Raw genomic sequence first — 109,008 nt, 5'->3', positions numbered from 1 at the left:
CTGTTCCAGCGTCATCAGCAGCGCGAGGTCCTCGCGCGCCTCCAGCATGAGGGCGTGCCATTTGCACAGGATCGCGGTGCGCTCCTGCGGCAGCCTGTCCCGCCAGGCGGGAAAGGCCTCTGCGGCCGCATCGACGGCTTGCGCCGTCTGGTCGCCGTCGAGGGCCGCGACATGGGCGAGCGTGGCGGCGGAGGCGGGGTCCGTCACCGGGAAGCTGCTGCCGCCGCGCCCCGCCACCCAGCGGCCGCCGACATAGGCGAGCTCGCGCAGCAGATGGGGATCGCCGAGCCGGGCAAGGGCTTCGTGGAAGACGGTTCTGGCAAATACGGCGGTCATGGCGGCCTCCTCTGGCTGTCGGACGGAGTCTGCCAGAGGGGCGGGCGTCAGATTGTCTATTGGCGGGGCCGGCCGCAGAGACTTTGGCCAAAGGTGCGGGGCGCCGTAGACAATCTCTCTATTCGGAAGAGGGCAGCAGCGTCGGAAGCGGCAGCACAGTCTCCTCCTTCACCGTCTTGGTGACGATGTAGGTGAAGTAGCGGTCGATGCCGAGGTCGCGGTCGAGCAGGCCGTCGACGAGGCGCTGGTAGGCGTCGATATCGGCCGCCATGATCTTCAGGATGTAGTCGACGCCGCCGCCGACGGACCAGCAGGCGACGATCTCCGGCGTTGCCGCCACGGCGCGCTCGAAACGGTCGAAATCGGCCTGGCGGTGATTGGCGAGCGTCACTTCCATCAGGACGCTTGCGACCGGGGCGAGGCGCCGCACCGCGACCCGCGCATGATAGCCGGTGACGATGCCCGCCTTTTCCAGCTTGCGCAGGCGCAGCCAGCAGGGGGTGGGCGAAAGGCCGGCCCGCTCCGCCAGCGCCAGCTTGGTGATGCGTCCGTTCTCCTGGATCGCTTCCAGGATGCGCAGGTCGATGGCGTCGAGTTTCATGCGGGTCGCCCTCCGGGCGGGGATCATGTCAAAGCAGGGAAAAAGACAATGGAAAGCCATTTTGGCGTTGTCAATTGAACTGAATTTGCGCAGTGTTGAAATCATGACAAGTTGGCGACCAGATATATCCCAATTGCGCCGGCCGGCCTACCTCTCCCTTGCCGAGCAGATCGCCCGCGCCATCCAGGAAGGCTTGCTGGCGAACGGCGCCCGCCTTCCGACCCATCGCAAGCTCGCCGACGATCTGAAGCTCTCCGTCCAGACCGTCAGCCGCGCCTATGACGAGCTGATCCGCCGCGGGCTGATTTCCGGCGAGATCGGCCGCGGTTCCTTCGTGCAGACGCGGCCGAAGGAGCCGGAGCCGCCCTACCTGCCCGAACGCCTCGGCGAGCTGGTGGACCTTTCGATCCTGAAACCCGTCTGCGAGCAGATCCACCTGGAGCGCATGCGCGAGGCCTTCGGCTGGCTTGCGGAGAACCTGCCGTCGAGCTCGGCGCTCTCCTTCCGGCCGAACATGGTCTTCCCGCGCCACCGCAAGGTCGCCGCCGAGTGGCTGGCGCGCTGTGGGCTCGACATCTCGCCGCTCAACATCAACCTCACCAACGGCGCGACGTCCGGCATCACCACCGCGCTGATGAGCGTCGCCCCGCCCGGCGCGACCATCGCGGCGGAGGCGATCAGCCACCACACGCTGGTGCCGCTGTCCAGCTATCTCGGGCTACATCTGGAGGGCCTGCCGATCGACCGTGACGGCATGATCCCCGAGGCGCTGGACGAGGCCTGCCGCAAGGGCGTCATCCGCGCCGTCTTCCTCCAGCCCTCGGTGATCAACCCGACCGCGACGCTGATGAGCGCGGCGCGTCGGCAGGCGCTTGCCGAGGTCGCGCGGCGCCACGATATCGCGATCGTCGAGAACGATATCCTCGGCCCCCTCGTCGAGGGCGGCACGCCGCCGCTCGCCGCCTTCGCGCCGGAACGCACGCTCTACGTCACCGGCTTCACCAAGATCACGGTGCCGGGGCTGCGCATCGGCTATCTCGCCGCGCCCGACCGCTATGTCGCGGCCGTCGCCAACCGCCACCTCGTCTCCAACTGGATGGCGACGCCCTCCATCGCGGAGATCGCCACGCGCTGGGTCGGCGACGGCACGGCGCTGGAACTGGTCAACTGGCAGCGCCGGGCGCTCGCGGTGCGCCACGCCATCGCGGAAGAGGCCTTCGCGGGCCTGCCCTACAACGCTCATCCGCAGAGCCTGCATGTCTGGCTGCCGCTGCCGGAAGGGCACAGCGAAGAGGGGTTCGTCTCGCAGGCGCGCCTTCGCGGCGTCGCCATCGCGCCGGGCTCGTCCTTCCGCACCTGCGGCGAGAGCTGGCACCCTGCCGTGCGCATCTCGCTCGGCTCGACCAGCGAGCAGGACCTGCGCACGGGGCTCGGCATCCTCGCTTCGCTCGCCAGCGGAAGCCCGGAGGCGCTGCTGCTCGCGATCTGACGGAATTGCCCATCAAACGGGCGCCCGAAGAATAATTGTCATGATATTATTATTCGGATTGACATGATTTTGATCGCCGCGCATCGTTAGGCCATCACTTGTCTCAGCAGGGAGAGACATGCATGGCCGCACCCATCATCCGCATCGACAACATCGTGAAGCGCTACGGTCCGCTGACCGTGCTCGACGGTCTGTCGATGGAGGTGCTGCCCGGCGAGAAGCTCGCCCTCATCGGCCCGTCCGGCTCCGGCAAGACGACGATCCTGCGCATCCTCATGACGCTGGAGACGATCAGCGACGGCCATATCGAGGTCGACGGCGACCAGCTCTACCACATGCCGAAGAACGGCAGCCTCGTGGCCGCCGACGACCGGCACCTGCACCGGATGCGCGAGAAGATCGGCATGGTCTTCCAGCACTTCAACCTCTTCCCGCACAAATGCGTGCTCGACAACGTCACCCTCGCGCCGATGCTGACGAAGGGCGTGGCGCGGGCGGCGGCGGAGAAGCGGGCGATGGAGCTTCTCGACATGGTGGGCCTTGCCGACAAGGCGAAGAGCATGCCGGCCCAGCTGTCCGGCGGACAGAAGCAGCGCGTCGCCATCGCCCGTGCCCTCGCGCTCTCGCCGAAGATCATGCTCTTCGACGAGGTCACCTCGGCGCTCGACCCGGAGCTGGTCGAGGAGGTGCTGAACGTCATGCGCAAGCTTGCCGCCGAGACCGACATGACCATGCTGCTCGTCACCCACGAGATGGGTTTTGCCCACGACTTCGCCGACCGGATCCTCTTCTTCGACCGCGGCAAGATCGTCGAGGAGGGCAAGCCGGACGAGATTTTCCGCAATCCCAGGCAGGAACGCACGCAGGCCTTCCTGCGCAAGATCATCGCGGCAGGGCACCGCGTCTGAGCGACATCCGTCGCCGGAAACAAGGCCCCAAGCAACAACCAAGGACAGCCAGAGGAGTTCGCAACCATGACGATCAGGAAGTTTTTGACCATGGCCGCCGGTGTCGCCGCGCTGGCGGCAAGCGTTTCGGTCATGCCGGCCGCTGCCGACGACAGCAAGCTGGAGGAGTTGAAGGCGCAGGGCTTTGCCCGCGTCGCCATCGCCAACGAGCCGCCCTTCACCGCCGTCGCCGCCGACGGCAAGGTCTCGGGCGCGGCGCCCGACGTGGCGCGCGAGGTCTTCAAGCGGCTCGGCGTCGCCGACATCGTCGCCTCGATCTCGGAATACGGCGCGATGATCCCGGGCCTTCAGGCCGGCCGCCACGACGTCATCACCGCCGGCCTCTTCATGAAGCCGGAGCGCTGCGCGGCTGTCGCCTATTCCGAGCCGATCCTGTGCGATGCCGAGGCCTTCGCGCTGAAGAAAGGCAATCCGCTCGGCCTCAAGAGCTACAAGGATATCGCCGACAATCCGGATGCCAAGATCGGCGCGCCGGGCGGCGGCACGGAAGAGAAGCTGGCGCTGGAAGCCGGTGTGCCGCGTGACCGCGTCATCGTCGTGCCGGACGGCCAGAGCGGCCTGAAGATGCTGCAGGACGGCCGCATCGACGTCTATTCGCTGCCGGTCCTCTCCATCAACGACCTCGTCTCCAAGGCGAACGACCCGGGCATCGAGGTCGTGGCCCCGGTCGAGGGTGCACCGGTCTATTGCGACGGCGCGGCCTTCAAGAAGGGCGACGAGGCGCTGCGCGACGCCTTCGACGTGGAGCTTGCCAAGCTGAAGGAAAGCGGCGAGTTCGCCAAGATCATCGAGCCCTACGGCTTCTCCGCCGCCGCGGCTATGTCGACGACGCGCGAAAAGCTCTGCGCGGCGAAGTGATAGGGGGAGGCTCGGCCCCTCATCCCGCTGCCGCGACCTTCTCCCCGTAAACGGGGAGAAGGGGCTGGTGGCCCGGGCTTCCTTCCATCGGGTTCGATCGTCGGGAAGTCCATGCCTGTTCGTCCTTCGCCCCGTTTACGGGGAGAAGGTGCCGGCAGGCGGATGAGGGGCTTTGTCCGTTGACGCTAACTTGGAACACACCATGACCGACTGGTCCGGCTACATAGGTCTGATCCTGCAAGGCGCGCTGGTGACGGTGGAGCTGACCGTCATGGGCTCGGCGCTCGCCGTGGTCATGGCGTTCCTCGCCGGGCTCGGGCGGGTCAGCCGTTTCATGGCGGTGAGGGCGCTCGCCACGACGTATATCGAGTTCTTCCGCGGTACCTCGATCTTCGTCCAGCTCTTCTGGGTCTATTTCGTGCTGCCCTTTGCCGGGGTCACGCTGTCGCCGCTGCAGGCGGGCGTGCTGGCGCTGGGGCTCAATGTCGGGGCCTATGGGGCCGAGGTGGTGCGCGGCGCGGTGAAGGCCATCGGCCGCGAGCAGCGCGAGGCCTGCATCGCGCTCAACCTGACGCGCGGACAGGCGATGCGCTACGTCATCCTGCCGCAGGCGCTTCCCTTGATGCTGCCCACCTTCTGCAACAATGCGATCGAGCTTTTGAAGGGCACGGCCGTCGTCTCGCTGATCTCGCTCACCGACATGACCTTCCAGGCCCAGGTGGTGCGCGCGCAGACCGGTAGCACGCTGATCCCCTTCGCGACGATCCTCGTTCTCTACTTCCTGATGGCGCTCGCCATCTCCTACGCCATGCGCTGGCTGGAGCGGCGCATGACCCGCGGGCTCGACGGCGTGAGGACCTGACGATGGAATGGGACTGGAATTTCGTCTGGCAGATCATGCCGACCCTCCTCGAGGGCCTGAAGATCACCATCCTCGCCACCGCGCTCGGATCGGTCGTCGCCGCCGTCATCGGCCTTGTCTTCGCCATCCTGCGCATGACGGCGCCCAAGCCGGTCGCGAGGGCGACGAGCTTCGTCGTCGAGTTCATCCGCGGCACGCCGCTGCTCGTGCAGCTCTATTTCATCTTCTACGTGCTGCCGGATATCGGCATCCGCCTGCCGGCGCTGACGGCCGGGGTCATCGGCCTTGGCCTCCACTACGGCACCTATGCGGCGGAGGTCTACCGCGCCGGCATCGAGAATGTGCCGCGCGGACAGTGGGAGGCGGCCAAGGCAACGAACCTCACCGGCCGGCAGACCTGGATCCACGTCATCCTGCCGCAGGCGATCCCGCCGATGATCCCGGCGCTCGCCAACTATCTCATCGCCATGTTCAAGGAAACGCCGCTGCTCTCGGCCATCACCGTGCTGGAGCTGATGAACCAGGCGAAGAGCGTCGCCAACAGCAGCTACCGCTATATCGAGCCGATGACGCTGGTGGGTGTGTTCTTCCTCATCATGAGCCTTATCTCCGTCGTTTTCCTGCGCTGGCTGGAAGAACGCTATTCCCGCCTGGAGGAACGCTGATGGACCTGACACTTGCCTCCCGCGCGCCGAGGCTCGACGACCGCCCGCTCGAAAAGCGCGTCGGCCTCATCATCCTTGCGACCGACCACACGAGCGAAGTGGATTTCCAGCGCATGGTGGCGGGCGAGCGGATCGGCGTCTATGCGACCCGCATCCCCTACGCCAATCCGGTGACGCCGGAGAACCTGCGCGCCATGCAGCCCTCGCTGACGGCGGGCGCCGCGCTCATCCTGCCGGACGAGCCGCTCGACGTGGTGATGTATTCCTGCACCTCCGCCTCCGTCGTTATCGGCGATGCGGAGATCGAGACGGCGGTGAAGGCGGCCAAGCCCACGGCGGCCGTCGTTACGCCGACCGCCGCCGCCGTGTCCGGCCTCAGGGCCTTCGGCGCGAAGCGCATCTCCGTCCTCACGCCCTATACGCTTGAAACCAGCCGGTCGATGGCCGACTATTTCGAGGGGCTCGGCTTCGACATCGCCCGCTTCACCTGCCTCGGCCTCACCGACGACCGTGAAATGGCGCGCATCTCGCCGGACGAGATCGTCGCCTTCGCGAAGGAGGCGACGGCGCCCGACAGCGATGCGCTCTTCATCTCCTGCACCGCGGTGCGGGCGGCGGGCGTCGCGGCGCAGATCGAGGCGGCCATCGGCAAGCCGGTCGTCACCAGCAACCTCGCCACCGCCTGGGCGTGCCTGCGCCTTTGCGGCGACGACACGCCGCGGCCGGAGCGCGGGCGGCTGATGACGCTCGCCTATCCGGATATGTAAGCCATGGCGAACCTTCCCGTGACGCTGGCGGAGATCGAACAGGCGGCGCGCCGTATTGAAGGCCGCGTCCTCGAAACGCCTTTCGCCATGTCCGCCGCACTCACCGAGCGCTGTGGCGTGCCGGTCGGCCTCAAGCTGGAGCATCACCAGACGACGGGCAGCTTCAAGCTGCGCGGCGCGACGAACGCGGTGCTTTCGCTTTCGCCGGAGGCGCGGGCACGCGGCGTCGTCGCGGCCTCGACGGGCAATCACGGCCGCGCGCTCGCCCATGCCGCCAAGGCGGAAGGGGCGATCGCGACGATCTGCATGTCGCGGCTCGTGCCGGAGAACAAGGTGTCGGAAATCCGCCGGCTCGGCGCGAATGTCCGCATCGTCGGCCGCTCGCAGGACGAGGCGCAGGTCGAGGTGGACCGGCTGGTCGCGGAAGACGGCCTCGTCATGGTGCCGCCCTTCGATCACCCCGCCGTCGTCGCGGGGCAGGGCACGCTCGGGCTGGAGATCGTCGCGGCCATGCCGGACGTGGCGACCGTGCTCGTGCCGCTCTCCGGCGGGGGGCTCGCGGCGGGCGTCGCCGCGGCGGTCAAGGGACGTTCGCCGAGGACGCGCGTGATCGGCCTCACCATGGAGCGCGGGGCGGCGATGAAGGCGAGCCTTGATGCCGGTCATCCGGTCGAGGTCGAGGAGGTTGAAAGCCTTGCCGATTCGCTCGGCGGCGGCATCGGCCTTGCCAATGAGGTGACCTTCCAGATGTGCCATGCGCTGCTCGACGACGTGATCCTGCTTTCCGAAGCCGAGATCGCCGCCGGCATGCGCCATGCCTATCGCGAGGAGCGCGAGGTGGTCGAAGGCGCGGGGGCGGTCGGCATCGCGGCGCTGCTTTCGGGCCGGCTCGGCCGGCTGGACGGGCCGGTCGCCGTCATCCTTTCCGGCCGTAACGTGGACATGGGCCAGCACCTTCGGGTCGCCAACGGCGGGGAAACGGCATGACGAAGATGAAGATCCTCACCGAGGCGGATCTCCGGCGCATCGTGCCGCTCGACCTCGAAGCCATCGCCTGCGTGGAGGAGGCCTTCCATGCGCTCGCCACGAAGGCCGTCGCCATGCCGCCGATCCTCCGGCTCGACATTCCCGAGCATCGCGGCGAGGTGGACGTCAAGACGGCCTATGTGCCGGGCCTCGACGGCTTCGCCATCAAGATCAGCCCCGGCTTCTTCGACAATCCGAAGCTCGGCCTGCCGAGCACCAACGGCCTGATGGTGCTGTTCTCGACGAAGACCGGCCTCGTGCAGGCCGTGCTGCTCGACAACGGCTATCTCACCGACGTGCGCACGGCGGCCGCCGGCGCGGTGGCGGCGCGGCATCTTTCCCGGCCGGATGCCTCGGTCGCGGCCATCTTCGGCGCAGGCATGCAGGCGAAATTGCAGCTTGAAGCGCTCAGTCTCGTCCGGCCGATCCGCGAGGCGCGCATCTGGGCGCGCGACGTCGTGAAGGCCGAGGCGACGGCGGCGGAGCTGACGGTGAAGCTCGGCTTTCCCGTCCGCGCCGAGGCGGACGGCCGGGCGGCGGTCGACGGGGCCGACGTCGTCGTCACCACCACGCCCTCCGAGGTGCCGGTGCTCCGGGCCGAATGGCTCCAGCCCGGCCAGCACGTCACGGCCATGGGCTCGGATGCCGAGCACAAGAACGAGATCGAGCCCGCCGTCATCACGGGCGCCGGCCTCTATGTCGCCGACAGTTTGAAGCAGACGCGCCGGCTCGGCGAACTGCACCATGCCATCGAAGCCGGCCTGGTGACGGAAGGCGCGGTCTTCCCCGAGCTCGGCGGGATCGTCGCCGGGCGCAAGGCGGGCCGCAGCGGCCCCGACGAGATCACCGTGGCGGACCTGACCGGCACGGGCATCCAGGACACGGCCATCGCCACGCTCGCGGCCGCCCGCGCGGCGGCGGCGCAGGCCGGAACGACATTCGAAAGCTGAGGAAACAGCCATGAAACAAGCGAACCTGAAGTTCTCCAGAGCGGAGTACGACGCGCGCCTTGAAAAGACGCGGAAGGCCATGGAGGCCAAGGGCATCGACGTGCTGATCGCCAGCGACCCGTCGAACATGAACTGGCTGACGGGCTACGACGGCTGGTCCTTCTACGTGCACCAGTGCGTTGTCGTGCCGCCGACGGGCGAGCCGATCTGGTACGGTCGCGGGCAGGATGCCAACGGCGCGAAGTTCACGGCCTACCTCAGCCACGAGAACATCATCGGCTATCCGGACAATTACGTTCAGTCCACCGAGCGCCACCCGATGGACTATCTGTCCGCCAAGCTCGCCGAGCGCGGCCTCGACAAGCTGGTGATCGGCGTCGAGATGGACAATTACTGGTTCTCCGCCGCCGCCTTCGCCTCGCTGCAAAAGCACCTGCCGAATGCCCGCTTCGTCGATGCCACCGCGCTCGTCAACTGGCAGCGGGCGGTGAAAAGCGAGACGGAAATCAAGTACATGCGCAATGCCGCGCGCATCGTGGAGAAGATGCACCAGCGCATCTTCGACAGGATCGAGGTCGGCATGCGCAAATGCGACCTCGTCGCCGAGATCTACGATGCCGGCATCCGCGGCACGGACGGCATCGGCGGCGATTACCCCGCCATCGTGCCGCTGCTGCCCTCGGGCGTCGAGGCCTCCGCGCCGCACCTCACCTGGGACGACCGGCCGATGAAGTCGGGCGAGGGAACGTTCTTCGAGATCGCCGGCTGCTACAACCGTTACCACCTGCCGCTCTCGCGCACCGTCTTCCTCGGCAAGCCGACGCAGGCCTTCCTCGACGCGGAAAAGGCGACGCTGGAAGGCATGGAGGCGGGCCTTGCGGTGGCCAAGCCCGGCAATACCTGCGAGGACATTGCCAACGCCTTCTTCGCGGTCCTCAAGAAATACGGCATCGTCAAGGACAACCGCACGGGCTATCCGATCGGCCTTTCCTATCCGCCGGACTGGGGCGAGCGCACCATGAGCCTGCGCCCCGGCGACAAGACCGAGTTGAAGCCGGGCATGACCTTCCACTTCATGACGGGCCTCTGGCTCGAGGACATGGGCTTCGAGACGACGGAAAGCATCCTCATCACCGAAACCGGCGTCGAATGCCTTGCCGACGTGCCGCGCAAGCTGCTGGTGAAGGACTGAGTCATGCTGGATCGTCCCCTGCGTCCCTCGCCGATCAGCCCCACGGTCGATTTTTCGGCCGAGGGGGTGCAGCACGGCTTCCTGCGCCTGCCCTACAGCCGGGACGATTCCGCCTGGGGCTCGGTGATGATCCCGCTCACGGTCGTGAAGAACGGCGAGGGGCCGACGGCGCTGCTGACCGGCGGCAACCACGGCGACGAATACGAAGGGCCGATCGCGCTCTTCGACCTCGCCCGCACGCTGAAGGCCGAGGACGTGACCGGCCGCGTCATCATCGTCCCGGCGATGAACTATCCAGCCTTCCTTGCCGGCACGCGCACCTCGCCCATCGACAAGGGCAACATGAACCGCAGCTTCCCCGGCGCGCCGGACGGCACGGTGACGCAGAAGATTGCCGACTATTTCCAGCGCGAACTGCTGCCGCTCGCCGACATCGTGCTCGACTTCCATTCGGGCGGCAGGACGCTCGACTTCCTGCCGTTCTGCGCCGCGCATATCCTGCCCGACAAGGCGCAGGAGGCCAAAGCCTTCGACCTCGTTTCCGCCTTTGGCGCGCCCTGGTCGATGAAGATGCTGGAGATCGACGCGGTCGGCATGTACGACACGGCGGCCGAGGAGATGGGCAAGGTCTTCATCACGACAGAGCTTGGCGGCGGCGGCACGGCGACGGCCAAAAGCGCCGGCATCGCCAAGCGGGGCGTTACGAACGTGCTGAAGGCAGCCGGTATCTTAAAGGGCGCGGTCGAGGCGGCCGGGACCACCTGGCTCGACATGCCGGACGGCAACTGCTTCTCCTTTGCCGAGGACGGCGGGCTTCTCGAACCGCTGTTCGATCTGGGAGAAAAGGTCGGGACCGGCGACGTCCTCGCCCGCATCTATCCCGCCGGGCGTACCGGCGCCGAGCCGCTGGAGGTGAAGGCGCGGATGGACGGCATCCTCACCGCCCGCCATTTCCCCGGCCTCGTCAAGCCCGGCGACTGCGTCGGCGTGCTCGCGACCGTCGTGGAATGACGCTCCGGACGGAGCCGCACATGCCGGCTCCGTCCCCTCCGGCTTACCGGATTTCATTACTTGACGCGACTTCGCAAACATCAAACAACTGGATCGCCGCCTGCCCGATGCGGGCGGGCGGCAGATTGCAGTTGAAGGAGAAGACGTGAGCGATGAATGAGACCCTGCCCGTGGCCGCTCGCCCGCAAACGCACATGGCCGTCCTGCTCGTCCTGAGCCTGACCCATCTGCTCAACGATCTCATCCAGTCCCTGATCCCGGCGGTCTACCCGATCATCAAGGACGCCTACATGCTCGACTTCGTGCAGATCGGGATGATCACCATGACCTTCCAGGTGGCGGCGTCCCTGCTGCAGCCGGTCGTGGGCCACGTCACCGACCAGCACCCGATGCCCTATTCGACGGTCGCCGGCATGGTCTTCACGCTCGTCGGGCTGCTGGGGCTCGGCTTCGCCTCGAGCTACGGCCTCATCCTCGTTTCGTCCGCCTGCATCGGCATCGGCTCGTCGATCTTCCATCCCGAAGCGACGCGCATGGTCCGCAACGCCTCCGGCGGCCGGCAGGGGCTGGCGCAGGGCCTGTTCCAGATCGGCGGGCAGGCCGGCGGCGCGCTCGGGCCGCTGCTTGCCGCCTTCATCATCGTTCCGCGCGGGCAGACGAGCCTTTCCTGGTTCGCGGCCGCCGCGCTGCTCGCCATGCTGCTGATGGTCTGGACCGCGGGCAAGCACACGACCATCCGCAAGCGGCTGGCGGCGGCGAAGGCCTCGAACCCGGCCAAGGCCGCCAGCCCGCATCCGCCGTCGACCGTGCTGCTCGGCCTCATCGTCCTGACGCTGCTGATGTTCTCCAAGAATGCCTATGGCGAGAGCTTCCGCTCGTTCTACACCTTCTACCTGATCGATCATTTCGGCGCCTCGATCCAGACCTCGCAGGTCATGCTCTTCGTGTTCCTGCTGGCCTCGGCCGCCGGTGCGCTGATCGGCGGCATCATCGGCGACAGGATCGGTCGCTACCGCATCATCTGGATATCCGTGCTCGGCCCGCTGCCGCTGACGCTCCTGCTGCCCTATGCGGATTTCTTCTGGACCGGCGTGCTGACCGTCCTGATCAACCTGATCATGGCGAGCGCCTTCGCCTCCATCCTGATCTACGCGATGGAACTGGCGCCGACCCGTGTCGGGCTCGTCGGCGGGCTGTTCTACGGCCTCAATTTCGGCCTTGCGGGGATCGCCGCGGCCATACTCGGCGGCCTTGCCGACAGCATCGGCATCGAGAGCGTCTACCGGATCTGCTCCTTCCTGCCGCTTGCCGGGCTTCTCACCTGGTTCCTGCCCCGGATCGAGGACCGGCGGCCCGAAGGGGCCTAGCCGGCCCGCATCCTTCCGGCCGGGCCGCAGCCTCGTGCGGCCCGGCCCCGTGCTTCCGAGGCCTTCGTTGCACGCCTTGGAATTGAGAAAAGCATATTTTCTATAAAAATAGTCAAATAAAGAACGGCGTGCCTGCTGCCGCCCGTTTTCGTTTGTTATCCCTATGCAGACCCAAGGAGATAGCGGAGCGGGAACGATGAATGCCCATATCGAGAACACGCATTTCAATCCACAACGGACGGTCGCGGCCGAGCGGCCGGTCGATGCCGATCACCTGAGGGCGGCCCTGCGCACGCTCGGCGGCGGCGTCAGCATCATCACCGCGGGCGAGGGCGAGGCCCGCACCGGCGCCACCGTCACGTCCGCGACGGCATTTTCCGTCGAGCCGGCGCGCATGCTCGTTTCCCTCAACCGCGCCTCGTCCACCTGGCCGGTCGTGGAGCGCTACGGCCATCTCGGCATCAACGTGATCGGCGCCGAGCACGAGGGGCTCGCCAACCAGTTCGCGGGCCGCGGGGGCCTGCGCGGCCCCGCCCGCTACAACGGGGCGGAATGGACGACGGCGGTCAGCGGCGCGCCGCTGCTTGCCGATGCGGTCGCCGCGATCGATTGTACCGTCGAGGAAGCCATCGAGCGCCACAGCCACGTCCTCGTCATCGGCAAGGTACTGGCGATCCGCATCGGCGCCGGCCGCTCGCTGCTCTACCAGGACGGCCGCTACCACGCCGTCGCCGGCACCGGCTGAACGGCCCCATTCCACGGCACGAAATTCAACGCATGCACCACCCGCCGCCGGCGGGATCGAGAACCCGCGGCCGCACGACGGCCGACCTGTCGAGACGAAAGGAAACGACATGACACGCAAGATCAGGCTTGGCGCCTTCCTTCCCGGTGGCGGACAGCACATCGCCTCGTGGCGGCATCCGGACCAGCCGGCCGACGGCGCGACCAGTCTGGAATTCCACAAGCAGCTCGCCCGCACGGCCGAACGCGGCCTCTTCGACGCCTATTTCCTGGCGGACAACCTGTCCATCGGCTTCGGCGGCGCGCGGGAAGGGGGCAGTGCCCGCGTGGCGGGCTTCGAGCCGGTGACGCTGTTTGCCGCGCTTTCCGGCTTCACCACCAATCTCGGCTTCATCGCCACGGCCTCCACGACCTACGAGGAGCCCTACAACACGGCGCGCAAATTCGCCTCGCTGGACCTTATCTCCGGCGGGCGCGCCGGCTGGAACGTCGTGACGACGACGGGCGATCCGACCGCGCAGAACTTCAACCTCGAGACCCAGCTTCCCCATGCCGCCCGCTATCGCCGCGCCGCCGAGCATGTCGAGGTGGTCAGGAAGCTCTGGGAGAGCTTCGAGGACGACGCCTTCATCCGCGACAAGGAGAGCGGCGTCTTCTACGATCCGGAAAAGCTGCACGAGAGCGAGCATCGCGGCGAGCATTTCCAGGTGCGCGGACCGCTCAACGTGCCCCGCTCGCCGCAGGGCCATCCGGTGATCGTGCAGGCCGGCCAGTCGGATGACGGGCGCGGGCTTGCCGCCGCCACCGCCGAGGTGATCTTCACCGCGCACCAGCACATCGAGACGGCGCAGGAATTCTACCGCGACATCAAGGCCCGCGCCCGGGGGCTCGGCCGCAACCCCGACCATATCCTCGTCATGCCGGGCGTCGCACCCTTCGTCGGCCGCACGAAGGCCGAGGCTGAGGAGAAATACGACCGCCTGACGTCGTATATCCTCGAGGCGGACGGCGTGGGCCTCCTCAACGGCCTGACCGGCGGCACGCTCGACCTTCGCGGCTACGATCTCGACGGGCCGCTGCCGCCGGCCCCGCCGACGGAAGGCATGAAGAGCCGGCAGGCGCTCATCCGCCAGATCGCCGACGAGAACAATTTCTCGATCCGCCAGCTCTACCAATGGGTCGCCACCGCCCGCGGCCATTTCACCGTCGTCGGCACGGCCGAGACGATCGCCGATACCCTGCAGGAATGGTTCGAGAACGAGGCCGCCGACGGCTTCAACATCCTGCCGCCGTGGCTGCCGACCGCGCTCGACGATTTCGTCGACCTGGTGATCCCCGAGCTCCAGCGCCGCGGCCTGTTCCGCACCGAGTACGAAGGCCGGACGCTGCGGGAAAACCTCGGCCTGCCGTTCCCCGTCAACCGCTGGGCCGGCGCGCGCGCCGCCGTCCAGGCCGCCGAGTAAGGAGAAAGCCATGTCCTACGAGAACGTCAACTCCACCCTCGGCGCCGATTTCCGCCTGACGGCCCGGCCGCGCCCGGTCCTGGTGCTCGCCGCAAGGCTCAAGGCGGGCCTCTCGCCCTTCCTCGCCCGCTACGGGCTGGTGGTCGGCTTCCTTGCGCTCTGGCAGATTTCCGCCACGCGCGGCTGGGTCAACCCGGCCGTCTTCCCGCCGCTCGACGTCATCGTCTCGGTCCTGTGGGGCAGCATTTCCAGCGGGGCGCTGGTCGACGACATCGCGATCAGCCTCCAGCGGGCCGGCATCGCCTTTGCCGCGGCCGTCGCCGTCGGCATTCCGCTGGGCCTCGTCATGGGGCAGGCGCGTGCTGTCGAACAGGCGCTCGACCCGCTGTTCCAGTTCTTCCGGCAGACCTCGGCGCTGGCGCTCTATCCGGTCTTCATCCTGCTGCTCGGGCTCGGCGAGACCTCGAAGGTCTTCGTCATCTTCTGGGCGACCCTCTTCCCGATCCTGCTGTCGACCATCGGCGGGGTGAAGGAGGTCGACACGAAGCTGATCGAAATGGCGCGGACCTATGGGGCAGGCCGCCTCGCCATCTTCCGCCGGGTCGTGCTGCCGGCCTCGGTTCCGGCCATCTTCGTGGGTCTGCGCCTTTCGGCCACCACGGCGCTGCTGCTCCTCATCGCCGCCGAGATGATCGGCGCCAACAAGGGCATCGGCTTCCAGGTGATGAACGCGCAGTACAATTTCCAGATCCCGCTGATGTTCGCGGCGATCCTGCTGCTGGCGCTCCTCGGCCTTGCCGCCAATGCCGCGCTCGTCCTTCTCCAGCGCAAGCTGTGCCGCTGGGCGCAGCCGGCCGTCTGATCTTTCCCCTTCTTCTCTTTTCCCTAAGGAAACCGACATGACCCTCCATTCCCGTAAACTGCTTCTTTCCGCCGCGCTCCTCCTCGGTCTTGCGAACGCCGCCTCGGCGGAAGAGGTGAAGCTGCGCTATCTTGCAAGCCAGGGCGGCCTTGCCGCCCACGAGCTTGCCGACGAACTCGGCTACTTCAAGGGCACCGGCATCACGCTGGAAAACGTCGGCTATGCCGGCGGCGGCCCGGCCTCGCTGATCGCGCTCGCCTCCGGCGACGTCGAGATCGGCAGCGCGGCGACCGCCGCCGTCCTCAATTCGATCGCCGTCGGCAACGATTTCATCGCCGCCTATCCCTCGAACGGCATCAACAAGGAGGTGCAGTCCATCTTCTATGTGCTGGAGGACAGCCCCATCCACGAGATCAAGGACATCGCCGGCAAGAGCATCGCCGTGAATACGCTCGGCGCGCATCTCGACCACACGATCCGCGAGGCGCTGCATTCTGTCGGCCTGCCGACCGACGCGGCCAACCAGGTCGTCGTGCCCGGCCCGCAGCTCGAGCAGGTCCTGCGCTCCGGCCAGGTCGACATCTCGGCCTTCGGCTACTGGCAATCGACCTTCGAGGGCGCGGCGCGCAAGAACGGCGGCCTGCGCGCCGTCTTTGACGATACGGACGTGCTCGGCGAGATCGCCGGCGGCTTCGTCGTCCTGCGGCGCGATTTCGTGAAGGCGCATCCCGAGGCGACCAAGGTCTTCGTGGAGCAGTCGGCCCGCGCGCTCGACTACGCCCGCGAACACCCGGAGGAAACCCGCAAGATCCTCGCGAAGGCCCTGGAGGCGCGCGGCGAGAACCCGGATATCGCCCAGTATTTCCAGGGCTACGGCGTTCGCGCCGGCGGCCTGCCGGTCGAGCGGGACGTGCAGTTCTGGATCGACGTGCTGGTGCGCGAGGGCAAGCTGAAGGAAGGCCAGCTCGTCGCCAAGGACATTCTTTATTCTCCCGAAACGGCAACGAACTGAGGCACCGGTCATGAGCCTTTCCGCCGAGACGATCCGTGGAGAGGTGACGATCCGTCACCTCTCGAAGAACTACACCCTGAACGGCCGGCCGCTGCCCGTCCTTGCCGACCTCAACCTGCAGATCCGCTCGGGCGAGAGCCTTGCCATCGTCGGTGCCAGCGGCTCGGGAAAGACCACGCTGCTGCGCATCCTCGCCGGGCTTGAGAATGCCGACGGCGGCGAGGTGCTGATCGACGGCAAGGCGGTTTCGGGCGTCGGCGCCGAGCGCGCCGTCATCTTCCAGGAGCCGCGCCTGCTGCCCTGGCTGACGGTCATCGAGAATGTCGCCTTCGGCCTCGATACGCGCGGCGTCAGCCGGGCGGAGGCGAAGAGCCGGGCGCGCCGCTATGTCCAGCTCGTCGGCCTGCAGGCCTTCGAGAACGCCTATCCGCGGCAGCTTTCCGGCGGCATGGCGCAGCGCGTCGGCATTGCCCGGGCGCTGGCGGTGCAGCCGGAAATCCTCCTGCTCGACGAGCCGCTCGGCGCCCTCGACGCCATGACGAAGATCGGCATGCAGCAGGAACTGACCCGCATCTGGCGCGACGAGGACGTGACGACCATCCTCGTCACCCACGATCTCGAAGAGGCGGTCTACCTTGCCGACCGCATCCTCATCCTGCCGCGGGAGAAGAATGCCGCGCCGCGGCTGATCGAGATCGATCTTCCCCGCCCGCGCGACCGCAGCGCGCCGGAATTCGTGCGCTATCGCGAGGACCTGCTGAACCTCTTCGGCCTGCACTGACGGGCCGACGCGCAAGCGAACGACCCCGCATGCGAAGGCATGCGGGGCCGTTTACAAATTTCAGGCCGCCGTGTCGGCGGGGCCCGTTCCCTGGCCGTCGAGAAGCCAGCTTATGCTGACCTGCAGGATGCGCGCCAGCATGTCGAGGCGGTTGGCGCGCGGTTCGGCCCGGTCGTTTTCCCAGTTGGTCCATGTCTCCACGGTCACGCCGGCAACGGCGGAAATCTGCTCGACCGTGAGGCCGACGGCATCGCGCGCAAGCGAGATCCGGCCGCCGATCGTGTCGTGGGCGGTGTCGGCCGCAGCGTGCGGTGCAAGGGTTGCGTCATAAGGCATGTCGGTACTCCTTGTCTGGGGGCGCCCCGCGGATCGTCCGCGGGGCGTTTTTTGCATCGAGGCGCGGGATCAGCCGTCTTCCTTGCCGAGCCAGGCCTTGACCTCGTCCGGATGGGCCGCGATGTATTTGTCGACGGCCTTCTCGTAAGAGGTCTCCTGGGCGTCGAACATCGCCGCTTCGAGATCGCCGATCGGCAGCTTCATGCGTGACAGGAAGCCGGCGACTTCCGGATCGTCCTTCTCGAAATCCTTGCGGGCGAGGACGTCGACATGCTCGGCTTCGCCGAGCGCGCCCTTCGGGTCGTCGATGTAGCGAAGCTCGTACTTGCCGAACATCCAGTGCGGGCTCCAGGAGGTGGCGACGAACCAGTCCTTCTTGCGGATCGCCCGGTCGACCGTCGTCAGCATGCCGGCCTCGCTGGATATCTGCAGCTTGTAGCCGTCGAGCCCGTAGTCCTTGACGGCCTCTTCCGAAAGGCGCGTGAGGCCGGCGCCCGGGTCGATGCCCTCGACGCGGCCCTTCAGCTTCTCCTTCACCTCGTCCTTCTTCAGGTCCTCGATGGAGGAGATGGCATCCTCGGGAATGTATTTCGGCACGACCCAGCCGAGCTTCGCCCCGTCATAGACGGTGCCGAGCGTCGTCACCTTGTCCTTCACCTTGGCGAAGTAGTCGGCATGGGTTTGCGGCAGCCAGGCCATCATCATGGCGTCGAGGTCGCCGCGGGCGACGCCCTGGTAGAGCGGCGCGACGTCGGTCTGGACCAGGTCGACCTTCCGGCCGAGCTCGTCCTCGATGAGCTTCGCGGCGAGCTTGGTCACGAATTCGGCGTCGGACCAGGCAGCCCAGCCGATCTTCACCGGCGCCTTGTCTTCTGCGAATGCCGTGCCGAACGTGCCGGCGAAGAGACCGGCTGCAAGGCTCATTGTAACGAGTGTCTTTAACATCTTTGCTCCTTTTTGGAAGGTTCGCATGTGGCGGCGCGGGGCCGCCCTTTTCAGGCCGCAGCGGTGGAGGCCACCTGCTGGTCTGCCTGTCGGCGGAAAAGGCCGCGCCAGAAGCTGGCGCGCTCCTTCCCGAGGCTCTGGGTGATCCGGTCGAGGATCACCGCGAGGATGACGACGGCGATGCCGCCCTCGAAGCCGGTGCCGACGTCGAGGCGCTGGATGCCGGTCAGCACCGTGTTGCCGATGCCGCCCGCGCCGATCATCGAGGCGATGACCACCATGGAGAGCGACAGCATGATCGTCTGGTTGATGCCGGCCATGATGGAGGGCAGCGCATTGGGAAGCTGCACCTTGAAGAGCAGTTGCGAGGCCGTGCAGCCGAAGGCGTTGCCGGCCTCGATGAATTCCACATGCACCTGGCGGATGCCGAGGTTGGTGAGACGCACGACCGGCGGCATCGAGAAGATGACCGTCGCGATGGTGCCGGGCACGGCGCCGAGGCCGAAGAACATCGCCGCCGGGATGAGGTAGACGAAGGCCGGCATGGTCTGCATGAGGTCGAGCACGGGCCGCACGACGGCGGCGACCCGGTTGCTGCGCGCCATGGCGATGCCGAGCGGCAGGCCGATCAGCATGGCAACGAGCGTCGAGGCGATGACCAGCGACAGCGTCTCCATCATGGCGGACCACAGGCCCATATGCTCGACCAGCCAGAGCGAGAGGGCGGTGAAGACGGCAAAGCCGAAGCCGACGCGCCAGAGCGACAGCAGCACGAAGACGGCAAGGCCGAGCGGCATGGGCGCGGCCAGCAGCAGCGCCTGGATGCTGTTCGTCACCGCGCCGATGGCGGCGGCGATGAAATCGAGCAGCGGGGCGAAATTGTCGAGGATGTAGTTGACGGCGCTGTCGACGCCGTCACCGATATCGAAAGTCATGGGATTGTCTCCGAAGGGGCGCGGTCAGGCGGTGCGGTCGAGCGTTTCGAGAAGCGCGGATTTGCTGATGGAGCCGAGATAGCGGTTCGCCTCGTCGACGACCGGCACGGGAAAGGCGCTGGCGGCGACCCTGCCGAGCACGTTGGAAAGGCTCTCGGCCGCGGGGATCGGCTCGATGTCCGGCAGGAAGGCGCGGCGGTAGGGATCGCTCGCCCCGTCGCGGGCGGTCGCGATCAGCGAGGACCGGCTGACCATGCCGTGATAGGTCTTGTCGCGGCCGAGGATGATGGCGACCTCGCGGTCGTAGTGCTCCATGCGCTCCAGTGCCGCGGCGGCGGAAACGCCCTGCCGCTCGATGATCGTCACCTGCGTCTTGCGGGCGACGTCGCCGGCACGGAAGACCTGCGAGACGTCGACATTGCGGAAGAACGACCGCACGTAGTCGTTGGCCGGCTTCAGCACGATCTCGTCGGGCGTGCCCACCTGCACCACCTCGCCGTTCTGCATGATGCAGATGCGGTCGCCGATGCGCATGGCCTCGTCGAGGTCGTGGCTGACAAAGACGATGGTGCGGCTGTGCTCGGCCTGAAGGCGGACAAGCTCGTCCTGCATCTCCGTGCGGATGAGCGGGTCGAGCGCGGAAAAGGCCTCGTCCATCAGCAGGATCGAAGGCTCGCCGGCAAGCGCCCGGGCAAGGCCGACGCGCTGCTTCATGCCGCCGGAAAGCTGGTCCGTGCGGCTATCGTCGTAGCCGTCGAGCCCGACGGCGCGAAGTGCGGCGCGGGCGCGCTCCCTGCGCTCGGCCTCGCCGACGCCGGCGACCTCCAGCCCGAAGGCGGCATTGTCGATGACGGTGCGGTTGGGCAACAGCGCGAAGGACTGGAAGACCATGCTGATGTCGCGGCGGCGCAGCGCGATCAGTTCGCTGCGCGGCATGCGCGCGACGTCCCGCCCGTCGATCTCGATCGCCCCGGAGGTGGGCTCGATCAGCCGGTTGACGAGGCGCAGCATGGTGGATTTTCCGGAACCCGAAAGCCCCATGATGACGAAGATCTCGCCGGCGCGGATATCGAAGCTGGCGTCGTTGACGCCGATGGTGCAGCCCGTCGCGGCGTGGATCTCCGCCTTGGTCCTGCCGGCTTCGAGAAGGGCGAGGGCCTTTTCCGGGCGCTCGCCGAAAACCTTGAAAACGTTCCTGATACTGATCTTGACCGGCCGGTCGTCTGCCGGAAGGCCGCTCTCAGTTGAAAATGCCATATTGTCCTGGGCCCGGCTCCGCAAGCGGGGCGCTCTCCTTTGTCTGCCTTGAGCCGATGAAGCAATCAGCGGGATGAAAGACGCGCATGCGAAAGGGTTTCGCAAAAAAGATAGCGCGTCGCAATTTGGACACCTTATGGCATGGCGATGCCGTAATGTCCACACTTACGGAAAAAAATTCTATTTACCGTTTTCCTGTTGCACGGAAAATGGAATGCTTTCGCGGAGTTTCCGAAGGAGCAAGCCGCTGCCGCCGTTCACGCTTTATCGAGTAAACCAAATCCTTACGCCGACACCCTAGGTTCAGGACCTATTAATTTGGTTTGATGTGTGATTCACGGTATCCGAGAGGAGACCGTGATGAGTGATTTGTTTCTACTGAGTGAAGACCAGATGGCTCGGATCTCGCCGTATTTTCCTTTGGCACATGGCGTTCCGCGCGTCGACGATCGCCGTGTGATCAGCGGGATCGTCTACGTCATCAAGCACGGCCTGCAATGGAAAGACGCGCCAAAGGACTATGGGCCACACAAGACGCTCTATAACCGCTTCATCCGTTGGAGCCGCCTGGGTGTATTCGACCGCATCTTTGTGGCGTTGTCCGGTGACGGCCCGAAGCCCGAACGCATCATGATCGACGCCACACACCTCAAAGCGCACCGGACAGCCGCAAGCCTGCTCAAAAAGGGGATGTTCCCCGCCGTATCGGGCGAACCAAAGGCGGACTGAACTCAAAACTACACACTGTCTGCGACGGTGAAGGCCGCCCGATCATCATGCTGCTCAGCGAGGGGCAGATGAGTGACCATAGGGGCGCGCGCCTTGTGCTGGATGCCTTGCCGCCAGCCAAGACGCTCATTGCCGACCGGGGCTATGACAGCACGCCGTTCCGAGACGCCCTACAAGCAAGAGGTATCGAACCTTGCATTCCCTCCAGCCGAAGCCGCAAGATACCATACTCCTACGACAAGGTGCTCTATCGCCAGCGCCACAAGGTGGAGAACCTCTTCGCCAAGCTCAAGGACTGGCGCCGTATCGCAACCCGATACGACCGATGCGCGCATACCTTCTTCTCAAGCATATGTATCGCCGCAACAGTCATCTTCTGGCTTTGATTTAAAGAGTCCTGAGCCTAGTCTCGCGCGAGGCGTGAAGCGTCGCGCCGGTCCGTTGTGAGTGTCGAACGCATGAAGAAGCCTGAAATCGCAGCTTCGATTGGCGATGCATCGAACGATGCGGCATGCGGGGAGCCGGCTTCGGGCCGTTCCTGGCAGGAACTCGATTTCTGGATGAACTGCATCGGCGCTCCGATGGTGCTGGTGGAGAAGACCGTGCTGACGGTACGCTATGCGAACCGCAACGCGGCGATCCTCTTCGGCATCGGCCTCGAAGCCTTCCGCGATCATCCGGTCGAGGGCCTCGTCGGCCCCGAGGCGGCGCTCATGCTGGGCCAGATCTGGAGCGTCGCGCCCGTCGGCGTGCCGGGAGAGCCCTTCCTCATCCGCGCCGTCGTGCAGGGGCAGGAGCGCGTCCTCATGGTGCAGGCGACCAAGATCGTCGTCGAGGGCGAGACCCTGCGGCTGCTGACCTTCATGGATGCCCCGCCGCAAGGCTCCGTCACGCTGGCGGGCTGGCAGGAGAACGTCCTTTCCCTGCTCAACTGGCTGCCCTTCGGCTTCGAGATCGCCAGCGCCGACGACCAGATCCAGTTCGCGAATTCGACCTTCAAGGACATGTTCGGCTATTCGCAGGACGATATCGCCAATATCGACGACTGGTGGCGGCTTGCCTATCCGGATCCCGACTACCGCGCCTTCGCCCGCTCGCAATGGTACACGTCGATTGCCGCCGCGCGCGCCGAGAACCGCGAGATGACGCCGTTCGACCTCGACGTGGCGACGGCGCGCGGCGAGCAGCGGACGATCCAGTTCCGCCACCGCACGATCGGCAATTTCAACGTCAACCTCTACATCGACGTCACGCGCGAACGGGCCTATGCCCGGGAGCTGAAGGTGCTGGCGGACACCGATCCGCTGACGGGGGCGATGAACCGGCGCCGCTTCTTCGAGGAGGCCGACCGCCGCCACGGGAAGGGCCGGCCGGTCGCCTTCCTCATGCTGGACATCGACCACTTCAAGACCATCAACGACAAGCACGGCCACGGCGTCGGGGACCTGGTCCTCGTCGAGTTCACACGGCGTTGCAACGCCGTGCTCCAGCCGGAAGATTGCTTCGGGCGCATGGGCGGCGAGGAGTTCGCCATCGTCCTCGCCCGGCCGGAGGGCATGGCGGACGTTCTTGCGGTCGCCGAGGAGATCCGGCTTGCGGTCTGCGCGCAGCCCTTTCTCGTCGCCAAGACGTGCCTGCCGGTCTCGACCAGCATGGGGGCCGCGATCTGCGCGCCCGGCGAGAGCGTCAGTTCGGGCATCTCGCGCGCCGACCACGCCCTTTATTCCGCCAAGGCGGCCGGCCGCAACCGTGTCATCTTCGATCGCGGGTAAGGCGTCTCAGGAGGGCTCGCCGTCCGCCGGGCAGGCCACCCTTGCCTCGGGCGGCGTTTTTCCGCTCTCCGTCTGCGCCGCCTGAAGGTTCCTGTACCGTCCGTCCTTGCGGGCGATGAGTTCGGCATGGGTGCCGCTTTCGACGATGCGGCCCTCGTCGACGACGAGGATGCGGTCGGCATTCGCGATGGTGGCGAGGCGATGGGCGATGACGAGCGTCGTGCGGCCCTCGGAAAGCTCGGCGAGCGATTGCTGGATCGCCCGTTCCGTCTCGGTGTCGAGCGCCGACGTCGCCTCGTCGAGGATGAGGATCGGCGGGTTCTTCAGGAAGATGCGGGCGATGGCGAGGCGCTGCTTCTGCCCGCCGGAGAGCTTCACGCCGCGCTCGCCAATGACCGTGTCGAGACCGTCCGGCAGGCTGGCGATCACGTCGTCGAGCCGCGCCCTGCGGGCCGCGTCCCGGACCTCCGCCTCGCCCGCCCCGAGCCGGCCGTAGGCGATGTTCTCGCGGACCGTGCCGGCGAAGAGGAAGACGTCCTGCTGCACGATGCCGATATTGGAGCGCAGCGATTTCAGCGTCATGTCGCGGATGTCGATGCCGTCGATGGTGATCGCGCCGCAAGCCACCTCGTAGAAGCGCGGCAGCAGCGAACAGATCGTCGTCTTGCCGGCGCCCGACGGGCCGACGAAGGCGACCGTCTCGCCCGCCTTCACCGCAAGGTCGAGCCCGGCAAAGACCGCCCTTCCGCCGCCATAGCCGAAACCGACGCCGCGGTATTCAATATCGCCCGCAAGCCGCGCGACGTCCTTCGCCCCCGCCCGGTCCATGATATCCGGCTCGGTATCGAGGAACTGCGTATAGCGCGTGAAGCCGGCAATGCCCTTCGGATAGGTCTCGATGATCGAGTTGATCTTGTCGATCGGCCGGAAGAACACGTTGACGAGGAGGAGGAAGCCGACGAAGCCCCCAGCGGAGAGCTCGCCGCGCGTGACGAACCACGCACCCGCCAGCATCACCACCACCTGCACGAAGCGCATGGAGAGATAGGAGAGCGAGGCGGACGCGGCCATCACCTTGTAGGCCTCGAGCTTGGTCGTGAGATAGTTGCGGTTGCTCTCGGCGAAGAGCCGGCGCTCGTGGTCCTCGTTGGCGAAGGCCTGCACGACGCGGATGCCGCCGACATTCTCCTCGATGCGGGCGTTGAAATCGGCGACGCGGCCGTAGATGGCGTGCCAGGTGGAGGTCATGCGCGCGCCGTAATGGGTGGTGACGAAGGCCGTCAGCGGCACGATGACGGCGGTGATCAGCGCCAGCGGCCCATGCACCCAGAGCATGAGGAAGAAGGCGCCGACCAGTGTCATGATGGCGATGAAGAGGTCCTCCGGCCCGTGATGGGCGACCTCGCCGATCTCTTCGAGGTCCTTCGTCAGCCTTGCGACGAGATGGCCGGTCTTCTGGTTGTCGAAGAAACCGAAGGAGAGCTTCTGCAGGTGGTCGAAGGCCTTGCGGCGCATCTCGGCCTCGATGCGGATGCCGAGCATGTGGCCCCAATAGGTGACGATGACCTGGAGGCCCGCATTGAGGAGGTAGATGAGGAAGAGGCCGACGGCGGCGAGCGCGATGAGGTCGAGCCGGCCGGTCGGAAGCAGCCGGTCGATGAAGAGCGTGACGGCGACGGGGAAGGCGAGCTCCAGCAGGCCGGCGGCGACGGCGGAGGAGAAATCCAGCGCGAAGAGGGCGCGATGCGGGCGGTAGTAGAAGGCAAAGCGCTTCAGGAGGTCACGCATCGGCATGCGGGCTTTCGGTATCGGTCCTTGAGTCATGACGCTCGATTACCCTGTCTTTGCCGGCCGCGCCGCAGGTTTTTTGCCCCGGCCACGATTTTATGAGTGCGGCAGGCCGGTTTGCCGCGTGCCGCGGCGGGAAAGTCTCCGCGTCACGGAACATTCGGCCGGTCTTGCGATTGGTATCCGTTCCCTCAACCCATGGAGATATCAATGGCAACCGAGAAGACACTGGACGACCTGTTCCTCGATACGCTCAAGGACATCTATTTCGCCGAAAAACAGATCCTGAAGGCCCTGCCGAAGATGGCGCGGGCAGCGCAGTCGGAAGAGGGCAAGCAGGGCTTCCTCCACCATCGCGACGAAACGCAGGGCCAGATCGAGCGCCTCGAAGAGGTCTTCGAGCTCCTTGGCAAGAATGCCCGGGGCAAGACCTGCGAAGCCATCCAGGGCATCATCGCCGAAGCCGAGGAGATCATGGACGAGTTCAAGGGCACGGCGGCGCTCGATGCCGGCCTCATCTCCTCCGCGCAGGCCGTGGAGCATTACGAGATCGCCCGCTACGGCACGCTGATCGCCTGGGCCCGCCAGATCGGCCTCGACAAGGCGGTTCCGCTTCTTCAGGCCAATCTCGACGAGGAGGCGGCAACCGACAAGAAGCTGACGAAGCTCGCCGAGACGGCCGCCAATCCGAAGGCGAAGAAGGCGGCCTGACGCCGCACGGAACGGCGGCCATCCCGGCCGCCTTCCGCCCAAGGCCATCGCGACCCGGGACCCAAGACGATGCTGAAGAAGGTGAACGCCCCCGCGCCGGCCTTTCAGGAGCATGCGCAGGACGATCTCGAAACCATGCATGCGGCGGCGGCGGAGTGCCGCCGCTGCGACCTCTACCGCGAGGCGACGCAGGTCGTCTTCGGGGAAGGGGCGACGCGCGCAAGGGTCGTACTGGTCGGCGAGCAGCCGGGCGACCGGGAGGACCAGCTCGGCCATCCCTTCGTGGGGCCGGCGGGCCGGTTCCTCGACGGCTGCCTCGAAGAGGCCGGCATCGACCGGGCGGACTGCTACCTCACCAATGCGGTCAAGCATTTCAAGTTCAAGCGGTTCGGCAAGCGGCGCATCCACGAACGGCCGAACACCGGCGAGGTCCGGCAATGCGCCTGGTGGCTGGGCGGGGAGATCGCGCGGCTGAAGCCGGCACTCCTCGTCGCCCTCGGCGCGACGGCGACCTTCGCCCTTCTCGGAAAGCGCCATGCCGTCACCGCCGACCGAGGCCGCATCGTCGAGGCGGAAAGCGGCATACCGACGCTGATCACCGTCCATCCCTCCGCGCTCCTGCGCACGCGCGGCCGCCCCGATGCCGAGCAGGAAAGGGGGCGTTTCGTGGCGGAGCTGCGGAAGATCAAGCCCTACCTCGAAGGCTGAGGATCATGCGGCGGGATCGTCGCCTGCCGTCTCCGCGCAATCGCTGATCTCCGTTTCCGGCCGGTCGCGTCCCGCGGCCACCTCGTTGTGCCATTTTCCGTCCTCCGCCTGATAGGAAATGAAGCGGTCCTCGTCGGTCTGCTCGTGGCGCTCGGCGGCGATGCGGGCGGCGGCGAGCGCGTCGGCATGGTTCGGGAAGGTTTCGGAAAAGACGTCGTTCAGCCGATAGGCCCATCCGTCCTCGTGCGGCACGACATGATAGGTGATCGGCATGGGATGCTCCTTGTCCGTTTCGCTGGAGGGGCAACTGGCCGCGCGGCGAATGGTTCCGGGCGGTGGAACAATGGCCGCCCTGATCGGTTCGATCCACACAGCCAAAGGCACGAGCGACGAAGTGGAGAAGGCGATGAACGACCGCAAGCAAGGCTCCCGCGAGGAGGATTTCCGCGACTACGAGGAGCGCGACACCCGCGACGGCTGGCCCTATTCGGACAGCGACGGCGACCGCAAGGCGGGTAAGAACGCCTCCTATGGCGCGCCCGGCGCCAATTTCGACGTGCGCGACAACAAGGGCGTCGAGGTGACCGCGGACCCCGAGCTGCGCGACGTCGACGGCGCGCCGCTGCCCTTTTCCGACGGCAGCGAGGACGTCATCGCGGACGACGACCTGGAGGAGCGCATCACGCAGGCGCTCGAGAACGATCCCCGCGTCGATCTCGCCCTGCTGGAGATCACCATACGCGACGGCGTCGTCGAACTGGACGGCTCGGTCGACGGCGAGGAGGACCGTCGCCATCTCATCGCGCTTCTGCGCGGGGTGAAGGGCCTGCGCGGCCTCAAGGCGGAAGGGCTGCTTGCCCGCGGCGTCGATAGCCACCTGCCGCGCGACGCAGACGAGTAGGAGATCACCATGGCCATCATTCCGAACGATCCCAATCCGCAGCCCGGCCCGAACCCGGTGCCGGACCTGCCGCCCATCGACAAGCCGGTTCCGCCGATCAAGGAGCCGGAGCCCGACCGCCTGCCCGACGAGGACCCGAACCCCAATCCGGACGAGAACGACGATCCTGCCCGGCATGTGCGGTAACGGGCTCAAAGCCCGAACGGGAACGTGTCCGGCACCTGCCCCGGCCGTGTGCCGGCGGCAAGCGGGGTGATCGCCGTCGTGCGGTCGAACCAGACATAGGCGTCGAACTGCCGCGAGAGGGCAGCGGATGCATAGTGGCTCAGCCGTTCGCTCTCGGGGCGGTAGATGACGCCGATGAAGCGCTCCAGCCGGTCGGCGGAAAGCGCCTCGGAGGCCGCGGAACCGCGGGCGAAGTCGAAAAGCAGCCGCGGCCGGCCTGCAAGGTGGAAGCAGCGTTCGACGCTGTCGTCGAGCGCAGGGCGGACGGTCTTCACCTCCATCTCGCCATCCCAGTCCGTCGCCGCCGCGACCGTGCCTTCGTGGGTGCCGAAGCCGATCAGCGCGGCCTTGTCGCCGTAGGCCTCCCGGCAGAGCTGGCCGATATTGAGCTCGTCGTGGACCGCGCCCATCTCGGTATGGCGCGCATCGCCGATATGGGAATTGTGTGCCCAGACGACGGCCCCGGCATCCGGCCCCGCCCGTTTCAGCAGGTGCTGCAGCGTGCCGAACATGTGCCGGTCGCGCAGGTTCCAGGCCTTCGCGCCGCCATAATACATGATGCGATAGTATTTTTCCGCCGAGGCGATCAGGCGGGCATTCTGCGCGGCGTCGAAGAGGCCGCTGCCGCCTTCGTTCCTCGTTTCTTCGAGGGCGCGGCGCAGGAGATCGCGGCATTGCGCGACCGCCGCGTCCTCGCAGGTGCCATAGCCCCCGGTAAGCACGGCGCGGCCGTAGGTATCCGGCGCGTTCTGCCAGGGCGTCAGGCAGCCGTAGCGTTCGCGTGCCACGGCGGCAGCCTCGGGATCGGCCGCGTCGAGATAGGCGAGTACGGCGGCGATCGAGCCGCGCATGTTGTACATGTCCAGCCCGTAAAAGCCTGCCTGCCTGCCCTCCGCCTGCCGGGCATTGTGGGCGCGCAGCCAGCCGAGGAAGGCGTCGACCTCCGCATTCCGCCACATCCAGGCTGGAAAGCGCCGAAAGGGCGGCTCCCGCCCTTCCATCGTTCCGCCATGCACGAAGCGGTCGACGGTGGCGGCATCCGGCCAGTCGGCCTCCACCGCGACGATTGTGAAGCCGTGCCGCTCGATGAGGCGCTGCGTGATGGCGGCGCGGGCGCGGTAGAATTCCGACGTGCCGTGGCTCGCCTCGCCGAGGAGGACGACGCGGCGGTCCGCGAAACGGTCGAAAGAGGCGGCAAAGGCGGGGTCGTCCAGCGGGGGCAGGGCTTCGCCCGCCTCCGCGATCAGGTCCGGCAGTGGCCTGTGCGCGGCGGGGCTGCCGGGCGCATCGCTCCATCCACCTTCGCCGATCAGCGGGACGAAGACGACGGCGCCCAGGTCCTCCTCCTCGTAGCGGCCGGCGGCGAGCCGGGTGATGCGGAGCAGGCGCTGCGGCCGGTCCTTCCGGCCGACCGGGATGATGAGGCGGCCGCCGATTTCCAGTTGCTCCTTGAGGGCCATCGGCGCGGCCAGGCCGCCGGCGGAAACGAGGATAGCGTCGAACGGCGCCTTTTCCGGCCAGCCCTTCGTGCCGTCGCCGGCGCGGATCTCGACATTGCGCCGCCCGAGGCGGTCGAGCCGTTCGGCCGCCGCCCCGGCAAGGGCCGCATGGCGCTCGATGGCGAAGACGTGCCGTGCGAGATGGCTGAGGATCGCGGCCGCATAGCCCGAGCCGGCGCCGACCTCCAGCACGGTGTCCATCGGCTCGATCTCGGCGGCCTCCGCCATGCGGGCGACAATATAAGACTGGGAGATGGTCTGGCCCTCGGCGATGGGCAGGGGCGAATCCTCATAGGCGAATTCCTCGAAGCCTTCCTCCACGAAGCGCTCGCGCGGCACGACCTCCATCGCCTTCAGGACGCGCGGATCGGCGATCCCGCGCCGGGCAAGATGCCGCTCGACCATCCGGTGGCGGGCATGTTCATAATCCGGCATGAAACCCTCCCTGTCTCATCGATCAAACCGGCTGTGGGAGGCATTGTTCCGGCCGGGTTTCCGGCACGGGTAAGATTTGTTAATTCCAGTAGAATTGCATTGACATTTCAATATTGAAGCGCGTTATAAAGATAACAACAAATAACGGGTTCTGCATGCTTGCCATAGTTGCCGATGACCTGACGGGAGCGCTGGATACCGCCGCGCCTTTCGCGAGCCGGGGGCTCCATGTCGAGGTGGCCCTGGATGTCGGGGCCATTGCGGCGGCGGTGCGGGAAAACCCGGCCGTTCTCTCGGTGACGCTTGCCTCGCGCGAGATCGATGCTGCAGCGGCGCGTGACGTGGCGGCCGCCGCGCTTGCCGCCCTGCCGCCCGGAACACGCCTCTTCAAGAAGGTGGATTCCCGCCTCAAGGGCCATATCGCCGAAGAGCTCGACGCCGTGCCGTTCCGCTCGGCGCTGGTGGCGCCGGCGATCCCGGCCTTCGGCCGCGTGGTCAGGAACGGCCATGTGCAGGGCTTCGGCGTGGAAACGCCGATCTCCGTCGCGGAAAGGCTCGGCCGGCATGCCGCGCGGGCCCGCATCCCCGACACGGTGACCGCGCAAGACATGGCAGCGGCGCTCGACCTTGCGATGGAGGACGGCATCGACCTCCTCATCGGTGCGCGCGGCCTTGCCGAGGCGCTGGCCGGGCGGATGGCCGGCGGCACCGTGCCGCGGGCCGCGGAAATCCCCGCGGGCAGGGGGCTCTTCGTCATCGGTTCGCGCGATCCGATCACCCTTGCCCAGATCGAGGCGCTGCGCGCGGCCGTCGATCCGCGCTACCTGCCGGCGCCGAACGGCCGCCTTTCCGGCGCCGTGCGTGACGCGAGCGCGATCACGCTGGTGCAGGCCGTACCGGGCGCGGCGGCCGCGACGGGGCAGGCGGTTTCGCTAGCGCTTGCCGAAAGTGTCTGCCCGGCCTTGACGGAGGGCGCATCGACATTGCTTCTTTCCGGTGGGGCGACGGCGGAGGCCGTGCTTTCGAAAATGGGGATCACGCGGTTTCGCCTGATGGGGGAATGCCTGCCCGGCCTGGGCTTGGCGCACGCCGAGGGACATTGCATCATCGCGAAATCGGGCGGATTCGGCGGGCCGGAGACGCTGAAGGAGATCGCGGAGGAAATCCTCCGCAGGACGGGATGACAGATGGGACTGGAGAACGGAACAGCACGCAAGAGCCTCGGCGATATCGTCTTCGAGCGCATGCACCGCGCCATCAAGTCGGGCGCCTACCAGGCGGACGAGCGGCTGCCGACCGAGCATGACCTGGCGATCGAGTTCGAGGTCTCGCGCCCGGTCGTGCGCGAGGCGCTGCGGCGGCTGCGCGAGCAGGGGTTCATCTATTCGCGCCGGGGCGCCGGCAGCTTCGTGCGCGCCGTCGGCATGCGCGAGCCGCTCGGCTTCGGGCAGCTCGAAAACGTCGCCGATCTCCTCAACTGCTACGAGTTCCGCCTGACCGTCGAGCCGGCCGCGGCCGCTGCGGCCGCGGAGCGCCACGACGCCGATACGATGAGCGCCATCCGCCAGGCGCTCGAGCTGATGCGCGACGCCACCAACCGGCAGTCCCACCGCGAGGATGCGGACTTCCAGTTCCACCTCGCCATCGCCCGCGCGGCGCAGAACAGCTATTTCTTCACGGCCATGGAAGCCCTCAAGGACCATATCGCCGTCGGCATGCGCTTCCACGGCGCCTCGGTGAAGCGCGAGACGACCGGCCTCAGCCGGGTCTTCGCCGAGCACGAGGCGATCGCCGACGCTATTACGCGCCGGGACGGCGCCAAGGCCCGCCAGCTCATGCACGACCACCTCAGCGGCTCGCGCGAGCGCCTGTTCCAGACGAGCAAGTAGGCTTCGCTCACTTTCCCTCTCTCTTCCGTCATGCTCGGGCTTGACGACGGTGGGGGAGGCTTCGGCTGTCCGCCAAACGAAAGAAGCCGCCGGAGCGATCCGGCGGCTTTTCCCTTGGGAGGATCGGCGGTCCTTTCAGAAGGCCGCCTTGTAGATGGCGAGGACGTCTTCCACGCTCATGTCGATGGGGTTGTTGTCCATCAGGCGGCGGTTGGCGTGGGCTTCGCCGGCATAGAGCGGCAGGTCGTCCGCCGTCGCGCCGTGCGCGGCCAGCGACATCTCGATGCCGAGGTCGCGGCAGAAGCCGCAGGCGGTTTCGAGCAGCGCTTCCGTGGAAAGGTTCTCGCCGAGGCCGAGCGCTTCGGCCACTTCCGCCGTCTTGTCCGCCGCCACCTGCCGGTTGAAGGCAAGGACGTGCGGGAAGATGACCGCATTGGCAAGGCCGTGCGGCAGGCGAAGGCGCGTGCCGAGCGGGTAGGCGATGGCGTGGCCGGCGGCGGTGTTCACCGGGCCGAGGCAGATGCCGCCGTAGTAGGAGGCGAGCATCAGCCCCTCGCGCGCCTCCGTGTCCGCCCCGTCCCTCACGGCACGGGCGAGATATTTGCCGACGAGGCGGAAGCCCATGCGGGCGAAACCGTCGATCATCGGATGGGCGCGGCGGTTGGTGAAGGCTTCGACGCAATGCGCCATGGCGTCGACGCCGGTGGCGGCGGTGACGGCCGGCGGCACGGAATAGGTGAGTTCCGGATCGAGCACGGCGAAGTCGGCGATCATGTGCGGGCTTTCGACCGCGATCTTGTTGCCCTTGGCCGGATCGGTGATCAGCGAGCGGATGCCGGCTTCCGAGCCGGTGCCGGCGGTGGTGGCGACCTGCGCAAGCCGCGTGCGGCGGCCGGCGACGCGGTTCGGGCCGGCGACGTCGGCGAGCGTCTGTTCGCTGTCCCACAGCACGGCGACGAGCTTGGCGACATCGAGCACCGAGCCGCCGCCGAGGCCGACGACGAGGTCGGGCCTCGCCCGCCGCGCGGCGTCGAGCGCGGCGTCGAGGGTTACGATATCCGGTTCGCCGGGGATCGCGTCGAAGACGGTGACGCGGCCGGAAAGGTTCAGGCGATCCGCAAAGCCGGCGGTGACCGGCGTCGCGATAACGAGGATGGAGGCGGCATCACCCGCCCAGGCGCCGACGTCCGCGACCGTGCCGGCCCCGACGGCAAGGCGGCGGGGCTGGTGAAGGGTGATGGGAGCGATGGTCATGGTGTCATCCTCGCTTGGCGTCGCCGGCCACGAGCTTGCGGGCATAGGCGATGGCGGAATTCATGTTGCCGTGATTGGCGATGCCCTTGCCGGCGATGTCGAACGCCGTGCCGTGGTCGACGGAGGTGCGGTCGATCGGCAGGTCCACCGAGACGTTGACGGCCGTGTCGAAGGCGACGAGCTTGATCGGGATGTGGCCCTGGTCGTGATACTGCGCCACCACCAGGTCGAAGGCGCCGGAATAGGCGCGGTAGAACACGGTGTCGGCCGAGATCGGGCCCTGCACGTCGATGCCCTCGGCGCGCGCGGCGGCGACGGCCGGCGCGATCTGGTCGTCGTCCTCCGTGCCGAAAAGGCCGTTCTCGCCGCAATGGGGGTTGATGCCGGCGACCGCGATCTTCGGGGCGGCATAGCCGATGCGCTTGAGGTGGGCGTTGCCCGCGCGGATGGTCGCGAGCACCCGCTCCGTCGTCGAGCGGCGGATCGCTTCCTGCAGCGAGACATGGGTGGAGACGTGGATGACCTTGAGCCGGTCCGAGGCGAGCAGCATATAGGCCGCCTTGGCGTCGGTCAGGCTGCGCAGCATGCCGGTATGGCCGTCGTAGTGGTGGCCGGCAAGGTTCAGCGCCTCCTTGTTGATGGGTGCGGTGACGATGCAGCCGATCACGCCGGCCTCGGCATCGCGCACCGCCTTCTCGATGAAGCGGAAGGCGGCGTCGCCCGCCACGGGGCTGAGCTCTCCCCAGGGCAGCGGCGCCCCCTCGACGGGAAGGTCCACGACGTAAGGGGCAAGGTCGAGATCGATGCCGAGCGCCGCGCGGGCGGCCTCGAGCGTCGCGAGATTGCCGTAGATGCGGATCGTCGCCCGCTCCCCGGGGGACATGCCGGCCAGCGCGCGGACGGAAATCTCCGGGCCGACACCGCACGGGTCGCCCATGGTTATGCCAATGATGTTGCTCATGAAAGTCTCCGTGCGTCGGCGCTCGCCCAACCGGGGGCAAGGCGGACATATTTGATGGCGCGCCGGTGGTAGGTGTAGGCAAGGTGCATCGTGCCGTCCGGTCCTTCCAGCAGCCAGGGATAGGACATTTCCTTGTTGCGGCCGTCGGTCGAGTCGTTGGAAAGGCAGGTGCCCGGGCCGTCCTCGATGAGAAGGCGCACGGGGAATGTCTTGCCGCCGTCTTCCGAAAGGCAAAGGGCGACCGGCGCGCGCGGCACGCCCCAGACGGGCACGCAGCCGCCGGCCGGGTCCGCATCGGGCCGGTTGTCGTTTTCGCCGAGCTCGTCATAGAGCGAGGCGCGCCTGTCGGCCGACTGGGCGGCGCTGACGGGATTGCAGATCATCGCGACCCGCCCGTCCGAAAGGCGGACGGCGGCGATGGAGGAATTGTTGTTCGGCACGTCGCTGGCCGCAGGCGCGGACCAGGAGTATCCGCCGTCAAGGCTTTCGGTGCGGTAGACATGGTCGGCCTGCCGGCGGCGGAAGAAGGCGGCAAGGCGCCCTTCGCCCAGCGAGACGGGCGACATGTGCACGCAGCCGATGGACTGGCCGAGATCCTCCAGCCGCCAGGTCGCACCCTGATCCGGCGAAACGCCGACGGCGGCCGTGTCGTGGCTGCCGTTCCATTTCTGGCCGGGACGCTGGACGCAGCGGAAGATCGGCAGCAGCCACGCCCCGTCGTCGCGCACCACCAGCGGCGCGCGCACGAAGCAGCCGCGCGGCAGGTCGAGGTAGCGGCCTTCCGATGCGGTCAGCACCAGCGGATCGGATGCGTCGCGCCGGATTTCGGCCATGCGGATGCGGCATTCGTCCTGGTTGCCGGAAGGCTGCGAGGTGTGGAAGAGCCAGAGCCGTCCGTCCGGGGCGGTGAAGAGCACCGGGTTCTGCTCGGAATGATCCGCATCGAAGCTCAGCCGCTGCGGCGGCCCCCATTGCGTCGCGCCCTGCGGCAGGACGGAGGCGAAGATGGAGATGTCCGACTTGCCTTCCAGCGTGCCCCCGAACCAGGCGCAGACGAGCGCTCCGTCGGAGAGCATGTGCAGGAACGCCGCATGGTTCTGGACCATGGGCGAGGGCAGCAGGGCCTCCGCGCGCTCGGGCGAAACGGCCTGGAGCAGGCCGTTCATGTTGCGGGCTATTTCTTGCGGGTCCATTTCGCGCTCCTCCTCCTGCATGGTGTCGAAAATCGCCAAATTTCCAAAGTTGTCAAGTTTAAGTATGTTACTCGCCTTCAAATTTTTGCTGTTATGTTGACATAAATAATTGATTTAAAACGAATAATTTTTATGGTTTTAAAACGTACGATTTTACATTGCGAAACAAATTGACAAACTTGTTCGAAAAGGAGATGGTCTGGTCAAGCCGGCGGGAGGACGCCGGGAAGGAGGATTCCATGCCGGTAGCCGGCAACCCCCCGAAGGCCAGGGCGGCCGTCATCTTTGCCGTCGGCGCCGCCATCCTGGCGGCGAGCGATGCGGTGATCGTGCGCGCCCTCGACGGTGCGGTGCATCCGTTCGTCATCGGTTTCTTCCGGGCCTTCTTCGGCGCCGTCGTGCTTCTTCCGTGGATCGCCCTGCGCCCCTCGGTGCTGCGCTCGGTCCATCCCCTGCGCCAGCATGCGGTGCGCGCCGGCTTCAAGCTTCTCGCCATGGTCGCCTTCTTCGCCGCCTTCAGCTGGGGTCCGCTTGCCGACGTCACGGCCATCGCCTTCACCTCGCCGGTCTTCCTTGTGCTCGGCGCCGCACTGACGCTCGGCGAACGGCCCGGCCCGGCGATGATCGGCGCGGTCGCCATCGGCTTCGTCGGCGCGCTCTTCGTCATCGGGCCGTCCGGCACCGGCTTCAGCCTCGCCATTCTTCTTGCGCTTGCGGGCGCGGTGCTCCAGTCGGCCATCCAGCTCATCCTCAAATCCATGTCGAAGGGGGATGCGACCGGAACGCTCGTCGTCTGGAACCTCCTTTTGACCGTGCCCATCGCGCTCCTCTTCGCGCTTCCGTTCTGGACCATGCCCGGATCGAAGGAGATGGGGCTGCTCGCGCTGCAGGGCGTCATCGGCGCCGCCTGCATGGGGCTGATGACCCATGCCTTCTCGCTCGCCCCCGCCACCATCGTCGCCCCTGTCGATTTCCTGCGCCTGCCTCTGGTGGCGCTCGGCGGGTTCGCGCTGTTCGGCGAAAACATTGCCCTGACGACGCTGTGCGGCGGCGGGCTCATCTGTTGCGCGGCACTGATCGCCGCGCGATCGGGAAAACCGACATCTGCCTGAACGACTTTCACTAGGGAGGAAATGCCGTGAAAAAAATGCTCATCCTGGGTGCCCTCATGCTGGGGTCTACCCTTTCGACCGCCTTCGCCGGGTCCGGCCCGATCAAGATCGTGCTTCCGGAAGAGGCCGACCTGCTCGAGCCCTGCATGGCGACGCGCTCCAATATCGGCCGCGTCATCATGCAGAATGTCAGCGAGACGATGACCGAGCTCGACGTGCGCGGCGACAAGGGCCTGATGCCGCGCCTTGCCGAGAAGTGGGAGCAGAACGCCGACGGCAGCTGGCGCTTCCACCTGCGCCAGGGCGTCAAGTTCTCCGACGGCACGGGCTTCGACGCCAAGGACGTCGAGCACAGCTTCAACCGCATCATGAGCGACAAGAACTCTTGCGAGTCGCGCCGCTACTTCGGCGGCATGACGATCACGCCGACCGTCGTCGACGACTACACGATCGACTTCAAGGCCGATCCGGTCCAGCCGATCCTGCCGCTGCTGATGTCGCTGCTGACGATCGTTCCGGAGGAAACGCCGATGGAATTCGTGCGCGAGCCCGTCGGCACCGGCCCCTACAAGCTGACCGAATGGACGCCGGGCCAGCAGATCGTGCTCACCGCCCGCGACGACTACTGGGGCGAGAAGCCGGAAGTGACGGAAGCGACCTATCTCTTCCGCGCCGATCCGTCCGTCCGCGCCGCCATGGTGCAGACCGGCGAGGCCGACCTCTCCCCGTCGATCTCGCAGCTCGACGCCACCAATCCGGCGACCGACTTCTCCTACCTCGACAGCGAGACGGTCTACCTGCGCATCGACCATAATATCGAGCCGCTGAACGACGTGCGCGTGCGCCGTGCGCTGAACCTTGCCATCGACCGCCAGGCCTTCCTCGGCACGCTGGTGCCCGAGGGCGCGCTGCTGGCGACCGCCATCGTGCCGCCGCCGACGCTCGGCTGGAACCCGGACGTGAAGGTCTTCCCGTTCGATCCGGACGGCGCCAAGAAGCTGCTGGAAGAAGCCAAGGCCGACGGCGTCAAGGTCGACACGCCGATCACCATCATCGCCCGCACGGCCAACTTCCCGAACGTCACCGAGATCATGGAAGCCATCCAGGCGCAGCTCCAGGACGTCGGCTTCAAGATCGACCTGAAGTTCGTCGAGGTCGCCGAGCACGAGCAGTATTACTCCAAGCCCTTCAAGGAAGGCCGCGGCCCGATCCTCGTCGCCGCCATGCATGACAACTCCAAGGGCGACCCGTCGTTCTCGATGTTCTTCAAGTACGACTCCGAAGGCACGCAGTCCGGCTTCTCCGATCCGAAGGTCGACGACCTGATCAAGCGCGCCTCGGCTGCCGTCGGCGACGAACGCGCCAAGCTCTGGAAGGAACTCATCGCCTACCTGCATGACGACGTCGTCGCCGATGTGCTGCTGTTCCACATGGTCGGCTTCTCGCGGGTTTCCGAACGCCTCGATTTCACGCCCACCATGGCGACGAACGGGACGCTCCAGCTCTCGGAGATCAAGATCAAGTAAATGCCTCTGGCGAACCCTGCGTTCGCCGGCCACAACAGCAATCAAGGCGGCGGGATGATCCCGCCGCCGGATTTATCCGAGGGCGCCATGCTGAAATTCGTTCGAAAACGCGCTGTGGCCAGTCTGATCTCCCTCGTCGGGCTGATCGTCATGGTCTTCTTCCTGTCCCGCCTGACGGGCGATCCGGCCGCGCTCTTCCTTCCGGTCGAGGCGTCCGCGGAAATGAAGCAGCAGTTCCGCGAACTGCACGGCCTGAACGATCCGCTGCTGGTGCAGTTCGCCCACTATGTCGGCGACGTGCTGACGGGCGACCTCGGCGAATCGCTGCGCAAGGCGCGGCCGGCGCTGGACGTCGTGCTGGAGGCCTTCACCTGGACGCTCTGGCTTGCCGTCATCACCATGAGCCTCGTCACGGGCGCGGCCATCCTCGTCGGCTCGCTTGCCGCCTTTCGCGCCGGCGGCTTCTTCGACCGTCTCTCCTCGATCATCTCGCTGATCGGCGCCTCCGTGCCCGATTTCTGGGTCGCCATCGTCGCAATCGTCGTCTTTTCCGTGAACCTCGCCTGGCTGCCGACCTCGGGCACCGGCTCGCTGCTGCACTGGATCCTGCCGATCGCGGTGCTGTTCATCCGCCCCTTCGGCATCATCGTGCAGGTGGTGCGCGGCTCGATGATCGGCGCGCTGTCGTCCGCCTATGTGAAGACGGCGCGGGCCAAGGGCGTCAAATCACGCTCGATCATCTTCGTCCATGCGCTGCGCAACGCCATGCTGCCGGTCATCACGGTGATCGGCGACCAGGCGGCGAGCCTCCTCAACGGCGCGGTGATCGTCGAGACGATCTTCGGCTTTCCGGGCGTCGGCAAGCTGATGATCGATTCCATCCTCCAGCGCGACTTCAACGTCGTGCTCGCCGCAATCCTCGTCACGGCGCTGGCGATCTTCCTCATGAACCTTCTGATCGACCTCGCCTATGCGCTGCTCGATCCGCGCATCCGGCATTGAGGAGGCGGAAATGACCCTTCAGACCGATACCATCGTCGCCGACGAGCCGAATTTTGCGACCCGCATGGTCCGCATGCTGCTTGCCGACAAGTTCGCGCTCTGCGCGGCGATCTTCCTCGTCTTCATCGTGATCCTCGCCATCGTCGGGCCGAGCTGGCTCGGGGAGCTGGCGACCAAGCAGAACCTTCGCGGCCGCAACGCCGCGCCCTTCGACTGGGAGCGCGGCTGGGTGTGGTGGATGGGCGCCGATGCGCTCGGCCGGCCGCTGCTCGCCCGCATCGTCGTCGCCACGCAGAACACGCTGATGGTCGCCGCCGGCGCGGTGGCGCTCTCGGCCGCCGTCGGCACCTTGCTCGGGCTCGTCGCCGGCTTTTCCTCGCCGCGCGTCAACCAGGTGATCATGCGGCTGGCGGACGTCATCATGTCCTTCCCCTCGCTGCTGATCGCCGTGATCGTGCTCTATATCCTCGGCTCGTCGATCCTCAACCTGATGCTGGTGCTGGCGATCACCCGCATCCCGGTCTATCTGCGCACGACGCGGGCCGAGGTGCTGGAAATCCGCGAGCGCATGTTCGTGCAGGCCGCCCGCGTCATGGGCGCGTCCGACCGGCGTATCCTCTTCCGGCACATCCTGCCGGTCGTGCTGCCGACGCTGACGACGCTCGCAACGCTCGACTTCGCCTATGTGATGCTGGCCGAGAGCGCGCTCTCCTTCCTCGGCATCGGCATCCAGCCGCCGGAAATCACCTGGGGCCTGATGATCTCGCAGGGCCGGCAGTATCTCACCAATGCCTGGTGGCTCTCCTTCTGGCCGGGCCTTGCGATCATCCTCACCACCATGTCGCTCAACATGCTTTCGAACTGGCTGCGCATCGCGCTCGATCCGGTGCAGCGCTGGCGTCTCGAAATGAAAGGCCGCAAGAATGGCTGACCATCTCCTGGAAGTGCGCAACCTCTCGGTCGAGTTCCACACCGCCAGCGGCGTGGTCCATGCCGTGCGCGACATCTCCTACCATCTCGACCGCGGCGAGACGCTGGCGATCCTCGGCGAGAGCGGTTCGGGCAAGTCCGTCTCCTCCTCGGCGATCATGAACCTCATCGACATGCCGCCGGGGCGCATCACGTCGGGCGAGGTCCTGCTCGACGGCGTCGACCTCTTCAAGTTGCCGCCGCACGAGCGGCGCGCGGTGAACGGCCGGCGCATCGCCATGATCTTCCAGGATCCGCTCAGCCATCTCAATCCGGTCTATACGGTCGGCTGGCAGATCCGCGAAGCGCTCACCACCCACGGGGCGGACGCCGCCACCGCGGCGGCCGAGGCGCTGCGGCTCATGACGCGCGTCGGCATTCCCGAGCCGGAAAACTCGCTCGGCAAGTATCCGCACGAATTTTCCGGCGGCCAGCGCCAGCGCGTCATGATCGCCATGGCACTGGCGCTGCGCCCGGACCTCCTGATCGCCGACGAGCCGACCACCGCGCTCGACGTGACCGTTCAGGCGGAAGTCCTCGCCCTGCTGGAGGAATTGCAGGAAGAGACGGGCATGGGCGTCCTCATCATCACGCACGACCTCGGCGTCGTCGCCGAGATCGCCGACCGCGTCGTGGTGATGGAGAAGGGCGTGCTGGTGGAGGCCGGCACGGTGCGCGAGGTCTACAAGAACCCGCAGCATCCCTATACGAAGAAGCTGATCGCCGCCGCGCCCGGCAAGGGCGAGATGCACGAGCCCGCGGCCCGCGCCGAGCCGGTCCTTTCCGTGCGCGACGTGCGCAAGACCTACGGATCCTTCGAGGCGCTGAAGGGCGTCTCCTTCGACCTCATGCCCGGCGAGACCATGGCGGTCGTCGGCGAGAGCGGGTCGGGCAAGTCGACGCTCGCCCGCATCCTCCTGCGGCTCGACGAGCCGGACGCCGGCACCGCGCACTGGAAGGGGCGCGATCTCTTCACCCTGTCGCCGGCCGAGCTCTACAAGCTGCGCCGCGACCTCCAGATGGTCTTCCAGGACCCGACCCAGTCGCTCAACCCGCGCATGACGGTCTTCCAGCTTATTTCCGAGGCCTGGGTCATCCATCCGGATATCCTGCCCAAGGCGAAATGGCGCGAGCGTGTGGCCGAACTCCTCGTGCAGGTGGGCCTCGGCCCGGAGCACATGCGCCGCTACCCGCACCAGTTCTCCGGCGGCCAGCGCCAGCGCATCGCCATCGCCCGGGCGCTCGCGCTCGAACCGCAGCTCATCATCTGCGACGAGGCGGTCTCCGCGCTCGACGTCTCGGTGCAGGCGCAGGTGATCGAGCTGCTCGACAAGCTGCGCCGCGAGATGGGCATCGCCTTCATCTTCATCGCCCACGACTTGCCGGTGGTGCGCGATTTCGCCGACCATGTGATGGTCATGCAGAAGGGCAATATCGTGGAACTCGGCACGGTGCGCGCGGTCTTCGAGACGCCGCGGCAGGAGTACACCCGTGCGCTCCTTTCCGCCGGCCTCGACCCCGATCCGGACGTCCAGGCCGCCCATCGCGCCGCCCGCCTTCAACGCGCCGCCTCCTGAGCGCGCCCGAGCCAAAGGAAGACCGATGACCAAACAAGCCTTCGTCGCCCTCGTCACCTGCTTCAACGAGGACGAGACCGTCAACTATCAGGCGACCCGCGCGCAGGTCCGTCGCCAGGTCGAGGCCGGCAACAACATCATGTGCGCCGGCACCAACGGCGATTTCTCGGCACTCACCTTCGAGGAGAAGGTGCGCCTGACGGAGGAGGTCGTCGACGAGGTGGGCGGGCGCGTCAGGGTCATCGTCAATGCCGGCATGCCCGCGACCTTCGAGACGCTGAAGCTGGCGCGCGAATTCGACCGCATCGGCGTGACGGGCATCGCCGTCATCACCCCCTTCTTCATCGCCTGCACGCAGGACGGCCTCATCCGCCATTTCTCGACGGTCGCCGATGCGGTGACGACGCCGGTCTATCTCTATGACATCCCGGCCCGCACGCAGAACCACATCGAGCCGGAGACCGCACGCAGGCTCGCCGGCCATGGCAACATTGCCGGCATCAAGGATTCCGGCGGCGCCAGGGAGACGCTGGAAGCCTATCTCCAGGTGGCGAAGGAGGTGGACGGCTTCGAGGTCTATTCCGGCCCGGACCATCTGGTGCTCTGGGCCTTGCAGAACGGCGCGGCCGGCTGCATCTCGGGTCTCGGCAACGCCATGCCGCAGGTGCTCGCCGATCTCCTCAAGGCATACAACGCGGGCGACATTGCGCAGGCGGAGAAGCAGCAGGCGACCTTCGCCGCCTTCCGCACGGATCTCTATGCCCTCGGCTTCGCCCCGGCGATGGTCAAGCGCGCGCTCTACCTGCAGGATTCCTCCGTCGGCGCCAGCCGCCAGCCGGCCCTTCTGCCGAATGCGGAACAGGACGAGAAGATCGCCGGCATTCTCCGCCGCTACGGCCTCCTCTGAGCTATCTTTTCCGGCCGGAATGACGGGCGCCGAAGGGTGCCCGCCCGGGCGGGAACGGGCACGTTCCCGCTCCACCGCCACCTGTTAAGTGGTGGATAAATATCAAGTTTTAAAAAGTTCCCCGATCGTATTGATCCGCCCGGCAGCGCTCTATGTAGAGTTCTGGCAGGCGTCGAGAATCCGCTTTTCGCGCTTGCGCGCAGATGCAACACACCATGTTCCGCGGATTGGAAAAATGCGATTTTTTGCCGTTTTGCTTCCCATGACGCTCGTCTTCGCCGCCGGGTCCGGCGCTCTGGCACAGGATGCCGGGAAAGGCCAGCAAGTCTTCAACAAATGCAAAGCCTGTCACGTCGCCGATGAGGACACCAACAAGGTCGGTCCCTCGCTGAAGGGCGTCATCGGGCGCACGGCCGGCACCCATGCCGACTACAGCTATTCCCCCGCGATGAAGGATGCGGGGGCGAACGGCCTCGTCTGGAACGACGAGACGCTGACCAAGTACCTTCGCAAGCCGAAGGATGTCGTTCCCAAGACCAAGATGGCCTTCGCGGGGCTCAAGAAGGACGAGGACATCGCCAATGTCATCGCCTACCTGAAGCAGTTTTCCCAATAGAAATCCCGTCAGCGCCCCAATGAAATCAGGAGGTGGGAGATGATGAACGAGCAACCCTTTATCGGGATGAGCCGGCGCAGGCTCTTGCAGATGATCGGGCTTACGGCCGGCACGGCCGCGATGTACCAGGCGATGACCACTTTGGGCCTTGCCGCCGAATCCGGCTACAAGGGGCCGGTGAAGCTGGAGGGCGACCCCAAGGGCGCGTCCGTCCTCATCCTCGGCGCCGGGCTTGCCGGCATGCTGGCGGCGATGGAAATGCGCCAGGCCGGCTACAAGGTCAAGATCCTCGAATACAACAACCGCGCGGGCGGGCGGAACTGGACCATCCGCGGCGGCGACACCGTCACGGAGCTCGGCGGCTTCACGCAGAAATGCGAGTTCGACGAAGGGCTCTACATCAATCCCGGCCCGTGGCGCATTCCCTATCACCACAACGGGCTGCTCGCCTACTGTCGCCGGCTCGGCGTGCAGCTCGAGCCGTTCCAGCAGCTCAACCACAATGCGTTCCTGCATTCCACCAAGGGCTTCGGCGGCAAGCCGCAGCGCGTGCGCGACGTCAAGATCGACTTCCAGGGCCACGTCTCCGAGCTTCTGGCCAAGGTCGTGCAGAAGGGCAAGCTGGAAGAGGGCGTCGGCAAGGAAGACCAGGAAATGCTCCTGGAGGCGCTTCGCTCCTGGGGCGCGCTCGACAAGGACTACAGCTACGCCAAGGGCGCTGTCTCGGGCGAGTTCCGCGGCTATGCGAAGGATCCCGGCGGCGGCCTCGGGGCCGAGCCGGTGCCGGGCGAACCGCTCGCCTTCAACGACCTGCTCTCGTCGGGCCTGTGGGGCTCGCTGGCCAATTTCGCGCTCTACGAATTCCAGACCACCATGTTCCAGCCGGTCGGCGGCATGGGGCGGATCGGCGATGCCTTCGCCAAGGAGGTCAAGGACCTCATCACCTTCAACGCCAAGGTGGTGAAGATCGAACAGGGCGACAAGGGCGTGACCGTGACCTACGAGGATGCGCAGAAGCCCGGCGAGACCCGCACGGAGAGCGCCGACTGGTGCGTGTGCACCATTCCGCTGACGATCCTCAGCCAGATCGACATCCAGGTCTCCGACAAGATGAAGGCCGCCATCGGGGCGGTGCCCTATGCGTCCTCGGTCAAGGTGGGCCTCCAGATGAAGCGCCGCTTCTGGGAGGAGGACGAGCTGATATTCGGCGGCGTCACCTATACGGACCTGCCGATCACCAACATCTCCTACCCGAGCACCGACTACAACAGGGGCGGCAAGGGCGTCCTCCTCGGCTGCTATACCTGGAACGGCCCGGCCTCCTATGCCTTCACGGCGATGAAGCCGGAGGACCGCGTCAAGGCGGCCGTCGAGCAGGGCACGATCATCCACCCGCAATACAAGGACGAGTTCGAGAACGGCGTGTCCTGGGCATGGCACCGGTCCCCGTTCACGCTCGGCTGCGCCGGCGACTGGACGGAGGAGGCCCGCAAGCAGCACTACGACAACCTCTGCCAGATCGACGGGCGCATCGTCCTTGCCGGCGAGCACGCGTCCTACATCCCGGCCTGGCAGGAGGGGGCGATCCTGTCCTCGCTCGACGCCATCGAGCGCCTGCACAAGCGGGTGATGCAGGGATGACGCGCGCCCGTTCAATCGACCTCGAGGATTCAGTGAGGGATTCTGCCATGTCCAATCACAGAAAATACACGCTGGGGCTCGCAACGCTCCTTGCCGCCGGCCTTTCCGCCGGGACCGCGCTTGCCGATTCCGCCGGCGCGACGCCTGCGCGCTCGGATACGGTCACGCAGAAGACGGGCGAGGATATCTACACCCATGTCTGCCAGGCCTGTCACATGCCGGAAGGCGAGGGGGCGGTCGGCGCGGGCAAGTATCCGCCGCTCGCCAAGAACGAGAACCTCGAATCCGCCGGCTACCCGATCTACATCATCCTGCACGGCCAGAAGGGCATGCCCCCCGTCGGCGAGATGATGTCGGACGAGCAGGTGGCGGCCGTCGTCAACTACGTGCGCACCCATTTCGGCAACGACTACAAGGATGAAGCGACGGCCGAGGACGTGAAGGACGCAAGATAGGAGCATCGACATGAAATTTCTGACCGGCGCTATCGTGTTCGGGACACTGGCGATGGCCGCGGCCGGCGCCTCGGCCGCGGAGGTGGTGCGCCACAAGATACCGGGCTCGGATTTCCCCATCGCCCAGGCGGTCGAGGTCCCGGCCGGCATGACGACGGTCTATGTCAGCGGGGCGCTCGCCTCCGTCGCCGACGAGAAGGCGCCGAAGGGTTCGGTGGAGGCCTATGGCGATACCAGGACGCAGACCGTCTCCGCGCTGCAATCGATCGAGAAGACGCTGGCCGGCATGGACCTCAAGATGAGCGACGTGGTGAAGATGCAGGTCTTCCTCGTCGGCGATCCCGGCAAGGACGGCAAGATGGACTTCAAGGGCTTCATGGAGGGCTATACGCAGTTCTTCGGCACGAAGGACCAGCCGAACCTTCCCGCGCGCTCCGTCTTCCAGGTCGCGGGGCTTGCCGGCCCCGGCTTCCTCGTGGAGATCGAGGTCATCGCCGCGCGCCCCTGAGAAGAGCGCGCTTCAGCCGAAGCGCTGAAGCGCCGCCGTGAAGACATCCGTATCGACATTGCCGCCGGAGGCGACGGCGATGACCGTGTCGCTCTCCAGCGCCTTGCCGTGGAAGAGCGCGGCGGCGAGCGCCACCGCCCCGCCGGGCTCGACGACGATCTTCAGCCGCTTGAAGGCGAGCGCCATGGCGCGAAGGGCTTCTTCGTCGAAGACGGCGATGCCCGCGCCGGCAAGCCGCGTCAGGATCGGGAAGGTGATTTTGCCCGGCTCCGGCGTGACGATGGCGTCGCAGATCGAGCCCGACAGCGCCGCGTTGCGCACGACCTCGCCGGCCGCCAGCGAGCGCGCCGTGTCGTCGAAGCCTTCCGGCTCGCAGGTGCGCAGCGTCAGGCTTGGTGCGCTGGCTTCGAGCGCGAGCGCAATGCCCGCGCTCAGCCCGCCGCCGCCGCAGGGCACCAGCACCTCCGCCGATTGGATGCCTTCCTCCTCCGCCTGTTCGGCAAGCTCCAGCCCGACCGTCCCCTGGCCGGCGATGACGAGGGCGTCGTCGAAGGGTTTGACGAGCGTGAGGCCCCGTTCCCCGGCGATCCGCGCGCCGATTGCGTCGCGGTCCTCCTTCGCGCGGTCGTAGAGGACGACCTCGGCGCCGAGGGCGCGGGTGTTCTCGATCTTCAGCCGGGGCGCATCGGACGGCATGACGATGACGGAGGGAACGTCGTGGCGAAGGGCCGCGAGCGCGACGCCCTGCGCATGGTTCCCCGAGGAGAAGGCGATCACGCCGCGTTTGCGGACCTCCGGCGCAAGGCCGGAGACGGCAGACCAGCCGCCGCGGAATTTGAACGAACCCGTATGCTGCAGGCATTCCGCCTTCACCAGCACCCGCCGCCCGGCCATCTCGTCGAGGAAGGGCGAGGACAGGAGCGGCGTGCGGCGCGCCTCGCCGCGCAGGCGGGCACGGGCGGCGACGATCATTTCGATGGAGGTCATGGGCGGACTTTCGGCTGGTGGGACGACCGATACATAAAAGGGCGCCCCATGCTTGGGAACGCCGATTCTTGTCACGGTGACAGCGGGCTAGCGGCGCCCGAAGGACAGGAGTTCGCGGGTATAAGCCTCGGCGGGGGCGCGGATCACCTCCTCCGTCCGGCCGAATTCGACGACGTCGCCGCGACGCATGACGAGGAGGGTGTCGGAGATATGCGCGACGACCTTCAGGTTGTGCGTGACGAAGAGCATCGACAGGCCTCGGCTCTCCTTGAGGTCGGCAAGGAGGTTGAGGATCTGCGCCTGCACGGAGACGTCGAGGGCGGAGGTCGGCTCGTCGAGGATCATCAGGCCGGGTTCGAGCGAGAGCGCGCGGGCGATGGCGACGCGCTGGGCCTGGCCGCCGGAAAGCTCGCGTGCGCGGCGGTCGAGGAAATCGGCCGGCAGGCCGCAATCGGCAAGAAGCCCGGCGATCTTCTCGCGCATCGCCGGCCCCTGCTTTTCGCCCTGCGCCAGCATGGGCTCGGCGACGATCTCGGCGATGGTGAGGCGCGGGCTCAGCGACAGGAACGGGTTCTGCGAGACGACGCCGATCTTCTGGCGCGCGCGGCGCAGCGCATCGCCCTTCAGTGCCAGCCAGTCCTCGCCGTCGAGACGGATCGCGCCGCTTTCGACCGGCAGCAGCCGCAGGATGGCGCGCAGCAGGCTGGTCTTGCCCGAGCCGCTTTCCCCGACGATGCCGAGCGTCTCGCCTTTGGCGAGGCGGAAGCTCGCGCCGTTGACGGCCGGCTTCGGCCGTGGGGCGAAGAGGCCGGCGCGGTAGCGGATGACGAGATTGTCGATGTCGAGCATCGGGGCTGCGCTCATGCCGCATCCTCCGGCAGGTGGCAGAGCCAGCGATGGGCGCCGCGCACGCGCTCCGGCGGCGGCAGGGCGGCGCAGACCGGCATGGCCTGCGGGCAGCGCGGGGCGAAGGCGCAGCCGGCAATCGTCGAGCGCGGCGGCGGAATGGAGCCCTCGATGGCGGCAAGCCGCGCGCCGTGCGGCGCGGCATCGGGAAGGGCGGCAAGAAGCGCGCGCGTATAGGGATGGCCGGGACGGTTCAGCACCGCCTCGACGGGGCCTGTCTCCACCGAGCGGCCGGCATAGAGCACCGTCGCCCGGTCGCAGGCCTCGGCGATCACGTCCATGTCGTGGGTGATCATCAGCACGGTAAGGCCGCGTTCCGCGACGAGCCGGCGCAGGAGCGCCAGCACCTGCGCGCCGACGGAGACGTCGAGCGCGGTGGTCGGCTCGTCGGCGATGAGGAAATCGGCGCCGGTCGCCAGCGCCTGCGCGATGACGACGCGCTGCTGCATGCCGCCGGAAAGCTGGTGCGGGTAGCTTTTCAGCACCCGTTCCGGGTCGGGAAGGCCGGTCGCGGCAAGGAGCGAGGCCGCCTCCGCGCGGCGCGCCTTGCGGGGAAGGTCGCGGTGGGCGCGGATCACGTCGTCCATCTGCCGGGCGATGGAGAGAACGGGGTTGAGCGCGGCGGCGGGGTCCTGCGAGATGAGGCCGATGCGCCGGCCGCGCAGGCTCTGTGCCTTCTCGCGCAGGTCCTCGCCGTCGAAATGGAAGCGCTCGGCGGCAATGCGCGCGCCCTTCGGCACGAGGCCGAGCACCGCCATGCCGGTCATGGTCTTGCCGCAGCCCGATTCGCCGATGACGCCGTGGATCTCGCCGCGCTCGATCTCGAGGCTGACCGAGCGCACGGCATGCACGTCGCCGTCCGGCGTCGGGATGGAGACGGAAAGGTCGCGGATATCAATGAGAGGCACGGGCGGCACCTCCCTTGCGCTCGCGCAGCGCGTCGCCCAGCACCGAGAAGGCGAGCGCCACGATGAAGATCGTCAGGCCGGGCATGGCCGAATACCACCAGCGCGCCGGGAAGAATTTGCGGCCCGCATCGACCATCTGGCCCCAGTCGGCGGTGGGCGGCAGCACGCCGAGGCCGAGGAAGGAGAGGGCGGCGGCCGTCAAAAGCGCCGGGCCGACGTCGAGCGCGGCCTGCACGGTGAGCGGCCGGCCCGTCGCCGGCAGGATGTGGCGCAGGATGATGCGCGGATGCGAGACGCCGGCAAGGCGGGCCGCCTCCACATAGGGCTGTCCGCGCAGCACCAGCACTTCCGCGCGGGCAAGGCGGGCATACCAGGGCCACCACGTCACGGCGACGGCGATGATGCTGTTGAGGAAGCCGGGGCCGAGCGCGGCGGCCATGAGCACGGCGAGCAGCAGGGCGGGAAAGGCGAGGAAGACGTCCGTGCCGCGCATCAGCGCCTCGTCCACCCATCCGCCGAAATAGCCGGCGGCAAGGCCGACCGGCAGGCCGATGAGCAGCGAGAAGGCGACGATGAGGACGCCGTTCGTCAGCGAGACGCGGGTGCCGTAGATGATGCGGCTGAGAATGTCGCGGCCGAGATGGTCCGTGCCGAGTAGGTAGTCCGCCGATGGCGGCCGGAGCTTGGCGATGACGTTCGGCGCGCCGGCGCCCTGCGCCGGATAGGGCGCGATCCACGGCGCGAAGACCGCGACGAGGACGAAGAGGACGACGATGCCGAGGGCGAGGGTGCCGGGCCAGCCGAGGCGGTGGACGAGTTTCGTCATGACAGCGCCACCCGCGGGTCGACCAGCGCCTGGGCGATGTCGATGATGAGGTTCATCGCGACATAGCAGATCGTCACCACCATGGTGACGGCGGCGATGACGGGGAAGTCCTTGGCGAGGATCGCCTCGGAGACGTAGCGGCCGAGGCCCGGCCAGGCGAAGATGATCTCCACCAGCACCGCACCGGTCAGCGCATAGGCGAAGGAAAGGCCGATCACCGTCAGCGCCGGGCCCATGGCGTTCGGCAGCGCGTGGCCGAAGAGGATGCGTGGCTCGGAAAGGCCGAGCGCGCGGGCGGCCACCACATGGCGGCGCTCGAGGATCTCGATCATCGCCGAGCGCGTCAGCCGCATGGCGACGCCGGCCGGATAGGAGGCGAGGGTGAGCGCCGGCAGGATGAGGTGCTTCACCGCGTCGACGAAGGCGTCCAGCCGCCCGGCAAGCAGCGCGTCGATCATGGCGAAGTTGGTGACGACGGGCAGGGGATCGGCGATCGAAATCTCGCGCGACAGGCGCCCGGAAAGCGGCAGGATGCCGAGCCATTGCGCGAAGACGAGCTGCAGCAGCATGGCGAGGAAGAAGGTCGGCATGGCGACGGCGGCGATGGAGCCGAGGCTGCCCAGCCTGTCCGGCCACCGCCCCTGCCGCGCGGCCGCGACGACGCCGAGCGGTATGCCGATGAGGAGCGCAAGGCCGGTGGAGAAGACCGCAAGCTCCAGCGTTGCGGGAAGATAGGCCCGCAGGTCCTCGGCGATCAGCCGGCGCGACTTGTAGGAGATGCCGAAATCGCCCGACGCCATGGCCCCGGCGAAGGTGGCGAAGCGCGCGGGCAGCGGCGCGTCGAGATTGAGTTCCTGCCGCGCCTTCTCGATCTGCTCGGCCGTCGGGCGCGGTCCGGCATAGAGGGCCGCCGGGTCCGAGGGAACCACCTGCGCCACGATGAAGACCAGAAAGGTCACGCCCACCACCACGAAGGCGGAGAGGATCATGCGGCGCAGAATGTAGCGGAGAAGTTCCATCAGCGGGCCGATCTTGGACAAGACAAGGATGCGCGGTCAGCGTGGAGAATACCCCCTTCTGGCCTGAAATCGCAGATGAAGGCCCTCTCTGCCTGCCGGCATCTCCCCCACAAGGGGGGAGAAGGGCTGGCAGCACGCTTTTCCCTCGATCCTTGAATGCCGAGAGTGCCGCGCGTTAAGCCCCTCCCCCTTGTGGGGAGGGGTTGGGGAGGGGGCTTCAGTCCATGGGCGACGCGGGACGCACCCCCATCCGGTCTCCCCCCTTGAGGGGGAGACGGCCGGCAGGCCAGAGGGGGGTGCGGGAGCGTCATCGGCGGTTACCGGCTCAGTTCGTTGACGAAGGCGACGTGGCCGTAGGCCGGGTTGTCGGCGTAGCCCTTCACGTCGGAGCGGACCACATGGATGTTGGGCTGGTCCAGCATGAAGATGGCCGCCGCATCCTCGATGATCGTGCGCTGCGCCTCGATGAAGAGGGCCTCGGCGCGGGCGCGGTCGGTGCCGGAGAGCTTGGCCGCCTCGTCGATCTTCGCATCGACCTCGGGGTTCGAATAGTAGCCGAGGTTGAAGTTGGGCTTCTCCTCGCTGTGGAACAGGTTGAAGAGATAGTCGTAGGGCGTCACGAAGGTCGGCCACCAGAACATGACGAAGATGTCCTGCGCGGCCTTGGGGTCGGACTTGCCGAGCTGCCACTGGGCTTCCCAGGCCATCGGCTGGAGCGTCAGCGTGATGCCGAGCGTTTCGAGGTTGGCCTTCCAGAGTTCGCCGGCGACGGCTTCGAGCGCCTGCGAGGTGGAATAGGTCATGGTGAGTTCGAGGCCCGGCTCGATGCCTTCCTCGGCGAGCAGCGCCTTGGCCGCCTCGAGGTCCGTCTTCGGGATCGGCGCGTCGGCGTCATGGCCCCAGATGCCGGCGGGCACGACGCCCTTGGCGCGCGTGCCGAAGCCGCTGGTGCCGGCGGCGATCACGTCGTCATAGGGGAAGGCGAGCGACAGCGCCTGGCGCACCTTCGGCTTGTCGAGCGGCGCGCGCTTGACGTTGTAGAGGCCGAACAGCGTCTCGAAGGAGGGATTGACCACGACGTTGAGGTCCGGATTGGATTTCAGCGCCTCCAGGTTCTCGTAAGGAAGGCTGTAGGTCCAGTCGGCCTGGCCGCTCTCGATCATGTTCTGGGCGAGCGTCGCATCCTCGACAATCTCGAACGAAACGGTCTGGAAGGCGCCTTCCGGCACCGTGCCCCAGTAGCCTTCCGCGCGTTCCAGCACGGCGCGCTGGCCGGGCTCGTAGCGCGAGATCCTGAACGGACCGGTGCCGGCGTCGTTGCCGGCGTTGAACCAGGCATTGTCCTTGTCGAGCGAGGAGGGGGCGTAGATCCAGGCGGCAAAGCCCGCCGAGGCGATGAGGTCGAGCGGCTGCGGCTCGGAGAGCGTGAAGACGACCTTCAGCGGCTCGGGCGTCTCGATGGAGGCGACCGGCCCCCAGATGAAGGAGGCGCCGCCGCCGATCTTGCGCGTGCGCTCGATGGAGCCCTTGACGGCTTCCGAGGTCAGCGGGCTGCCGTCGTGGAACTTCACGCCGTCGCGCAGGGTGAAGGTCCAGGTCTTGCCGTCCTCGCTCACCTCCCAGGAGGCGGCGAGCAGCGGTTCGATCTTCGCTTCGCTCGTCTCGGTCGCCGGGATATAGCGGGCAAGGCTCTCGTAGACATTGGCGAGCACCGCGCCGTCATTGGAGAAGGACGTCGCCGGGTCGAGGTCGGGGAAGCTGGTCGGGCAGGCGAGGGTGAAGATGCCGCTGCCTTGCGCCATGGCGAAATTCCAGCGTGCGGTGGTGGCCGCGAGCGCGGCGAGGGCAGTCGTCTTCAGGAAATTACGGCGGTTCATGTCGGTCTCCCTTGGAGGTTGGCTGGGGTCGGACGGTCAGGCGTCTTCTTCGTATTGCGGCACGGCGGGCGCGTCGGCGGAGACGCCCATCGGCACGAAGTCGAAATCGTAGCCGAAGGCCCGCGGGCCGACGGATTCGAGCGCGATCTCGCTGCGCAGCAGCACCGGCGCGGGCATGGAGAGCACGTCGATGCGCAGGCCGTAGCGCAGCTCCTCCGTGCCGATGGCGCGGCCGGTCTCCGAATCCACGATGCAGATGAGGTCCGGCACCATGGTGATGATCCTCTCGCCCTCGCGCGCGATGAGATATTCGTTCTGGATCTCGATGGCGATCGAGCGGCCGGCATCCTCGTCGAGGCCGGCGACGGTCAGCGTGCCGCGGTTGAAGCCGGCGGCGATGCGCCGGGCGATGTCGGTGACCTTGCCGCGCATCAGCCGGACGCCGCCGGACTGCTTCAGGATCGCCTCGACCGGGTCTTCCTTGGCGGCGCGTGCGTTCAGCACGGCGTTGCCGAGGCTCCAGGCCTGGCTCGTCGTGTGCGGCACGCCGAAGCGGCGCACGAAATCGCCGGACATGGGGGCCGTTGTCATCAGCGCCGTGCAGCCCATGGCGATGGTGCTGGCGCGCAGCAGCTTTTCCAGCATCTTCGGCGTCGTCGCCTCGGTGACGATCAGGACGTTGCCGTCGGCATCGGCGAGCGCTGCCGGCTGCACGGCCTGGCCGTGGATGAAGAAGGTCGTCATCTGCACTTCGGGGAAGGCGCGGCCCATGCCGTCTGCATCCACCACCGGCAGGTCGACCATGGCCGCCGTCAGCATCGGCGCGATGCCGTTGCCGCCGCCCACCTCGTCGCCGAGCAGGGCATCGACCTTGCGGCCCATGTGATGCTCGAGCGCCCGCATGAGGCGCACACCCTCGGCGCCCTCGGCGATCTTCTCGATGCCGACGGTCGGCGCGCCGATGCCGCCGATGCCGATGATCTGCGCGTCCGGGTCCATGTCGGCCGGGCGCACCATGCGGATGCGCTTGCCCTCGCGCAAAAGCGCCTTGGCGCGCAGCGAGCCATGATAGGTGCTGCCGCCGCCGCCGGTGCCGAGAATGCCGCAGCCGACGGCGATGCGGTCGATATCCGCTTCGGTGAGCGTCCAGTATTTCATGCCCTGAGTTCCCCGATGACCTTCGCCGCGACGCGCACGGCATTGCCGGGCAGGTAGGCGAGCGGCGTTTCCTCGATTTCGGCGAGCGTGACCGTCTCGGCCGCGGCGCCCGCCTCGACGGCGCGCGCGCGCGCCTCGGCGACGACGGATTCCAGCGCGATCTCGCGCGTCGTGCCTTCCAGCGAGACGACGCTGTCCACCTCGCCCGAGACCTGCGCGATGGCCGCGCCGATGGCGTTGGCCGAGCCGAAATGGTCCGGCTTCAGCGAGACGGTGGTGCCCTCCAGCAGCCCGTCGACGAGCACCGAGCCGCCGCCGACGAGGATGGCCGGGATCGGCTCCGCGCTCGGCTTCATGCGGTCCAGCACCGTCTCGATGCTGGCCTTCATCTGCGCCAGCATCTTTCGGGCGAATTCGGGCGTGATGTGGGAAAGGCGGGCGCGGTCGCCGAGGTCGACGAGGCCGGCAGCGACGGCGATGTCCGTCGCCGTCAGGGTATCGCCGCCGAAGCAAAGCGCCTTTTCCGGCAGGCGGAAGCCGACCGAATCCGGGCCGACCGTGGGCCTGTCGCCGGGGCGCACGATGCTGCCGCCGCCAAGGCCGAAGGAGTAGACGTCCGGCACGCGGAAGTTCGTCGGCACGCCGCCGATCATCGCGCCTTCGCTGCGCGTGCGCGGGAAGCCGGCGACCAGCATGCCGATATCGGTGGTCGTGCCGCCGATATCGATGACGGCCGCATCGGAAAGCCCGGTCAGGAAGGCGGCGCCCCGCATGGAGTTGGTCGGGCCGGAGGCGATGGTGAAGACCGGGTAGCGCTCGGCGAACTCGGCGGCCATCAGCGTGCCGTCGTTCTGCGTGAGGTAGAGCGGGCAGTCGAGGCCGAGCGCGGCGAAGGCCGAGCGGAAGGCGCCGACGGTCTCGCGGCCGAGCGTGTGGAGGCTGGCGTTGAGGATCGTCGCGCTCTCGCGCGGCAGGAGGCCCGTGCGGCCGATGCGGTGCGACAGGCTGATCGCTACGCCCGGCATTTCTTCCGCGACGATCTCGGCTGCCTCGTTCTCCATGCGCGGGTCGACCAGCGCGAAGACGGAGCAGATGGCGACGGCGGAGATGCCGCGCGCGTGCCAGTCGCGGCAGGCCGTGCGGATCGCATCGCCGTCGAGCGGGGCGATTTCCGAGCCGTCGTAGTTGACGCCGCCGCCGACCAGCGCCGCGCCGCCGTCCACGATGGGACGCAGCGTCTCCGGCCAGTCGATCATCGGCGGCAGCGAGCGGGTCGAGGCGCCGCACAGGCGCAGGATGCCGACCTTTTCGAGATGCCGGCCTTCGACGACGGCATTGAGGAAATGCGTGGTGCCGATCATGACGGCATCGACCGAGCCGGCGGCAACGCCCGCCTCGGCGAGCACGGTGCGGATGGCCGCAGCGACGCCCGAGGTCACGTCCGCCGTGGTCGAGGACTTCACCGTCGCCAGAACCTCCGTGCCGCGCAGCAGCGCCGCGTCCGTGTTGGTTCCGCCCACATCAACCCCGATGCGAAGCATGGGTCATCCTTTCTTCTTGCCGCCGAGGTCCGTGCCGCGGCTGATCGCGGTCGTCCTCGTGCCGAATACCTTGTAGAGCCTGAGGACCACCGAGCTCGTCACGCGCCTGACGCCGGGCAGCTTGCCCAGCTCCTGGTCGATGAATTCGAGAAGCGCCGCATGGTCGGCGACGAAGAGCGAGGCGCTGAGGTTCGCCGTGCCGCTGGTGGCGGCGAGATAGCCGATCTCCTCATACTCGCCGAGCTGGATGGCGACGTCCTCCAGCTTGCCCGGCTCGACCTCGATCAGAAGCTCCACCTGCACGTCGCGCCCGAGCGCCACGGGATCGGGAATGGCGCCGATCACGATCATCTTCGCCTGTAGCAGGCCTGCGATGCGGTTGCGGATCGTGCGTTCCGAGACGCTGCCGATCCGGCCGGCGATCTCGGCCGCCGAAAGGCGCCCGTCCTCCGACAGGTAGCGGATGATCTCGCGGTCCAGGTCGTCGACGATGTAGCGCTGGCTCATGCGGCGGTTCCATTTCAGCCTCAATGGAGCCAGTAAGTTTCCGAAACGGAATTATGTCAAGAATATTTCAGCCAGATCAGGCTAAAATTGTCAAGAATGTTCCGAAACATGGCCGGATCGGCAGATTGTTACCGAAACGGCAACATCGATGCGCGCCGAAAGGGGAGGGCGGAAGGTATACAAAGTTTGTCTGCCCCCATTGGTCCGGATGCTGTGTAAGGTTTTCCCAATCGAGCTGGAGGCTTGGCCGCGAAGGCCGCATGCCGGCTTCTTCATGCCCTTGGGGAAAACCATGGATCTGCAAAAGATCAAGACGCTTCTCGATTTCGTCGGGCGCTCGCACGTCTCGGAACTGACGGTCAGCGAGGCGGGCACGACGGTCGTCATCCGCAATCCCCCGCGCGAGGCGGCGACCAGTGCTCCCGCATCCGTCGCCGCTGAGCCGCAGGTGCCCGTCGCGGCAGCGGCGGCCGGCGAGGATGAGGCGGTGGAGGGCCGGATCGTGCGCTCGGCCATGTCCGGCGTCCTGCATTGTGCGCAGAGCCCCGGTGCCGCACCCCTGGTTGCGACCGGCGACCGGGTCGAGGCCGGGCAGGCGCTCTGCATTATCGAGGCGATGAAGGTCTTCACCACGGTGTCGACCCCCGTTGCCGGCGTGATCAAGCGCCTCTTCTTCGAGGACGGGCAGGAAGTCGGCTTCGGCGACCCGCTGGCGGAGATCGGCTGATGGCCTCGCCCTTCACCTCCGTGCTGATCGCCAATCGCGGCGAGATCGCCGTGCGCATCGAGCGCGCCTGCCTGGAACTCGGGCTGCGGCCGGTCCTCATCGCCTCCGAGGCAGACCGGGCCGGGCACCCATCGCCCGCCGCGGGCGGTCCGCTTTCCATCGGGCCTTCGGCGCCGGGGCGCAGCTACCTCAACCAGGCGGCGCTCCTGCTGGCGGCGCGCGTGACGGGCGCAGAGGCGGTGCATCCGGGCTACGGGTTCCTGTCGGAGAACGCCGATTTCGCCGAGGCGGTGGAGGAGGCGGGCCTCGTCTTCATCGGTCCGCCGGCATCCGCGATCCGCACCATGGGCGACAAGATCGCCGCCAAACGGGCGATGATGGCGGCGGGCGTGCCCTGCGTGCCGGGCCCGGGCGAGCCCCTGCCGGAAGACGCCGGGGCGGTGCGCGCCATCGCGGAGGAGATCGGCTACCCGGTCATCGTCAAGGCGGCCGGCGGTGGAGGCGGGCGCGGCATGCGCGTCGTGCGCGAGAGCGCCGAGGTGGCCGATGCCATCGCCATCACCCGCGAGGAGGCGCGCCGCGCCTTCGGCAAGCCGGAACTCTACATGGAGAAATTCCTGGAGCATCCGCGCCATGTGGAATTCCAGGTGCTTTGCGACAATCACGGCAATGCCGTCTGGGTCGGGCACCGCGACTGCTCCGTGCAGCGCCGCCACCAGAAGGTGGTGGAGGAGGCGCCCGCGCCCGGCATCGCGCCGGAGCTCGCCGAGCGGATCGGCGCGCGCTGCGCTGAGGCCTGCCGGCAGATCGGCTATCGCGGCGTCGGCACGTTCGAGTTCCTCTACGAGAACGGCGAGTTCTATTTCATAGAGATGAACACGCGCCTTCAGGTCGAGCACCCCGTCACGGAAATGACGGCCGGCGTCGACCTCGTGCACGAGCAGTTGCGCGTGGCGCAGGGGGAGGTGCTGGGGACGGGCCGCTTTGCCGGCACGGCGCAGGGCCATGCCTTCGAGTGCCGCATCAATGCGGAGGACCCCGCCACCTTCGTCGCCTCGCCGGGCCTCATCACCGACGTCCATTTTCCGGCAGGCCCGGGCATTCGCGTCGACAGCCATGTCTCGGCCGGATACCGCGTCTCGCCCTATTACGACTCGCTGATCGCCAAGCTGATCGTCCATGCCCCGACGCGGGGCGAAGCGATCGGCCGCATGCAGGTCGCGCTGGCGCAAACGCGCATCGAGGGCATCGCCACCAATCTTCCGCTGCACGAACGGATCTTCGCCGATCCCGATTTCGTGCGCGGCTGCGTCGACATCCATCATCTCGAAAAGCGTCTGAGGGAGGAACCCCGTGGCGAAGCGTGACCGCGCGACAGGCGGAGAGGCGATCGGCGATTTCTCCGATCCGGTCCTCATCTCCACGCTCACCGGCTGGCTGGAAGCCTCCGGCGCGCGCGAACTGGAAATCACCACCGCGGACGGCCGGGCGCTGAAGATCGTGCTCGCCGCCGGCCGGCCCGTCGCAAAACTGTCCGAAGCCGCACCGGAACAGCCGGCGGGCGGCCCCGAGGCCCATGCCGTCAAGGCGCCGCTTGCCGGCATCTTCCATGACAGGCATCCGGCCGCCGCCGGGCCGCTTGCCGAAGAGGGGCTTTCGCTCACGGCGGGCGCTCTTGCCGGCTTCGTCGAGGTCGGCCCCGTTCTCCTGCCGGTGCGGGCGAGGGAGGCGGGCGTGGTTGTCGAGGTCCGGGCCCGGGCCGGCGATCTCGTCGGCTACGGCGATACCATCCTGCTGACGGAGGCTGCCCGATGAGCGTCCTGCAAACGGCGGCCTTCCCGTCGCCCTCCGCCGTCGTTCCCGATACGGACGGGCTGGCGAAGATCTCCGCCATCGGCACGCGCGCCTTCCTCGTCGAGGCGCCCGGCGCCTTCGACCTGCCGAACCAGCGGCGCATCTGGGCGCTCTCCCATGCTCTGGAAGCGCGCGGGGAGATCGCCGAGATCGTCCCGGGCATGACGAACCTCCTGGTGATCCTGAAGGAGACGCCGGACGGGCCGGAGGGCATCACCCATCTGCTGCAGGAAGAGTGGCGCCGTGCGCAGGGCGTCGACCTTGCCGGCCGCGAGATCGAGATCGCCGTTACCTATGGCGGCGAGCACGCAAGCGACCTGCCGGCGCTCTGCGACCTGTCGGGCCTTTCCGACCGGGAGGTGGTGCGCATCCACCATGAAGGCACCTACCGGGTCTTCGCGCTCGGCAGCGCGCCGGGCTTCGGCTACCTGCACGGGCTCGATCCGCGCATCCACATGCCGCGCAAGACCGTGCCCTCGCTCAACATGGCGCGCGGCTGCGTGACCATCGGCGGCATGCAGACGGGCGTTGCCGTTCTGACGGGCCCGAACGGCTGGAATTCCATCGGCTTTGCCGAGCTGCAGATGTTCGACCCGCTCGCCGCCGCCCCGGCCGTGATGGCTCCCGGCGATACCGTGCGTTTCCGCCCCGAAAGGATCGAGCTGTGATCGAGATCGCCGCGACCGGCCCGCTGAACACCATCCAGGACCTCGGCCGCCCCGGCTACCGCAATGTCGGGGTGACGGGCTGCGGGGCGATGGACCCGCTGGCGCTCACCATCGGCAATATCCTCGTCGGCAACGGGCCGGAGGCCGCCGGCATCGAGGTGCAGACCTTCCCCTTCCGCCTGCGCTTTTCGGAGCGCTCGGCCTTCGCCGTCACCGGCGCGGACTGCCGGGCGAAGCTCGACGGCGTCGAGCTGCCGCCCTGGTGGGCCGCCGAGGCAGAGGCGGGGCAGGTGCTGGAGTTCTTCCCGCCGCTCAAGGATGCGCGCGCCTATGTCAGCCTTGCCGGCGGCGTGGATGTCGCCCCGGTCATGGGTTCGCGCAGCACCTCGCTGCGCGGCGGCTTCGGCGGGCTGGACGGGCGGGTGCTTGCGGCGGGCGACCGTCTTGCGACGGGTGCCGCCACCCCGCTCTTCCTGCCGAAGGACGGGTTCGGCGTCGTGCCGCCGGCAATCGCCCTGAAGGACGTCTTTTCCTCCGCCGACGGGGCGCTGGTCATCCGCGCCCTGCCGGCCGGCGAGCACGACCTGTTCGGTGCCGATGCCGAGCGTTTCTGGACCCAGCCGTGGAAGATTTCCGCGCGCAGCGACCGCACCGGCTATCGGCTGAGCGGCGATCCGATCCATCCGATGGAGACGGTGGAGATGCGCTCGCACGGCGTCGTGCCGGGCGTCGTGCAGGTGCCGCCGGCGGGCGAGCCCATCGTGCAGATGAGCGATGCCAACACGGCGGGCGGCTACCCCAAGATCGCCGGCGTCATCGAGGCCGATCTGTGGCGGCTCGGGCAGGCGCGCATCGGCTCGCTGCTGCGCTTCGTGCCGGCAACGCACGGCGAGGCCAAGGTCGTCGAGAAGGCGCTTGCCGCCTATGTCGAGGACGTGCGGCGCACCGCCCGGCTGGTCGCCGGGGCGCTTGCGGCCTTCGCGTAAGAAGAGGAGCGTTTCATGCAGGTGGATCTCAATTCCGACATGGGCGAGGGCTTCGGCCCCTACAGGCTCTGCGACGATGAGGCGATGATGGACGTCGTCACCTCCGCCAACATCGCCTGCGGCTTCCATGCCGGCGATCCCGACACGATGGTGCGCATGGTGCGCCTCGCCAGGGCAAGGGGCGTCGATATCGGCGCGCATCCCGGCCTGCCGGACCGGCAGGGCTTCGGCCGCCGCGAACTTCCCTTCGGGCCGGACGAGCTGCGCCAGCAGATGCTTTACCAGCTCGGCGCGCTGACGGCCATCGCCAAAGCCGAGGGTGCTATGGTCTCCCATCTCAGCTTCCATGCGGCCATGGGCAACATGGTCAACCGCGATCCGGCGCTCGCCGCGGCCATGATGGAGGCGATCCGCGCCGTCGATCCCGGCCTCATCGTCTTCGCCACGGCCGGCAGCGTCATCGAGCGCGCCGCCATCGAGGCCGGCCTGAAGACGCTGACGCTCTTCCTCGCCGACCGCGCCTATGACGCCAGGGGCGCGCTCGTGCCGCGCGGCCAGCCGGGCGCGCTCGTCAAGGACGAGGCCTCGGTGCGAGCCCGCGTGCGAAAATTCCTCCTCGACGGCACCGTGACCGCCATCGACGGCACCGTCATCCCCATGCGCGCCCGCTCCATCCTCGTGCACAGCGATACGCCCGGTTCGCTCGACCTCGCCCGCACCGTGCGCAGCGAGATCGAGGCGGCCGGCGGCGCGGTCACGCCCGTCTCGAAACTCCTGCGATGAATTTCCTCTCCGTTCCATCGAAAGCAACGACCATGCCCGCCATTGCCGACCGCCTGAAGAACGTCTCCGTCTCCGCCTCCGCCGCCATGACCCAGCGTGCCCGCGACCTTGCGGCCAAAGGCATCAGGGTCATCAGCCTTTCCTCCGGCGAGCCGGATTTCGCGACCCCCGCCAACGCCATCGAGGCGGCCCATGCCGCCGCCCTTGCCGGCGATACGAAATATCCGCCGCTCGACGGCACGCCGGCCCTGCGGCAGGCCATCTCCCGCAAATTCAAGCGCGACAACAATCTCGACTACGATCCCTCCGAGATCATCGTTGCCGGCGGCGGCAAGCAGATCATCTTCGATGCCGTGCTCGCCACCTGCAATCCGGGCGACGAGGTCGTCGTCCCCGCTCCATCCTGGATCAGCTATGCGGATATCGTGAAGTTCGCCGGCGCCGTGCCGGTGCCGGTCGCCTGCCCGCAGCAGAACGGCTTCAAGCTGAGGGCGGAAGACCTCGATGCGGCGATCACCCCGCGCACCAAATGGCTCTTCCTCAATTTCCCGAACAACCCGACGGGCGCGGCCTGCTCGCGCGCCGAGATGAAGGCCATCGCCGAGGTGATGCTGAAGCACCCGCATGTCTGGATCATGACCGACGACATGTACGAACACCTGATCTACGACGGCTTCGAATTCTGCACCATCGCCGAGGTGGAGCCGCGCCTGAAGGACCGGGTGCTGACCGTCAACGGCGCCTCCAAGGCCTATGCGATGACCGGCTGGCGCCTCGGCTTCTGCGGCGGGCCGAAGGACCTCGTCAAGGCGATCAGCAACGTCAACGGCCAGAACAGCGGCGGCACCTCGACCATCACCCAGGCCGCCGTCGCCGCCGTGCTCGACGGGCCGCAGGACCTCCTGAAGGAGCGGGCGGCGATCTACCGCAAGCGGCGCGACTTCGTCGTGGATCGGCTCGGCGAGATCGAGGGCATCCGCTGCCACAAGCCGGAAGGCGCCTTCTATGTCTTCCCGAACATCGCCGGGCTCATCGGCCGGACCAGCAGGGGCGGGCGGAAGATCGAGACCGACACGGATTTCGTCCTGGCGCTGCTCGACGAGCATCATGTCACGACCGTGCAGGGCGCGGCCTACGGCATGAGCCCGTTCTTCCGCATCTCCTATGCGACGAGCATGGAGCAGCTCGACGAGGCCTGCGGGCGCATCGCCGAATTCTGCGCGGGGCTGCGTTAACCCTCGCCCTTGAGGCGGGCGGTCAGTTCCATCAGGATCGACCGCACCGCCAGCGCCGGCTCGGAAAGCTCGCTCTGGTCGGAAACGCACAGCGACAGCGTCTCCTCGATGCGCGGCGTGACGACGCGCGAGACGATGGGTTCCGAGGTCTCCGCGACGATGCGCTCCGCGATGGCGCGGGGCATGATGGTCGCGCCGACGCCGCGGCTGACGGCCCGCCCGAGCGTGCGGACGATCTCGACCTCGGCCACGACGTTCAGCGAGAGCCGGCCGCGCGTGAAGGCGAGGTCGATGGCGCGGCGCACGAAATTGTAGGGCGGCGGCAGGAGGAGCGGCAGGTCGTTGAGAGCGCCGACCGGCAGCGGCGCATCGCCCGGCTCGATGCCGAAGTCCCGGTGGGCGACCAGGTGGAATTCTTCCGTGAAGACCGGCTCGAAGCGCACGCCCTTGATCGGCCCGGTGCCGTGGATCAACGCCATTTCCAGCCGGCCGTTCATGATCATCTGGCTATAGGTCTGGCCGACGCTTTCGGTGAGGTGGAGGAGGATGCCGGGATGACGCTTGCGCGTTTCGGTGAGAAGATCGACGGAAAGCGTCGCCGCGCTCGAAAAGGGTACGAGGCCGACCGAGACGCGCCCGACCAGCGTGGAGCCCGCGGCCGTCACGTCGGCCTGCGCCTGCTCCATCTGGCGCAGGATGATCTGGGCGTGGCGATAGACCGCCTTGCCCGCCTCCGTCATAGAGACGCCCTGCTGGCTGCGGATCAGGAGCTTCTGCCGGAAATGATCCTCCAGCGCGGCAAGCTGCTGGCTGAGCGCCGGCTGGGCGATGTGCAGCACGTCCGCGGCGCGGGTGATGCTGCCGGTATCGACGATGACGATGAAGGATTTGAGACGCCTGATATCCATATGCCCAGCCTGCCCTTTTTGAACGGCATGTTACAGGGCGGGCAGGCGGCGGCAACCCCATAAGGCATCCTTATCCATCCAGATTCAAACGGTCTTATCCAGAGCCGGAAACCTTCGCTACTCTCTCTTTCAACAACAGGGGAACCTCAATGTCCTTTTCCGATTACAGAACCGCCCTCGTGACGGGCGCATCCTCCGGGATCGGTGCTGCGGTCGTCGAGCGGCTTCGCCGCGAGGGCCTTGAAGTCCATGCCGTCGCCCGCAGCGCCGGGGCGCTCGACGCGCTTGCAAAGCGCACGGGCTGCATTGCCCACGCCATCGACGTCACCGACCGCGCCGCGCTCGCAAGGCTTTGCGGCGAGGTGGCGTTCGACATCCTTATCAACAATGCCGGCGTCGACCGGCCGAAGAAATTCCTGGAGGCGGAGGATGGCGACATCGACCTCCTCGTCGACGTCAACCTGCGCGCCGTCCTCCACCTCTGCCGGCTCGTCGTGCCCGGCATGGCGGCGCGCGACCGCGGCCATGTGATCAACATCACCTCGATCGCCGGCAACTACAATTTCGGCGGCAACTCCACCTACCACGCCACCAAGGCCGGCGTCGCCATGCTCTCCAACCAGCTGCGCATCGATACGTTCGGCAGGCGCGTGCGGGTGACGGAAGTCTGCCCCGGCCGGGTCGCGACCGACATCTTCAATCATGTCCACGGCGACGATCCGTCGATCCGCGAGCGCTTCATCGACGGCTTCGAGCTGCCGCAGGCCTCCGACATCGCCGATGCCATCGCATTTGCCATCGCCGCGCCCGTCGCCGTCAATATAGGTCACATGGAAATCACCCCGACGCTCCAGGTGATGGGCGGGCTCCAGACGGCCCGTCCGCAGGAGCGGCAGCCGTGAAGGGCTTCGACCTCACCGCCATCCTCGGCAATCCCGAATACATGGCCATGCTGGTCCACGGCATCGAGATGACCTTCGTCATCGCGATCTGCTCCTGGCTGCTGGCGATGAGCCTTGCGGTGCTCTTGCTCGCCATCCGCTTCTCGCCGGGGCGCATCGGCAATCCGGTCGTGGCGGCCTATGTCTCCTATCACCGCAACGTGCCGACCCTCGTGCAGTTGATGCTCTGGTATTTCGGCATCTACACGATCCTGCCCATGGGCGTTTCCGACTGGCTCTCGGCCCATTCGGCGGAGATGATCTTCGCCGTCCTCGGCCTCGGCCTCTGCCAGGCGGCCTATTTCAGCGAGGACCTGCGCTCGGGCCTCCGCTCCGTCAATCCGGGCCAGCTCGAGGCGGCGCGGGCGCTCGGCCACGGCTATATCTCGGCCATGCGCTTCGTGCTGGTGCCGCAGGGCGTGCGCAATGCGCTGCCGGCGCTCGTCAACCATTCCGTCTCGCTGTTCAAGAATTCGAGCCTTGCCATCGTCATCGGCGCGCCGGAGCTCAGCCATGCGATCAAGGAGATCGAGAACCTCTCCTTCCGCACCTTCGAGATCTATCTGGTCGGCACGGTGCTCTACCTCGTCTTCTCGCTGGTGATCATGGGCGCCGGCGCCTGGCTCACCTGGCGCGCCGATCCGGTGAACGGAGCGGGCCGATGATCCACGACATGATCGACATCGTCCGCGAATACTGGCTGCTGCTGCTCATCGGGCAATATCCGAACGGCCCGCTCGGCGGCCTCGCCAACACGCTGATCCTGTCGGCGCTCAGCATCGCGATCGCCTTTCCCTTCGCCATCCTGCTCGCCTTCGCGCGCCTTTCGAAATACCGGGCGCTGCGCTGGCCGGTGACGGTGCTGGTCTATGTGACGCGCGGCGTGCCGCTGCTCATGCTGGTGCTGTGGAGCTATTTCCTCGTGCCGCTTCTGACGGGCGCCGACGTGCCGAGCTTCTTCACCATGCTCGCCACCCTCGTCGTCTACCAGGGGGCGTTCCTCAGCGAGATCATCCGCGCCGGCATCGTGGCGCTCGGGCAGGGGCAGATGGATGCGGCACGGGCGCTCGGCCACGGCTGGTTCGGCGCCATGCGCTACGTCATCCTGCCGCAGGCGCTCTACAACATGATCCCGAGCATGCTGTCGACCTTCGTCGCGACCATCAAGGACACGACGCTCGGCTATGTCATCAACGTGCCGGACCTCACCTTCGCGGCGAGCCAGGTCAACAACCAGCTCCTCACCCAGCCCTTCCAGGTCTTCCTCATCCTGGCGCTCACCTACTACGTGATCTGCTGGTCGCTGACCGCGCTCACCAATGTCGTCGAACGGCGCATCACCCGCCGCCGTGCCGGCCTCCTCGCCCCGAAGCGCCCGCTTCCGGTTTCCCTGACACGCAACGCCACGGAGCAGCCATGACCGCTTCAGCATCCGCCCCCGCGCAGGATCAGACGATCCGGCTTGCCGACGTCCGCAAGAGCTATGGCGAATTCGCCGTCCTCAAGGGCATCGACGCCACGGTCTCGCGCGGCGAGGTCGTCGTCATCTGCGGCCCGTCGGGCTCCGGCAAGTCCACCCTCATCCGCACCGTCAACCGGCTGGAGGAGATCAACAGCGGCTCGATCTTCTTCGAGGGCCAGGACGTCCACGCCGCGATGAGCGGCCGGGAGCTGAACCGCCTGCGCAGCCGCATCGGCTTCGTCTTCCAGAGCTTCAACCTCTTCCCGCACCTGTCGGCAGTGGAGAACGTCGCCATGTCGCCGATCCGCGTGAAGGGCGTTCCGGCCGCCGAGGCGCACGAGAAGGCGCTGAAGCTGCTCGACCGGGTCGGCCTTCGCGAAAAGGCCAATTCCTATCCCGCCCAGCTTTCCGGCGGCCAGCAGCAGCGCGTGGCCATCGCCCGTGCGCTCGCCATGGAGCCGCCCGTCATGCTCTTCGACGAGCCGACCAGCGCGCTCGACCCGGAAATGGTCGGCGAGGTGCTGAGTGTTATGAAGTCCCTGGCCGCCGAGGGCATGACCATGATGTGCGTCACGCACGAAATGGGCTTTGCCCGCGATGTGGCGGACCGCATCTGGTTCATCGACGGCGGCGAGATCATCGAAACGGCGACGCCCGAGGAATTCTTCACGAACCCGAGGCATCCCCGCGCGCAGCGCTTCCTGTCGGACCTGCGCCACTAATACCAAGCAACGAAGGAGAACAGCCAATGAAGTGCCATCATCTCATCCTCGCGGCGAGCGTCGCCACCGTCGCCCTTGCCGGGCCGGCATGGGCCGACCAGCTCGACGACATCATCGCCAACAAGACGCTGCGCTGCGCGACCTTCGCGGACGTGCCGCCGTTCGCCGCGCCCGATCCGCAGACGCGTGAAATGGTCGGCTTCGACGTCGACCTGTGCGGCGCCATCGCCAACGCCCTCGGCGTCAAGGCGGAGATCAAGCCGGTGTCCGTCGAGGCCCGCGTGCCGGAGGTCAAGCTCGGCCGCGTCGACATCACCGTCGCCAACCTTGCCTATACGAAGAGCCGCGCCGAGCAGATCCAGTTCAGCGATCCCTACTATCTCGCCAAGGAAATGCTGATCGTGCCGGCCGACGATCCCGGCAAGTCGAAGGCCGATTATGTCGGCCAGCGCATCGCCTCCACCAAGGGCTCGACCTCGGAAATGTCGATCAAGCTCAACAAGTCCGAGCCGCTGACCTTCCAGGATACGGCCTCGGCCTATCTCGCCGCTCAGCAAGGCAAGGCGCGCGGCATGGTCGCCAACACGATGACGACGACCAAGCTGGTCAACGAATCCAAGACCCGCGGCCGCGAGATGCGGATGATCCCCGAGCCCATGCTGTTCCAGCCGATCGGCGTCGGCATGGCGAAGGACCAGCCGAAGCTGACGGCCAAGATCAACGAGGTGCTGCGCCAGCTCGACGAAAGCGGCGAGCTCAACAAGATCTGGGACAAGTGGCTCGGCCCGAACACCGAATACAACATGAGCCGCACCGACAAGGTCGTGCCGCTGTCGGAACTGAAGTTCGACGAAATCCCCTGAGCCCCGGGGCCGGGCGGCCCCTTTCCGCAATGGACCGAACACAAGAGCGGCGGGCGGCATGTCCGCCGCAACGATCACCCGTGGGAAAAATCATGACGCATATCAAGAAAATGTCCGTCCGCCCCTCCGCCGCCGAGGTCGAGGCGCTTGCCAAATTCTCGCCGGCGACCATCCATGAGGCGCAGGGCCGCCGCGGCGCGCTCTCCTCGCGCATCAAGCCGGTCGACTACCGCATGAAGCTGTGCGGCCCGGCCTTCACGGTGCGTTGCGCACCGCGCGACAACATCATGCTGCAGCTTGCGATCAATTATGCCGAGCCCGGCGACATCATCGTCGTCTCGGCCGGCGAATACGAGGAGGCCGGCTCCTTCGGCGACGTGCTCGCCAATGCCTGCCTTGCCAAGGGCATCGGCGGCCTCGTGACCGACAGCGGCGTGCGCGACACGATGCAGCTGCGCGAACTCGGCTTTCCCGTCTTCTCGCTCAGCGTCTCGATCAAGGGCACCGTCAAGGAGACGCTGACCTCCACCAACGACCCGATCGTCATCGGCGGCGAACTCGTCCATCCCGGCGACATCATCGTCGGCGATGCCGACGGCCTCGTCGTCGTGCGGCGGGAGGAAGCGCTCGAGGTGGCCGCGCTCTCGCAGGCCCGCGAGGATGCCGAAGCCGGCTACATCGCCGCCTACAAGGAGGGCAAGTCGGTCGTCGAGGTCAGCAAGCTCGAAGCCGTGCTGAAGGCCAAGGGCCTGACTGTCGAGGCATAGGCCACGGCGCGAAGGGTGCCGATATCCGATCGCTTTCCAAGGGGAGAGGCGTGCATTTCTGTATGGCCGCGAGGGACCCGGCCGTGCCAGAATGGCGCCAGCCAATCAGAGAGTGAAAGGATATTCCATGACAGGGCAGAAGGTCGCATTGATCACCGCGGGCGGCAGCGGCATGGGTGCGGCGGCCGCACGGCGGCTGGCGGCGGACGGCTTCAGGATCGCGGTCCTCTCCTCCTCCGGCAAGGGCGAGGCGCTGGCGGCCGAGACCGGCGGCTTCGGCGTCACCGGCTCCAACCAGTCCAACGACGACCTGAAGCGGCTCGTCGACGGCGCGCTCGACCGCTGGGGCCGCATCGACGTGCTGGTCAACAGCGCCGGGCACGGCCCGCGCAAGCCGATCCTCGACCTGACGGACGAGGACTGGCACATGGGCATCGAGGTCTATTTCCTCAATGCCGTGCGCCCGACGCGTCTCGTGACGCCGGTCATGCAGAAGCAGAAGTCCGGCGTCGTCATCAACATCTCGACCGCCTGGGCCTTCGAGCCGAGCTCGATGTTCCCGACCTCGGCCGTCGCGCGTGCGGGGCTTGCCGCCTTCACGAAGATCTTCGCGGATACCTATGCGGCCGACAATATCCGCATGAACAACGTGCTGCCGGGCTGGATCGACAGCCTGCCGGCGACGGAGGAACGGCGCGATGGCGTGCCGATGAAGCGCTACGGCACGAGCGAGGAGATCGCCGCGACCGTCTCGTTCCTTGCGTCCGACGGCGCCGCCTACATCACGGGGCAGAACATCCGCGTCGACGGCGGGATAACCCGCGCGATCTGATGCCGGACGACGAAGGAAAGCGGCGGCCTCCTACGGGCGGGCCGCCGTTTTCCGTTCCGGGGCCTTGCCCGGGAGATGGCGGGCGAGGATCTGAGGGATCATGCCGCCCGCCAGAAGCGTCTCCACCTCCTGCTCGGTCTCCACGGCCGCCCGGCCGGTCATGGCTATGGTCTCGTCGGAGGCGCGGTGCAGGATGAGCGGCACGTAGCAGCGGGGACGGATATCCGTGGCGTCGATCTCGATGCGGTCCTGCGCCGAGAGGGACTGTCTCAGGCGCGGATCGAGGACGACGGGCAGGATGCCCATGCCGATGAGATTGGTGCGGTGGATCCGCTCGAAGCTCGCGGCGATGACGGCCCGCACGCCGAGCAGCGCCACGCCCTTGGCGGCCCAGTCGCGCGACGAGCCGGTGCCGTAGCGCTCGCCGGCGAGGATCACGACGGACCGGCCTTCCGCACGATAGCGCTCGGCGACCTCCCAGAGCGGCGCCTCTTGAAGCGTCGGGGCATGAACCGTCGTGGAAGCGGGGCGCCCGCCGCACAGGAGATTGGCCGCCGTGCGGTTGTCGAAGAGGCCGTGTACCATGGCCCGCCAGTTGCCGCGGCGGGCGGCGAAGACATTGAGGTCGTTCGCCGGGTCGCCGGCGGCGACGAGATGGCGGCCCGCATGGCTTTCCGCCGCGATCTGGCCGGCCGGGGAAATATGGTCGGTGGTCATGTCGTCGCCGAGCACAAGCAGGGGATGGGCGGTATAGCGCCCCAGGCGGCTCGGCAGGCCGGCCACGGCGAAGGGCGGGCGCCGCAGATAGGTCGAGGCCTCGTCCCATGGGAATGTCGGCGCGGACGGTGCGGAAAGGGCGTGCCAGGCCGCATTCCCTGCAGCCTCGCGGAAGGCGCTCTTGAAATCCGCAGGGTCGGAATATTGCCACAGCATGGCGTCGATCTCTTCACCCGCTGGCATCAGGTCGCATAGGCGCACGACCTTTCCCTCCGCCGTTCGCGCGACCTCGGTATCCATCGGGTCAGGCACGAATTTCCCGAGAAGGGAGAGCGCGACGACATGCGGCGGCGAGGTCAGGAAGCCGAACTGGAGGCTCGGATGCACCCGGCCGGGAAAGTTGCGGTTGCCGGAAAGCAGCGCGGCCGCGACCGTGCCTTCCGCAATCGCCGCGGCCATGTCGGGCTGGAGGGGGCCGGAATTTCCGATGCAGGTGGTGCAGCCGTTGCCGACGATGCCGAAGCCTACCGCCTCCAGGTCCGAAAGCAATCCGCTCCGTTCGAGAAAGAGCGCGGCCGACGGCGAGCCGGGAGCAAGCGATGTCTTCACCCAGAAGGGCGGGCGCAGGCCGAGTTTTACCGCCTTGCGCGCGACGAGGCCGGCTGCGGCCAGAAGCCGGCGGTCGGAGGTGTTGGTGCAGCTCGTGACGGCGGCAATGGCGATCGCCCCGTCGGGGATCGCCGCGCCGTTCTCCCCGAACGCATGGCCGCAGGCCTCTTGAAGCGCCTGTGCGGCCGCGCGCAGCGGCAGCTTGTCCTGCGGCCGGCGCGGGCCGGCCATCAGCGGATCGACGGTGGAAAGATCGAGATCGACGACGCGGCTGTAGCGCGGCGCTGCGGCCGGATCGAACCAGAGGCCGATCCGCCGGGCCGCCGTCTCGACGAACCGGCAATGGCTTTCCGGCCGGCCCGTCTGACGAAGATAGGCGATCGTCTGCGCATCGATGGGGAAATAGCCGGTCGAGGCGCCGTATTCCGGCGCCATGTTGGCGACGACCGCCCGGTCGCCCCCGGTCAGCGTCGAAACGCCGTCGCCGAAGAATTCGACGAATTCCCCGGATATGCCGTGGCGGCGCAGGAGATGGGTGACCTCCAGCGCAAGGTCGGTCGAAAGGACGCCCGGCGCAAGCCGGCCCGTCAGGCGCACGCCGACGACATCGGGAATGCGCAGCGTGACCGGAAAGCCGAAGAACACGCTTTCGGCTTCGAGGCCGCCGACGCCCCAGGCGAGGACGCTGATGCCGTTGATCATCGGCGTATGGCTGTCGGTGCCGATCAGCGTGTCGGGAACGGCCCATCTCTCGCCGTCGCGCTCCTCGATGGTGATGACGGTCGCGAGCTGTTCGAGGTTGATCGTGTGCATGATGCCGGTGCCCGGCGGATGGACCTTCACGCCCGGCAGCGCCGTCGTCGCCCATTTCATCAGGCGGTAGCGCTCGCTGTTGCGGTCCATCTCCCGGCGCATGTTGAAGCTGCGGGCGTCCGATCCGCCATAGCGGTCGACCGCCACGCTATGGTCGACCGAGACGTCGACGGGAAGGACCGGGCTGAGGCCGGACGGATCGCCCCCCGCCTCGGCAATCGCGTCGCGCATGGCGGCGATGTCGACGAGAGCGGGCACGCAGGTCGTGTCGTGCATCAGCACGCGGGAGGGGTGGAAGGCGATCTCCGCCTCGCTCGTGCCGCTATCGAGCCATGCGCGCAGGGCCGCCGCGGCCGCCTCCAGCCGGGCCGGGTCCCTGCGCGAAACGTTTTCGAGGAGGATGCGCAGCACCCAGGGAAGGCGCCGGAAGTCGGCCCCGAAGTCCGCTTCGAGATCGACCGCGTTCAATGCTCCGTCTTCCGTCGGGATGCGCAAGGCCATGTCGGTCGCTCCATATTGCTTTTTTAAATCTAAAAATCCACATTTATGCGGAAGTCAATCCATTTCGACCCGGTAATTGGCTTTTTTGCTGGATCGATATGCAAAAATGGCGGAGGGAAGGTTTCCTTCGCCCGCCGCGTGAAATATCGTCGCGCGCCGACCAGCCTCACGATCCGGGATGAACCGACATGCGTTCCAGCCAACTGGCACAGACCATCGCCAATGAAATCACGTTGCTCGTGACCTCCGGGGAGCTCGGCGTCGGCGAGCACCTGAAGACACAGCAACTCGCCGACCGCTTCGGCGTCTCGCGCTCTCCCGTGCGCGAGGCGATGGACATGCTGGCCGGGCAGGGGCTTCTGGAGCAGAAGGAGAACCGCGGCTTCTTCGTCAAGGAAGCGCCGGGCGCCATCGTCGAGCGGGTGCGCGAGGATGCCGAGCCCTTCGAGGTCGCCAACGACTACCAGCGCCTTGCCGAGGACTGGCTGACCGACCGCATTCCGGCGGAGGTGACCGAGCAGACGCTACGCGAGCGCTACGGGCTGACCAAGTCGCAGGTCAACGACGTGCTGATGCGCGCCTCGCGCGAAGGCTGGGCCGAGCGCAAGCAGGGCTACGGCTGGCGCTTCCTGCCGGTTGCCAAGACGCCGCAGGCCTTCGAGCAGATCTATCGTTTCCGCATGCTGATCGAGCCCGCCGCGATGCTGGAGCCGGAATTCGCGCTCGACCGCAAGATCATCGAGGAGCAGCGCCGCACGCAGTTGCGGATGCTGGACACGGATATCGAGCGCCTGCCGGCCGAACGCCTCCTGCACAATGGCGCGCTCTTCCACGAGGAGCTCATCAAGATGTCGAACAACCCGTTTTTCCACATCTCCCTCGTCCGGGTGAACCGCATGCGGCGCCTTCTGGAATACCGCTCCCGCGTCGACCGCAGCCGCACCGTCCGGCAATGCCAGGAACATCTCGAAATCCTTGATCTTCTTGAACGCGGCGAGGTCGTCGAGGCCTCCTATGCGATGCGCCGCCACCTTGGCGGAGCGCTCTCCAAGAAGTCGCCCGTGACCTGGTCCTGGTCGCACCAGGCGCATGAAAAAGACAGCCTCGAAAAATAGTGATTGCATTTTAAGATTTAAAAAGCCAATAATCCGCCCGTGACGCAGAGCGGCGACATCGCTTGCCGCCTCATGGGAGATTATCTGATGAAAATATTCGTGACGCCGTGTGACGGGATCGGCCCGGAGATCACCGCGGCAACCATGGAGGTTCTGAAAGCCGCGGATGCGGCCTTCGGTCTGGGCCTCGAATACCATTTCGAGGACACCGGCTTCACGAGCCTTGCAAAGTTCGGCACGACGCTGCGCGACGAGACGATCGAGCGGGCCCGCACCTTCGACGGCATCATCCTCGGGCCGCAGTCCCACATGGATTACCCCGCCCGCGACAAGGGCGGCGTGAACGTCTCGGCCGGCTTCCGCGTGAAGCTCGACCTCTACGCGAACGTCCGTCCGGCACGCTCGCGCCCGTTCCTCAACGATGCCAAGACGATGGACCTCGTCATCATGCGCGAGGCGACGGAAGGCTTCTATCCCGACCGCAACATGTATGCCGGCACGGGCGAATTCATGCCGACGCCGGACGTCGCGCTCTCCGTGCGCAAGATCACGGCATCGGCCTGCGAACGCATCGCGCGGCAGGCCTTCCTGCTTGCCATGAAGCGCGGCAGGAAGGTGACGGCGGTCCACAAGGCCAACAACTTCATCCTGACGGACGGCCTGTTCCTGCAGGAAGTGCGCAAGGTCGCCGCCGAATTCCCCGACGTCACGCTCAACGAATTCATCATCGATGCGATGGCCGCCCATCTGGTGCGCGACCCCTCCCGCTTCGACGTGATCGTGGCGACGAACTTCTATTCCGACATCCTGTCGGACCTTGCCAGCGAGCTTTCCGGCAGTCTCGGCCTTGCCGGGTCGATCAACGCCAATGCCGAGACCGGCCTCGTCTGCGCCCAGGCGCAGCACGGCTCTGCGCCGGACATCGAGAACCGCAACATCGCCAACCCGACGTCGCTGATCCTGTCGGCGGCGATGATGCTGAGTTGGCTCGGCGAGCAGCGCGGCCTGCCGCAGTTCGAGGCGGCCGGGGCGGAGATCGAGCGGGCGGTGGACGAGGTTCTGGCCAACCCCGCCACGCGCACGCGCGACCTCGGCGGCACCACCAATACGGATGCGTTCGGCTCGCTCGTCGCGAAGGCCGTCCGCAGCGGCGACGGCGCACGCGAGCGCGCCAGCGCCTGATGAATGGTTTGTACTTTGGAATAATAAAAGCCAAAGTACAGGCATGGAGGCGCGAGGGCAGGAGTGGCCCTCGCGGAACCGCCCGGAGGAGCTTTGGAGCCGGGCACATTTTGGGAGATGAGAAGATGAACAAGCATGTTTCCGGCCGCTCGACGGCCTTTGCGGTCACCACCGCGATCATGACGACCTTCGCGGCTCAGGCCTTCGCGCAGGAGGCTCCCGCCGGCTATCCGGACGGCTATGCCGACCTGATCGCGGCGGCCAAGAAGGAGGGCACCGTTTCCATCTATACCTCGACGGACGCCGCGCAGTCGCAGAGGCTGCAGGATGCCTTCACCAAGAAATACGGCGTTTCCATCGCCTACAACGACCTCGGCACGAACGGCGCCTATAACCAGGTGATCTCGGAAGCCGCCGCCGGCCAGACCACGGCCGACGTCGTGTGGAGCTCGGCCATGGACCTGCAGATGACGCTGGTCCAGGACGGCTATGCAAGCGAATACGCCTCGCCCGAAATCGCCAACCTGCCGGCCTGGGCGAACTACAAGGACACGCTCTATGCCACGACCGTCGAGCCGATCGGCGTGATCTACAACACCAAGGCGCTGTCCGAGGACAAGCTTCCGAAGACCTATGCCGACATGATCGCCTTCCTGAAGGACAACAAGGCCGAGCTTCAGGGCAAGGTCGCGACCTTCGACCCGGAAAAGAGCGGCTCGGGCTTCCTGCATCACTCGAACGACGCCCGCAACCGTTCCGACTTCTGGGATCTGGCGAAGGCCATGGGCGATGACGGCGCGAAGATCTATTCCAGCTCCGGCGGCATGAAGGAAACGGTGGTCTCGGGCGAGAACGTCATCGCCATCAACATCATCGGCTCCTATGCGCTCGACTGGGTGAAGGAAAGCCCGAACCTCGGCGTCCACTTCGCCACCGACTACACGCCGGCCTTCTCGCGCCTCGCGCTGATCACCAAGGACGCGCCGCACCCCAACGCCGCCAAGCTCTTCGTCGACTTCATGCTGTCGAAGGAAGGCCAGTCGCTTCTCGCCGAAGGCGGCCTGCCGTCCGTGCGCGAGGACGTGACCGCCGGCCTCAACGTCAAGACGCTGAACGAACGCGTCGGCGGCGGCCTGAAGCCGATCGCGGTCGATGAGGGCGTTCTGGAATACATGGACCAGATGAAGCGCGTCCAGTTCCTCAACGATTGGAAAGCCGCCCTCGGCCGCTGATGTCCAGCCGGTCGCGGCGTCCCCGCGGCGCCGCGATCCCGCCACCGTTTGCGAGAGGCAAGAATGTCTACCCACACCCAAGCACCGGCTGCCATTGCGCTCAGCAAGGCGGCGGCCGAAAAGAAGTATCCGGCGAAGATGCCGCGGCACGGCAATGCCGGCGCCTACCGGCGCATCGTCATCGGCCTGCTCGCGCTCGCCGTGCTCGCCCCCGTCGGCCTCATCGTCTACCAGAGCTTCCTGACGGCAGCGTTCTTCAGCCCCCGCGCAAAGTTCGGCTTCGACGCATACCAATACGTCTTCACCGACAAGAACTTCTACCGCGCGCTTGGCACGACGGCGATCTTCTCCTTCGGCATGGTGGCCATTTCGGTGCCGCTCGGCGGCCTGCTCGCCTTCCTGATCACGCGCACGGACATCAAGGGCAAGCGCCTGCTCGAAATCCTCGTGCTGGTGCCGATGTTCATCTCCTCCATCGTGCTCGCCTTCGGCTACACGGTCTCGGTCGGCCCGACGGGTTTCGTCTCGCTCTTCATCCGCGGCCTCGTCGGCTTCGTGCCGTGGAACATCTACAGCCTGCCCGGCATGATCCTGATCGCCGGCCTCAGCCATGTGCCGCACGTCTATCTCTACGTCTCGGCGGCCATGCGCAACCTGCCGTCGGATCTCGAGGAAGCCGCGCGCACCACCGGCGCCTCCATCTGGCAGGTCTCGCGCGACGTGACGCTGCCCATGGTGCTGCCGGCGCTCATCTTCGCCGCCGCCCTCAACATCCTGCTCGGCTTCGAGACCTTCGGCATTCCGCTGGTGCTCGGCGATCCGAACGGCATCATGGTGCTCACCACCTATATCTACAAGCTCACCACGCTGTTCGGCACGCCGACCTACCAGCTCATGGCCGTCGTCGCCGTGGTGCTCATCCTCATCACGCTGCCGCTCGTCTGGATGCAGCGCAAGCTGCTGCGCAACGCCCGCAAATATGCCGCGATGGGCGGCAAGGGCGCGCGCGTGGCGACGCTGAAGCTCGGCACGAGCGGCCAGGTCATCGCGCTTTCCATCATCGGCTTCTGGCTCTTCGTCTCGGTGGCCCTGCCCATCGGCGGCATCGCGGTCCGGGCGTTCGTCGATGCCTGGGGCGAGGGCGTCAACCTTCTCGACCAGCTCACCTTCACGAATTTCGATCGGATGCTCGAAGTGCCGAGTCTCGTGCGCGGCATCGTCAACACCGTGCTCCTGTCCGTCGTCGGCGGGGCCGCGGCGGTCGCCATCTACCTGATGGTCGGCCTTGCCGGGCACCGCAACTGGGGCCTGTCGAACACGGTGCTGGACTATATCGTCCTCCTGCCGCGTGCCCTTCCGGGCCTCGTCGTCGGCCTTGCCTTCTTCTGGGTGTTCCTCTTCGTGCCGTTGCTCACGCCGCTGCGCCCGACGCTGGTCAGCCTCTTCGTCGCCTATCTCGTCGTCGGCCTTTCCTACGGCCTCCGGCTTCTCCAGGGCACGCTCATCCAGGTGGCGCCGGAGCTGGAGGAATCCGCCCGCACCACGGGCGCCACCATCGGGCGCACCTGGAAGGACGTGGTGATCCCGATCATCCGGCCCGGCCTTGCCGGCGCCTGGGCGCTGATCATGATCATCTTCCTGCGCGAATACGCCACGGGCGTCTACCTCATGGGCGCGGGCACGGAAGTCATCGGCTCGCTCATGGTCTCGCTGCTGCAGACCGGCGCCATGAACACGATTGCCGCCCTTTCCCTCATCAGCATCGTCTTGACGGGCGCAGGCCTCGCACTCGCCCTCCGTTTGGGAGCAAAAATCCATGACTGAACTCGTCGTCAGCAATGTCCAGAAGTGGCTGGGCGGTCTTCAGATCCTGAAAGGGGCGTCCTTCACGGCGGAGCGCGGCTCCATCGTCGCCCTGCTCGGCGCCTCGGGCAGCGGCAAGACCACGCTGCTGCGCTGCGTCGCCGGCCTCGAACAGCCGGAAATCGGCGAGATCGTCATCGGCGGCAAGACGGTGCTCGACGGCGCGAAGAAGATCGCGCTGCCGCCCGAGCAGCGCAATATCGGCCTCGTCTTCCAGTCCTACGCGCTCTGGCCGCACCGGACGGTGAAGGAGAACGTCGGCTACGGCCTCAAGCTGCGCGGCGTCACGGCCGCCGACATCGAAAAGCGCGTGCAGGCGATCCTGGAGCGCATGGGCCTCGGCCACCTTGCCGACCGCTTCCCCTCGCAGCTTTCCGGCGGCCAGCAGCAGCGCGTCGCGATCTGCCGCGCGCTCGTCTACGAGCCGCGCGTCCTCCTCCTCGACGAGCCGCTGTCCAACCTCGACGCGAAGCTGCGCGAGGAGGCGCGCTACTGGATCCGCAAGCTGATCCTCGACCTCGAAATCTGCGCCATCCTCGTGACGCACGACCAGAGCGAGGCGCTCGCCGCCGCCGACAACATCCTTCTCCTGCAGGACGGCCGGATCGTCCAGCAGGGCGGGCCGCAGGAGATCTACTCCAACCCGAACAGCTTCTATTCGGCCGATTTCCTCGGGGCGAACAACATCGTCAGGGCGAAGGTCAGGTCCGTCGACGGCAGCCGCACCGTCATCGGCGGCGACAACTGGAGCCTCGACGGCACGGTGCGCGAGGCCGCTGGCCTTGCCGCCTCCGAGGATGCGCGGGCGGTGATCCGCGTCGAGCAGATCAGCGTCAGCGACCGGCCGGAAGCCGGCGGGCTGGAGATGACCCTCGACGACAGCATCTATCTCGGCGACCGCTGGGAATATCGCCTCAGCCGCGGCGATTTCGTCGCCAGGGCCCATGGCGCCCGGCAGCTTTCGACCGGCACGGTCTGGGCGCGCATTCCTTCGGAAAGCGTCTGGGTGTTCTCGGCAGGCCAGCACTAGAGCCGCCGCCGGCGGCCGCCGCTCCTCCCGGCGGGCGCCCCTTTCAAGGGTACTGACATGTCGAAACAGCCCCGGATAACCCTCATCCATGCGACGCCGATCGCCATGGAGCCGATCAGGCTGGCCTTTGCGGATGCCTGGCCGGATGCGGATGTCGTCAACCTGCTCGAAGACAGTCTTTCGCCCGACCGGGCGAAAAGCGCCGACATCACCGAGGCGCTGGCCGCCCGGATCGCGGCGCTCGCGCACTACGGCAAGCAGATCGGCAGCGATGCCGTGCTCTTCACCTGCTCGGCCTTCGGTCGGGCGATCGAGGCGGCGGCGGCGACCGTGGATATCCCGGTCCTGAAACCGAACGAGGCGATGTTCGAGGCGGCGATCCGCAAGGGCGGACGGACGGCGATGCTCTACACCTTCCCGCCGGCACGCGAGGGGATGGAGGCGGAATTCCGGGAGGAGGCGGCACGGATCGACCCGGCCGCGATCATCGAGAGCGTCCTTGTCGAGGGCGCCATCGATGCGGTGCGCGCCGGCGACGCCGAAACGCACAACCGGCTGGTCGCCGAAGCCGCCGCCCGGCTCGAGGGCTTCGACAGCATCGCCCTTGCCCATTTCTCCACCGCGCGCGCGGTGCCGGCCGTCAGGGCGGTGACGGACATCCCCGTCCTGTCGAGCCCGGGCGCGGCCATCGACAAGCTGAAGCGCCTTCTCGGCGCGGCCTGACCTTCTTTCGGGAGTGACCATTCAATGCTGCTAGGCGTCATTGCGGACGACTTCACCGGGGCGAGCGACATCGCCAACACGCTCGCCAAGGGGCTCTCCGGCGGGGGCGGCCTTCGCACCGTGCAATATCTCGGCATTCCGAAGGTGGCGGCCGATCCGGCCGTCGAGGCCGGCGTCATCGCGCTGAAGAGCCGGTCCATCGCTGCGGCACTTGCCGTCGAGCAGTCGCTTGCCGCGCTCCGCTGGCTGCTGGACCAGGGCTGCCGGCAGGTCGTCTTCAAGTATTGCTCGACCTTCGATTCCACGCCGGCCGGCAATATCGGCCCGGTCGCCGAAGCGCTGGCGGAGGCGCTCGGCGTCAGGGGCGTGATTGCCTGCCCGGCCTTTCCGGGTGCCGGCCGGACGGTCTACCAGGGCCATCTTTTCGTGAAGGACCGGCTCCTCGATGAATCCGGCCTTGAGAACCATCCGCTGAACCCGATGACGGATGCGGATATCCGTCGCTGGCTGCGCCTCCAGACGCAAACCGAGGTCGGCCATATCGATATGGCGACCGTTCAGCGCGGCCCTGCCGCAATCGAGGCGGCCTTGCGGGAGAACGGCGCTAAGGGCCGCACGCTCGTCATCGTCGATGCGATCACGGACGGGGACCTTACCGCCATCGGCCGTGCGGCGGCCGGGCATCCTCTCGTCACCGGCGGCTCGGGCATCGCGATCGGCCTTGCCGCGAACTTCATCGAGAGCGGCCTTGCGAGCGGCACGGGCGCGAATGCCGCCGGCCTCGACGGGCCGGAGGCCATTCTTGCCGGAAGCTGCTCCGGCGCGACGCGGCAACAGGTCGAGATCCATCGCCGGGACCATCCGACGCTCGCCATCGATGTCGCCGGCGTCGTCGCGGGAACGGTGCGCGCCACGGACGTGGCATCCTTCCTCCTCGCAAACGGGGGCAGGGCGCCGCTCGCCTATTCCTCGGGAACGCCGGAGGAGGTGGAGGCCCTGCAGGCGCGGTTCGGGCGCGAGCGCGTCGCCGCGTCGCTCGATGCCCTCTTTGCTGAGACAGCCTGCATGCTGGTTGCGGCCGGTATCCGGCGGCTGGTCGTTGCCGGCGGAGAGACCTCCGGCGCGGTGGTCTCGGCGCTCGATCTCGGTGCGCTCGCCATTGGGGCGGAGATCGATCCGGGCGTGCCGGTGCTGCTCTCCGCCGGGGAACGGCCGGTGGCGCTCGCGCTGAAGTCCGGCAATTTCGGCGCCCCCGATTTCTTCGCCAAGGCGCTGGAAAGGCTGGCTGGACGATGAGTGCGGAAAACAAGCTGCGCGAGGAGATCGCCCGCCTGTCGACGTCGCTGTTCGACCGCGGCTTCTCGGTCGGCTCGGCCGGCAATATCAGCGCCGCCGTCGAGGACGGAATCCTGATGACGCCGACGAATTCGTGCCTCGGCTTTCTCGACCCGGCCCGCATCTCCAAGCTCGACCGCGCGGGCAACCATGTGTCGGGCGACAGGCCCTCCAAGGAAGTCTTCCTGCACCGGGCCTTCTACGAGACGCGGCCGCAGGCGGGCGCGGTGGTCCATCTGCATTCGACCTTCGCGACGGCGCTGTCGTGCCTTGCCGATACCGATCCGGACGACTGCGTCCCGCCGCTGACGCCCTATGTCGTCATGCGCGTCGGCAAGGTGAAGCTGCTGCCTTACGTCAAGCCGGGCGACGAGCGGATGGGCGACATGATCCGGGCGCTCGGCGGCCGCCATGCCGCCGTGCTGCTCGCCAATCACGGCCCGGTCGTCAGCGGCAGGGACATCGCCTCGGCGGTCTATGCCGCAGAGGAGCTGGAGGAGACCGCAAAGCTGCTGGTCCTGCTGCGCGATGCGCCGAAGCGCCTGCTGACGGCGGAGAACGTCGCCGAGCTGAACGCCGTCTTCGGCGGCTATTGATCGAAGGAGAGACCCATGAGGACGGCGAGGCTGGGCGGCAGGCACGGGAAGCGCAATTCCTTTTCCGCGCATATCGGCTATCTCTTCCGGGAACTGCCCTTTGCCGAGCGTTTCGCCGCGGCGGCCGCCGCCGGGTTCGATGCCGTCGAGCATCCTCACGACGATACCCTCGACCCCGTAGTGCTCGCCGGCCTGCTGGCGGCGCACGGCCTGCGCCTTGCGCAGATGCCCTTCGCATTCGCAGACGCGGCAAAAGGCGAGAAGGGGCTTGCCGCCCTTCCCGGCAGGCAGGAAGAGTTCCGGGCGGCGTTCGACAGGGCGCTCGATTTCGCCGTCGCGGCCGGCGTGCCCTACCTGCATCCGATGGCGGGCATTCCGCGCCCGGAGGATGCGCGCGAGGCCGAGGGCGTCTATCTCGCCAACCTGCATCATGCCGTCGAACGGACGGCTGGGACGCCGGTGAAGATCCTCATCGAGGCCATCGGCGCGGCGGCTGTTCCCGGCTACGCGCTCTCCACGCTGGAAGCGGCCTGCCGGGTGCAGGATGTCTTCGGCCCCGGTAACGTTTCCCTGCTGCTCGACACGTTCCACGCGGCTGCATCCGGCATCGACCCGGCCGCCTGGATCGCGGCAAACGGCTACCGGCTGGGGCATGTCCATATCGCCGATCATCCCGGACGCCACGAGCCGGGCACCGGCGCCATCGATTTCACGGCCGTCCTCGCCGCGCTCGACGCGCAGGGTTTCGATGGCGCCATCGGCTTCGAATTCGTTCCCTCGTCCGCCGCCACCGCGGAAAGCCTCGGCTTCCTGCCGGCCTGGCGTGCGCAGCAGGACCACACCAGGAGAAGAGCATGATCGTTTCCATCAATCCGGCCGACGGCCTTGAGCTTGCGCGCCATGCGCTGCACGACGATGCCCATGTCGACCGCGCGCTCGGCGCGGCGAAGACGGCGCAGGCCGCCTGGAGGAAGGTGCCGGTCGCCGGGCGCTGCACCCTGCTGACCGCGATGGCCCGCGTGCTGCGCGCCGGCAAGGCCCGCTATGCGGCAATGATCACCCGCGAGATGGGAAAGCCGATCGCCGAGGCGGAGGCCGAGATCGAGAAATGCGCCTATAACTGCGACTTCTACGCCGAAAACGCCGCAAAATTCCTGGCGGACGAGCCCGTCGCCTCCAATGCCAGCGAGAGCCTTGTGGTCTTCGATCCGCTCGGCGTCGTGCTGGCGATCATGCCGTGGAACTACCCGTTCTGGCAGTTCTTTCGTTTTGCCGCGCCGGCGCTCGCCGCGGGCAACGGCGCGATCCTGAAGCACGCCAACAACGTTCCGCAATGCGCGCTCGCCATCGAGGAGGTCATGAAGGAGGCGGGCTGCCCCGAGGGCCTTTTCGCCACGCTCCTGATCGAGCCGTCGAAGGTCGCCGGCATCATCGCCGACGAGCGCATCGCGGCCGTCACGCTGACCGGATCGACGGAGGTCGGCGCCATCGTGGCCGCGCAGGCGGGCAAGGCGCTGAAGAAACAGGTGCTCGAACTCGGCGGTTCCGATCCCTTCATCGTGCTGGCCGATGCCGACCTCGAAGCGGCGGCGAAGGTCGCGGTCAAGGCCCGCTACGTCAATGTCGGCCAGTCCTGCGTCAACGCCAAGCGCTTCATCGTCGAGGAGGCCGTCGCCGACCGCTTCGTCGACCTCTTCCTCGAAGGCGTGGCGGCGCTGAAGATCGGCGATCCGATGGAGCGCGACACCGATATCGGGCCGATGGCCCGCGAGAACCTGATGACCGGCCTGCATGGGCAGGTCGAGCGCACGCTTGCGGCGGGCGCCACGCTGAGAGCCGGCGGAAAGCCGCTCGGCGGCGCCGGCTTCTACTATCCGCCGACCGTGCTCGACAACGTGACGCCGGACATGGCCGCCTTCTGCGAGGAGACCTTCGGCCCGGTCGCCGCGATCATCCGCGTGAAGGACGCTGCGGAGGCGGTGACGCTTGCCAACCAGACGGAATTCGGCCTCGGCGCGGCGCTCTGGACGCGGGATATCGGCCGCGCCCACGGGCTTGCGCGCCAGATCGAGGCGGGCGCCGTCTTCATCAACGGCATGGTCGCCTCCGATCCGCGCTATCCCTTCGGCGGCATCAAGCGCTCGGGCTACGGCCGCGAGCTCGGCGTCTACGGCATCCGCGAATTCGTGAACATCAAGACGGTATGGGTCGGCCCGGCCCGCTGAGGCCCGCCCGGAAAGCGAGGAAAGACCATGACAGCGCAGCCCGCCATCCTCCGCCCGGGGGAACTGAAGACGAACGACCGCGGCAACGGCGCCCGCACCACGCCGCTCGTCACCCGCAAATGCGGCTCCACCAGCATGATCAACGGCATCACCGCCTTCGATCCGGGCGCCGCCATCGGCCTCCACAAGCACAATTGCGAAGAGAGCGTGATGGTCATCGAGGGCGAGGCCATCGCCGAGATCGACGGGGTGCAGCACCGTCTCGGCACGAACGACACGACCTGGATCCCGGCGAACGTGCCGCACCGCTTCATCAACCCCACCGACAGGCCGATGCGCATCTTCTGGGTCTATGCCTCCATCGATGCGACGCGCACCATGATCGCCACCGGCGAGGAGCGCTCCATCGACGCCGAGCATGAGGGGGCGTTGAAGCGCGCGCATCCGTGAGGCGGATGACGACGGCCCGGTCGGCGGGGCGGTTTGCGCTGACGCTCGCCATCGCCGCTGCGGGCGGCTTGCTGATGTGGTTGGTGCACATGCCGCTCGCCTGGCTGCTCGGTGCCATGCTGGCGACGGCGCTCTGCACCTTCCTGCATGTTCCGGTGTCGCTTCCCCGGCATGCCCGCCCGCCGATGACGGCGGTGATCGGCGCCATGCTCGGAACGTCCTTCTTGCCGCAGGTCTTCAGCCATGCCGGGGCCTGGATCGTCTCGCTCCTCGGCCTCGTCGTCTTCATCGCGCTCACCGGCTGGCTGGCCTTCACCTATTTCCGGCGCATCGCCGGACTCGACCCGGTGACCGCCTATTTCTCCGCCATGCCCGGCGGCCTCGTCGAGATGATCACGCTCGGCTCGGAAAAGGGCGGCGACGAGCGCATGATCGCGCTCATCCATGCCGCGCGGATCTTCCTCGTGGTCCTGACGCTTCCTTTCCTGATCGAGACCTTCACCGGCCTCGACATCGACCGCTCCGGCGTCGTTTCGGCAGGCACAGCCGCGGTTTCGATGGACGATGCCGCCTGGTTCCTCGGAGCCGCGGCCGGCGGCGCCGTGCTCGGGGTGCTCCTCAGGCTGCCGGCCCGCTTCCTCCTAGGGCCGATGCTAGTCAGCGCCACGCTCCATCTTGCCGGCGTAACGGATTTCGAGCTCCCGGCGGCGGCCCTTGCCGCCGCGCAGGTGGTGATCGGCGCGACGATCGGCTACCGCTTTGCCGGCGCCTCGCCGCGCATGGTGCTGCGGGCCATGGTGCTTTCAGCGGGCGCGACGGTCCTCATGCTGCTGTCGACGCTCCTGTTCTCGTCGCTCCTGTCGCTGGCCGGCGGCGACAGGTTCATTGCCTATGTGCTCGCCTATTCGCCCGGCGGCGTCGCCGAGATGAGCCTCATCGCGCTCTTCCTCGACGTGGAAGTGCCTTTCGTTGTGGTGCATCATCTCGTGCGCGTGCTTACCGTGGTCGCCGGCGCGGCCGCGGTCTTCCGGCTGATGCGCGTGCGGGAGACCTGAGCCGAAGCCGAGGATTGAACTTTGCCGGCCGGCGTCGTATATTCTGCCTGTAAAAAGAGGCATTGGATATGGCGAGTCGGGCATCCGCCGGAGCATTGAAGATCGAAGCGCAGAACGGACCGCTGATCCTTTCCTATATGGATCGCTCGGGCCGGATCGCGGTGAACGCGCTTGCCGACGGGTTCGGCATGTCCAAGACCCAGCTTGCCGAGACGGCAGGGCTGGCGCGCGAAACGCTCTACCGGGCCGAGCGCAGCCGCACGGCGAAGACGCAGGGCCGCCTGCGCGAGATGCTGGAGATCATCAGCCGCGTCACCGACTGGGCGGGCGGCAAGGAGCAGGCCATGGCCTGGTACAGGGCCCAGCCGCTTCCCGCATTCGGCGGGCGCACCGCCGAGGCGCTGGTGAAGGAAGGCAAGGCCGCCGCCGTCCGCGACTATCTCGACCACATGGCGCTCGGCGGTTTTGCTTGAGGTTCGCCGGAACCTGCTATCGGGCGCATGATCCGCGCTGGTCCTTCAAGCCGGTCTCCGGTGACGGAGCGGCGATCCGCGGCGCCCGTTTCAACCCGAAATCCGTTCCCGCGCTCTATCTCGCCCTCAGCATCATGACGGCGGTGAAGGAGGCCAACCAGGGCTTTGCGCACCGTATCGACCCCTGCGTGCTCTGCGCCTACGAGATCGATTGCGAGGACATCGCCGACCTGACGACGCGGGAGGGCAGGCTGGCCCATTCCGTCGCCTTCGACGACATGGCCTGTACCTGGGCGTTGGCGCTTGCGGAGGGGGAACGGCCCGCCTCCTGGTCCATATACGACCGGCTGCGTGCGGGAGGGATTGCCGGCATCCTCGTTCCGAGCTTTGCGCCCGGCGCGGAAAGCGACGACCGCAATCTCGTGCTCTGGGACTGGGGGCCGTCGCCGCCCCACAAGGTGACCGTCATCGACCCGAGCGGGCGGCTGCCGAAGGACCAGTTGTCCTGGCGATAGGGTTGCCGGGGCGCGGGAGCACCCCGGCACGCGTGTCTCAGAACTCGTCCCAGCCGGCTTGCGCGGCCGGGGCCGCGGCGGCGCCGCCAAAGGCGGTGGCGAGCTTGCCCATCATGCGCCGTGCCGGCGAGGCGACGCTGGGCGAGGCCGCATGTGCCGCCCTGACGGGCGAGGCAGCGGAAGCTGCTCCGACCTGGAACCGGCCGACGAGCTGGCGCAGCCTGTCGGCATCCGCCGCAAGAGAGGTGCTGGCGGCCGTCGACTGCTCGACCATCGCGGCGTTCTGCTGCGTCGTCTGGTCCATCTGGTTCACGGCGGCATTGACTTCGGCAAGGCCGACCGACTGCTCGCGCGCCGAGGTGGCGATGGCGTCGAGCTGGGTGTTGATGTCGTTGACGTGCTGGCCGATGACCTTCAGCGCCTCTCCGGTCTCGGTCACGAGGCGCACGCCGCCCTCGACCTCGCCGGCCGAGTTGCGGATCAGCTCCTTGATCTCCTTTGCCGCCTGCGCCGAGCGCTGGGCGAGCTCGCGCACTTCCTGCGCGACGACGGCAAAGCCCTTGCCGGCCTCCCCGGCGCGCGCCGCTTCCACGCCCGCGTTCAGCGCCAGCAGGTTCGTCTGGAAGGCGATCTCGTCGATCACGCCGATGATGTTGGATATCTGGCTGGAGGAGGCCTCGATGCGCTGCATGGCCGCGATGGCGTCGGAAACGACCTTCGAGGAGTGATCGGCCGAGCCGTTGGCTTCCAGCGCCCTGCTGCGGGCTTCCTCCGCGCGCTTGGTGGACTGGGAGACGTTCGCGGTGATCTCGTCCAGCGCGGCGGCGGTTTCTTCGAGCGCCGCGGCCTGCTGCTCTGTGCGGCGCGACAGGTCGTTGGCGGCCTGGCTCAGTTCGCGCGAGCCGCTGTCGATGGAGCCCGTCGCCTGCGAGACCGCCTGCAGGGTGCTGCGAAGCTGGCCGATGGCGGCATTGAAATCCTGGCGCAGGCTTTCGAATTCCGGCGAGAAGGACTGCGTCAGCTCGAAGCCGAGGTCGCCGCCCGCCATGCGCTTCAGGCCTTCGGCAAGCCCGCCGGTCGCCTGTGCCATGGCGGCGGCGCGGGTGCGCTCGGCCTCCTGGTTGCGCTCGCGCTCGGCGTCCGCCGCCGTGCGCTCGGCCTCGGTGGAGGCTTCGAGGGCGCGGGTGCGCAGGCCGTTGTCCTTGAAGACCTGCACGGCGCGCGCCATGCCGCCGATCTCGTCGCGGCGCTCCGTCCCTGCGACGGTGGTGTCGAGCTCGCCGCCGGCGAGCGTCGCCATGGTCGCGGAAAGGCCGTTCAGCGGCCGGGCGATCCAGGCACGGACGGCAAGGAAGCCGGCGACGAGGATGACGGCAAGGCCGATCACCACGGCGAGCACGGTCGTCACGATCGTGCTGCGCGCGGTTTCCTGCAGGGCGGCCTGGTGGGCTTCGGCCGCTTCGGTGATCTTGCCGATCTCGTCCGTGATGTCGGCGATCACCGCCGTGAAGGCCGGCATGCAGGTGGCGGCGAAATCGGCTTGCGTGCGGGCGATGTTCGCCTCGTCGAGCGCGGTCTTGGCGTCTGCGATCAGCGCGCCGCAATTGTTGTTGAGCGCGCTGAGGGCGGCGGCCTTGATGGCCCCGATCCGCGCATTGGACGGCGCGGCGGCGATGGCGGTATCCATCTGGCTGCCGAAGAAGCCTTCGCTCAGCTTCATGTCGGCGGCTGCCGCGTCCTTGGCCTCCTGCGTGCGCGCGATCAGGATGTCGGCGATCGCGGAGCGGATGGAAACGAGGCTGCGGCTGGCGCGGGCCAGCATCAGGGTCGCCTCGGAATCCTCATCCAGCAGCGTCGAATAGGACGTGTTGATGAAGGAGATGCGGGACGTGCTGAAGCCGGCCACGCCGGCCACGAAGAGGCCGAAGACACAGAGGATGACGAGGAATTTGCCGATAACCGGGATGTTGCGCATGGAAGAGGCCTGTTGTGGTGGGTGGCCCATGAAACATGGATATGGTTAGATTTCGCTTAATTATATCTCCCGAAACGGAACGGATTTTCGCCAGGCGCGTGACGCGGCCGCCGGGGGCGCCGATGTTTTGCCGCTCCTCATTGCCGCGGGACAAACAATGCGACAATTAGGCTGGGGCGGGAGGCTGGTCACGCCCGGCCTTGATTGGTAAGCCTCCTGCCGAGAGGGTTCGATGAAAAAGCAATTGCACCAGCGCAGGATCGGAAGGGTGGCCTTTGTCGTCGCCGTCCTGATGGCGTTGCAGGCGCTTTTCGGCACGCTGTCGCTCGCGACAGCCGCCGCCCCTTCGCCGGTCGATGCCTTCGGCAATCCGCTCTGCATCACCCATATCGTCGAACGGCAGGAGGCGCCCGCGCCCGGCAAGGAGGATCGTGCCCACGCGCCCGATTGCTGCACGCTGGCCTGCGGCATGGCGGCGGGCTTCGTTTCCACCGAGCGGGCGGTCGCCATCCTCTTCAATCCGCTTGCCCAGCCGTCGCAGCGGATGCCCGACGGCTACGCCGCCCCTGTCGGGCCGGTGCATGACGATCTTCCCGGCCACCCGCGCGGGCCTCCGGCAATCGCCTGACCGCGGACCGGCCTTGCCGCCGGCATGACGGACGGATCCTGCCGCGACGCCTAGGCGCGGGGCAGGGCGGGTCTCACCCCGAACGCCGTTCCTCGCGCCGCCGGCAGCGCCCCGCGCAATCCCCCTTTGCGATTTTTCCTTTCCAACCGAACCATGCCGGCAGATGACCGGCTTCATCGGAGACAACTATGCTGAAAAGAACCCTCGTCACCGCCGCCGTCCTCGTGCTCGGCGCGGGCACCGCCTTCGCCCATGTTTCGCTGCAGGTGAAGGAGGCGCCGGTCGGCTCGTCCTACCGGGCGATCTTCCAGGTGCCGCACGGCTGCGAAGGCAAGCCCACCAACGTGGTCCGCGTGCAGATCCCGGAAGGCGTGATCGCCGTCAAGCCGCAGCCCAAGGCCGGCTGGACGCTCGAAAAGGTCAGGGGCGCCTATGCGAAGTCCTACGACTACTACGGCACGCCGACCAGCGAAGGCGTGAAGGAGATCGTCTGGAGCGGCGGCAATCTCGGCGACGACGAATATGACGAGTTCGTGCTCCGGGTCTACCTCACCAAGGACCTGAAGGCGGGCGATACGCTCTATTTCCCCGTCGTGCAGGAATGCCCGGATGGCGTTGCCGAACGCTGGATCGAGCTTCCGGCCGCAGGCCAGTCGGCGGACGACCTTGAACTTCCCGCGCCGGGTGTGAAGCTGCTCGAAGCCACGGGCGGCCACTGAGGCCGTTCCGGCCGGCGCCGTCTGGCGCCGGCCAAGCCTTCGCGATGAGGAGAGTGTTCGTGCGGAACCGCAATCCTGGCCCATCCGGCATTCTGGCCGCCCTTACCGGCATCCTTTGGTGCTGCCTGACGGCGGCGGCGATGGCCCATGCCGCGCTGACGGGCGCGGTGCCCTCGGACGGCGCCGTCGTCGCGGCGCCGCCGAAGACCCTGTCGCTCTCCTTCAGCGAGCCGGTTTCGCCCCTCGTTCTGAAGCTCGTCCTGCCGGACGGGCGGGCGCGGGCGCTCGACACCTTCGTGCTGCGCGACCGGACCCTCGAGATCACGCCTCCCGCCGATCTCGGAACGGGAACCCATGTGCTGACCTGGCGCGTCGTGTCGGAGGACGGGCACCCCGTCGGTGGGTCCACGATCTTTTCCATCGGTGCGCCGAGCGGCGCGCCGCAGGCGGCCGCGAACGCCGCCGACTGGCCGGTGCGCGCCGCGCTGTGGCTGGCGAGGATCGTGCTCTATGCGGGCCTCTTCTTCGGCATCGGCGGCGTTTTCGCCGTGCGCTGGCTGATCGCCGATGACGGCGATGGTCCCGCGCCGGTGAGGGCGGCCACGCTGCTCGGCCTTCTCGCGACCGTCCTTTCCCTCGGCCTGCAAGGCCTCGACGCCCTTGGTGCGCCGCTTTCCGGCCTCCTCGATCTCGCTGCGTGGAAGGCCGGCCTTGCAACGAGCTTCGGCGCGACCGTCGTGGTGCTCGCCGCTGCCTTCTGCCTTGCCGTCCTCGCAACGCGGTCCCGCTCGCCGGCGATACGGCGCGGCGCTTCGCTGGTCGCCCTTCTTGCGGGGAGCGGCGCGCTGGCGCTGAGCGGCCATGCCAGCGCCGCCGCGCCCCAATGGCTGATGCGGCCCGCGGTCTTCGTGCATGCGCTGACGATCGCGATCTGGATCGGCGCGCTCCTGCCGCTCGCCTCCGCGCTGCGGCGCGATGGGGAGGCTGGCCGCAAGGCGCTCGGCCGCTTCTCCAGGTTGATCCCGCTCTGCGTTGGCCTGCTCGTCCTCGCCGGCATCGTGCTCGCGGTCGTCCAGGTTGGAAAGCCGGCCGCCCTCCTTTCGACGGCCTACGGCAATGTGCTCCTGGCGAAGATCGCCCTCCTGTTCCTCCTGTTCGCCCTCGTCGCCGTCAATCGCTGGAGGCTCACGGGCCCGGCCGCGAAAGGGGAGGCCAAAGCGGTGCGCCGGCTTTGCCGGGCTATCGCCGTCGAGAGCCTGATCGTCCTTGCGGTCTTCGCCGTCGCGGCGACATGGCGCTTCACGCCGCCGCCGCGCGCGCTCGCCGTCGCGGCCGCCGAGCCTGCCTCGATCCATATCCATTCCGACAAGGCGATGGCGGAGGTCACGGTGACGCCGGGCGGGGCCGGACCGGTGGACATCTCCGCCGTCATCCTCTCGGCGGAGTTCGAACCGCTGACCGCGAAGGAGGTGACGTTCGTGCTCTCCAACCCGCAGGCGGGCGTCGAGCCGATGCGCCGGAAGGCCGAATTGCAGGCGGACGGGAGCTGGCGCGCCGCGGGCGTCGTCATTCCGCTCGCCGGCCGGTGGCAGTTGCGCGTCGACGTGCTGATCAGCGATTTCGAGCTCGTGCGCCTGCAGGGCGAGATCGATATCCGGCCCTAGGACTCAGTGCAGGCCGCCGACGCCGAGCAGGGTTTCCACCGCATGCTGGTCGGCGGCGAGCGCCGCGGGCGTGCCCGTCCAGACGATGCGGCCGCGCTCGAGGACGATTACCTCGTCGGCGAAATCGAGCGCGCTCTGGATGCGCTGCTCGACGAGCAGGATCGTCATGTCGCCGGATGCCGCCAGCGTGCCGAAGGCGGCCATCAGCTCCTCGCAGATGACGGGGGCGAGCCCCTCCAGCGGCTCGTCGAGCAGCAGCACGGAGGGCTGGCCGAGAATGGTGCGCGCCGTCGTCAGCATCTGCTGCTCGCCGCCGGAAAGCTGCGAGCCGAGGTTCTTCCGCCGCTCCTTGAGGCGCGGGAACATGGCATAGGCCTCCTCGATGGCCGCGCGCGGCCGGGCCTTGAGGCCGACGAAGAGGTTCTCCTCGACGGTCAGCGTCGGAAAGACGTCGCGCGACTGCGGCACGTAGCCGAGGCCCCTGAGGGCACGCGCCGCGCTGTCGATGCCTTCGATGGCCGCGCCGCCGAGGCGGATTTCGCCGCCGTAGCGCTTCGTCTGGCCGGCGAGCGTGGCGAAGAGTGTCGACTTGCCCATGCCGTTGCGGCCGAGCACGGCAAGGCGGCGGCCGGCGGGGGCGAAGAAGGAAATGTCCTCCAGCACCCGCGTCGGGCCGTAGCCGGCCGAGAGGCCGGAGATTTCAAGCGACGCTGCGGGCATCGGCATAGCTCCCGAGATAGGCCTGGCGGACGCGGGCGTCCTTCGTGACGGCATCCGGCGATCCGTCGAAGATGATCTCGCCGGCCGCCAGCACGACGACGCGTTTCGCGAAACGGAAGACGAGGTCCATGTCGTGCTCGATCATCAGGACGGCAAGGTCGGCGGGAAGATCGGCGATCGCCTGTTCGATGCGTGCCGTATCGCTCTGCGGCACGCCGGCGGCCGGCTCGTCCAGCAGCAGCACGCGGGGTTTGAGGGCGAGCGCCAGCGCCAGTTCCAGAAGACGCTGCTGGCCGTAGGCGATCTCGCTGACCGGGTGGCGGGCAAGATGGGCGATGCCGAGCCGCGACAGCAGCGCATGCGTTTCGTCCATCACTTCCGGCATGGCGCGGTGGCTTGAGAACATGCCGCCGGAGCGGCCCTCGCGCTGGAGGATGGCGAGCGCCACATGCTCCTCCGGCGTCATCTCGGAAAAGAGGCGCGTGACCTGGAAGGAGCGCACGAGGCCGCGGCGCACGCGTGGGGTTGGGCCGAGACGCGTGACGTCCTCGCCGGCGAGCGTCACGCTGCCGGAATCGGGCAGGAGATTGCCGGTGACGAGGTTGACGAAGGTGGTCTTTCCCGCACCGTTCGGGCCGATCAGCGCCACCCGGTCGCCCGGCGCCATGGCGAGCGAGACGTCGTTGGTGACGGCAAGGCCGCCGAACATCTTCTTCAGGTTACGGACGTCGAAGATCGCGCTCATGGGGCTTTCCTCCCGCGGCGTTCGAAGACGGCGGCGAGCGAGCCGTAGAGGCCCTTCGGCGCGAAGAGCACGACGGCGATCAGCAGCGCGCCGACGATGGTGAGCCAGTGGAACGGGTTGGCGGCGGAGACGACGTCCTCGAACCACATGAAGGCGGCCGTGCCGATCAGCGCGCCGTAGAGCGAGCCGGTGCCGCCGAGAACGAGCATGACCAGCGCTTCGGCCGAAAGCGTGAAGGAAAGGCTGTCGAGGCCGACGACCTGGGTGGAGATGGCGTTGAGCGCCCCGCCGGCCCCCGCGACGGCGCCGGAAATGGCATACATCTTCACCAGCGTGCCGTGCACCGAGCCGCCCATGGCGCGGACGCGCACCGGATCCTGCCTTATGCCGCGGCACAGCATGCCGAAGGGCGAGCGGACGATCTGGCGCAGGATGACGAAGGCGAGGACGAGCAGGACGATGCCGAAGACATAGGCCGTGCGGCCCCAGAGGTCGAATTGCCAATGGCCCAGGAGGGCGTCCGGCGTGATGCCGGCGAGCCCGTCGCTGCCGCCGGTCCAGCCGGAAGCCTTGTTGGCCGCCTCGTGGGCGAGGTGGATGATGGCGATGGAGAGGACGAGCTGCGGCAGGCCGTGGGCGCGCAGCACGACCGCGCCGGAAACGAGGCCGGCGAGCGCGCCTGCAAGAATGCCGGCGGCGAGCATGGCGATTGGGTCGGTGATGCCGAAATGGGCGGCCGCGATGCCCGCGCCGTAGGCTCCCGCGCCGAAAAGGGCGGCATGGCCGAGCGTCGCCACGCCGCAATAGCCGGTGACGAGGTCGAGCGAGAGAACGAGCAGCGCGATGGCCGTGATGCGGGTCAGCAGCGCCAGGTTGTTGGGGAAGAGGAAATAGCCGAGGACGGCGACGGCGAGGATGGCGAGGACGCCGATGGCGTCGCGCGCCAGCCGTCCGCCGGTGAGGGAGGCCGCGTTGGACTGCGTGGTCAGCGCCATTACTTCGCCCTTCCGGCAAGGCCGCGCGGGAAGAGCCAGACGATGGCGATGACCGCGAGGTAGAAGAAGAATTCGCCGAATTCCGGCATGAGGTAGCGTCCCGTCGTGTCGATGGCGCCGAGCAGTAGGCAGGCGGCGAGCGCGCCCGGAATGGAGCCCGCCCCGCCGACCGAGACGACGACGAGGAAGGTCACCATGTAGCGCAGCGCGTAATAGGGCTCGATCGGCAGCAGTTCGGCGCCGACGACGCCCCCGAAGGCGGCAAGGCCGACGGCGACGGCGAAGCTGACGGCATAGACGATCTCGGTCCTGACGCCGAGGGCCGCGGCCATGGCGGCATTGTCGACCGCCGCGCGCAGCTTCACGCCGAAGGCGGTGCGCTCGATGAAGTACCAGAGGCCGAGCGCCACGGCGGCGCCGCAGCCGATGACGAAGAGCCGGTGGGCCGAGACGGTGCGGAAGCCGAGGCTGACGGGCTCGCGCAGCGCATCCGGCGTCGGAATGGTCTTCAGCGTCGGGCCGAAGACATAGTTGGCGATGCCGATGACGCAGAAGGTGATGCCGATGGTCATCAGCACCTGCGTCAGCTCCGGCTGGCCGTAGATGCGGCGGTAGAGGAAGCGTTCGATGGGAATGGCGATGAGGATGGTGCCGGCGACGGCCAGCAGCACCGCGATCCCATAGGCAAGCCCGAGGTCGCGCGCCGCATAGGAGGCGATATAGCCGCCGATCATCGCGAAGGCCCCATGCGCCAGGTTGACGACCCGCATCAGCCCCATCGTCACCGAAAGGCCGATGGAGATGACGAAGAGCACCATGCCATAGGCAAGGGCGTCGACACCGATGCTGAAGATCGTTTGCATGGACCTGTCCTGTATTGCCGGGCTTGCGGCCGTTCGTTCGTGCCGGGCGGGTGGATCCTCGGGTCGAGCCCGAGGATGACGCAAGAAGAGAGGGCCGCGGATCGAGGCGGCGTTGCCTCATGCCGCAACCTTCGATGCAGCGCGCGACCTTTCCTCCCCACCGTCATCCTCGGGCTTGACCCGAGGATCCAACCCCTTCTGTGCCTGCCGCCCCTTACTTCGCCGCTTCCAGCCCCGGGTCGCCCTGCTTCTCGAAGGTCTGGATTTCCTTGTTGTAATAGGTCCCGTCCGCCGCCTTGGCGACTTCGCGCAGATAGATGTTCTGCGTGATGTGGCGCGTCTCGGGATCGATCGAGACGGGGCCGCGCGGGCTTTCCCAGGCAAGGCCCTTGACGGCCTCGACGGCCTTGGCCGCGTCCTGCTCGCCGCCCGTCGCCTCGATCATCTTGTAGATGACATGCATGCCGTCATAGGCGCCGACCGCGGGGAAGGAGAGTTCGGCGGGATTGCCGATCGCCTTGCCGGCGGCTTCCACGAACTTCTTGTTCTCCGGCGAATCGTGCGAGACGGCGTAGTGGAACGTGGTCGTCAGGCCGAGGGCTGCCTCGCCGAGCGCCGGCAGGTCGGATTCCTGCGTGAGGTCGCCGGGGGCGAAGAACTTGATGCCGGCATCCTTCAGCCCGTTCTCGTTGAAGGCCTTGACGAAGCCGAGCGTCGTCGGGCCGGAGGGCAGGAAGGCGAAGACGCCGTCGGCGCCCGAATCCTTGATGCGTTGCATGATCGGCGAGAAGTCGTTGGTCTGGAGCGGCATGCGGATCGCCTCGACGACCTCGCCGCCGGCCTTCTCGAAGCCGGCCTTGAAGGCGGCTTCCGCGTCGATGCCCGGGCCGTAGTCGCTGACCACGGAGATGATCTTCTTCGCGCCGCCGTCGAAGGCGACCTTGGCGATCGGCGTCGAGGTCTGCCAGGTGGTGAAGGAGGTGCGCACCACATAGGGGCTCTTGGTGACGATGGCCGAGGTCGCGGCGTTCATCACGATCATCGGCACGTTCGCCTGCTCGAGCAGCGGCGTTGCGGCCATGGCGTCCGGCGTGAAGTAGAAGCCGGCGAGATACTGCACGCCTTCCTTGACGACGAGTTCCTGCGACAGGGCTTTCGACTGCGCCGGGTCGGCGGTCGGGACGTCGCGGTAGATGATCTCGACGGTGTCGTCGCCGACGGTGTTGCCGTTGAGCGCCATGTAGGCGTCGATGCCGGCCTTGAAGTTCTTGCCCTGGAGCGCGAAGGGACCGGAGAACGGCCCGATGACGCCGACCTTGATCGTATCGGCGTGGGCGACGCCGCCCATGAGGGCAGCCGCCAGCGCGGCAAATGCAAGTTTCTTCATGTTTTCCTCCCTGAAAGACCGGCCTCCCGCCGGCGTTCGAGCCGCCCCAAAATAGCTTTTGTCAGATTGCCAGATGAAACGGTGATGTAAAATGAAAAAATCGGCCAATTTCATAACTTAGAAATTATGAAACTAACCTAGCCCGTGCCGAATTCCTCGATCGAGGAGAAGAGCTCGTCGGCGAGGCGAAGCGATGCACCGCAGGCCACCACCATCTGCGGCAGGATCATCCATTCCAGCGTCCAGGCCGCGCCGGAGCGCTCCTGCTCGTGCACCATCGCCTGCGCCATGCCGCCGAGCTGCACGGCGTTGAAGCGGGCGAGCGTCACCAACATCTCGGCGGCGACGGGGTTCTGCTTGTGCGGCATGGCGGAGGAGCCGCCGCCGCCTGCAAGCGCGATCTCGCCGCCGCGGTCGGCCATCAGGGCGATGTCCCCGCCGGCCTTGCCGAGGCTGCCGGTGATGGCGGCGAGGAGCCCGGCGAGCTCCAGCAGGTCGCCCCGCTGGCTCTGCCATTGCGGCGTGTCGGCAAGGTCGAGCTCGGCCGCCAGCGTGGCGCGCACCTCGCGGCCCTTGCCGGCGAGTTTTTCCAGCGTGCCGGCCGCGCCGCCGAACTGCACCGGGAGGCCTTCCAGCGTGAGGTCCTGCAGCCGCTCGACGTGGCGCTCCAGCGGAACCCACCAGGACCGGAGGCGGTCGGCCACGGCAATCGGGATCGCCGGCTGCATGCGGGTGTGGCCCATCACCTGCCGGCCGTCGAAACGCACCGAGAGGCCGACGAGATAGCCGATCAGCCCATTCAGCCGGTCTTCGAGGATGGGCAGCGCCCGGGCGAGGCGCAGCATCAGGCCGGTGTCGATGACGTCCTGGCTGGTCGCGCCGAAATGCACATGCCGGCCATGCGGCTCGCCGACGGCGGCGCGAAGCTGGCGCACGAGGTCGGGCACGACGACGCCGTCGCGCGCGGTCGCCTTGCGCAGGCTTGCGATGTCCGGCGAGAAACGACGGACGGTGCTTTCGATGGCGCGCGCCGCCGCGGCCGGGATGATGCCCTCGGCGACTTCCGCCTTTGCCAGCGCCACCTCGAAGGCGAGCATGGCTTCGATCTCGGCCGCGGCGGAAAAAAGAGCGGCCACTTCCTCGTCGCCGAGAAGACCGGAAAGATAGGGATGATCGAAGGGCGAGACGGTCATGGGCGCGCTTTCGAGAGGCACGGTGGCGGAGGTGGATCCTCGGGTCGAGCCCGAGGATGACGGAGGGGAGGATATGCCGCCGGTCTCTTGAACGGTCCGGCAAACGGGGCCATCCGGAAAGCCTCGCCCTCTCTTCTTTCGTCATCCTCGGGCTTGACCCGAGGATCCATGAGCGGAAGGCTCACCATACGCCATCAGATGTCGAAGAACACTGTCTCCTTTTCCCCCTGCAGGTGAATGTCGAAGCGGTAGGTGTCGCCGTCCGCCGGTGCGATCAGCGTCGGCACGCGCACGCGGTGCTCGATGCGGGCGAGGATCGGGTCTTCCGCGTTGGCCGCCTCCTCGTCGCCGAAATACATCCGCGTGTTGAGGCCGAGATTGATGCCGCGGGCGACGATCCAGAAGGAGATGTGCGGCGCCATCGGGCGGCCGTCCCTGAAAGGAACGCGGCCCGGCTTGACGGTCTCGAAACGGTATTCGCCGGTCGTGCCGTCCGTCGCGCAGCGGCCCCAGCCGGTAAAGTTGGGATCGGCGCTGCCGCGCAGCTCCGAGGGGCTGTTGTAGAGGCCGCTGGCGTCCGCCTGCCAGATCTCGATCAGCGCATCCTTCAGCGGCGTGCAGGTGCCGTCCAGCACGCGGCCGGTGACGGCGATGCGCCGGCCGAGCGTCTTCTCGTTCACCATCGTGGCGCCGAGGTCGGCGTCATAGACGCCGCCGATGCCGGAAAAATTCGGCGTCAGGCCGATATGGACGTAAGGCCCCGCCGTCTGCGAGGGGCTTTCCTTGAGGTAGCCGAGCGGTTGCACCATCAGTTGCCCTCCATCCGGTTCTCGAAGAGCGTCGAGCGGCGCCCGCGCAGCACGATGTCGAACTTGTAGGCGCGCGCATCCATGGGGATCGTGTTGCCCCAGTCGAGGGCGGCGACGAGCTGCTCGACGGCCGCCTTGTCCGGGATCGTCTGGACGATGGGACATTTCCAGATCATCGGGTCGCCCTCGAAATACATTTGCGTGATGAGCCGCTGGGCAAAGCCGTGGCCGAAGACGGAGAAGTGGATATGCGCCGGCCGCCAGTCGTTGACGCCGTTCGGCCAGGGATAGGGGCCTGGCTTGACGGTGCGGAAGGCGTAATAGCCGTCCTCGTCGGTGATGGTGCGCCCGCAGCCGCCGAAATTGGGATCGAGCGGGGCGAGATAGCTTTCCTTCTTGTGGCGGTAGCGCCCGCCGGCATTGGCCTGCCAGAATTCGAGCAGCGCGCCCGGCACGGGCCGCGCCCGCTCGTCGAGCACGCGGCCGTGCACGATGATGCGCTCGCCGATGGCGCTTTCGCCGGGCTTTGCGAAATTGTGGATCAGGTCGTTGTCGAGTTCGCCCAGCAGGGAATGGCCGAAGACCGGCCCGGTGATCTCGGACATCGTGCCGTCGAGGGAGAGCAGCGCCTTTTGCGGCGAGCGCAGCACGGAGGTCTTGTAGCCGGGGGTCAGCCCCGGCGGGTGCCAGAGCCGGTCGCGGGAGAAGAAGGCGCCCGTTTCGGGCTTGCGGTTGGAAAAGTCTGTCATCTCTGCCTCAGGCCGCCTTTTCGGCGTCCATGTCCTCGAAAACCTGCTTGGCGACCTTGATCGCCCGGTTGGCCGCCGGCACGCCGGCATAGATCGCCACATGCAAAAGCGCCTCCGCGATATCGTCTCGGCTGGCGCCGGTGTTGGCCGTGGCGCGTACATGCATGGCCACCTCCTCGTCGTGGCCGAGGGCGGCGAGCAGGGCGATCGTCACCATGGAGCGCTCGCGCTTCGTCCAGCCGGGCCGCGACCAGACCGTGCCCCATGCGCCCTCGGTGATCAACTCCTGGAAGGGCTGGTCGAAGGCGGTGGCGGCGGAGGAGGCGCGGTCGACATGGCTGTCGCCGAGCACCGCGCGGCGGGTCACCATGCCCTGGCGGTAGCGGTCGGAAAAGGTATGGGCGTCAGCCATGCGGTTCGTCTCCGGCAGGTAGGGTGGCGAGGAAGGCGCGGATCATCTCGGCGAGGATTTCCGGCTGCTCGATGCTGGGAATGTGCCCGGCGCCCTTGATGACCTCGTAGCGCGCGCCGGCGATGAGCCTTGCCATGGAGAGCACGAGGTCCGGCGGCGTCGAGCCGTCCTCCTCGCCGACGACGCAGAGCGCCGGCACGGAAATGCGTTTCGTGCTCTCGGTGAGGTCGGCATCGCGCAGCGCCGCGCAGGTCGCGGCATAGCCGGTCGCCGACTGGCGGGTCAGCATGTTGCGGTAACCGTGATAGGCGGCGTTCTCCGGCCGGCGGAAGGCGGGGGTGAACCAGCGCTCCAGCACGGCGTCCGCAAGGCTCTCGATGCCCTTCGCCTCGATGGCCTCGATGCGGGCGTTCCACATCTCGGCCGTGCCGATCTTGTGCGCCGTGTCGCAGAGGACGAGGGCTTTCACGAGGTCGGGGCGCTTTGCGGCGAGCCCCTGCGCGATCATGCCGCCGACGGAGACGCCGCAGATGACGGCGTCCTTCACGTCCAGCCGGTCGAGCAGGGCGGCGAGATCGAGCACATGGTCGTCGATGGAATAGGGCACCTGGCCGAGATCGGAGAGGCCGTGACCGCGCTTGTCGTAGGTGACGATCGGGAAATCGCCGGCAAGGCGCACCACGACGTCGCGCCAGATGCGGAAATCGGTGCCGAGCGAGTTGGCGAACACGATCACCGGCCGGCCGGCCGGTCCGCTAATGAGCTGGTGATGCAGGATAACGTCGTTGACGGTCGCGAATTGCACGTCTCTCTCCTCCGTGCGCTGAGATTGATCCCTTGATCTGGTTAGGTAAAATGATATTTCATGCCGTTCCGTTAACTGTGGGGTTATGAAAGTCATGATCGACAGCCGGATCAAGTTTCGCCATCTGCAGACCTTTGTCGAGGTGGCGCGCCAGAGAAGCGTGATGAAGGCGGCAGGATTGCTGCATGTCAGCCAGCCGGCGGTGACCAAGACGATCCGCGAACTGGAGGAAGTCCTCGGCGTCGCCGTCTTCGAGCGCGAGGGCCGCGGCATCAAGATCACCCGCTACGGCGAGGTCTTCCTCAAGCATGCTGGCGCGGCGCTGGCGGCGCTGCGCCACGGCTTCGATTCCGTCTCGCAGGCGCGCTCCGGCGATGCCCCGCCGATCCGCATCGGCGCGCTGCCGACCGTCTCCACACGCATCATGCCGCAGGCGATGATGCTGTTTCTCAAGGAGGAGACGGGCGCGCGGATCAAGATCGTCACCGGCGAGAACGCCGTGCTGCTGGAGCAATTGCGCATCGGCGACCTCGACCTCGTCGTCGGGCGGCTGGCCGCGCCGGAGAAGATGACGGGCTTCTCCTTCGAGCATCTCTATTCGGAGAAGGTCGTCTTCTGCGTGCGCGCCGGCCATCCGCTGCTCGGCGGTGCGGCCTTCGCCGGGTTCGACGCCTATCCGGTGCTGATGCCGACGCACGGCTCGATCATCCGGCCCTTCGTCGACAGCTTCCTCATCGCCAACGGCGTCGCCGGCCTGCCGAACCAGATCGAGACCGTCTCCGACGCCTTCGGCCGTGCCTTCGTGCGCCAGAGCGATGCCATCTGGATCATCTCCGAAGGGGTCGTGGCGGCGGATATCGCGGAAGGCAAGCTCGCCGCACTGCCGATCGAAACGGGCGAGACGAAGGGGCCGGTGGGCCTCACCATGCGCACCGACGCCGTGCCCTCCATGCCGCTCTCCATCCTCATGCAGGCGATCCGCGAGGTGGCGGGCAAGGTGTCGCCGGCTGCATAAGGCCGGGTCTAGTAGGGAAGGCCGACGTAGTTTTCCGCCAGCACCGTTTCGGCCGCGCGCGAATGGGTGAGATAGGCGAGTTCGGCTTCCTGGATCTTCTGGTCGAAATCGCCGGTATCCGGAAACCGGTGCAGCATTGTCGTCATCCACCAGGAAAAGCGCACGGCCTTCCAGACGCGGGCGAGCGCCCGGCCCGAATAGGCCTCGATTCCGGCATTCGAGCGGTCCTTGTAATGCTCCATCAGGCCGGCGAAGAGATAGTGCACGTCGCTGGCCGCAAGGTTCAGGCCCTTGGCGCCGGTGGGCGGCACGATATGGGCGGCGTCGCCGACGAGGAAGAGCCGGCCGAAGCGCATCGGCTCGGCGACGAAGGAGCGCAGCGGCGCGATGGATTTCTCGAAGCTCGGGCCGGTGACCATCGCCTCGGCATGGTGGGCGGGCAGGCGGCGGCGCAGCTCGTCCCAGAAGCGATTGTCCGACCACGCCTCCACCTTCTCGTCGAGCGCGCACTGGATGTAGTAGCGGCTGCGGGTCGATGAGCGCATGGAACAGAGCGCGAAGCCGCGCGGGTGGTTGGCATAGACCAGCTCGTGGCTGACGGGGGGCACGTCGGCGAGGATGCCGAGCCAGCCGAAGGGATAGACCTTCTCGAAGGTGCGGATCGCGCTTTCCGGCACCGCCTTGCGGCTCGCCCCGTGGAAGCCGTCGCAGCCGGCGATGAAATCGCAGTCGATGCGGTGCGTAATGCCGTCCTTCTCGTAGGTGACGAAGGGGCTCTCGCCGTCAAAACCCTGCGGCGTCACGTTCGCCGCCTCGTAGACCGTCGGGCGGCCGTCCGCCTCGCGCTTTTCGATCAGGTCGCGCGTCAGCTCCGTCTGGCCGTAGACGGTCACGCGCTTGCCGCCGGTGAGGCCGAAGAGATCGATGCGGTGATCGCGGCCGTCGAAGGCGAGCGAGAAGCCGTCATGCGGCAGGCCCTCGGCACGCATGCGCGTGCCGACGCCGGCCTTGTCCATCAGGCCGACCGTGCCTTCCTCCAGCACCCCGGCGCGCACGCGCGAAAGGATATGCTCGCGGCTCGCGCGGTCGAGAATGATCGTCTCGATGCCGGCATCGCCGAGCAACTGGCCGAGCAGGAGGCCCGACGGACCCGAGCCGATGATCGCGACCTGAACGCGCATGATGTCCTCCCTCAAACTGGCATTTGACAAATTGTCGGTGGGAAGGGCCGGGCGGGACAATGGACGGAACGGTCTTCCGCTTGTACAAATCGAACATCGAAAATCCGGGTGCCGAGATGACGAGACCTGTCCCGACCTACGAGCTCTACGGCGAAAAGACCGGAAATGCCCCGGATTTCTGGTTGCACTGCGAAACGATCCCGTCGCGCAGCAGCCTGCACCGCTACGAGATCGGCCTGCACCGGCACGAGAGCTTCTTCCAGATCCTGTACATTTCCGCCGGATCGGGCGATGCGCTGTTCGGCGGCGAGCGCCTTGCCCTCAAGCCTTCCGCCGTCGTCACAGTGCCGCCGGCCGTGAGCCACGGGTTCCGCTTCTCGCGGGATATCGACGGCCATGTCTTCACGCTGCTCGCCTCGCATCTGCGCCTTGCCGGCGTCGTGGGGCGCTTTGCGGCGGCGCCGCGCGTCACCGCCCTCGATCCCCTCGATGCGGACGGCGCCTTCGTGCTGGCGACGCTCGAACGGCTGGCGGGCGAATGGGCGGGCCGGCGTGGCGGGCGCACGGACCTGATGGAGGCCTATCTGGTCTCCATCTTGACGCTGACGGCGCGGCTATGGGGGCGCGGCACCCCGGAGGGCGCGGACGATGCGGAACGGCGGATGGAACATCTCAACGGCCTCGTCCAGCAGCATTTCCGCAGCCAGAAGCCGGCCGGGTTCTATGCGCAGGTACTCGGCATCTCGCCGACCCATCTCAACCGCATCGTCAAGGCGGCGACGGGGCTGACGGCCCATGCCTATATCGGCCGCAAGCTGATCGACGAGGCGAAGCGCGAACTCGTCTTCACCGACCTTGCCGCGCAGGAGATCGGCCTTCGCCTCGGCTTTGCCGATCCCGCCTATTTCTCGCGCTATTTCCTGCGCGAGACGGGCGAGACGCCGCGCGCCTTCCGGCTTTGCGAGCGGGCGCGGCTTGCCGCTCAGTCGGCGGAGTAGCGCTCCTCCGCCCACGGGTCGCCGCGCATGTGATAGCCGTTGCGCTCCCAGAAGCCGGCCTGGTCGCCGGGCAGGAAATCGATGCGCGTCAGCCACTTGGCGCTCTTCCAGAAATAGAGGTGCGGCACGACGAGGCGCATCGGCCCGCCATGCTCGACGGAAAGCGGCCGGCCCTCCCAATGGGTGGCGAGGATGGCGCCCTCGGCGGCGAAATCGGCAAGCGGCAGGTTCGTCGTGTAGCCGTCGTAACTCGTCAGCATCACGAAATTCGCTTCCGGCCGCGGCATGACGAGGTCGAGGAGGTCGCGGGTGGCGACGCCTTCCCAGCGGTTGTCGTAGCGCGACCAGGTGGTCACGCAATGGATGTCAGTGAGCCTGTGGCTTTGCGGCAGGGCGAGGAAATCGGCCCAGCCAAGGGAGACCGGGTTCTCCGCGCCGCCCTTGACGTCGAGCCGCCAGCTTTCGGGGCGGATCACCGGCTGCTGGCCGAGGTCGAGCACCGGCCAGTCCCTGACGAGATGCTGGCCGGGCGGCAGGCGGTCGGTCTCCGGCCGTGCGATGCGGCCGGTCAGGAATTTCCCCTGGTCCGCCCACTGGCGCTTGGTGCGGGTGAGCTTGGTCTCGTCGTCGCTCATGGCGGCCTCCTGTTGCGGTGCAAAAGGTGGGGCCGCGCCCTGGCTTTTGTCAAGGATCGGTCAGGCGAGGAGGGAGCGCAGCGCCGCCTGCACCGCGCGCATTTCCGGCAGGTAGCGCGCAACCATGTCCTCGGCCGCCGCATGGGCGGCCGGCGCGCCGATGTTGAGCGCGGCGACCACGCGCCCGCGGGCGTTTTCCAGCGGTACGGCGATGGAACGCAGGCCGATCTCCAGTTCCTGGTCGATCAGCGCATGACCCTGCCGGCGCACGCGGGAAAGCTCGTCCATCAGCGCTTCGGGGTCGGTTTTCGTGAAGGGCGTATTCGCCCGCCGGTCGGAAGCCTCGACGATGGCCCGCGCCTCGGCCTCGGGAAGGGCCGCGAGCAGCACGCGCCCCATCGAGGCGCAATAGGCCGGCAGGCGCGAGCCGGGCATCAGGCTGATCGACATGACGCGCTTCTGCGCCGCCCGCGCGACATAGACGATCTCCGCCCCGTCGAGCACGGAGACGGAAGCGCTCTGCCCGACCTTTTCGGAAAGCTGGTCGAGATAGGGCTGGACGAGGCGGGGAAGCGGCGTTGCCGAAAGATAGGCATGGCCGAGCCTGAGGATCTTCGGCGTCAGCTCGAAGAATTTTCCGTCATAGGCGGCATAGCCGAGTTCGGCCAGCGTCAGCAGGCAGCGCCGCGCGGTGGCACGGTCGAGGCCGGTGTCGTTCGAGACATCGGTGATGGTGAGACGCGGCTTCGCCTCGCCGAAGGCCTCGATGACCCTCAACCCCTTGGCGAAGCCGCCGATGAAATCCGTTTCGCGCATCGATGCCTCCAGCCGGCGGCGGTATGGCCGCTCCTTGAACTCTCGCGGCGGCGCCTCTTTCCGCCGTCTTCGCTTCTCCGTCTTCTCTACGCTCTGCCTTCTTCGTCTCTCCGCTCTCTCCGCTTTCTCCCGCCTTCTCTGCCCTCTCGGTTGTCATGCTCGGGCTTGACCCGAGCATCCATGCCGCGAGTTGCGGCGTGCCGTGGAATGTGGATCCTCGGGTCAAGCCCGAGGATGACGAAGGAAGAGGTAGCGCATCCATCGATGGCGTCACAGCAGTTTGTGCGATAATTGAACAAAAGTCAAATAACGCACAAACCGATTGCCGCGCGCCGCATCCGGATTTACCTCTAGTGTCGACCACGAGGAATTTTCGCATGGACAAGAGCATCGGGAGCCTGAGAGAGGCCGTTGCCGGCATCGGCGAGGGGACGACGGTGATGATCGGCGGCTTTGGCGGCTCCGGCGCGCCGATCGAGCTGATCCATGCCCTCATCGACAAGGGGCCGAAGGGCCTGACGGTCATCAACAACAATGCCGGCAATGGCCGCATCGGCATCGCGGCGATGATCGACGCCGGCATGGTGCGGAAGATGATCTGCTCCTTCCCGCGCTCGTCCGATCCGCGCGCCTTCACGGAAAAGTACCTTGCCGGCGAGATCGAGCTGGAGCTGGTGCCGCAGGGCACGCTTGCCGAGCGCATCCGCGCCGGCGGGGCGGGCATTCCCGCCTTTTACACGCCGACGAGCTACGGCACCGAACTCGCCAGGGGCAAGCCGGTCGCGGAATTCGATGGCCGCATGTATGTGCAGGAGCGCTGGCTGAAGGCGGATTTCGCACTGGTCAAGGCCCATGTCGGCGATACGCACGGCAACCTTGCCTACAACAAGGCCGCCCGCAACTTCAGCCCGCTGATGTGCATGGCCGCGGCAACGACCGTCGTGCAGGTCTCGAAGCTGGTGCAGCCGGGCGGCATCGACCCGGAGCATGTCGTCACCCCCGGCATCTTCGTCGACCATGTGGTCGAGGTGGCGGATGCAAGGCAGGAAGAAGAGCTCATCCGCGCAGGAGTGGCCTACGCATGACGACCGACACACGCGAAGATATCAAACTCTCCAACGCCCAGATCGCCTGGCGCGCCGCGCAGGATATCGCCGACGGCGCCTATGTGAACCTCGGCATCGGCTTTCCGGAAATGGTCGCCCGCTACCAGCCGGAAGGCCGCTCGGCGATCTTCCACACGGAAAACGGCATCCTCGATTTCGGCGAGGCCCCGCCGCCGGGCGAGGAGGACTGGGACCTGATCAACGCCGGCAAGAAGGCCGTGACGCTGAAGCCGGGCTCGGCCTTCTTCCACCATGCCGACAGCTTCGCCATGGTGCGCGGCGGCCATCTCGACGTCGCCATCCTCGGCGCCTACCAGGTGGCCGAGAACGGCGACCTTGCCAACTGGCGGGTCGGCTCGAAGGGCGTTCCGGCCGTCGGCGGTGCGATGGACCTCGTGCACGGCGCTAAGTCGGTCGTCGTCATCACCGAGCACGTCACCAAGAACGGCGAGCCGAAGCTTGTCGAAAAATGCACCTTCCCGCTGACCGGCGTCGGCTGTATCACCCGTGTCTATACGAGCCACGCCGTCATCGACGTTACCGGCGGTCGCTTCGTGCTGCGCGAGAAGCTGCCCGGCATGAGCCTGGAGGAATTGCAGGCGATGACGGGCGCGAGGCTGCATGTCGAGGGCCCTGTCGCCGATCTCGTCGTGCCGGAACTCTAGGGGGAAACGATGTCCGAAGCCTATATCTGCGACTATATCCGCACGCCCATCGGCCGCTTCGGCGGTGCGCTCTCTTCCGTGCGGACCGACGATCTCGGCGCGATCCCGCTGAAGGCGCTGATGGCGCGGAATGCCGGCATCGACTGGGAGGCCGTCGACGATGTCATCCTCGGCTGCGCCAACCAGGCGGGCGAGGACAACCGCAATGTGGCGCGCATGGCCTTGCTTCTCGCCGGCCTTCCCGTCTCGGTGTCCGGCACGACGATCAACCGCCTCTGCGGCTCCGGCATGGATGCCGTCATCGCCGCCGCTAGAGCCATCAAGGCGGGCGAGGCGGAACTGATGATCGCCGGCGGCGTCGAGAGTATGAGCCGCGCGCCCTTCGTCATGCCCAAGGCGGAGACCGCCTTTTCCCGCCATGCGGAAATCCACGACACGACCATCGGCTGGCGCTTCGTCAACCCGGTGATGAAGAAGCAATATGGCGTGGATTCCATGCCGGAGACGGGCGAGAACGTCGCGGAGGATTTCAAGGTCTCCCGCCAGGATCAGGATGCCTTCGCCGTCCGCTCGCAGGAAAAGGCCGCGGCCGCGCAGGCAAACGGCCGGCTGGCGAAGGAAATTACCCCTGTCACCATCCCTCAGAGGAAGGGCGATCCGGTCGTCGTCGAGAAGGACGAGCATCCGCGCGCCACGTCGCTGGAAGCGCTCGCCAGGCTGCCGACCCCGTTCAGGAAGGAAGGCGGCACGGTGACGGCAGGCAATGCCTCCGGCGTCAATGACGGCGCGGCGGCGCTCATCGTCGCCTCCGAGGCCGCGGTGAAGAAATACGGCCTGACGCCCATCGCCCGCATCCTCGGCGGGGCCATGGCCGGCGTTCCGCCGCGCATCATGGGCATCGGCCCTGTCGCGGCCGCCGAGCGCCTGTGCGCCCGTCTCGGCCTGAAGCCGTCCGATTTCGACGTGATCGAGCTCAACGAGGCCTTCGCCTCACAGGGGCTTGCGACGCTGCGCGAGCTCGGCATTGCGGACGATGCTGCGGCCGTCAATCCGAACGGCGGGGCGATCGCGCTCGGCCATCCGCTCGGCATGTCCGGCGCGCGAATCGCCGGCACGGCGGCGCTGGAACTCGCCCTCACCGGCAAGGCGCGGGCGCTCGCCACCATGTGCGTCGGCGTCGGCCAGGGCATCGCGGTGGCACTGGAGCGGGCCTGACCGCTCCAGTGCCTATGCCTCAGCCGGCGATGCCGTCGAGGGCGGCAAGCGCGTCCGGCGGAAGCGCGATATCGGCCGCCGCGAGGTTTTCCCGGAGGTGCGCACGCGACGACGTGCCGGGGATCAGCAGGATGCTCGGCGCGCGCTGGAGAAGCCAGGCGAGCGCCACCTGCATCGGCGTTGCCTCCAGTTCTGCGGCGACGGTCGAGAGCGTCGCCGATTGCAGCGGCGAGAAGCCGCCGAGCGGGAAGAAGGGCACATAGGCCGTGCCGTCCCGCGCCAACTGGTCGATAAGCGCATCGTCGCCGCGATGGGCGAGGTTGTACTGGTTCTGGACGCAGGCGATTTCCGTAATCTTGCGGCCGTCGGCGATCTGCCGGGCGGTGACGTTGGAAAGGCCGATATGCCGGATGAGCCCCTGCCGCTGCAGGTCGGCGAGCACCGTGAGCGGCTCTTCCAGCGAGCCTTCCGCCGGCCCGTGCACATCGAACATGGCGCGCAGGTTCACGACGTCGAGGACGTCGAGGCCGAGGTTCCTCAGGTTGTCGTGCACGGCCGCCGTCAGCGCCTCCTTCGAGAAGGCGGGATTCCACGAGGCATCCGCGCCGCGCGTCGCGCCGACCTTGGTGACGATGACGAGGCCGTCCCGATAGGGATGCAAAGCCTCCCTGATAATCTGGTTGGTGACGTGCGGGCCGTAGAAATCGCTGGTGTCGATGTGGTCGACGCCGCTCTCCACGGCCTCGCGCAGGACGGCGACCGCCTCGGCGCGATCCTTCGGCGGGCCGAAGACGCCCTTGCCGGCAAGCTGCATGGCGCCGTAGCCGAGCCGCTTCACCGTGAAGCCGCCGAGCGGGAACGTGCCGGATTTTTCGAGATTGGACATATGTGCCTCCATTCTTCAGACGCCTTGGAGATAGGCGCAGTTGCCCCGTTCGATAATCCGCATTAATCCGTACAGGCTGTCCGCAAAAGCGGACAATAGATGGAGGGCGGCATGAAGCACGGCGAAGCGGACATGGCGGATATCGGCGCCTTCCTCGCGGTGGCCGAGGCGGGCGGCTTCCGGGAGGCCGCGCGGGTGACGAGCAGCAGTTCGTCCGCCCTCAGCGATGCGGTGCGAAGGCTCGAGGCGCGGCTTGGCGTGCGGCTTCTCAACCGCACCACGCGCAGCGTCGTGCCGACCGAGGCGGGGCGCGTCCTGATGGAACGGGCGGGACCGGCCTTCGGCGAGATCGGCGCCGCGCTGGAGCATGCCAGGAACCTCAGCGGTCGGCCGGCCGGCGCCCTGAAGCTCAACGTGCCGGTCAGCGCGGCGCGGCTGGTGCTGCCGAGGATCGTCCCGCCGTTCCTGGCGGCCTATCCGGATATCCGGCTGGAAATCGTCACGGACGAGAATTTCGTCGATATCATCGCCGCCGGCTGCGACGCGGGCATCCGCTACGACGAGCGGCTGGAGCAGGACATGATCGCCGTGCCGATCGGCCCGCGCATCCAGCGGTTCGCAAGCGGCGCGTCGTCCGCCTACCTCGCCGCGCGGGGCCGGCCGGAGCATCCGCGGGACCTTCTTGCCCATGCCTGCATCCGCTCGCGCTTTGCCGGGCGGCCGCTGATGCCCTGGGAGTTCGAGCGGGACGGGGAGCTGGTGCGGGTCGATCCGCCGGGCCGCCTTGTCGTGCAGGCCGGCGGCGGCTCGGATCTTGGCGTGATGGCCGCCATCGACGGGGCCGGCATCGTCTCGCTCTTCGAGGACTGGCTGCGGCCGCATTTTGCGAGCGGCGCCCTCGTTCCCGTGCTGGAGCCCTGGTGGCAGAGCTTTTCCGGCCCGTTCCTCTATTACCCTGGCCGGCGGCTGGTGCCGGCGCCGCTTCGGGCCTTCATCGATTTCGTCAAGGCGATGCCCGGGGAACGCTAGTCACTTGCCGGATTTCGGTTCCTTGCCGAAGTCCTTGCGCAGTTCGTCCTTGGCCTTTTCCAGCGTCCGGCGGCGGCTGTCGGAAAGCTGGTCGCCCGCGCGGTTGATGTAGAAGGTCAGCATGGACATGGCCGAGCGGAACGGGCTCGACTTGCGCCGGTGGCTGCTTTCCGCCGAATGCTTGAGGGAATCGGCGATCTTCTTCGCGCTGCGCTGCTTGAAGACGCCTTCCTTGAGGTCCATCGCATCGCTGTTCTCGGTCACGTCCTGCGACCATTTGCGTTTCGCGGCCATCTCAGCCTCCTTTCGGGAGCGAACCGCGCAGCCCCGCCGAATGTTCCGGAACCCGCGGGCGCATGGCGCATTAGTCGTGTGAATGCGCCCTTGCCGGAGACTGCCATGGACAACAAGGACCGACTGATACTGGCGCTCGCCGCCCTGCTGCGGGCCGAACGCGAGACCCGCGGTGCGCTGATGGAGGCGCTGGAGGAGGATTCCATCCCGCGCGAGGCGCTGCTTGCGATCCTTTCCGATCCCATCCCCGTCGTCACGCAGGAGGACATAAAGTTCGCCGAGCGCTTCGCCCTCTCCAGGCGTCTGCCGATCGGAGGGAAGGGCTGATGGCGCCGCGCTCGTTCTGGAAGGGTTACCTGAAGCTCTCGCTCGTCACCTGCCCGGTGGCGATGATGCCGGCGACCTCCGAGGAGGAGAAGGTGCGCTTCCGCACCCTCAACGGCAAGACGGGCAATCCCGTCGTCAGCCGCTATGTCGATGCCGTCACCGGCAAGGCGGTGAACGAGGACGACGAGGTGAAGGGCTATCCGCGCGGCGAGAACGATTATGTGATGCTGGAGGACGAGGAGATCGAGGCGGTGGCGCTGGAAAGCACCCGCACCATCGATATCGAGACCTTCGTGCCGCGCGAGACGATCGCCTGGATCTGGTACGACACGCCGCACTACCTCGTGCCGAACGACACAGTGGGCGAGGAGGCCTTCTCCGTCATCCGCGAGGCCATGGCCGCGACGGGCACGGTCGGCATTTCGCGCCTCGTGCTCTACCGGCGCGAGCGGGCCGTCATGCTGGAGCCGCGCGGCAAGGGCATCGTGCTGTGGACGCTGCGCTACGGCGACGAGGTACGCAACGAGAAGGACTATTTCTCCGGCCTCGGAAAGGCGAAGCCGGAAGCCAGGGCGCTCTCGCTGGTCAAGGCGCTCATCAAGGAGCGCACGAAGAAATGGGACCCGAAGATGGCGGACGATCCCGTGCAGGACCGCCTGCTCGATATCATCGCGGCCAAGAAGAAAGGCCGCAAGCGCCCGGCCAAACGCAAGGCCCCGCCGCCGACCGCAGGCAATGTCGTCAACATCATGGATGCCCTGCGCCGCAGCATCAAGGCCGAGGGGAAGGGCAAATAGGCCTCACCCCTTCGCCTTTCCCGCCTTCAGCGGCTCGGCAGCCGCCTTGAAATCCGCCCACGGATCGGCCTTCAGCGCTTGAAGGCGTGTCGGCGTGTTCTCCACGGTGAAATAGGCCGGGCCGATATCCGGGCTGAGCTCGCTCCAGGCGAGCGGCATGGAGACGGCCGCACCCGGGCGGGCGCGGGTGGAGTAGGGGGCGACCGCCGTCTGGCCGCGCTGGTTGCGCAGGTAGTCGATGAGGATCTTGCCGCGGCGCTTCGACTTGGTGATGGTCGACACGTAGCTTTCGGGGCTGTCCTTCGCCATGGCGTCGGCGATGCCCTTGCAGAAGGCTTTCACGGCGGGCCAGCGGGCCGAAGGCTTCAGCGGCGCGCAGACATGCAGGCCCTTGCCGCCGGAGGTCTTCACGAAGGCGTTGAGGCCGGCCGCCTCGAGGCGCCGGCGCGTCTCCTCCGCCGCGTCGATCACCGCCTGCCAGGCGACGCCCTCGCCGGGGTCGAGGTCCATGATGATGCGGTCCGGCCGCTCCCAGTCCGCAAGGGTCGAGCCCCAGGGATGGATTTCCAGCGTGGCCGATTGCACGAGGCCCATCAGGCCGTCGAAATCGTTGATCGCGACATAGGGCTCCTCGTCCTTCTCCTTCGGATCCTGCACCTGAATG

113 protein-coding genes (2 of these 113 cut by a window edge) are annotated in these 109,008 nt (G+C 67.3%); 73 read left to right on the top strand and 40 right to left on the bottom strand.

Features of this window, described 5'->3' with window-relative positions:
- On the bottom strand, nt 1-336 hold the 5' portion of the coding sequence (locus tag ACZ5TO_RS23505) for an NAD-dependent succinate-semialdehyde dehydrogenase (RefSeq protein WP_464801071.1). The gene continues 1,161 nt to the left of window position 1, outside the view; only the first 336 of its 1,497 coding nucleotides appear in the window; the start codon lies at nt 334-336; its stop codon lies off the left edge, out of view.
- A gap of 118 nt (nt 337-454) precedes the next feature.
- Nucleotides 455-937 (bottom strand): Lrp/AsnC family transcriptional regulator, encoded by a 483-nt coding sequence (locus ACZ5TO_RS23500; RefSeq protein WP_184142624.1) that lies wholly within the window; start codon nt 935-937, stop codon nt 455-457.
- 103 nt (nt 938-1,040) lie between these two features.
- Here ACZ5TO_RS23500 and ehuR point away from each other — a divergent pair, with 103 nt between their 5' ends.
- The 16 genes from ehuR (at nt 1,041) to ACZ5TO_RS23420 (ending at nt 16,954) form a co-directional block, all read left to right on the top strand.
- Nucleotides 1,041-2,426 carry a MocR-like ectoine utilization transcription factor EhuR gene (ehuR, locus tag ACZ5TO_RS23495; RefSeq protein WP_464801070.1) on the top strand — a complete coding sequence of 462 codons (1,386 nt, stop codon included), beginning with the start codon at nt 1,041-1,043 and terminating at the stop codon, nt 2,424-2,426.
- Between the two features lie 122 nt (nt 2,427-2,548).
- Nucleotides 2,549-3,334 carry an ectoine/hydroxyectoine ABC transporter ATP-binding protein EhuA gene (gene ehuA / locus ACZ5TO_RS23490; protein WP_184142618.1) on the top strand — a complete coding sequence of 262 codons (786 nt, stop codon included), beginning with the start codon at nt 2,549-2,551 and terminating at the stop codon, nt 3,332-3,334.
- A 66-nt stretch (nt 3,335-3,400) separates the two neighbouring features.
- On the top strand, nt 3,401-4,252 hold the full coding sequence (ehuB, locus tag ACZ5TO_RS23485; RefSeq protein WP_464801069.1) for an ectoine/hydroxyectoine ABC transporter substrate-binding protein EhuB: 852 nt from the start codon (nt 3,401-3,403) through the stop codon (nt 4,250-4,252).
- A 202-nt stretch (nt 4,253-4,454) separates the two neighbouring features.
- Nucleotides 4,455-5,114: an ectoine/hydroxyectoine ABC transporter permease subunit EhuC gene (gene ehuC / locus ACZ5TO_RS23480; RefSeq protein ID WP_184142612.1), complete on the top strand. Its 660-nt coding sequence runs from the start codon at nt 4,455-4,457 to the stop codon at nt 5,112-5,114.
- Nucleotides 5,115-5,116: 2 nt separating this feature from the next.
- On the top strand, nt 5,117-5,779 hold the full coding sequence (gene ehuD, locus ACZ5TO_RS23475) for an ectoine/hydroxyectoine ABC transporter permease subunit EhuD (RefSeq protein ID WP_464801068.1): 663 nt from the start codon (nt 5,117-5,119) through the stop codon (nt 5,777-5,779).
- A complete protein-coding gene (eutA, locus tag ACZ5TO_RS23470; protein WP_464801067.1) occupies nt 5,779-6,546 on the top strand; it encodes an ectoine utilization protein EutA in 768 nt (255 codons plus the stop codon). Before ehuD ends, eutA begins: the two co-directional genes overlap by 1 nt.
- Nucleotides 6,547-6,549: 3 nt before the next feature.
- Nucleotides 6,550-7,533, top strand: a complete 984-nt coding sequence (eutB, locus tag ACZ5TO_RS23465; RefSeq protein ID WP_464801066.1) for a hydroxyectoine utilization dehydratase EutB — start codon at nt 6,550-6,552, stop codon at nt 7,531-7,533.
- Nucleotides 7,530-8,522: an ectoine utilization protein EutC gene (gene eutC / locus ACZ5TO_RS23460; protein WP_464801065.1), complete on the top strand. Its 993-nt coding sequence runs from the start codon at nt 7,530-7,532 to the stop codon at nt 8,520-8,522. Before eutB ends, eutC begins: the two co-directional genes overlap by 4 nt.
- A 10-nt stretch (nt 8,523-8,532) precedes the next feature.
- On the top strand, nt 8,533-9,714 hold the full coding sequence (doeA, locus tag ACZ5TO_RS23455; RefSeq protein ID WP_184142597.1) for an ectoine hydrolase DoeA: 1,182 nt from the start codon (nt 8,533-8,535) through the stop codon (nt 9,712-9,714).
- Between the two features lie 3 nt (nt 9,715-9,717).
- The gene (gene doeB, locus ACZ5TO_RS23450) at nt 9,718-10,725 is read left to right on the top strand and encodes a N(2)-acetyl-L-2,4-diaminobutanoate deacetylase DoeB (RefSeq protein WP_464801064.1); all 1,008 of its coding nucleotides are present in this window, start codon (nt 9,718-9,720) and stop codon (nt 10,723-10,725) included.
- A gap of 152 nt (nt 10,726-10,877) precedes the next feature.
- Nucleotides 10,878-12,092 (top strand): MFS transporter, encoded by a 1,215-nt coding sequence (locus tag ACZ5TO_RS23445; RefSeq protein WP_464801063.1) that lies wholly within the window; start codon nt 10,878-10,880, stop codon nt 12,090-12,092.
- A gap of 196 nt (nt 12,093-12,288) precedes the next feature.
- Nucleotides 12,289-12,837 carry a flavin reductase family protein gene (locus tag ACZ5TO_RS23440; RefSeq protein WP_184142588.1) on the top strand — a complete coding sequence of 183 codons (549 nt, stop codon included), beginning with the start codon at nt 12,289-12,291 and terminating at the stop codon, nt 12,835-12,837.
- A 109-nt stretch (nt 12,838-12,946) separates the two neighbouring features.
- Nucleotides 12,947-14,299 carry an LLM class flavin-dependent oxidoreductase gene (locus ACZ5TO_RS23435; RefSeq protein WP_184142585.1) on the top strand — a complete coding sequence of 451 codons (1,353 nt, stop codon included), beginning with the start codon at nt 12,947-12,949 and terminating at the stop codon, nt 14,297-14,299.
- A gap of 10 nt (nt 14,300-14,309) precedes the next feature.
- On the top strand, nt 14,310-15,161 hold the full coding sequence (locus tag ACZ5TO_RS23430; protein WP_184142583.1) for an ABC transporter permease: 852 nt from the start codon (nt 14,310-14,312) through the stop codon (nt 15,159-15,161).
- Between the two features lie 37 nt (nt 15,162-15,198).
- Entirely contained in the window at nt 15,199-16,173 is a 975-nt protein-coding gene (locus tag ACZ5TO_RS23425) for an ABC transporter substrate-binding protein (RefSeq protein ID WP_184142580.1), read from the top strand.
- A gap of 10 nt (nt 16,174-16,183) precedes the next feature.
- Nucleotides 16,184-16,954 (top strand): ABC transporter ATP-binding protein, encoded by a 771-nt coding sequence (locus ACZ5TO_RS23420; RefSeq protein WP_184142577.1) that lies wholly within the window; start codon nt 16,184-16,186, stop codon nt 16,952-16,954.
- 60 nt (nt 16,955-17,014) lie between these two features.
- Here ACZ5TO_RS23420 and ACZ5TO_RS23415 read toward each other — a convergent pair whose 3' ends face one another.
- The 4 genes from ACZ5TO_RS23415 to proV all read right to left on the bottom strand — a co-directional run bounded on the left by ACZ5TO_RS23415 (nt 17,015) and on the right by proV (nt 20,427).
- A complete protein-coding gene (locus ACZ5TO_RS23415; protein ID WP_184142574.1) occupies nt 17,015-17,290 on the bottom strand; it encodes a helix-turn-helix domain-containing protein in 276 nt (91 codons plus the stop codon).
- Nucleotides 17,291-17,359: 69 nt separating this feature from the next.
- On the bottom strand, nt 17,360-18,235 hold the full coding sequence (locus ACZ5TO_RS23410) for a glycine betaine ABC transporter substrate-binding protein (RefSeq protein WP_184142571.1): 876 nt from the start codon (nt 18,233-18,235) through the stop codon (nt 17,360-17,362).
- 50 nt (nt 18,236-18,285) lie between these two features.
- Nucleotides 18,286-19,170: an ABC transporter permease gene (locus tag ACZ5TO_RS23405; RefSeq protein WP_464801062.1), complete on the bottom strand. Its 885-nt coding sequence runs from the start codon at nt 19,168-19,170 to the stop codon at nt 18,286-18,288.
- Nucleotides 19,171-19,194: 24 nt separating this feature from the next.
- Nucleotides 19,195-20,427 (bottom strand): glycine betaine/L-proline ABC transporter ATP-binding protein ProV, encoded by a 1,233-nt coding sequence (proV, locus tag ACZ5TO_RS23400; protein ID WP_464801061.1) that lies wholly within the window; start codon nt 20,425-20,427, stop codon nt 19,195-19,197.
- Between the two features lie 360 nt (nt 20,428-20,787).
- Here proV and ACZ5TO_RS23395 point away from each other — a divergent pair.
- Nucleotides 20,788-21,542 (top strand): IS5 family transposase gene (locus tag ACZ5TO_RS23395; RefSeq protein WP_464800933.1). Its coding sequence is split into 2 segments (ribosomal slippage): nt 20,788-21,121 and nt 21,121-21,542, totalling 756 coding nucleotides; the frame shifts between segments, so codons are not numbered across the junction.
- Nucleotides 21,543-21,614: 72 nt separating this feature from the next.
- Nucleotides 21,615-22,928, top strand: a complete 1,314-nt coding sequence (locus ACZ5TO_RS23390; protein WP_464801060.1) for a GGDEF domain-containing protein — start codon at nt 21,615-21,617, stop codon at nt 22,926-22,928.
- A 6-nt stretch (nt 22,929-22,934) separates the two neighbouring features.
- Here ACZ5TO_RS23390 and ACZ5TO_RS23385 read toward each other — a convergent pair whose 3' ends face one another.
- Nucleotides 22,935-24,716 (bottom strand): ABC transporter ATP-binding protein, encoded by a 1,782-nt coding sequence (locus tag ACZ5TO_RS23385; RefSeq protein ID WP_464801299.1) that lies wholly within the window; start codon nt 24,714-24,716, stop codon nt 22,935-22,937.
- Nucleotides 24,717-24,926: 210 nt separating this feature from the next.
- On the opposite strand from ACZ5TO_RS23385, the gene ACZ5TO_RS23380 reads away from it, so the two are divergent.
- Both ACZ5TO_RS23380 and ACZ5TO_RS23375 read left to right on the top strand, forming a co-directional pair.
- A complete protein-coding gene (locus ACZ5TO_RS23380) occupies nt 24,927-25,427 on the top strand; it encodes a YciE/YciF ferroxidase family protein (protein WP_184142559.1) in 501 nt (166 codons plus the stop codon).
- A gap of 69 nt (nt 25,428-25,496) precedes the next feature.
- Complete coding sequence (locus ACZ5TO_RS23375; protein ID WP_464801059.1) at nt 25,497-26,135, top strand: UdgX family uracil-DNA binding protein; 639 nt, start codon at nt 25,497-25,499, stop codon at nt 26,133-26,135.
- 3 nt (nt 26,136-26,138) lie between these two features.
- Here ACZ5TO_RS23375 and ACZ5TO_RS23370 read toward each other — a convergent pair whose 3' ends face one another.
- The gene (locus ACZ5TO_RS23370; RefSeq protein WP_464801058.1) at nt 26,139-26,408 is read right to left on the bottom strand and encodes a DUF2188 domain-containing protein; all 270 of its coding nucleotides are present in this window, start codon (nt 26,406-26,408) and stop codon (nt 26,139-26,141) included.
- Nucleotides 26,409-26,478: 70 nt separating this feature from the next.
- Between ACZ5TO_RS23370 and ACZ5TO_RS23365 the strand changes: the two genes are divergently transcribed.
- Both ACZ5TO_RS23365 and ACZ5TO_RS23360 read left to right on the top strand, forming a co-directional pair.
- On the top strand, nt 26,479-27,036 hold the full coding sequence (locus ACZ5TO_RS23365; RefSeq protein ID WP_464801057.1) for a BON domain-containing protein: 558 nt from the start codon (nt 26,479-26,481) through the stop codon (nt 27,034-27,036).
- A 9-nt stretch (nt 27,037-27,045) separates the two neighbouring features.
- The gene (locus tag ACZ5TO_RS23360) at nt 27,046-27,222 is read left to right on the top strand and encodes a hypothetical protein (protein WP_464801056.1); all 177 of its coding nucleotides are present in this window, start codon (nt 27,046-27,048) and stop codon (nt 27,220-27,222) included.
- Between the two features lie 5 nt (nt 27,223-27,227).
- On the opposite strand, the gene ACZ5TO_RS23355 is transcribed toward ACZ5TO_RS23360, so the two are convergent.
- Nucleotides 27,228-29,195: a protein-L-isoaspartate(D-aspartate) O-methyltransferase gene (locus ACZ5TO_RS23355; protein ID WP_464801055.1), complete on the bottom strand. Its 1,968-nt coding sequence runs from the start codon at nt 29,193-29,195 to the stop codon at nt 27,228-27,230.
- A gap of 155 nt (nt 29,196-29,350) precedes the next feature.
- Between ACZ5TO_RS23355 and ACZ5TO_RS23350 the strand changes: the two genes are divergently transcribed.
- Both ACZ5TO_RS23350 and ACZ5TO_RS23345 read left to right on the top strand, forming a co-directional pair.
- Nucleotides 29,351-30,379: a four-carbon acid sugar kinase family protein gene (locus ACZ5TO_RS23350; protein WP_464801054.1), complete on the top strand. Its 1,029-nt coding sequence runs from the start codon at nt 29,351-29,353 to the stop codon at nt 30,377-30,379.
- Nucleotides 30,380-30,382: 3 nt separating this feature from the next.
- The gene (locus ACZ5TO_RS23345; protein WP_184142546.1) at nt 30,383-31,084 is read left to right on the top strand and encodes a FadR/GntR family transcriptional regulator; all 702 of its coding nucleotides are present in this window, start codon (nt 30,383-30,385) and stop codon (nt 31,082-31,084) included.
- A 135-nt stretch (nt 31,085-31,219) separates the two neighbouring features.
- On the opposite strand, the gene ACZ5TO_RS23340 is transcribed toward ACZ5TO_RS23345, so the two are convergent.
- The 3 genes from ACZ5TO_RS23340 to ACZ5TO_RS23330 are packed head-to-tail and all read right to left on the bottom strand — an operon-like array spanning nt 31,220 to nt 34,492.
- Nucleotides 31,220-32,338: an iron-containing alcohol dehydrogenase gene (locus ACZ5TO_RS23340; RefSeq protein WP_464801053.1), complete on the bottom strand. Its 1,119-nt coding sequence runs from the start codon at nt 32,336-32,338 to the stop codon at nt 31,220-31,222.
- A gap of 4 nt (nt 32,339-32,342) precedes the next feature.
- Nucleotides 32,343-33,299 carry a 4-hydroxythreonine-4-phosphate dehydrogenase PdxA gene (gene pdxA, locus ACZ5TO_RS23335; RefSeq protein WP_464801052.1) on the bottom strand — a complete coding sequence of 319 codons (957 nt, stop codon included), beginning with the start codon at nt 33,297-33,299 and terminating at the stop codon, nt 32,343-32,345.
- Nucleotides 33,296-34,492 (bottom strand): sialidase family protein, encoded by a 1,197-nt coding sequence (locus tag ACZ5TO_RS23330; RefSeq protein WP_464801051.1) that lies wholly within the window; start codon nt 34,490-34,492, stop codon nt 33,296-33,298. The genes pdxA and ACZ5TO_RS23330 overlap by 4 nt, the downstream gene beginning before the upstream one ends.
- Nucleotides 34,493-34,731: 239 nt before the next feature.
- Between ACZ5TO_RS23330 and ACZ5TO_RS23325 the strand changes: the two genes are divergently transcribed.
- The 10 genes from ACZ5TO_RS23325 (at nt 34,732) to ACZ5TO_RS23280 (ending at nt 44,805) form a co-directional block, all read left to right on the top strand.
- Nucleotides 34,732-35,604 carry a DMT family transporter gene (locus ACZ5TO_RS23325; RefSeq protein WP_464801050.1) on the top strand — a complete coding sequence of 291 codons (873 nt, stop codon included), beginning with the start codon at nt 34,732-34,734 and terminating at the stop codon, nt 35,602-35,604.
- 26 nt (nt 35,605-35,630) lie between these two features.
- On the top strand, nt 35,631-37,130 hold the full coding sequence (locus ACZ5TO_RS23320) for an ABC transporter substrate-binding protein (RefSeq protein WP_464801049.1): 1,500 nt from the start codon (nt 35,631-35,633) through the stop codon (nt 37,128-37,130).
- Between the two features lie 87 nt (nt 37,131-37,217).
- Nucleotides 37,218-38,132, top strand: a complete 915-nt coding sequence (locus ACZ5TO_RS23315; RefSeq protein ID WP_184142535.1) for an ABC transporter permease — start codon at nt 37,218-37,220, stop codon at nt 38,130-38,132.
- A 10-nt stretch (nt 38,133-38,142) separates the two neighbouring features.
- Nucleotides 38,143-39,063 (top strand): ABC transporter permease, encoded by a 921-nt coding sequence (locus ACZ5TO_RS23310; protein ID WP_464801048.1) that lies wholly within the window; start codon nt 38,143-38,145, stop codon nt 39,061-39,063.
- Nucleotides 39,056-40,678, top strand: a complete 1,623-nt coding sequence (locus ACZ5TO_RS23305) for a dipeptide ABC transporter ATP-binding protein (protein ID WP_464801047.1) — start codon at nt 39,056-39,058, stop codon at nt 40,676-40,678. Before ACZ5TO_RS23310 ends, ACZ5TO_RS23305 begins: the two co-directional genes overlap by 8 nt.
- Nucleotides 40,679-40,703: 25 nt before the next feature.
- Nucleotides 40,704-41,585: a dihydrodipicolinate synthase family protein gene (locus ACZ5TO_RS23300; RefSeq protein ID WP_464801046.1), complete on the top strand. Its 882-nt coding sequence runs from the start codon at nt 40,704-40,706 to the stop codon at nt 41,583-41,585.
- Between the two features lie 235 nt (nt 41,586-41,820).
- Nucleotides 41,821-42,201 (top strand): c-type cytochrome, encoded by a 381-nt coding sequence (locus ACZ5TO_RS23295; protein ID WP_464801045.1) that lies wholly within the window; start codon nt 41,821-41,823, stop codon nt 42,199-42,201.
- 66 nt (nt 42,202-42,267) lie between these two features.
- The gene (locus ACZ5TO_RS23290) at nt 42,268-43,842 is read left to right on the top strand and encodes a flavin monoamine oxidase family protein (RefSeq protein WP_464801298.1); all 1,575 of its coding nucleotides are present in this window, start codon (nt 42,268-42,270) and stop codon (nt 43,840-43,842) included.
- Nucleotides 43,843-43,889: 47 nt separating this feature from the next.
- Nucleotides 43,890-44,297, top strand: coding sequence for a c-type cytochrome (locus tag ACZ5TO_RS23285; RefSeq protein WP_464801044.1), 408 nt, complete (start codon nt 43,890-43,892; stop codon nt 44,295-44,297).
- Nucleotides 44,298-44,307: 10 nt separating this feature from the next.
- Nucleotides 44,308-44,805: a RidA family protein gene (locus ACZ5TO_RS23280; protein ID WP_464801043.1), complete on the top strand. Its 498-nt coding sequence runs from the start codon at nt 44,308-44,310 to the stop codon at nt 44,803-44,805.
- A 12-nt stretch (nt 44,806-44,817) separates the two neighbouring features.
- Here ACZ5TO_RS23280 and ACZ5TO_RS23275 read toward each other — a convergent pair whose 3' ends face one another.
- The 9 genes from ACZ5TO_RS23275 to ACZ5TO_RS23235 all read right to left on the bottom strand — a co-directional run bounded on the left by ACZ5TO_RS23275 (nt 44,818) and on the right by ACZ5TO_RS23235 (nt 54,534).
- Nucleotides 44,818-45,792 (bottom strand): threonine ammonia-lyase, encoded by a 975-nt coding sequence (locus tag ACZ5TO_RS23275; protein ID WP_464801042.1) that lies wholly within the window; start codon nt 45,790-45,792, stop codon nt 44,818-44,820.
- 87 nt (nt 45,793-45,879) lie between these two features.
- Nucleotides 45,880-46,656, bottom strand: a complete 777-nt coding sequence (locus tag ACZ5TO_RS23270; protein WP_464801041.1) for an ABC transporter ATP-binding protein — start codon at nt 46,654-46,656, stop codon at nt 45,880-45,882.
- The gene (locus tag ACZ5TO_RS23265) at nt 46,653-47,606 is read right to left on the bottom strand and encodes an ABC transporter ATP-binding protein (RefSeq protein ID WP_464801040.1); all 954 of its coding nucleotides are present in this window, start codon (nt 47,604-47,606) and stop codon (nt 46,653-46,655) included. The genes ACZ5TO_RS23270 and ACZ5TO_RS23265 overlap by 4 nt, the downstream gene beginning before the upstream one ends.
- On the bottom strand, nt 47,593-48,432 hold the full coding sequence (locus ACZ5TO_RS23260; protein WP_464801039.1) for an ABC transporter permease: 840 nt from the start codon (nt 48,430-48,432) through the stop codon (nt 47,593-47,595). Before ACZ5TO_RS23260 ends, ACZ5TO_RS23265 begins: the two co-directional genes overlap by 14 nt.
- The gene (locus ACZ5TO_RS23255; RefSeq protein WP_464801038.1) at nt 48,429-49,451 is read right to left on the bottom strand and encodes an ABC transporter permease; all 1,023 of its coding nucleotides are present in this window, start codon (nt 49,449-49,451) and stop codon (nt 48,429-48,431) included. Before ACZ5TO_RS23255 ends, ACZ5TO_RS23260 begins: the two co-directional genes overlap by 4 nt.
- Before the next feature lie 317 nt (nt 49,452-49,768).
- Nucleotides 49,769-51,328, bottom strand: coding sequence for an ABC transporter substrate-binding protein (locus ACZ5TO_RS23250; protein ID WP_464801037.1), 1,560 nt, complete (start codon nt 51,326-51,328; stop codon nt 49,769-49,771).
- A gap of 36 nt (nt 51,329-51,364) precedes the next feature.
- Nucleotides 51,365-52,486 (bottom strand): DUF917 domain-containing protein, encoded by a 1,122-nt coding sequence (locus tag ACZ5TO_RS23245; protein ID WP_184142503.1) that lies wholly within the window; start codon nt 52,484-52,486, stop codon nt 51,365-51,367.
- Nucleotides 52,483-54,027 carry a hydantoinase/oxoprolinase N-terminal domain-containing protein gene (locus tag ACZ5TO_RS23240; protein ID WP_464801036.1) on the bottom strand — a complete coding sequence of 515 codons (1,545 nt, stop codon included), beginning with the start codon at nt 54,025-54,027 and terminating at the stop codon, nt 52,483-52,485. The genes ACZ5TO_RS23245 and ACZ5TO_RS23240 overlap by 4 nt, the downstream gene beginning before the upstream one ends.
- Nucleotides 54,028-54,030: 3 nt before the next feature.
- A complete protein-coding gene (locus ACZ5TO_RS23235; RefSeq protein WP_464801035.1) occupies nt 54,031-54,534 on the bottom strand; it encodes an Lrp/AsnC family transcriptional regulator in 504 nt (167 codons plus the stop codon).
- A 292-nt stretch (nt 54,535-54,826) separates the two neighbouring features.
- On the opposite strand from ACZ5TO_RS23235, the gene ACZ5TO_RS23230 reads away from it, so the two are divergent.
- The 7 genes from ACZ5TO_RS23230 to ACZ5TO_RS23200 are packed head-to-tail and all read left to right on the top strand — an operon-like array spanning nt 54,827 to nt 60,787.
- Nucleotides 54,827-55,261: an acetyl-CoA carboxylase biotin carboxyl carrier protein gene (locus ACZ5TO_RS23230; RefSeq protein WP_464801034.1), complete on the top strand. Its 435-nt coding sequence runs from the start codon at nt 54,827-54,829 to the stop codon at nt 55,259-55,261.
- The gene (locus ACZ5TO_RS23225) at nt 55,261-56,628 is read left to right on the top strand and encodes an acetyl-CoA carboxylase biotin carboxylase subunit (protein ID WP_464801033.1); all 1,368 of its coding nucleotides are present in this window, start codon (nt 55,261-55,263) and stop codon (nt 56,626-56,628) included. Before ACZ5TO_RS23230 ends, ACZ5TO_RS23225 begins: the two co-directional genes overlap by 1 nt.
- Nucleotides 56,615-57,076 (top strand): acetyl-CoA carboxylase biotin carboxyl carrier protein, encoded by a 462-nt coding sequence (locus ACZ5TO_RS23220; RefSeq protein WP_464801032.1) that lies wholly within the window; start codon nt 56,615-56,617, stop codon nt 57,074-57,076. The genes ACZ5TO_RS23225 and ACZ5TO_RS23220 overlap by 14 nt, the downstream gene beginning before the upstream one ends.
- On the top strand, nt 57,073-57,783 hold the full coding sequence (gene pxpB, locus ACZ5TO_RS23215) for a 5-oxoprolinase subunit PxpB (protein ID WP_464801031.1): 711 nt from the start codon (nt 57,073-57,075) through the stop codon (nt 57,781-57,783). The genes ACZ5TO_RS23220 and pxpB overlap by 4 nt, the downstream gene beginning before the upstream one ends.
- Nucleotides 57,780-58,769 (top strand): 5-oxoprolinase subunit C family protein, encoded by a 990-nt coding sequence (locus ACZ5TO_RS23210; protein WP_464801030.1) that lies wholly within the window; start codon nt 57,780-57,782, stop codon nt 58,767-58,769. The genes pxpB and ACZ5TO_RS23210 overlap by 4 nt, the downstream gene beginning before the upstream one ends.
- A gap of 15 nt (nt 58,770-58,784) precedes the next feature.
- Nucleotides 58,785-59,552 carry a LamB/YcsF family protein gene (locus ACZ5TO_RS23205; protein WP_464801029.1) on the top strand — a complete coding sequence of 256 codons (768 nt, stop codon included), beginning with the start codon at nt 58,785-58,787 and terminating at the stop codon, nt 59,550-59,552.
- Between the two features lie 32 nt (nt 59,553-59,584).
- Nucleotides 59,585-60,787, top strand: a complete 1,203-nt coding sequence (locus ACZ5TO_RS23200) for a pyridoxal phosphate-dependent aminotransferase (protein WP_464801028.1) — start codon at nt 59,585-59,587, stop codon at nt 60,785-60,787.
- Here ACZ5TO_RS23200 and nac read toward each other — a convergent pair.
- Nucleotides 60,784-61,695, bottom strand: coding sequence for a nitrogen assimilation transcriptional regulator NAC (nac, locus tag ACZ5TO_RS23195; protein WP_464801027.1), 912 nt, complete (start codon nt 61,693-61,695; stop codon nt 60,784-60,786). The two genes, ACZ5TO_RS23200 and nac, sit on opposite strands and share 4 nt — an antisense overlap.
- A gap of 149 nt (nt 61,696-61,844) precedes the next feature.
- On the opposite strand from nac, the gene ACZ5TO_RS23190 reads away from it, so the two are divergent.
- The 7 genes from ACZ5TO_RS23190 (at nt 61,845) to ACZ5TO_RS23160 (ending at nt 67,282) form a co-directional block, all read left to right on the top strand.
- On the top strand, nt 61,845-62,597 hold the full coding sequence (locus ACZ5TO_RS23190) for an SDR family oxidoreductase (protein WP_464801026.1): 753 nt from the start codon (nt 61,845-61,847) through the stop codon (nt 62,595-62,597).
- A complete protein-coding gene (locus ACZ5TO_RS23185; protein WP_464801025.1) occupies nt 62,594-63,301 on the top strand; it encodes an amino acid ABC transporter permease in 708 nt (235 codons plus the stop codon). Before ACZ5TO_RS23190 ends, ACZ5TO_RS23185 begins: the two co-directional genes overlap by 4 nt.
- Nucleotides 63,298-64,056 (top strand): amino acid ABC transporter permease, encoded by a 759-nt coding sequence (locus tag ACZ5TO_RS23180; RefSeq protein ID WP_184142456.1) that lies wholly within the window; start codon nt 63,298-63,300, stop codon nt 64,054-64,056. The genes ACZ5TO_RS23185 and ACZ5TO_RS23180 overlap by 4 nt, the downstream gene beginning before the upstream one ends.
- Entirely contained in the window at nt 64,053-64,820 is a 768-nt protein-coding gene (locus tag ACZ5TO_RS23175; RefSeq protein WP_464801024.1) for an amino acid ABC transporter ATP-binding protein, read from the top strand. The genes ACZ5TO_RS23180 and ACZ5TO_RS23175 overlap by 4 nt, the downstream gene beginning before the upstream one ends.
- 26 nt (nt 64,821-64,846) lie before the next feature.
- Entirely contained in the window at nt 64,847-65,683 is an 837-nt protein-coding gene (locus ACZ5TO_RS23170) for an ABC transporter substrate-binding protein (protein ID WP_184142450.1), read from the top strand.
- A 92-nt stretch (nt 65,684-65,775) separates the two neighbouring features.
- Complete coding sequence (locus ACZ5TO_RS23165) at nt 65,776-66,450, top strand: 4-carboxy-4-hydroxy-2-oxoadipate aldolase/oxaloacetate decarboxylase (RefSeq protein WP_464801023.1); 675 nt, start codon at nt 65,776-65,778, stop codon at nt 66,448-66,450.
- A gap of 127 nt (nt 66,451-66,577) precedes the next feature.
- Nucleotides 66,578-67,282: an SDR family oxidoreductase gene (locus tag ACZ5TO_RS23160; RefSeq protein WP_184142443.1), complete on the top strand. Its 705-nt coding sequence runs from the start codon at nt 66,578-66,580 to the stop codon at nt 67,280-67,282.
- A gap of 30 nt (nt 67,283-67,312) precedes the next feature.
- Here the strand turns inward: ACZ5TO_RS23160 and acnA are convergent, their stop codons facing one another.
- Complete coding sequence (gene acnA, locus ACZ5TO_RS23155) at nt 67,313-69,922, bottom strand: aconitate hydratase AcnA (RefSeq protein WP_464801022.1); 2,610 nt, start codon at nt 69,920-69,922, stop codon at nt 67,313-67,315.
- Nucleotides 69,923-70,110: 188 nt separating this feature from the next.
- Here acnA and ACZ5TO_RS23150 point away from each other — a divergent pair, with 188 nt between their 5' ends.
- The 14 genes from ACZ5TO_RS23150 (at nt 70,111) to ACZ5TO_RS23085 (ending at nt 83,716) form a co-directional block, all read left to right on the top strand.
- Nucleotides 70,111-71,037, top strand: a complete 927-nt coding sequence (locus tag ACZ5TO_RS23150) for a GntR family transcriptional regulator (protein ID WP_464801021.1) — start codon at nt 70,111-70,113, stop codon at nt 71,035-71,037.
- A gap of 87 nt (nt 71,038-71,124) precedes the next feature.
- Nucleotides 71,125-72,219, top strand: a complete 1,095-nt coding sequence (locus ACZ5TO_RS23145) for an isocitrate/isopropylmalate dehydrogenase family protein (protein WP_184142434.1) — start codon at nt 71,125-71,127, stop codon at nt 72,217-72,219.
- Between the two features lie 125 nt (nt 72,220-72,344).
- Nucleotides 72,345-73,451: an ABC transporter substrate-binding protein gene (locus ACZ5TO_RS23140; protein WP_464801020.1), complete on the top strand. Its 1,107-nt coding sequence runs from the start codon at nt 72,345-72,347 to the stop codon at nt 73,449-73,451.
- A gap of 63 nt (nt 73,452-73,514) precedes the next feature.
- Nucleotides 73,515-75,275 (top strand): ABC transporter permease, encoded by a 1,761-nt coding sequence (locus tag ACZ5TO_RS23135; RefSeq protein ID WP_184142426.1) that lies wholly within the window; start codon nt 73,515-73,517, stop codon nt 75,273-75,275.
- Nucleotides 75,268-76,344, top strand: a complete 1,077-nt coding sequence (locus tag ACZ5TO_RS23130) for an ABC transporter ATP-binding protein (RefSeq protein ID WP_184142423.1) — start codon at nt 75,268-75,270, stop codon at nt 76,342-76,344. Before ACZ5TO_RS23135 ends, ACZ5TO_RS23130 begins: the two co-directional genes overlap by 8 nt.
- A 57-nt stretch (nt 76,345-76,401) precedes the next feature.
- Complete coding sequence (locus ACZ5TO_RS23125; protein WP_464801019.1) at nt 76,402-77,067, top strand: aspartate/glutamate racemase family protein; 666 nt, start codon at nt 76,402-76,404, stop codon at nt 77,065-77,067.
- Between the two features lie 24 nt (nt 77,068-77,091).
- A complete protein-coding gene (otnK, locus tag ACZ5TO_RS23120; protein WP_464801018.1) occupies nt 77,092-78,363 on the top strand; it encodes a 3-oxo-tetronate kinase in 1,272 nt (423 codons plus the stop codon).
- Complete coding sequence (gene otnC, locus ACZ5TO_RS23115) at nt 78,360-78,998, top strand: 3-oxo-tetronate 4-phosphate decarboxylase (RefSeq protein WP_464801017.1); 639 nt, start codon at nt 78,360-78,362, stop codon at nt 78,996-78,998. The genes otnK and otnC overlap by 4 nt, the downstream gene beginning before the upstream one ends.
- Nucleotides 78,999-79,013: 15 nt before the next feature.
- Nucleotides 79,014-79,856, top strand: a complete 843-nt coding sequence (locus ACZ5TO_RS23110; RefSeq protein ID WP_464801016.1) for a TIM barrel protein — start codon at nt 79,014-79,016, stop codon at nt 79,854-79,856.
- Nucleotides 79,853-81,223 carry an NAD-dependent succinate-semialdehyde dehydrogenase gene (locus tag ACZ5TO_RS23105; protein ID WP_464801015.1) on the top strand — a complete coding sequence of 457 codons (1,371 nt, stop codon included), beginning with the start codon at nt 79,853-79,855 and terminating at the stop codon, nt 81,221-81,223. The genes ACZ5TO_RS23110 and ACZ5TO_RS23105 overlap by 4 nt, the downstream gene beginning before the upstream one ends.
- Before the next feature lie 27 nt (nt 81,224-81,250).
- Nucleotides 81,251-81,673 (top strand): cupin domain-containing protein, encoded by a 423-nt coding sequence (locus ACZ5TO_RS23100; RefSeq protein WP_464801014.1) that lies wholly within the window; start codon nt 81,251-81,253, stop codon nt 81,671-81,673.
- A 5-nt stretch (nt 81,674-81,678) separates the two neighbouring features.
- On the top strand, nt 81,679-82,728 hold the full coding sequence (locus tag ACZ5TO_RS23095; RefSeq protein WP_464801013.1) for an AbrB family transcriptional regulator: 1,050 nt from the start codon (nt 81,679-81,681) through the stop codon (nt 82,726-82,728).
- A gap of 68 nt (nt 82,729-82,796) precedes the next feature.
- Nucleotides 82,797-83,201 carry an MbcA/ParS/Xre antitoxin family protein gene (locus tag ACZ5TO_RS23090; protein WP_246434230.1) on the top strand — a complete coding sequence of 135 codons (405 nt, stop codon included), beginning with the start codon at nt 82,797-82,799 and terminating at the stop codon, nt 83,199-83,201.
- Nucleotides 83,198-83,716 carry an RES family NAD+ phosphorylase gene (locus ACZ5TO_RS23085; RefSeq protein ID WP_464801012.1) on the top strand — a complete coding sequence of 173 codons (519 nt, stop codon included), beginning with the start codon at nt 83,198-83,200 and terminating at the stop codon, nt 83,714-83,716. Before ACZ5TO_RS23090 ends, ACZ5TO_RS23085 begins: the two co-directional genes overlap by 4 nt.
- 37 nt (nt 83,717-83,753) lie before the next feature.
- Here the strand turns inward: ACZ5TO_RS23085 and ACZ5TO_RS23080 are convergent, their stop codons facing one another.
- Nucleotides 83,754-85,691, bottom strand: a complete 1,938-nt coding sequence (locus tag ACZ5TO_RS23080; RefSeq protein ID WP_464801293.1) for a methyl-accepting chemotaxis protein — start codon at nt 85,689-85,691, stop codon at nt 83,754-83,756.
- 232 nt (nt 85,692-85,923) lie between these two features.
- Between ACZ5TO_RS23080 and ACZ5TO_RS23075 the strand changes: the two genes are divergently transcribed.
- The 3 genes from ACZ5TO_RS23075 (at nt 85,924) to ACZ5TO_RS23065 (ending at nt 88,702) form a co-directional block, all read left to right on the top strand.
- On the top strand, nt 85,924-86,319 hold the full coding sequence (locus ACZ5TO_RS23075; protein ID WP_464801292.1) for a hypothetical protein: 396 nt from the start codon (nt 85,924-85,926) through the stop codon (nt 86,317-86,319).
- A gap of 188 nt (nt 86,320-86,507) precedes the next feature.
- On the top strand, nt 86,508-87,038 hold the full coding sequence (locus tag ACZ5TO_RS23070) for a YcnI family copper-binding membrane protein (protein WP_464801291.1): 531 nt from the start codon (nt 86,508-86,510) through the stop codon (nt 87,036-87,038).
- 59 nt (nt 87,039-87,097) lie between these two features.
- Nucleotides 87,098-88,702, top strand: coding sequence for a copper resistance CopC/CopD family protein (locus ACZ5TO_RS23065; RefSeq protein ID WP_464801290.1), 1,605 nt, complete (start codon nt 87,098-87,100; stop codon nt 88,700-88,702).
- Between the two features lie 3 nt (nt 88,703-88,705).
- On the opposite strand, the gene ACZ5TO_RS23060 is transcribed toward ACZ5TO_RS23065, so the two are convergent.
- The 10 genes from ACZ5TO_RS23060 to pcaD form a co-directional block, all read right to left on the bottom strand.
- Nucleotides 88,706-89,422, bottom strand: coding sequence for an ABC transporter ATP-binding protein (locus ACZ5TO_RS23060; RefSeq protein ID WP_464801289.1), 717 nt, complete (start codon nt 89,420-89,422; stop codon nt 88,706-88,708).
- A complete protein-coding gene (locus ACZ5TO_RS23055; RefSeq protein WP_184142396.1) occupies nt 89,403-90,167 on the bottom strand; it encodes an ABC transporter ATP-binding protein in 765 nt (254 codons plus the stop codon). The genes ACZ5TO_RS23060 and ACZ5TO_RS23055 overlap by 20 nt, the downstream gene beginning before the upstream one ends.
- Nucleotides 90,164-91,162, bottom strand: a complete 999-nt coding sequence (locus ACZ5TO_RS23050; RefSeq protein ID WP_464801288.1) for a branched-chain amino acid ABC transporter permease — start codon at nt 91,160-91,162, stop codon at nt 90,164-90,166. Before ACZ5TO_RS23050 ends, ACZ5TO_RS23055 begins: the two co-directional genes overlap by 4 nt.
- Nucleotides 91,162-92,025, bottom strand: a complete 864-nt coding sequence (locus ACZ5TO_RS23045; protein ID WP_464801287.1) for a branched-chain amino acid ABC transporter permease — start codon at nt 92,023-92,025, stop codon at nt 91,162-91,164. The genes ACZ5TO_RS23050 and ACZ5TO_RS23045 overlap by 1 nt, the downstream gene beginning before the upstream one ends.
- 214 nt (nt 92,026-92,239) lie before the next feature.
- Nucleotides 92,240-93,412 carry an ABC transporter substrate-binding protein gene (locus ACZ5TO_RS23040; protein ID WP_184142390.1) on the bottom strand — a complete coding sequence of 391 codons (1,173 nt, stop codon included), beginning with the start codon at nt 93,410-93,412 and terminating at the stop codon, nt 92,240-92,242.
- Nucleotides 93,413-93,549: 137 nt separating this feature from the next.
- Complete coding sequence (locus tag ACZ5TO_RS23035) at nt 93,550-94,605, bottom strand: 3-carboxy-cis,cis-muconate cycloisomerase (protein WP_464801286.1); 1,056 nt, start codon at nt 94,603-94,605, stop codon at nt 93,550-93,552.
- Nucleotides 94,606-94,799: 194 nt separating this feature from the next.
- A complete protein-coding gene (gene pcaG / locus ACZ5TO_RS23030) occupies nt 94,800-95,414 on the bottom strand; it encodes a protocatechuate 3,4-dioxygenase subunit alpha (protein WP_464801285.1) in 615 nt (204 codons plus the stop codon).
- Complete coding sequence (pcaH, locus tag ACZ5TO_RS23025; protein ID WP_464801284.1) at nt 95,414-96,163, bottom strand: protocatechuate 3,4-dioxygenase subunit beta; 750 nt, start codon at nt 96,161-96,163, stop codon at nt 95,414-95,416. The genes pcaG and pcaH overlap by 1 nt, the downstream gene beginning before the upstream one ends.
- Nucleotides 96,164-96,170: 7 nt before the next feature.
- A complete protein-coding gene (pcaC, locus tag ACZ5TO_RS23020) occupies nt 96,171-96,575 on the bottom strand; it encodes a 4-carboxymuconolactone decarboxylase (protein ID WP_464801283.1) in 405 nt (134 codons plus the stop codon).
- Nucleotides 96,568-97,380: a 3-oxoadipate enol-lactonase gene (pcaD, locus tag ACZ5TO_RS23015; RefSeq protein WP_464801282.1), complete on the bottom strand. Its 813-nt coding sequence runs from the start codon at nt 97,378-97,380 to the stop codon at nt 96,568-96,570. The genes pcaC and pcaD overlap by 8 nt, the downstream gene beginning before the upstream one ends.
- Before the next feature lie 94 nt (nt 97,381-97,474).
- Here pcaD and pcaQ point away from each other — a divergent pair, with 94 nt between their 5' ends.
- Nucleotides 97,475-98,395 carry a pca operon transcription factor PcaQ gene (gene pcaQ / locus ACZ5TO_RS23010; RefSeq protein WP_464801281.1) on the top strand — a complete coding sequence of 307 codons (921 nt, stop codon included), beginning with the start codon at nt 97,475-97,477 and terminating at the stop codon, nt 98,393-98,395.
- 8 nt (nt 98,396-98,403) lie between these two features.
- On the opposite strand, the gene pobA is transcribed toward pcaQ, so the two are convergent.
- Nucleotides 98,404-99,576, bottom strand: a complete 1,173-nt coding sequence (pobA, locus tag ACZ5TO_RS23005; protein ID WP_464801280.1) for a 4-hydroxybenzoate 3-monooxygenase — start codon at nt 99,574-99,576, stop codon at nt 98,404-98,406.
- A gap of 116 nt (nt 99,577-99,692) precedes the next feature.
- On the opposite strand from pobA, the gene ACZ5TO_RS23000 reads away from it, so the two are divergent.
- A complete protein-coding gene (locus ACZ5TO_RS23000; RefSeq protein ID WP_464801279.1) occupies nt 99,693-100,574 on the top strand; it encodes a helix-turn-helix domain-containing protein in 882 nt (293 codons plus the stop codon).
- Here the strand turns inward: ACZ5TO_RS23000 and ACZ5TO_RS22995 are convergent.
- Both ACZ5TO_RS22995 and ACZ5TO_RS22990 read right to left on the bottom strand, forming a co-directional pair.
- On the bottom strand, nt 100,559-101,209 hold the full coding sequence (locus ACZ5TO_RS22995; RefSeq protein ID WP_464801278.1) for a sulfite oxidase-like oxidoreductase: 651 nt from the start codon (nt 101,207-101,209) through the stop codon (nt 100,559-100,561). The genes ACZ5TO_RS23000 and ACZ5TO_RS22995 overlap by 16 nt on opposite strands.
- A gap of 60 nt (nt 101,210-101,269) precedes the next feature.
- Nucleotides 101,270-102,025: an IclR family transcriptional regulator gene (locus ACZ5TO_RS22990; RefSeq protein WP_464801277.1), complete on the bottom strand. Its 756-nt coding sequence runs from the start codon at nt 102,023-102,025 to the stop codon at nt 101,270-101,272.
- A 377-nt stretch (nt 102,026-102,402) separates the two neighbouring features.
- Between ACZ5TO_RS22990 and ACZ5TO_RS22985 the strand changes: the two genes are divergently transcribed.
- From ACZ5TO_RS22985 to pcaF, 3 genes are read left to right on the top strand one after another with little or no spacing between them, the layout of a single operon-like run.
- Nucleotides 102,403-103,110: a 3-oxoacid CoA-transferase subunit A gene (locus ACZ5TO_RS22985; protein ID WP_464801276.1), complete on the top strand. Its 708-nt coding sequence runs from the start codon at nt 102,403-102,405 to the stop codon at nt 103,108-103,110.
- Nucleotides 103,107-103,796 (top strand): CoA transferase subunit B, encoded by a 690-nt coding sequence (locus ACZ5TO_RS22980; RefSeq protein WP_184142366.1) that lies wholly within the window; start codon nt 103,107-103,109, stop codon nt 103,794-103,796. The genes ACZ5TO_RS22985 and ACZ5TO_RS22980 overlap by 4 nt, the downstream gene beginning before the upstream one ends.
- Nucleotides 103,797-103,805: 9 nt before the next feature.
- Nucleotides 103,806-105,011 carry a 3-oxoadipyl-CoA thiolase gene (gene pcaF / locus ACZ5TO_RS22975; RefSeq protein ID WP_464801275.1) on the top strand — a complete coding sequence of 402 codons (1,206 nt, stop codon included), beginning with the start codon at nt 103,806-103,808 and terminating at the stop codon, nt 105,009-105,011.
- Between the two features lie 19 nt (nt 105,012-105,030).
- Here the strand turns inward: pcaF and ACZ5TO_RS22970 are convergent, their stop codons facing one another.
- Complete coding sequence (locus ACZ5TO_RS22970; RefSeq protein ID WP_464801274.1) at nt 105,031-105,897, bottom strand: aldo/keto reductase family oxidoreductase; 867 nt, start codon at nt 105,895-105,897, stop codon at nt 105,031-105,033.
- Between the two features lie 111 nt (nt 105,898-106,008).
- Between ACZ5TO_RS22970 and ACZ5TO_RS22965 the strand changes: the two genes are divergently transcribed.
- Complete coding sequence (locus ACZ5TO_RS22965; RefSeq protein ID WP_464801273.1) at nt 106,009-106,926, top strand: LysR family transcriptional regulator; 918 nt, start codon at nt 106,009-106,011, stop codon at nt 106,924-106,926.
- Here the strand turns inward: ACZ5TO_RS22965 and ACZ5TO_RS22960 are convergent, their stop codons facing one another.
- A complete protein-coding gene (locus ACZ5TO_RS22960) occupies nt 106,927-107,220 on the bottom strand; it encodes a DUF3175 domain-containing protein (protein WP_184142360.1) in 294 nt (97 codons plus the stop codon). It lies immediately after the preceding gene.
- A 105-nt stretch (nt 107,221-107,325) separates the two neighbouring features.
- Here ACZ5TO_RS22960 and ACZ5TO_RS22955 point away from each other — a divergent pair, with 105 nt between their 5' ends.
- Nucleotides 107,326-107,547, top strand: coding sequence for a hypothetical protein (locus tag ACZ5TO_RS22955; protein WP_464801272.1), 222 nt, complete (start codon nt 107,326-107,328; stop codon nt 107,545-107,547).
- Nucleotides 107,547-108,344 carry a non-homologous end joining protein Ku gene (ku, locus tag ACZ5TO_RS22950; protein ID WP_464801271.1) on the top strand — a complete coding sequence of 266 codons (798 nt, stop codon included), beginning with the start codon at nt 107,547-107,549 and terminating at the stop codon, nt 108,342-108,344. Before ACZ5TO_RS22955 ends, ku begins: the two co-directional genes overlap by 1 nt.
- Nucleotides 108,345-108,347: 3 nt before the next feature.
- Here the strand turns inward: ku and ligD are convergent, their stop codons facing one another.
- On the bottom strand, nt 108,348-109,008 hold the end of the coding sequence (ligD, locus tag ACZ5TO_RS22945; protein WP_464801270.1) for a DNA ligase D. Its footprint extends 1,877 nt past the window's final position; the window shows 661 of its 2,538 coding nt (coding positions 1,878-2,538); its start codon lies beyond the right edge, outside the window; it ends in the stop codon at nt 108,348-108,350.

The organism is Shinella sp. Sh6 (genome assembly GCF_055392685.1).
The sequence above is the reverse complement of the archived record's forward strand: the minus strand, read 5'-3'. Positions and strand labels throughout refer to the sequence as shown.

Bases quoted from the DNA above. Each gene is read 5' to 3' on its own strand.
- ACZ5TO_RS23500 (WP_184142624.1), bottom strand. From the start codon at position 937: ATGAAACTCGACGCCATCGACCTGCGCATCCTGGAAGCGATCCAGGAG.
- ehuR (WP_464801070.1), top strand. From the start codon at position 1,041: ATGACAAGTTGGCGACCAGATATATCCCAATTGCGCCGGCCGGCCTAC.
- ehuA (WP_184142618.1), top strand. From the start codon at position 2,549: ATGGCCGCACCCATCATCCGCATCGACAACATCGTGAAGCGCTACGGT.
- ehuB (WP_464801069.1), top strand. From the start codon at position 3,401: ATGACGATCAGGAAGTTTTTGACCATGGCCGCCGGTGTCGCCGCGCTG.
- ehuC (WP_184142612.1), top strand. From the start codon at position 4,455: ATGACCGACTGGTCCGGCTACATAGGTCTGATCCTGCAAGGCGCGCTG.
- ehuD (WP_464801068.1), top strand. From the start codon at position 5,117: ATGGAATGGGACTGGAATTTCGTCTGGCAGATCATGCCGACCCTCCTC.
- eutA (WP_464801067.1), top strand. From the start codon at position 5,779: ATGGACCTGACACTTGCCTCCCGCGCGCCGAGGCTCGACGACCGCCCG.
- eutB (WP_464801066.1), top strand. From the start codon at position 6,550: ATGGCGAACCTTCCCGTGACGCTGGCGGAGATCGAACAGGCGGCGCGC.
- eutC (WP_464801065.1), top strand. From the start codon at position 7,530: ATGACGAAGATGAAGATCCTCACCGAGGCGGATCTCCGGCGCATCGTG.
- doeA (WP_184142597.1), top strand. From the start codon at position 8,533: ATGAAACAAGCGAACCTGAAGTTCTCCAGAGCGGAGTACGACGCGCGC.
- doeB (WP_464801064.1), top strand. From the start codon at position 9,718: ATGCTGGATCGTCCCCTGCGTCCCTCGCCGATCAGCCCCACGGTCGAT.
- ACZ5TO_RS23445 (WP_464801063.1), top strand. From the start codon at position 10,878: ATGAATGAGACCCTGCCCGTGGCCGCTCGCCCGCAAACGCACATGGCC.
- ACZ5TO_RS23440 (WP_184142588.1), top strand. From the start codon at position 12,289: ATGAATGCCCATATCGAGAACACGCATTTCAATCCACAACGGACGGTC.
- ACZ5TO_RS23435 (WP_184142585.1), top strand. From the start codon at position 12,947: ATGACACGCAAGATCAGGCTTGGCGCCTTCCTTCCCGGTGGCGGACAG.
- ACZ5TO_RS23430 (WP_184142583.1), top strand. From the start codon at position 14,310: ATGTCCTACGAGAACGTCAACTCCACCCTCGGCGCCGATTTCCGCCTG.
- ACZ5TO_RS23425 (WP_184142580.1), top strand. From the start codon at position 15,199: ATGACCCTCCATTCCCGTAAACTGCTTCTTTCCGCCGCGCTCCTCCTC.
- ACZ5TO_RS23420 (WP_184142577.1), top strand. From the start codon at position 16,184: ATGAGCCTTTCCGCCGAGACGATCCGTGGAGAGGTGACGATCCGTCAC.
- ACZ5TO_RS23415 (WP_184142574.1), bottom strand. From the start codon at position 17,290: ATGCCTTATGACGCAACCCTTGCACCGCACGCTGCGGCCGACACCGCC.
- ACZ5TO_RS23410 (WP_184142571.1), bottom strand. From the start codon at position 18,235: ATGTTAAAGACACTCGTTACAATGAGCCTTGCAGCCGGTCTCTTCGCC.
- ACZ5TO_RS23405 (WP_464801062.1), bottom strand. From the start codon at position 19,170: ATGACTTTCGATATCGGTGACGGCGTCGACAGCGCCGTCAACTACATC.
- proV (WP_464801061.1), bottom strand. From the start codon at position 20,427: ATGGCATTTTCAACTGAGAGCGGCCTTCCGGCAGACGACCGGCCGGTC.
- ACZ5TO_RS23390 (WP_464801060.1), top strand. From the start codon at position 21,615: ATGAAGAAGCCTGAAATCGCAGCTTCGATTGGCGATGCATCGAACGAT.
- ACZ5TO_RS23385 (WP_464801299.1), bottom strand. From the start codon at position 24,716: ATGCGTGACCTCCTGAAGCGCTTTGCCTTCTACTACCGCCCGCATCGC.
- ACZ5TO_RS23380 (WP_184142559.1), top strand. From the start codon at position 24,927: ATGGCAACCGAGAAGACACTGGACGACCTGTTCCTCGATACGCTCAAG.
- ACZ5TO_RS23375 (WP_464801059.1), top strand. From the start codon at position 25,497: ATGCTGAAGAAGGTGAACGCCCCCGCGCCGGCCTTTCAGGAGCATGCG.
- ACZ5TO_RS23370 (WP_464801058.1), bottom strand. From the start codon at position 26,408: ATGCCGATCACCTATCATGTCGTGCCGCACGAGGACGGATGGGCCTAT.
- ACZ5TO_RS23365 (WP_464801057.1), top strand. From the start codon at position 26,479: ATGGCCGCCCTGATCGGTTCGATCCACACAGCCAAAGGCACGAGCGAC.
- ACZ5TO_RS23360 (WP_464801056.1), top strand. From the start codon at position 27,046: ATGGCCATCATTCCGAACGATCCCAATCCGCAGCCCGGCCCGAACCCG.
- ACZ5TO_RS23355 (WP_464801055.1), bottom strand. From the start codon at position 29,195: ATGCCGGATTATGAACATGCCCGCCACCGGATGGTCGAGCGGCATCTT.
- ACZ5TO_RS23350 (WP_464801054.1), top strand. From the start codon at position 29,351: ATGCTTGCCATAGTTGCCGATGACCTGACGGGAGCGCTGGATACCGCC.
- ACZ5TO_RS23345 (WP_184142546.1), top strand. From the start codon at position 30,383: ATGGGACTGGAGAACGGAACAGCACGCAAGAGCCTCGGCGATATCGTC.
- ACZ5TO_RS23340 (WP_464801053.1), bottom strand. From the start codon at position 32,338: ATGACCATCGCTCCCATCACCCTTCACCAGCCCCGCCGCCTTGCCGTC.
- pdxA (WP_464801052.1), bottom strand. From the start codon at position 33,299: ATGAGCAACATCATTGGCATAACCATGGGCGACCCGTGCGGTGTCGGC.
- ACZ5TO_RS23330 (WP_464801051.1), bottom strand. From the start codon at position 34,492: ATGGACCCGCAAGAAATAGCCCGCAACATGAACGGCCTGCTCCAGGCC.
- ACZ5TO_RS23325 (WP_464801050.1), top strand. From the start codon at position 34,732: ATGCCGGTAGCCGGCAACCCCCCGAAGGCCAGGGCGGCCGTCATCTTT.
- ACZ5TO_RS23315 (WP_184142535.1), top strand. From the start codon at position 37,218: ATGCTGAAATTCGTTCGAAAACGCGCTGTGGCCAGTCTGATCTCCCTC.
- ACZ5TO_RS23310 (WP_464801048.1), top strand. From the start codon at position 38,143: ATGACCCTTCAGACCGATACCATCGTCGCCGACGAGCCGAATTTTGCG.
- ACZ5TO_RS23305 (WP_464801047.1), top strand. From the start codon at position 39,056: ATGGCTGACCATCTCCTGGAAGTGCGCAACCTCTCGGTCGAGTTCCAC.
- ACZ5TO_RS23300 (WP_464801046.1), top strand. From the start codon at position 40,704: ATGACCAAACAAGCCTTCGTCGCCCTCGTCACCTGCTTCAACGAGGAC.
- ACZ5TO_RS23295 (WP_464801045.1), top strand. From the start codon at position 41,821: ATGCGATTTTTTGCCGTTTTGCTTCCCATGACGCTCGTCTTCGCCGCC.
- ACZ5TO_RS23290 (WP_464801298.1), top strand. From the start codon at position 42,268: ATGAGCCGGCGCAGGCTCTTGCAGATGATCGGGCTTACGGCCGGCACG.
- ACZ5TO_RS23285 (WP_464801044.1), top strand. From the start codon at position 43,890: ATGTCCAATCACAGAAAATACACGCTGGGGCTCGCAACGCTCCTTGCC.
- ACZ5TO_RS23280 (WP_464801043.1), top strand. From the start codon at position 44,308: ATGAAATTTCTGACCGGCGCTATCGTGTTCGGGACACTGGCGATGGCC.
- ACZ5TO_RS23275 (WP_464801042.1), bottom strand. From the start codon at position 45,792: ATGACCTCCATCGAAATGATCGTCGCCGCCCGTGCCCGCCTGCGCGGC.
- ACZ5TO_RS23270 (WP_464801041.1), bottom strand. From the start codon at position 46,656: ATGAGCGCAGCCCCGATGCTCGACATCGACAATCTCGTCATCCGCTAC.
- ACZ5TO_RS23260 (WP_464801039.1), bottom strand. From the start codon at position 48,432: ATGACGAAACTCGTCCACCGCCTCGGCTGGCCCGGCACCCTCGCCCTC.
- ACZ5TO_RS23255 (WP_464801038.1), bottom strand. From the start codon at position 49,451: ATGGAACTTCTCCGCTACATTCTGCGCCGCATGATCCTCTCCGCCTTC.
- ACZ5TO_RS23250 (WP_464801037.1), bottom strand. From the start codon at position 51,328: ATGAACCGCCGTAATTTCCTGAAGACGACTGCCCTCGCCGCGCTCGCG.
- ACZ5TO_RS23245 (WP_184142503.1), bottom strand. From the start codon at position 52,486: ATGAAATACTGGACGCTCACCGAAGCGGATATCGACCGCATCGCCGTC.
- ACZ5TO_RS23240 (WP_464801036.1), bottom strand. From the start codon at position 54,027: ATGCTTCGCATCGGGGTTGATGTGGGCGGAACCAACACGGACGCGGCG.
- ACZ5TO_RS23235 (WP_464801035.1), bottom strand. From the start codon at position 54,534: ATGAGCCAGCGCTACATCGTCGACGACCTGGACCGCGAGATCATCCGC.
- ACZ5TO_RS23230 (WP_464801034.1), top strand. From the start codon at position 54,827: ATGGATCTGCAAAAGATCAAGACGCTTCTCGATTTCGTCGGGCGCTCG.
- ACZ5TO_RS23225 (WP_464801033.1), top strand. From the start codon at position 55,261: ATGGCCTCGCCCTTCACCTCCGTGCTGATCGCCAATCGCGGCGAGATC.
- pxpB (WP_464801031.1), top strand. From the start codon at position 57,073: ATGAGCGTCCTGCAAACGGCGGCCTTCCCGTCGCCCTCCGCCGTCGTT.
- ACZ5TO_RS23205 (WP_464801029.1), top strand. From the start codon at position 58,785: ATGCAGGTGGATCTCAATTCCGACATGGGCGAGGGCTTCGGCCCCTAC.
- ACZ5TO_RS23200 (WP_464801028.1), top strand. From the start codon at position 59,585: ATGCCCGCCATTGCCGACCGCCTGAAGAACGTCTCCGTCTCCGCCTCC.
- nac (WP_464801027.1), bottom strand. From the start codon at position 61,695: ATGGATATCAGGCGTCTCAAATCCTTCATCGTCATCGTCGATACCGGC.
- ACZ5TO_RS23190 (WP_464801026.1), top strand. From the start codon at position 61,845: ATGTCCTTTTCCGATTACAGAACCGCCCTCGTGACGGGCGCATCCTCC.
- ACZ5TO_RS23180 (WP_184142456.1), top strand. From the start codon at position 63,298: ATGATCCACGACATGATCGACATCGTCCGCGAATACTGGCTGCTGCTG.
- ACZ5TO_RS23175 (WP_464801024.1), top strand. From the start codon at position 64,053: ATGACCGCTTCAGCATCCGCCCCCGCGCAGGATCAGACGATCCGGCTT.
- ACZ5TO_RS23170 (WP_184142450.1), top strand. From the start codon at position 64,847: ATGAAGTGCCATCATCTCATCCTCGCGGCGAGCGTCGCCACCGTCGCC.
- ACZ5TO_RS23165 (WP_464801023.1), top strand. From the start codon at position 65,776: ATGACGCATATCAAGAAAATGTCCGTCCGCCCCTCCGCCGCCGAGGTC.
- ACZ5TO_RS23160 (WP_184142443.1), top strand. From the start codon at position 66,578: ATGACAGGGCAGAAGGTCGCATTGATCACCGCGGGCGGCAGCGGCATG.
- acnA (WP_464801022.1), bottom strand. From the start codon at position 69,922: ATGGCCTTGCGCATCCCGACGGAAGACGGAGCATTGAACGCGGTCGAT.
- ACZ5TO_RS23150 (WP_464801021.1), top strand. From the start codon at position 70,111: ATGCGTTCCAGCCAACTGGCACAGACCATCGCCAATGAAATCACGTTG.
- ACZ5TO_RS23145 (WP_184142434.1), top strand. From the start codon at position 71,125: ATGAAAATATTCGTGACGCCGTGTGACGGGATCGGCCCGGAGATCACC.
- ACZ5TO_RS23140 (WP_464801020.1), top strand. From the start codon at position 72,345: ATGAACAAGCATGTTTCCGGCCGCTCGACGGCCTTTGCGGTCACCACC.
- ACZ5TO_RS23135 (WP_184142426.1), top strand. From the start codon at position 73,515: ATGTCTACCCACACCCAAGCACCGGCTGCCATTGCGCTCAGCAAGGCG.
- ACZ5TO_RS23130 (WP_184142423.1), top strand. From the start codon at position 75,268: ATGACTGAACTCGTCGTCAGCAATGTCCAGAAGTGGCTGGGCGGTCTT.
- ACZ5TO_RS23125 (WP_464801019.1), top strand. From the start codon at position 76,402: ATGTCGAAACAGCCCCGGATAACCCTCATCCATGCGACGCCGATCGCC.
- otnK (WP_464801018.1), top strand. From the start codon at position 77,092: ATGCTGCTAGGCGTCATTGCGGACGACTTCACCGGGGCGAGCGACATC.
- otnC (WP_464801017.1), top strand. From the start codon at position 78,360: ATGAGTGCGGAAAACAAGCTGCGCGAGGAGATCGCCCGCCTGTCGACG.
- ACZ5TO_RS23110 (WP_464801016.1), top strand. From the start codon at position 79,014: ATGAGGACGGCGAGGCTGGGCGGCAGGCACGGGAAGCGCAATTCCTTT.
- ACZ5TO_RS23105 (WP_464801015.1), top strand. From the start codon at position 79,853: ATGATCGTTTCCATCAATCCGGCCGACGGCCTTGAGCTTGCGCGCCAT.
- ACZ5TO_RS23100 (WP_464801014.1), top strand. From the start codon at position 81,251: ATGACAGCGCAGCCCGCCATCCTCCGCCCGGGGGAACTGAAGACGAAC.
- ACZ5TO_RS23095 (WP_464801013.1), top strand. From the start codon at position 81,679: ATGACGACGGCCCGGTCGGCGGGGCGGTTTGCGCTGACGCTCGCCATC.
- ACZ5TO_RS23090 (WP_246434230.1), top strand. From the start codon at position 82,797: ATGGCGAGTCGGGCATCCGCCGGAGCATTGAAGATCGAAGCGCAGAAC.
- ACZ5TO_RS23080 (WP_464801293.1), bottom strand. From the start codon at position 85,691: ATGCGCAACATCCCGGTTATCGGCAAATTCCTCGTCATCCTCTGTGTC.
- ACZ5TO_RS23075 (WP_464801292.1), top strand. From the start codon at position 85,924: ATGAAAAAGCAATTGCACCAGCGCAGGATCGGAAGGGTGGCCTTTGTC.
- ACZ5TO_RS23070 (WP_464801291.1), top strand. From the start codon at position 86,508: ATGCTGAAAAGAACCCTCGTCACCGCCGCCGTCCTCGTGCTCGGCGCG.
- ACZ5TO_RS23060 (WP_464801289.1), bottom strand. From the start codon at position 89,422: ATGCCCGCAGCGTCGCTTGAAATCTCCGGCCTCTCGGCCGGCTACGGC.
- ACZ5TO_RS23055 (WP_184142396.1), bottom strand. From the start codon at position 90,167: ATGAGCGCGATCTTCGACGTCCGTAACCTGAAGAAGATGTTCGGCGGC.
- ACZ5TO_RS23050 (WP_464801288.1), bottom strand. From the start codon at position 91,162: ATGGCGCTGACCACGCAGTCCAACGCGGCCTCCCTCACCGGCGGACGG.
- ACZ5TO_RS23045 (WP_464801287.1), bottom strand. From the start codon at position 92,025: ATGCAAACGATCTTCAGCATCGGTGTCGACGCCCTTGCCTATGGCATG.
- ACZ5TO_RS23040 (WP_184142390.1), bottom strand. From the start codon at position 93,412: ATGAAGAAACTTGCATTTGCCGCGCTGGCGGCTGCCCTCATGGGCGGC.
- ACZ5TO_RS23035 (WP_464801286.1), bottom strand. From the start codon at position 94,605: ATGACCGTCTCGCCCTTCGATCATCCCTATCTTTCCGGTCTTCTCGGC.
- pcaG (WP_464801285.1), bottom strand. From the start codon at position 95,414: ATGGTGCAACCGCTCGGCTACCTCAAGGAAAGCCCCTCGCAGACGGCG.
- pcaH (WP_464801284.1), bottom strand. From the start codon at position 96,163: ATGACAGACTTTTCCAACCGCAAGCCCGAAACGGGCGCCTTCTTCTCC.
- pcaC (WP_464801283.1), bottom strand. From the start codon at position 96,575: ATGGCTGACGCCCATACCTTTTCCGACCGCTACCGCCAGGGCATGGTG.
- pcaQ (WP_464801281.1), top strand. From the start codon at position 97,475: ATGATCGACAGCCGGATCAAGTTTCGCCATCTGCAGACCTTTGTCGAG.
- pobA (WP_464801280.1), bottom strand. From the start codon at position 99,576: ATGCGCGTTCAGGTCGCGATCATCGGCTCGGGTCCGTCGGGCCTCCTG.
- ACZ5TO_RS23000 (WP_464801279.1), top strand. From the start codon at position 99,693: ATGACGAGACCTGTCCCGACCTACGAGCTCTACGGCGAAAAGACCGGA.
- ACZ5TO_RS22995 (WP_464801278.1), bottom strand. From the start codon at position 101,209: ATGAGCGACGACGAGACCAAGCTCACCCGCACCAAGCGCCAGTGGGCG.
- ACZ5TO_RS22990 (WP_464801277.1), bottom strand. From the start codon at position 102,025: ATGCGCGAAACGGATTTCATCGGCGGCTTCGCCAAGGGGTTGAGGGTC.
- ACZ5TO_RS22985 (WP_464801276.1), top strand. From the start codon at position 102,403: ATGGACAAGAGCATCGGGAGCCTGAGAGAGGCCGTTGCCGGCATCGGC.
- ACZ5TO_RS22980 (WP_184142366.1), top strand. From the start codon at position 103,107: ATGACGACCGACACACGCGAAGATATCAAACTCTCCAACGCCCAGATC.
- pcaF (WP_464801275.1), top strand. From the start codon at position 103,806: ATGTCCGAAGCCTATATCTGCGACTATATCCGCACGCCCATCGGCCGC.
- ACZ5TO_RS22970 (WP_464801274.1), bottom strand. From the start codon at position 105,897: ATGTCCAATCTCGAAAAATCCGGCACGTTCCCGCTCGGCGGCTTCACG.
- ACZ5TO_RS22965 (WP_464801273.1), top strand. From the start codon at position 106,009: ATGAAGCACGGCGAAGCGGACATGGCGGATATCGGCGCCTTCCTCGCG.
- ACZ5TO_RS22960 (WP_184142360.1), bottom strand. From the start codon at position 107,220: ATGGCCGCGAAACGCAAATGGTCGCAGGACGTGACCGAGAACAGCGAT.
- ACZ5TO_RS22955 (WP_464801272.1), top strand. From the start codon at position 107,326: ATGGACAACAAGGACCGACTGATACTGGCGCTCGCCGCCCTGCTGCGG.
- ku (WP_464801271.1), top strand. From the start codon at position 107,547: ATGGCGCCGCGCTCGTTCTGGAAGGGTTACCTGAAGCTCTCGCTCGTC.